The organism is Streptomyces sp. NBC_00690 (assembly GCF_036226685.1).
GTDB lineage: Bacteria > Actinomycetota > Actinomycetes > Streptomycetales > Streptomycetaceae > Streptomyces.
In genome coordinates this window covers 3,280,763-3,394,342 of sequence record NZ_CP109009.1, presented here as the reverse complement: position 1 = coordinate 3,394,342, position 113,580 = coordinate 3,280,763, and the positions used below count along the sequence as shown (strand labels likewise).

Genomic DNA, 113,580 nt, shown 5'->3' with positions numbered 1-113,580 from the left:
GCTCGGCGCCCTCGCCCGGGCGCTTGCGGTCCCGGTGACCCACCTGACCGGGCAGCCCTATCTGGAGGAACTGCGACGGGATCAACTCGACGGCCTCATCCAACCAATCCGTGAGGCCCTCAACCTCTATGACCTCGGCGCCGATCCCGATCTCACCCCGCGACCGCCGGAACGGCTCGAAGCGCAGTCCGAGCGACTGTGCGCGCTCGTGCGGGAGAGCAACATCAAGCAGGTGGCGATCGAGTTGCCCGCGCTGATCGCCGAAGCGACCACCGTGGCCCACCGCCGACCGGAGGACCGCAATTGGCGGCTGCTCGCAGGCGCGTACCGCACGGCCTATGACGTGACCACGAAGCTCGGATTCCAGGATCTGTGCATGGTCGCCCTCGATCGCATGGATTGGGCAGCTCAACGGGCGTCGGACCCGGTCATAGGAGGAATGCGCCAGTATTTGCGGGCGCTTGCGTATCTACGAGCCAGTGACTACCGAACGGGGGCGCGGCTGGTTCAGATCGGACTCCAGCAACTCGGGCTGGCCGTTGCCGGACAGGAACGCGATGTCGTCACCGGTCAAATTCATCTGGGCGCGGCGGTATTGGCTGCACGAAGCAAGAGCGAGGCTCTGGCCATGGACCACCTTGCCGAGGCGCAGCGACTGGCCGAGTTGACCGGACCTGCCGAAAAGGTGCACTGGCTTTCCTTTGGCCCCGCGAACGTGGGAGCCCACCGAATGAGCGTCCTCGCAGAATTGGACAGGTATCCGGAGGCGGTCCAGACCGCTGCCGGTCTGAGATTCCCGAGTGACTGGCCGCCGTCCCGACTGGCCCACCACCACGCCGAACTAGCACAGGCACAACTGTGGACCGGGAACACCGGAGAAGCCTTCGCGAACCTCCGCCGTGCTCGCAAGCTCGCACCGCAACAGACCCGCTACAGCCCCACCGTACGGGAGACCTACATTGCTCTTGAATCTGCGAAGCGACGGATGCCCGAGACACTCAACAGTTTTGGTGCCTGGCTCGGAATGTGACTCCCAGTGAATTCCTGGCCCGCGCTATTAATGACCTCTGATACTTCCGGCCCTTGTCCATCGGCACGATGCAGCTCAGACGTACCGCCGCGATCGCTTGGTCGATCGCGGACTTTCTCCTGCGCAGCTGAAGAGGTGCCGATATGGCAGACGTTCTCGTTCATTTCTTCGAACCATCGAGAGAAGGGGATTTAACTCCGCCGCGAACGACGGGTGCGGTTCGATGACGCAATCGTGCAGCAATGGGCCCGTGGTGTACCGGTGGCCGCAGAGCCCTCGGAGTGTGGGGCTGGCCCGTGCCGAACTGCGCAAAGCCCTCGACGGCTGGGGCCTCGCCCCGGTGGAGGCGTCCGCGTTGATCGTGCTGTCCGAACTGTTCACCAACGCCGTACGGCACGCCAAGGTGCCCGGACGGGAGATCGAGACCCGGTACGCGCCGCTGTGGCGCGGTGTACGGATCGAAGTGCACGACGCCTCCCACCTCCTGCCCCGGGTCGTACCCGCCGGCCTCGACTCCACTGGCGGACGCGGACTGCCGCTGGTCGAAGAACTGTCCGACGCCTGGGGTGTCACCCCTCGCCACGGCCCCGGCAAAGTCGTCTGGGCCGAACTGACCCTCCCCAGATCGACCTAGGTCCGATCTTCGAAGTCCCGTCCCGCTCCCGGCCGTCAACCCCCGAGGCCGGGGCGGACTACGCGCGAAGCCGTCTGGCCGGAGCCCAGGACTTTCGCGCGTGCCTCCAATCCGCCGTACTCCGTCCCTCGAACGCGCCCAATCTCGCGGTCTCCTTCTTCAGCGCCCCCCGTTCTTCGTTACTGTCCTCCTTGGACAGCCGGAGGACAGCCGGGGGCATCCGCTCCCATGCCGGGTGTCGTAGGTCGCACGGCCCGTGCACGTGTCCGGCATCGCGGGCGGCCCACAGAGGTAGTGAACGAACGGAGTTGGGGGCATTGGCTACTCCTCCAGGTGACGGCAGCCCAGCGCAGGGCTTCTACCCGGACCCCTCCATTCCCGGCTACGTCCGGTACTGGAACGGCGCCGCCTGGGTGCCCGGTACGAGTCGGCCCGCGCCCAAGGACGGCGAGGCCATGCCCGCAGGGCCGGGGCAGGGCGCGTCCGGTTCCGCAGCGGTCCCGCCGCAGCAACGCTCCGCACCGTCCCCCGAGACACGCGTGGAGGAGACCGGTCCGGTCTTCCTCGACGAGGACCCGCCCGCCGAGCCCGTGCGTCAGGAACCCGCGAGCGTCTGGCAGGCCGACACCTCCCGGCAGACCGGATTCGGCGGCGAACGCGACAATCTGGTCTCGTGGGGCGGCGAGCAGGGCCAGCGCCCACCCGCCCAGGACCAGTCCCCGGCCGCCGATCCCGCCCAGGGCGACCCCTCCGGTGGCGCCCTGCCCGGGGTGCGGTCCAGCAGTACGGCTCCGGATCCGGCACCGGTCACGGGTCTGCCGGTTCGGCAGCGCAGGAACACCGAGGGTCCGGAGCCCCAGCCCTCCGTCGAGAGCACCATGGCCATTCGTGCGCTGCGCGCCAGGGTCGCCCAGAAGAAGGCGGACGCGAGTCCGGGCCGACAGGCTTCCCCCTCACCCCAGGGTCAGCAGCCCCCGCAGTCCCAGGGGCGGCCCGGGCAGCAGGTGCCGCAGAGTCGACAGGGGGCACCCGCAAGTGCCCAGCAGTCGGCGGCGCAGACCGAGCAGCCCCTGACTTCCCGCTCGATGAACCCACCCGCCCAGTCGCGCGGCTCCGACTTCCCGCCGCAGACGACGGTCGCGTCCGGTGCCGGTGGCGGTTCCGCCTCCTGGCCGCAGCAGGTCCACCAACTCGCCCAGGGCAGCACCGTCGGTGACCCTCCGGTCGTCCCGTGGAAGCCCCCGGTCGACGACCCCTTCCTCCAGGCGGCCCAAGCACACGCCGCCGCCCGGCCCGCTCCGCTCGGCAAGCGACTGATCGCCCGGCTGATCGACACCGTGGTGCTCGGGGCGCTCGTGGGCGGGGTCGCCGTACCGGTGGGCACCCAGTCCCTCGCCCACATCGACGACAAGATCGAGGCGGCGAAGCAGTCCGGGCAGACCGTCACCGTCTGGCTGCTGGACGGCACCACGGGGGTCCACCTGGCCATCGTGCTCGGCGCGCTCCTCCTGCTGGGCGTGGTCTACGAGGCCGTTCCCACGGCCAAGTGGGGTCGCACGCTCGGCAAGAAGGTCTGCGGGCTGGCCGTGGTGGACATCGAGTCCCACGGTCCGCCGACCTTCGGCGGCGCCCTGCGCCGCTGGCTCCTCTACAGCGGACTCGGGCTGCTCGCCATCGGCGTGCTCAATGTGCTGTGGTGCCTGTTCGACCGTCCGTGGCGGCAGTGCTGGCACGACAAGGCGGCGCACACCTTCGTCACCCGGGCCTGACCGGCTGACCCGTCATCAGCAACGGGTCCCCCGAACGGCGTGTCAGCTTTTGCGGACTTCTCCGGGGCGCGATGCACTGCCCTCATGAGTAACGATCAGCCTCCGCCCCCCGGCCCGGGAAGCCCCGACGACGATCCCTTCCTGAAGAAGCCGCAGCAGCCTCCGCAGGGCGGCGCGGGCAGTGGTGATCAACCGCCCCCGCCGCCTCCGCCCCCGCCCGGGGGTTCTCCGTACGGCGGACAGGGCGGCGCAGGCCAGGGTTCTCCGTACGGCGGGCAGGGCCCGGGGCAGGGCGGCGGCCCCTACGGAGGCGGGGGCGGAACGCCGCCCCCGTACGACCCCAACGCCTACGGCGGGCCCTATGGCGGCGGACCCGATCCGCTTGCCGGAATGCCGCCGCTCGCCGAGTTCGGCAAGCGGTTCAGTGCCCGGGTCATCGATGCCCTGATCATCTTCATCCCGCTGTTCCTGCTGTCGCTGATCTTCGGCGGCTGGAACGTGAACGGAGACAGCGGCGACGGGTGGGACGACATCGCCAACGACGTGAACACCGGACGGCAGTGGATCTGGTCCGCGATCTCCCTCATCGCCTATGTCGGCTACGACACCTGGATGGTGAAGAAGTCCGGCCAGACCATCGGCAAGCGGCTGTTGAAGATCCGGGTGGCGATGCTGAACGACGGCAGCACCCCGGACACCCGCTCCTCGCTGCTTCGGGCCGCGGTGCTCTGGGTGCCGGCGCTGGTGTGTTGCTTCTGCGTCTGGTGGATCGTCATCATCGCCACGATCCTTGCCGACAAGCCCTACAAACAGGGGCTGCACGACAAGGCCGGCAAGACGGTGGTGGTCGCGGCGCCCCCGGTGACCGCGGGGTGAGCCCGGTCCGGGGCGCTGGAGGCGCCGGCCACAGCGATGGGTCGGCGTCAGCGGCGCAGCGAGTGCTCGCGCGAGGAGCGGACCTGGGTGGTCAGACCGTCGGCGGAGGGTGCCGACGTGGTGCGGCCGGCTGCGGCGCGGTAGCTCGCGGAGAGCGAGCGGGCCGTCCCGGCGGCCTTGGCCGCCCGTGCTGCCCGGCCGATGGGGACCGCCACCGCGACGGTCAGTCCCAGCACCATCGAACCGAGGCCGATGGCCGCGATCGCGAGGAGGCCGGTGGCTTCGGTGAGCAGCAGCAGGGCCAGTGCGCAGAGCACGACGGTGGCCGAACCGGAGGCGAGCTGTGCGGCAGTCGGACGAGGCATGACGGTATCCGTCCTGGGGCTATGCCGGGAGGCATGGTGGTCGGGAAACGGTCGAGGGTCTGACACAACGCAATCGCACTGACAGAAGACTCTACGGTGCTCGATGCCCGGACGGAACCTGGGGTAAGCGTCACCTGACCCGGCGCAGGTCAGGGGTCGGTGCATAGGGGGCGCACGGATTCATACAGGGCAAGACTTGGCCTGTTCCATGCGCCGGTTTTGCGCAGCCGTCATGTCCGAAAATCGGAACTGAGCGTCTGCATAGTGCAGTTGGAATGTCCGTGTCAAGGTCTGTCTTTTCTTCCTCCACTACGGTCGAATGCCGTCACTTGTGACGCGACGCCTCCCGCGGACAACAACCCCACATCGGTCCGCGGCGAAGGAACGCAGGGGAGGACACCACCAAGTGACCACCAGACGACGGACGATCAGAGCGTCCGCGGTGCTCGTCGCGCTTGCCGCGACCACCGCCACGGCCTCGGCGTTCAGCACCGCACAGGCGGGGGATCAGGGGTCCCACGCCAAGGCGGCGCCGACAGCCATCGAGCGCCACGACCCGGCTCCGCACAAGGGTCATGTCGAGCACGATCTCGACGGCCCGTTCAGCAAGCAACAGGAGATGGAGCGCCAGGCGGCGCTGGAGCAGGTCATAGCCGGGGACGCGACCGTGCAGCAGCGCGGTGGGTCCAAGGTCGTCAAGCTCGACGACAAGAAGTACGTCGAGCTGGGCCGGGAGAAGACCGACAAGATCTTCACCATCCTGGTCGAGTTCGGCGACAAGGTCGACGACACCACGGTGTACGACCCGGACGGCCCCGGCGGCCCTCAGCCCCCGGTCAAGAAGTACGGCGGCACCCCGGGTCCGCTGCACAACGCGATCGCCAAGCCCGATCGCGCGGTCGACAACTCCACGGCCTGGCAGGCCGACTACAACCGTCAGCACTTCCAGGACCTCTACTTCGGCTCCGGCAAGGACACCGCCGGCAAGCCCAAGGAGTCCCTGAAGACCTACTACGAGAAGACCTCATCGGGCCGCTACTCGGTCGCCGGCACGGTCTCCGACTGGGTCAAGGTCGAGCACAACGAGGCCCGCTACGGCTCCAACTACTGCGGCGACTCCAACTGCGACAACGTCTGGGACACCGTCCGCGACGGAGTCACCGCCTGGGTCGCCGACCAGCGCGCCAAGGGCCGCACGGACGCCCAGATCAAGGCCGACATCGCCCAGTACGACCTCTGGGACCGCTACGACTTCGACGGCGACGGCAACTTCAACGAGGCCGACGGCTACATCGATCACTTCCAGATCGTGCACGCCGGTGAGGACGAGTCCGCAGGCGGCGGCGCCCAGGGCACGGACGCCCTGTGGGCGCACCGCTGGTACGCGTACGGCACCGACGCCGGGCAGACCGGACCGGCCCACAACAGGGCCGGCGGCACCCAGATCGGTGACACCGGCATCTGGGTCGGCGACTACACGATGCAGCCCGAGAACGGCGGCCTCGGCGTCTTCGCCCACGAGTACGGCCACGACCTCGGTCTGCCCGACCACTACGACACCTCGGGCCGCGGCGAGAACTCGACCGGCTTCTGGACCCTGATGTCGTCCGGCTCCTGGCTCGGCAACGGCAAGGACTCCATCGGCGACCTCCCCGGCGACATGACCGCCTGGGACAAGCTCCAACTCGGCTGGCTCAACTACACCAAGGGCAAGGCGGCGACCAAGTCGACGCACACCCTCGGCGTGGCCGCCTACAACACCACCCGGCCGCAGGCGCTGATCGTCGAACTGCCGAAGAAGCCCGTCACGCGGACGATCGTCAAGCCCGCCCAGGGCACCGGCCAGTGGTGGAGCAACCAGGGCGACAACCTGAAGAACACGCTCTCCCGCCAGGTCGACCTGACCGGCAAGTCCAGCGCCTCCCTCGAACTCTCCGGCTGGTGGGAGATCGAGAAGGGGTACGACTACCTCTACACCGAGGTGTCGACGGACGGCGGAGCCAACTGGACCGCGCTCGACGGCACGGCCGACGGCGCGCCCCTGACCCGCGACGCCAGCAACGCACCCGCGCTGACCGACGTGTCGGGCGCCCACAAGAAGCTCGTCTACCCGCTCGACGCCTACGCGGGCAAGAAGGTCGACGTCCGCTTCCGCTACCAGACGGACGGCGGCGCCGGCGGCAAGGGCTTCGCGGCCGACGAGATCACGGTCAAGGCGGACGGCACCGCGCTGTTCACCGACAACGCCGAGGCGACCGACGCGGCCTGGACCGCGAAGGGCTTCTCCCGCATAGGCGAGTCCTTCACCCAGGAGTACGAGCAGTACTACCTGGCGGAGAACCGCCAGTACGTCTCGTACGACAAGACCCTCAAGGTCGGCCCGTACAACTTCGGGTTCAAGGCGCCGAAGGACTCCTGGGTCGAGCACTACCCGTACCAGAACGGTCTGCTGGTCTGGCTGTGGGACACCTCGCAGCGCGACAACAACACCAGCGCCCACCCGGGAGCGGGTCGCGTGCTGCCGATCGACGCCAACGCCACCCCGCTGAAGTGGGCGGACGGCACCCTGATGCGCAACCGCATCCAGGCGTTCGACTCCACCTTCAGCACCTTCCGTACCGATGCGCTCACGCTGCACCGCGCGGACGCCCCGACGACGATCAAGACGAAGTCGGGCAACCCGATCTTCGATGACCGCAAGGGCGTCTACTGGTACCCGGAGAACCCGACCGCCGGTGTGAAGGTAACTGACACCAACACCAAGATCTCGATCGTCAAGGAGTCGCGGACCGGCTCGACGATCACGGTGAAGGTCGGCCCCTCCACCAAGTAGAAGATAATAAGTCCAGGTCAGAGCATGATCGGCCGTTGCCCCCTGGCGGGCAGCGGCCGATCGTGTTTAGGTGCGTGGTGCCAGACCGTTATTGACACGCCATCTCACGGGGGAGTGGTTCGCCATGCCAGGCGGAGGTTTCAGCAAGCTGCCGAGCGGCAGCGTGGTCGTCGCGCTCAGCCTGCCCAGTCCGCTGGGCGACGGGAGCCCGGCCCGCTTCCTGGTGCACGCGCCGAACCGAGCGCGGGCGCTGACCCGGCTACGGAACCTGGGGCTGCGGGCGGTGTATCTGCGGGGGAACGCGGAACCCCCCACCCCGGACGAGATCACCGCGGTGCTCCACCACCCGGACGGTCTGCTGTGGCGCACCCAGCCCGGGAGCGGAGCGGAGCTCTGGCACCCGATACGCACCCGCCTGAGGGAGCGGGCCCACTGGGCACCGCTGCCGGGCGGAGAGGCCGTCCCGGCCCCCACGTCCGCCTAGAAGCGGCTAGGACGCACCTGGCCGGGCCCGCTGCGGGCCCCCACCGGGTGCGCCCGGAGCGGACTCAGGCCAAGTCCACCGGCTTGCCCGACATCTCGACTCCGGCAGCGCGCAGGTCCTTCAGCGCCTGTGCCGTCGTCGCGGGGGAGACCGCCGCCGTCAGATCCAGCAGCACCTGGGTGGTGAAGCCCTCACGGGCGGCGTCCAGCGCGGTCGCCTTCACACAGTGGTCGGTCGCGATGCCCACGACATCCACCTCGGTGACGTCGTGGTCGCGCAGCCACTGCGCCAGCGTCATGCCGTTCTCGTCGGCGCCCTCGAAGCCGCTGTAGGCCGCCTCATACGCGCCCTTGTCGAAGACCGCGTCGATCGCTCCGGACGCCACAGCGGGCGCGAAGTTCGGGTGGAAGCCGACGCCCTCGGTGCCGGCGACGCAGTGCCGCGGCCAACTCGTCACGAAGTTGGGCGTCTCGGAGAAGTGGTCGCCCGGATCGATGTGGTGGTCGCGGGTGGCGACGACATGGCGGTAGCCCGCGGGCACGGTCTGGCCGATGAGGTCGGTGATGGCCGCGGCGACGTCGGCACCTCCCTTCACCGCGAGGCTGCCGCCTTCGCAGAAGTCGTTCTGAACGTCGACGACGATCAAGGCGCGGTGCATGGCGGCTGTCCTTAGGGAGTGCTGGGCGTACTGCTCGGCGGACGGGTGATGGCAGGGCTGCTGCGGCGCAGCCGAGCCCCGTCACCCGGTCCGCCGCATGGGAAGAGGCTCCCCACCGACAAGCAGTTCATACGTACGTCATACATACTCCGTCGGGAGGACGGGCTCACCCCGGGAGAGCTGGATGGCCGACATCGGCAGCCCGGTCCGGGCCGTGATGTGCCGCTGTCGAGCTGCTTCCAGCGGCTCCCGGCCGATGACCTCGCCGCCCTTGACCAGCTCGACGAGCAGTTGGCGCTCGACGAGGTCGGCGGGCACCGGACCGAGGCCCACCACCTCCGCCTCCGCGACGCCCTCGTCGTCCACCCGGCGCGCCGCCCACTTGCGACCGCCGATCGAGGACTTCGCACCGAGGGACTTCTTCGCCACCGGCTCCAGCGGGGCGTCCGGCTCGGCGGACCGGGCGCGGGCGACCAGCTTGTAGACCATGGAGCAGGTCGGATGGCCACTGCCGGTGACCAGCTGCGTACCGACTCCGTAGGCGTCCACCGGTGCGGCTGCCAGGGAGGCGATGGCGTATTCGTCCAGGTCGGAAGTGACCACGATCTTGGTGTTCTGCGCCCCGAGCTCGTCGAGCTGCTGACGCACCCGGTGGGCGACGAGCAGCAGATCACCGGAGTCGATCCGGACCGCGCCGAGCTCCGGCCCGGCGATCTCGACCGCCGTACGGACTGCTTCGGTCACGTCGTAGGTGTCGACCAGCAAGGTGGTGCCGCGGCCCAGCGAGTCGACCTGGGCCCGGAAGGCGTCCCGCTCGCTGTCGTGGAGCAGGGTGAAGGCGTGGGCGCTGGTTCCGACGGTCGGAATCGCGTACCGGAAGCCCGCCGCGAGGTCGGAGGTGGAGTCGAATCCCCCGACGTAGGCCGCGCGCGCCGAGGCCACCGCGGACAGCTCGTGGGTGCGCCTGGCGCCCATCTCGATCAGTCGCCGCCCGCCCGCGGCTGCGGACATCCGTGAGGCGGCTGCGGCGATCGCCGAGTCGTGGTTGAGGATGGAGAGAATCACGGTCTCCAGCAGCACGCACTCGGCGAAGGACCCCTCCACCCGCATCAGCGGAGAGCCGGGGAAGTACACCTCGCCCTCTGGGTAGCCCCAGATGTCGCCGCTGAAGCGGTAGGAGGCCAGCCACTCCAAGGTGGGTTCATCGACGATCCGCTGCTCGCGCAGGAAGCCGAGCACTCCCGCGTCGAAGCGGAAGTTCTCCACGGCGTCCAGCACCCGGCCCGTACCGGCCACCACTCCGTAGCGCCGCCCGCCGGGCAGTCTGCGGGTGAAGACCTCGAAGACCGAGCGGCGGTCGGCGGTGCCGGCCTTGAGGGCCGCCTGGACCATCGTGTACTCGTACTGATCGGTAAAGAGGGCCGTCGAGGGGACATCCACCGGGAGCCCCAGGTCCGCAGTGTTCACGGCACTCAACCTCGCTCTGTCATCGTCGGAGCCCGGAAGACCCCGGGCGATCCAGCCATGGCCAGGATGCTACCCCACATTTCGTCAATCTGACGAGATGGCCTTTCGGTCAGCTTCCGTGACCTGCTGGATTTCCGTCGTGACCCCCTGTCCCCGTGCCGGCCGGGAGGCGCTCCCGAGGGCGAGAGACTGGCTGGGACGCGGGGGCCGTTTGTGCGTCGAGGCCCTGTGAGTGGCAGCATGGACCAGGTGAGTGTTGCTCCCACTGAGATCGAACGCACCGAGTCCGCGGAGAAGCCTTTCGCTGTCCCCGAGCCGGACGTGCCGTGGGTGACGCTCGTCCACAACGACCCGGTCAATCTGATGAGCTATGTCACCTATGTCTTCCAGGCATACTTCGGCTATTCCAAGGACAAGGCGCGCAAACTGATGCTCGACGTCCATCACAAGGGCCGTGCCGTGGTCTCCAGCGGCAGTCGCGAGGAGATGGAGCGCGACGTCCAGGCCATGCACGGCTACGGTCTGTGGGCGACCCTCTCCCAGGACCGCAACTGATGGCGGGACAGTTCGAAGCCATCGGTGGCGGCGGGGCCGCGGTCGCCCTCGACGAGGTCGAGATCTCCATCCTGCGCTCCCTGGCCGTACAGCTCCTGGAGCTGATCGGGCCCGGCGAAGAGCCGGTGGAGGGCGAGGACCCGCTTGCGGCGCTGTTCACCAACGGACCGTCCGAGCCGCCCAGTGACCCGGCGCTCGCCCGGCTCTTCCCCGAGGCGTACACCGGCCCCGACGTCACCGACCAGACCGACGAGCTGCAAGCCGCCTCGGCCGAGTTCAGACGGTTCACCGAGAACGACCTGCGCTCCCGCAAGCGCACCGACGTCCTCTGCGTCGTCCGCACCCTCGACGAGCTCACGGTCGGCGGTGAAGGCGGGGCGGTCCTCAAACTGACCGCCGACGAGTGCCACAACTGGCTCGGCGCCCTCAACGACCTGCGCATCACCATCGGAACCCGGCTCGATGTCTCCGACGATGACGAGAGCGACGACCTCTACCACCTCCCCGACGACGATCCGCGCAAGCCGATGGTGATGGCCTACCTCTGGCTCGGCGCGCTACAGGAGACGCTCGTCGAGACCCTGATGCCCGACGCCTGATGCCCGACGCCTGACCTGACCTGCCCCGGCAGCCCCGCTGCGACCCGGCAGACCCACCGATGCACGACCGGCCCCGTGCTCCTCCCACCGGAGGGGTGCGGGGCCGATCGCCGTTCGAGGGCCGTCGGACCCGGGTGCCGCCGTCCGGCCCGGCAATCGCCATCGGACCCGGGAGTCATCGACGCCCCCGCAACCGCCGGACCAGTGTGCGAGGCCCCGACCCACGTCCCCCGTACGCTCAGCGCACCCTCAAATCCGAATAACGATCACGTCACCTGAACGGTCCCGTTTGCCGCGCCAAGGGACCTTTCTCCCCTTCTGCTTGTGGTGTGCCCCACACTCGCCGTCGACGATCGTCAAAACGGCCGTGATAGATCTTCACGACCGCCAGGGACCCCACCCACGGCCCCTTGCGGCGCTTGAGCCGGCCGACCGCCGGTGGCACTCCATCCACATCCGGGGGGATCAGGACCTGATCCGCGCCCGCGCGCCAGCCGCAGCGGGGCGGATCAGATGGAGAAAGGGCGCAAACCACATGACTTCAGTGCAGGTAGGCGACGAGAACGGGCCGGGCGGCCCCAACGCAGTCGTCACCCCACCGGACACCGGAACACCCCACCGGGACGAGTCGGACCAGGGATATCACCGCGGACTCGGGGCCCGACAGATCCAGATGATCGCCATCGGCGGCGCCATCGGGACCGGACTCTTCCTCGGCGCGGGCAAGGCCATCTCCAAAGCCGGCCCCAGCCTCATCCTCGCGTACGCCATCGCGGGCCTGGTCATCTTCTTCATCATGCGGGCCCTCGGCGAACTGCTGATGTACCGCCCCGTGGCCGGTTCCTTCTCGGAGTACGCCCGCGAGTTCATCGGCCCCTTCGCCGGCTTCGCCACCGGCTGGACGTACTGGCTGTTCTGGGTCGTCACCGGGATGACCGAGGTGACCGCCGCTGCCCAGTACATGACCTACTGGTTCGACATACCCCAGTGGATCTCCGCACTGGTCTTCACCCTCGTGCTGTACGGGGCCAACCTGATCTCCGTGAAGCTCTTCGGCGAGCTGGAGTTCTGGTTCTCGATGATCAAGGTCACCGCCATCGTCGGCATGATCCTCATCTGCATCGGCATCCTCACCCTCGGCTTCTCCGACGCCGGTGACTCCGCGTCCGTCTCCCTGTTGTGGAGCGACGGCGGATTCTTCCCCAAGGGCATCGGCGGCACCTTGATGACCCTTCAGATCGTGATGTTCGCCTTCCTCGCCGTCGAGTTGGTCGGCGTCACCGCGGGCGAGTCCAAGGACCCCGAGAAGACCCTGCCCAAGGCCATCAACACCGTGCCCTGGCGGATCGCCGTCTTCTACATCGGCGCACTCATCATGATCCTCTCCGTGGTGTCCTGGACGAACTTCCAGCCCGGCGTCTCCCCCTTCGTCGCCGCCTTCGACAAGATGGGCCTCGCCGTCGGCGCGGGCATCGTGAACTTCGTCGTCCTCACCGCAGCCCTGTCGTCCTGCAACTCGGGCATGTACTCCACCGGCCGGATGCTGCGCGACCTCGCCCTCAACAACCAGGGCCCCGCCCTCTTCACCCGGCTCACCAAGAACGGCACCCCGCTCATCGGCACCACCTTCTCGGCCGGACTGATGATGATCGGCGTCTGGATCAACTACCAGTGGCCGGGAGAGGCATTCAACAAGGTCGTCTCCTTCGCCACCATCTCCGGCATGTGGGCCTGGATCATGATCCTCATCAGCCAGCTCCGGTACCGGGCCAAGGCCGACCGCGGCGAAGTGCCGCAGTCCTCCTTCAAGGCCCCCGGTGCACCCTGGACCAGTTGGTTCGCGCTCGCCTTCATCGCCATGGTCATCGTGATGATGGGCATCGACGAGGAAGCGCGGATCTCCCTCTACTGCGCTCCCCTGTGGGCGCTCGGACTGCTCGTCAGCTATCGCTCACTCAAGAAGCGCAATCCGCAGGGCAGCGCCTTCGCCAAACGCTGACGGCGTTCCACGACACCGTCGCACGATCGGACTGGCCAGGAGCTGACCGGACACGATCGGACTGGCCCGGTACTGACCGGCCGGGAGCGGACGACTGCTCCCGGCCGCTTCGTACCACCGGTTGGCCAGAGCGTGCCCGGGTCCTGACCCCGTGCCAGTGCTGTGGCCCCGTACCGTGCCCGTGCCGTGCCCGTGCCGTGCCCGGGCCCACCGGGAGCCGCTGCCCCGAGCCGGTTGGGACGGGCTGCTTATCCTGATCGGCATGCTGACTATCACCCAGGCCCTCTATGACCAGATCGTCGCCCACTCCCGCGCCGACCACCCCGACGAGGCGTGCGGCGTCGTCGCCGGACCCGTCGGCGAGGGCCGCCCCGAGCGGTTTATCCCCATGCTCAACGCCGCCCGATCGCCCACCTTCTACGAGTTCGACTCCGCGGACCTCCTCAAGCTGTACCGGGAGATGGACGACAACGACGAAGAGCCGGTCATCATCTACCACTCGCACACCGCGACCGAGGCGTACCCCTCCCGCACCGACGTCTCCTACGCCAACGAGCCCGGCGCCCACTACGTCCTGGTCTCCACCGCCGACAAGGACGAGGAGGGCCCCTTCCAGTTCCGCTCGTACCGCATCGTGGACGGCGTGATCACCGAGGAAGAGATCAAGGTCGTGGAGAGCTACTGAGCCGGTCCTCCAGCACCCCGCAACAGGCCCGAAACACTGTCCCGCGCCGGACAGTGCCCGCACTGTGAGCAGAATGCATCCATCATCTGAGATCACACTCCAGAATCCGGACCGGGAATCGATACGATGACCGCATGGTTCCCCATGACGTGAGCGACAAGACGCCGAGCACAGTCCTGCTCGTGGCGCGGCTGCACGTCGACCTGTGCCGCCTCGCAAGCGCGATGTGTACGGCCCGGACCGCGCCCTGACCGAGGCCCGAACCGCACCGCCAGGCCGAGCGCGACCGTACGAGCACCACCCCCTCGCGCGGGGGTCAGACGCGCGCCCTGAGCCACCGTCCCGACAGGAGCCCACACCATGGCCATCGAGGTCCGCATCCCGACCATCCTCCGCACCTACACCGACGGGGAGAAGGCCGTCGAAGGCAGTGGAGGCACCATCGCCGAACTCCTCGCCGACCTCGACTCCCGCCACAACGGCATCCAGGAGCGCATCGTCGAAGGCGGTGAACTCCGCCGCTTCGTCAACGTCTACCTCAACGACGAGGACGTCCGATTCCTCGCCGGCATCGCCACCGAACTCTCCGACGGCGACAGCGTCACGATCCTCCCGGCCGTCGCCGGCGGATCGACCGCGACGCACCCCCGTTCCGCCCGGTGGCGTGCGGGAATGCGCTGATGCGCTACGACTCCCCCCTCGCCGCGGTCGGCAACACCCCCCTGGTGCGCCTACCGCGGCTCTCGCCGTCCGACGACGTCCGCATCTGGGCCAAGCTGGAGGACCGCAACCCGACCGGCTCCATCAAGGACCGCCCCGCGCTCTTCATGATCGAGCAGGCCGAGAAGGACGGCAGGCTCACACCCGGCTGCACCATCCTGGAACCCACCTCGGGCAACACCGGCATCTCCCTCGCCATGGCCGCCAGGCTCAAGGGCTACCGCATCGTCTGCGTCATGCCGGAGAACACCAGCGAGGAGCGCCGCCAACTGCTCGCCATGTGGGGAGCCGAGATCATCTCCTCACCGGCCGCCGGAGGCTCCAACACCGCCGTCCGCGTCGCCAAGGAACTCTCCGCCGAGAACCCCTCCTGGGTGATGCTCTACCAGTACGGAAACCCCGCCAACGCCGGAGCGCACTACGCCGGCACCGGGCCGGAGATCCTCGCGGACCTGCCGTCCATCACCCACTTCGTCGCCGGCCTCGGCACCACCGGCACCCTGATGGGCGTGGGCCGCTACCTGCGCGAACACGTACCCGACGTCAAGATCGTCGCCGCTGAGCCGCGCTACGACGACCTGGTCTACGGGCTGCGCAACCTCGACGAGGGATTCGTCCCCGAGCTCTACGACGCCACCGTCCTCACCACCCGCTTCTCCGTCGGCTCGGCGGACGCCGTGACCCGCACCCGGGAACTGCTCCAGCAAGAGGGCATCTTCGCCGGAGTCTCCACCGGCGCCGCACTCCACGCGGCCATCGGCGTGGGCAGGAAGGCGGTCAATGCCGGCGAGTCGGCCGACATCGTCTTCGTCGTCGCCGACGGTGGCTGGAAGTACCTCTCCACCGGTGTGTACACGGCCAAGACCACGGAAGAGGCCATCGACCTCCTCCAAGGACAGCTCTGGGCCTGAACCCCCAGCCGACCCGAGCCCCAGCCGACCGAGCCCCGGCCTCCACCCGTCGCCGTCCACCTGTCGCCGTCCGTCCGAACCACGCGGCCGAGCCGCCCGATCACAGCAGCCCAGCTGCCAGACGGACGGCGACAACCGCCCGGACCACCGCGGCACCGCACCCTCACCGACGACGCGGGCCGGGGCACCGAAGCAGCCGGACCCCACACCACCGCTCGAACGCTCCCGGGCCACCCCCGAGCCAGCGGAACGAGCAGATCGACCGTCCATGAGCCCCGGTCCCTTTACCAAGGGATCGGGGCTTTTCGCCACCCTCACGCCCCGTGCGCTCCCACCCTTGCGCCCCGCGCGCCCTCCGAATCGGTGACAGCGCAGGTGAGTTCCCCCACACCCCCCCTCCCCGAAGGAGCGGTGCCCCCTTTTGCGCTTTACGCTCGATCCACCGCACGCCCCCCACCCCAGCCCTCCCCGTCAACGGAGGTTCAGGCTCCATGAAGCTCACCGTCGTCGGCTGCTCGGGGTCGTTCCCGTCCGCGGAATCGGCCTGTTCGAGCTACCTCGTAGAGGCCGACGGCTTCCGGCTGCTCCTCGACATGGGCAATGGCGCCCTCGGCGAGTTGCAGCGCCACGTCGGTCTCTATGACCTCGACGCCATCTTCCTCAGCCATCTCCACGCCGATCACTGCATCGACATGTGCGCGTACTTCGTCGCGCGCTACTACCGGCACGACGGCGGTCGCTGCCCAGCGCTGCCCGTGTACGGCCCCGAAGGCACCGAGCAGCGATTGACCACGGCGTACGCGGACACCCCCTCGCCGTCCTCGATGAGCGAGGTCTTCGACTTCCACACCCTGAAGTCCGGCAGCTTCGACATCGGGCCCTTCGCCGTGCGAACGGAACGGGTGGCCCATCCCGTCGAGGCGTTCGGCATCAGGCTGGAGCACGGCGGCAGGACACTGACGTACTCGGGCGACACGGGCGTCTGCGATGCGCTGGACGAGTTGGCCGAAGGGGCGGACCTCTTCCTGTGCGAGGCGTCCTTCACCTATGGCAAGGAAGACGTGCCCGATCTCCATCTCAACGGCAGGGAAGCGGGCGCCCACGCACAGCGGGCGGGGGCCGGTCGGCTGGTACTGACGCACGTACCGCCGTGGACGGACGGGCAGCGCAATCTCGCCGATGCCCGCGCCGAGTACCGGGGACCTGCGGAGATCGCCGTACCGGGCGCCGTGTACGAGGTCTGAGCCGGCCGCCCGTCGCTCGCCGCCCGCGGACAGCCGCCGGCCGAAGGCGAGGCCGCCGGGCGCGGCCGATCTGCCGGCCCGCGGAGGCCGCACCCCGTTGCCGGACATGCGTCCGGGGCCGGCCGCGGCTGTTCATGACAGGCGGTCATACAGGCCGAAGCCCCCGGTTCCATCGCGGCAACCAGGGGCACGGGCGGAGGTGGTGAGCGGCCTATTTGGCCTCCGCCTTCATGAGGTCAGCCAGTTCCTCGTCCGACTCCCGCCCCGGAGTCGGCAGATTGAACCGGGTGATGGCCCAGCGGAACACCACGTAGTAGACGACGGCGAAACACAGCCCCACGAGTGCCAGGCCCCAGGGATTGGACGCGATCCCCAGATTCAGCAGGAAGTCGACCGCACCGGCCGAGAAGCCGAAACCGTCCTTCATCCCCAGACCCCAGGTGAGCGCCAGGGAGACCCCGGTGAGTACCGCGTGCACGGCGTAGAGCACCGGCGCGATGAACATGAAGGTGAACTCGATCGGCTCCGTCACACCGGTCACGAACGACGTCAGCGCCAGCGAGAACATCATTCCGCCCACCACCTTGCGCCGCTCCGGGCGGGCACAGTGGACGATTGCCAGACAGGCCGCGGGCAGGGCGAACATCATGATCGGGAAGAAGCCGGTCATAAACTGCCCGGCCGTCGGGTCACCGGCCAGGAAGCGGGCGATGTCGCCGCTCTTACCGTCGTAGGAACCCGCCTGGAACCAGGGGAACGAGTTCAGGAGATGGTGCATGCCGACCGGGATGAGCGCGCGGTTGGCGACACCAAAGATGCCCGCACCCACCGCGCCGGAGCCGACCAGCCACTCACCGGTGTTGTGCAGGGCCGTGCCGAGCACCGGCCAGAGGAATCCGAAGGCGATGCCGATCAGCAGTCCGGCGAAGGCGGACAGTATCGGAACCAGCCGTCGACCGCCGAAGAAGCCGGCCCAGTCGGGCAGTTTGGTGCGGTAGAAACGCTGGTAGAGCAGGGCGACCACCAGGCCCATCACCACACCGCCGAGGACTTTGGCGTCCACGGGTGCTTCCCGCATCACGATGGCGCCGTCCACGACTTCGGCGACCTTCGGCAGGTTCTTATCGGTGAACGTACCGAGCACGCTCTTGAAGACCAGATAGCCGGTGACGGCCGCGAGCGCGGTCGAGCCGTCGGATTTCTTGGCGAAGCCGATGGCGATGCCGACAGCGAACAACAACGCCATATTGTCGAGGATCGCGTTGCCGCCGGCGTGCATATAGCCGGCTATCTCGGTGAGGAAGGACGGGAACGACTCACGGCCGAGCATGTCGTCATTGCCGAGTCGAACGAGGAGCGCGGCGGCGGGAAGTACGGCGACGGGGAGCATCAGGCTGCGGCCAATGCGCTGCATGACGGCCATCGCGCCCGCGCCCCACTTTTTCCGATCCGCCGGGGCGGTGCTGGCGGTGGACATCAACTTCCTCCAGGGGAGCAAGGCGCCGCGAGGACGAGAAGCGGGGAGGCGGCGTCTACAAGGGGGTGCGGCGATCCGCATGGTCTACACCACTAAGTGGTGTAGACCTTTTTAACATGAGGGGAGTCGATGAGGAACAGGGGAAAAGCATCGAATGTGGCGTGCGATATGTGAATTCCAACACCGCCGAGCGGGCGTCGTGGGTGAATGGATTCGATCATGAATACGGGGGGTCGGAACGCACTGGGAACCCATCGGGAACGCATCGGGAACGCATCGGGAACGCATCGGAAAGGCGCAGGACCGGCACCGCGGCGATCGGAACCCGCACCCACGTCGAGCGTCCGGCGGAGCTGCTCGAAGCCACTCATGACACTGGGGAAAGCGCAGCACAACGACCCGGGCGTCGGAAATCGCCGGTGGGAACGGCAGCCACTGCGAGACACGACGAAACCCGGCACCGACCGCGCGGCCCGGACAAGAGAACAAGCCCGACAACAGAACAAGCCCGACAACAGAACAAGCCCGACAACAGAACAAGCGCGGGAAGCCATCGAGGCTTCCCGCCCTCAAACCCGCCCTTCTACCACCCAGCACCGACCGGACACACGCGGACCGGCCCATCCTGTCAGCCGTCCGAGGCGGCGAATTCGCCCTCCCGGCCAACCTGAATGGGCCCGGGAAACCCGCCCCATTCCCTGTGCCCGCACCGGAAGAATGCCGTCGCGGATGTGCTGCTACTTCACATTCTCGCGTTCCATCTCATCGCCGACTTCCTCCGGTTCACGCCCCGGCGTCTGGATGTTGAATTTGATGATCGCGAACCGGAACACCACGTAGTACACCAAGGCGAAACCGAGCCCGATCGGAATGATCAGCCAAGGTTTGGTCGCCAAGGACCAGTTGATGACGTAGTCGATCAGACCGGCGGAGAAACTGAAGCCGTCCTTCACCCCCAACGCCCATGTCACCGCCATCGAGACACCCGTCAGCACCGCATGCACCGCATACAGCGCCGGCGCCACGAAGAGGAACGAATACTCCAGCGGCTCCGTGATCCCCGTGACGAACGACGTCAGGGCGACCGACAGCATCAACCCGCCGATCTCCTTGCGCCGATGAGGTCGCGCGCAATGGGTGATGGCCAAAGCCGCCGCGGGCAAGGCGAACATCATGATGGGGAAGAACCCCGTCGTGAACTGACCCGCATCGGGGTCACCCGCCAAGAACATCGAAATGTCACCGTGCACCACCGTGCCGTCCGGCTTGGTGTAACTGCCCAACTGGAACCAGATCGGCACGTTCAAGAACTGATGCAGGCCGATCACCAACAAGGCCCGGTTGGTGACCCCGAAGATGCCCGAACCCCACGGACCCAACTCCACCAACCAGTCGCTGAAGCTCTCCAGACCCCGGCCCACCGGCGGCCAGACCCACAGGGAGATCACCGCAATGCCGATGCCGACGAACGCCATGATGATCGGCACCAGTCGGCGGCCATTGAAGAAGCCCAACCAGTCCACCAGCTTCGTCCGGTGGAAACGCTGCCAGAAGTACGCAGCCAGCAGGCCCATCACGATGCCGCCGAAGACCCCGGGGTTCTGATAGGTGAAGGCCGCCACCGAATTGTCCGGCGCCTGACACCCCGTCGCCACGGCCTGCGCCTGATCGGGGCAGTCCTCCGGGAACTGCCGCAGCACGTTGTAGTAGACGAGGAAGCCCGCCACCGCAGCCAGCGCCGTCGAACCGTCCGACTTCTTCGCCATGCCGATGGCGACACCCACGCAGAACAGCAGCGGCAGACCGATGTTGGAGTCCAACAGGGCGCCACCCGCGCCCGCCATCACCTTCGCCACGTCGTTCCAGCCCAGCCCCTCCGAACCGAAGACATCGGGCTGGCCGAGGCGATTGAGAATGCCGGCCGCGGGCAGCACAGCAATGGGGAGCTGAAGGCTGCGCCCCATCTTCTGTAGCCCCTGGAACAATTTGCTGCCCCAGGACGGCTGCGATCTGGCGGCGGCGGCGCTCTCGGAGCTCATCGACGTCCCTCCTGGAACTGGCCCGGTTGGCAGGTGTTGCAGACTGGTGTAGACCAGTTGCGGCAAGGCTCCGGGTCACCCATGACTGATGTCGCGCCCTCGGTCGGGGCCCGTGTCCTCGGTCATCTACGGAACGCCGGTGATCGTTATCTTGAGCGATGAACCGGTCACTCGCCCGTGAAGTTGGGCCAACCGTGCGTTAACGTGACAAAGCGGGCCATTGGTGGGCCGACGCAGCACCGGGCGACCACCCAAGGCGCCCTAGGAACGCAGGGAGAGAACATGGCCAGCAAGGCTGAGAAGATCGTCGCCGGCCTCGGCGGCATCGAGAACATCGAGGAGATCGAAGGCTGCATCACCCGCCTCCGCACCGAAGTCATCGACCCGGCCAAGGTCGACGAAGCCGCCCTCAAGGCCGCCGGCGCCCACGGAGTCGTCAAGATGGGCAACGCGATCCAGGTCGTCATCGGCACCGACGCCGACCCGATCGCCGCCGACATCGAAGACATGATGTGAGCTGACCGCCCCTCAGCCCAACCCTGGCACAGACATGCGAAAGGGCCTCCTCCCCACGGCGAAAACCAGGGGACGGGGCCCTTCCGCACAGCCGATAGGCTCACCCTCATGTCTCGCATCGACGGCCGCACCCCCGAACAGCTCCGCCCGGTCACCCTTGAGCGCGGATGGAGCAAGCACGCAGAGGGCTCCGTCCTCATCTCCTTCGGCGACACCAAAGTCTTCTGCACCGCCTCGGTCACCGAAGGCGTACCGCGCTGGCGCAAGGGCACCGGCGAAGGCTGGGTCACCGGCGAATACTCGATGCTGCCCCGCTCCACCAACACCCGCGGCGACCGCGAATCCGTCCGCGGCAAGATCGGCGGACGCACCCACGAGATCAGCCGGCTCATCGGCCGGTCCCTCCGAGCCGTCATCGACTACAAAGCACTCGGCGAGAACACGATCGTCCTCGACTGCGACGTGCTCCAGGCCGACGGCGGCACCCGCACCGCCGCCATCACCGGCGCCTACGTCGCACTCGCCGACGCCGTCAGCTGGGCGCAACAGAAGAAGCTCATCCGCGCCGGACGCAAGCCCCTCACCGGCACCGTGTCCGCCGTATCGGTCGGCATCGTCGACGGCGCACCTCTCCTTGACCTCTGCTACGAGGAAGACGTCCGGGCCGACACCGACATGAACGTCGTCTGCACCGGAGACGGGCGCTTCGTCGAGGTCCAGGGCACCGCCGAAGCCGAGCCCTTCGACCGCAAGGAGCTCAACGCCCTCCTCGACCTGGCGACCGCAGGCTGCACCGACCTCGCCGCCCTCCAGCTCGAAGCACTCGGCCGCACGGACACCACGGCCTGACCCGCACCTGCCGCCCGGCCCCGCGGCGGCGAACGCATCGGTCATGACCCTCGCCCAGCGACGGGCACCGGCCTAAACCGCCCCGCCGCACCCCGGCACCCGGGCGGCTCGCTTCCTCACCCCTCTTCAGTACGGGGAAAGCCTCCACCGGACCGGCACTCCAGTACCCGGCCCGCCGACTGGGTAAAGAAGCAACCAAGAACGCCCCAGCGGGCGTCGTTAAGGACACGGGCGCACGGGCCAAACCGTGCGCCCGGCCGTATCCGGGAGGGACCGTTCCATGTCTGCGCGCCGCCGTATCGCACTCACGCTCGCTACCACCGCCCTGATCATCCCGATCACCGTGGGCTGTAGCGCCATCGACAAGGCCCTCGACTGCGTGGAGACCGCCGAGGCCATCGCGACCAGCGTCGACAAGCTCACCGAAGCCGCCTCCAACGCGACCGAGAACCCCGCCCAGGCCCGCCAGGCACTCGACGACATCGACAAAGAGCTCGACAGCCTCAGCGACAAGACCGACAACGCCGACCTCACCAAGGCCGTCGACGATCTGAACGCCGGCGTCGCCAACGTCCGCAAGGCCATCGAAGGCGGCGACGCCACCCCCGACCTCAAGCCCGTCACCGACGCCGCCTCCGAGATCGGCAAGGTCTGCAGCCCCTGACCCGACCACCCGGGTCCACCCCCACACGGCACTCGCCGATAATCGGTGTATGACCCGACTCATCCTTGCCACCCGCAACGCCGGGAAGATCACCGAACTGAGGGCCATCCTCGCCGACGCGGAACTGCCGCACGAACTCGTCGGCGCGGATGCCTACCCCCAGATCCCCGACGTCAAGGAAACCGGGGTCACCTTCGCCCAGAACGCCCTGCTCAAAGCACACGCGCTCGCACAAGCGACCGGCCTGCCAGCCGTCGCCGACGACTCCGGCCTCTGCGTCGACGTCCTCGGCGGCGCACCCGGAATCTTCTCCGCCCGCTGGGCCGGAACACACGGCGACGACACCGCCAACCTCAATCTGCTCCTCGCCCAACTGTCCGACATCGCGCCGGAGCACCGCGGAGCCCACTTCTTCTGCGCTGCGGCGCTCGCACTCCCCGACGGCACGGAACGGGTCGTCGAGGGGCGGATGCTCGGAACCCTGCGCGCCCGCCCGGCCGGTACGAACGGCTTCGGCTACGACCCGATCCTCCAGCCGGAGGGCGAGACCCGTACGGCGGCGGAGCTGAGCCCGGCGGAGAAGAACGCGATCAGCCACCGCGGCAAGGCATTCCGGGCCCTGGTCCCGGCCATCGGGGAACTGCTGGCCTGAGAGCGCCCGGATGGAAAGAACGAAGGCACGCCCTCGACTACCGAGAAGCGTGCCTTCGTTTCCAAGGTGTGCGGCCGGAGGGACTCGAACCCTCAAGGGATTTCTCCCACGACATCCTAAATGTCGCGCGTAGGCCAATTCCGCCACGGCCGCCAGCCCACCGTTATGGTAGCGGCTGCTCCGACGTTTCGGCGCCCTCGTTTGCCCGTGCGTCTCGGGGCCTGCCGCCCCGGCACCATGTACTGGTGACCGCATGGCAGTTGGGGCACAGCAGTCGAAGGTTCTCCGCACGATCGTCCAGTGGATCGCCATTGATGTGGTCGATCTCCAGCGTCATCGTCCGACCCTGCCACGCAGGTCCAGTGCCACAGCCGGCGCACTGCTCCGGCAACCCGAGATCACGCAGAGCCTGACGCAACCGGGCCGTCTTCGTTCGGTGGCCGCCTCTGCGCCTGGTGAGTACATGCACCGCGTTCGCCCTCGGCGTGGTGGATGGCTTTCCCCGTCCCTGTGCCTGGCCCAGGAAATGGGATGTCGGGAGGGCTTCTTCCGCTATCCAGTTGCGCAAAGCCGCCCGTTGAACACCGTTGTCCCGCCGATCGAGTCGCCTCAGCGCTTCAGCCAAGGAGCTTGAGGCCGCCACCGCCGTGCGCAGTTCGGCGCTTGAGGGCCGCGGTCCGCTGCGTCGGCGTCGCGGAAAATGTGAGACGTCGATGCCGTTCTGTTCGAAACAGCGGAGCAGATGGCGCTTCAGTCCTTCGTAGGGGGACGTGCCGAAGAATGCGATGACCTCGTCCAGGCTCGTGCACTGCTGCGCTGCTGTCCTCAGTTCTGCGGGCGTATAGCGCCTGGCGGCCGAACTCATTCGGTCGTCCTGGCCTCAGCGCACTGGGCGACGGCTGTTCGCCCGCCCTTTCCACGACCTCGGTAGTTGTCCGTGGCCGAATGACAGTTGGGGCAGAGGATACGTAGATTCTCGATCCGGTTGTTGCGCCAGTCACCATCGATGTGATCGACCTCCAGCGGAAGGGGGCGCCCGCGCCACAACGGGCCGGTCCCGCACAGAACACATCGGTTGGGCACGCCGGTGGCCGCGAGGGCGCGTTTGAGACGCTCGCCCCGGATGCGCCGAGCGCCCTGAGGGGGCTGTTCCACCAGCAGCGATCCCGGCGCGCGCCGTCGAGCCCTTCCGCTGGGCGGCGGGGGCCGGAAGTGGGAGGTGTCGATTCCATAAGCTTTGATACGGCGGCTGATGTTCGTGTGGTGACCTCCCACAGCCTCGATGCCCAGCCACCGCAGTACCTCGTACACGCTGGTCGAAGCCGCCACAGCCGGTTCAAGGATGTCTCGCGTCCACCGTGCCCCTTCACGTTCGAAATGGTCGGTGGATATTCCGAGCCGCTTCATCCGCTCGCTGATGTACTTGCGCGTTGGACTCTTCGGGTCGATTTCGAGGTGGACCAGTGCCTGGGTCAGCGTTCGCGAAGATTGTGCCGCTGCGGCGAGGCGATCCTCTGTATAGGGGCTCTTGCCCATGGTTCCTCCGTCCGGATCGCGGTTCTGCGACCCGAACGGACTAACGAACCGATATTCGAAGCGGTTACGTGCGAAATGTGGAGTTGCCGCTCCCGCTTTGGTCGAAAGATTGGGGCCCTTCGGACGCCGTCAGATGGTCGAACCAGAGCCGGTCATCGAAGGAGGCCCCTGGCCCGGGGCGGGGTTCAGATGCCCAGATCCTTGATGATCTTTGCGACATGCCCGGTCGCCTTCACGTTGTAGAGCGCATGCTCCACCTTGCCCTCCTCGTCCACCACCACCGTGGACCGGATGACCCCCGTGACGACCTTTCCGTACAACTTCTTCTCGCCGTACGCCCCGTACGCGGTCAGGACTTCCTTGTCCGGGTCCGCGACCAGGGTGACCTTGAGGTCCTCCTTGTCCCGGAACTTGGCCAGCTTCTCCGGCTTGTCCGGCGACACGCCGATCACGTCGTAACCCGCGCCGGCCAGCAGCTCAAGGTTGTCCGTGAAGTCGCACGCCTGCTTGGTGCAGCCGGGGGTGAGGGCCGCCGGGTAGAAGTACACGATCACCTTGCGGCCCTTGTGGGACGCGAGCGACACCTCGTTGCCGTCCGCGTCGGGGAGGGTGAAGTCGGGGGCCGGATCGCCGGGCTTAAGTCGCTCGCTCATGGTTCTCCTCGTCAAGCCGTGCGGGTGTACGCCGTCGAGCGTAATAGGGGTGCCGGCGGGTAGGTGCGCGGCAGAGCTGACAGACTGTCGACGAAGAACACACTGGACACGACCACGGAGGCAGCGCGGTGTCGGACGCGAGGACCCCTGCGCAGATCGAGGCGGACATCGTCCGCAGGCGCGACCAGCTTGCCGAGACGCTCGACGAGATCGGGGTGCGGGTGCACCCCAAGACGATCATCGGCGATGCGAAGGCCAAGGCGGCTTCCACGGTCGATCGGACCGCGGGACGGGCCTTCGCCACGGTCAACGGCAAGGTGTCGGACGTACGGGCAGTGTTCGTCTCGGCCGACGGCGCACCGCGACTGGAACGGCTGGTGCCACTGGCGGTGGCCGTGGTCGGATTGGTGGGGCTGATGGCCGTTTCCACCGGACGCAAGCGCCGTCGGTGACCCGTGGGCGGGTGAACCGCCCGGGGGCAGGTAGGTTCATCGGGTGAGCCCCAACAGTCATGAGCACGGCACCCAGCACGACAAGCTGCCCATTCGCATGCTGCACGACCGCGTGTTGGTGCGCACCGACGGTCCGGAGGGCGAGCGTCGTTCCACGGGCGGCATTGTGATCCCGGCGACCGCGGCGGTCGGCCGGCGCCTCGCCTGGGCCGAGGTGGTTGCGGTCGGACAGAACGTGCGGACGGTGGAGGTCGGTGACCGGGTGTTGTACGACCCTGAGGACCGGGCCGAGGTCGAGGTCCGGGGCGTGGCGTACGTGCTGATGCGGGAGCGCGATCTGCATGCGGTGGCCGCTGATCGTTTCCAGGGTTCCGAGGATTCCACCGGGCTCTACCTCTGACCCGGATTGGCACCTGCTGTCCCCTGCCGATCCGGGTCGACCTGCGCTGTGCCCCTCGCTGGCCTGCACTTTTCTGCTCTGCTCCGGCTGCGGTTCCGGTGGCCCATGGGGGCTGGTGACTGATCTCACCAGCCCTTCCGCCGTTGATTTGCTACGGTGGAACCAACCCCGACGAGACGCGCCGTACCGGGCTGGCAAAGACGACGCACCCCGTTGAAATCGTGTCTCTCGGAGGTGCCGTCATGGCCTGGGTTCTTTTGATCATCGCCGGTGTGCTTGAGGTCGGCTGGTCGATCGGTATGAAGTTCACCGATGGTTTCACCAAGCTCTGGCCCAGTGTTTTCACGGGCGCGGGCATTGTCGCGAGCATGTTCTTGCTGGCGCAGGCGGCGAAGACGCTGCCGATCGGCACGGCGTACGGCGTGTGGGTCGGTATCGGTGCTGCCGGTGCGGCGATCGTGGGCATGGTGGCCCTGAACGAGCCGGTGACGGCAGCCCGTATCTTCTTTGTCTCGCTGCTGCTGGTCGCCGTGGTCGGACTGAAGGCGACGTCCGGTCACTGAGGTCGTATTGGTGAGTGGGGGTGGCGGCGCCGAGGGCGTTCGTCACCCCTTCTCGTTGGCCCGGCCCTGAGGCATCGGCGCGTTGTGGTGGTTCGGTGGCGGTGCGCCCGGCTGCTCTTCTCCCGTGCGGCCGTCGGGCCTTCGCGCTCCCGGGCCGGTGTCCTGGAATCTGCTGTGGTCGCCGGGGCCGTCGCGATGGCCGCCGGGGCGCGGATCGTGGCCGGGGCCTGCCGGTCCGGTTCCCTGAGGTGCGCTGCTGTCGCCCCCGCCTGTGTCGCCGTCCCCGGTGTCCGCGGTGCCCGTGTCGTCTGCTGAGGGGTTTTCGCTCGGTGCGCGGCTCTCGTCGGGGCTTTCTTCGCTGGGTTCGGGCGATGGGCTGTCGTCGTCGGGCTCGGACGGGGGTGGGGACGAGTCCTCGTCGGGTGATTCGGGCATAGGTTCCGGTTCGTTTGCGCCGGGTTCTAGTTCCAGGTCGAACTCGGTGATCTCCGTGCCTTCCAGTGCCATTCCGGTGAACTGTCCCCAGATGCGTGCGGGTGCCCCGCCGCCGTTGATCCGCGGGAGGCCGAGCGCCCCGTACAGGGGTTTTTGCGCACCGGTTTCCGGGTCCTGGCCCATGACGGCGACGACGGTGGCGAGCTGGGGGGTGTAGCCGGCGAACCAGGCTGCCTTGTCCTCTTCGGCGGTGCCGGTCTTGCCTGCTGCCGGGCGTCCCGCTGATTGGGCGGCGGTGCCGGTGCCGTCGTCGACGACGCTCTGGAGGATGGAGGTGGTGGTGTCGGCGGCTTCTCGGCTGACGGCCTGTCGGGTGTCGGTCGGGGGGAGTCGTACGGCCGTGCCATCTTTGGTGATTTTGCTGACGAGGGCGTAGGTGCCGTGGCGGCCGTGGTTGGCGAGGGTGGCGTACGCCTCGGCCAGGTCGAGCACGCTGGCCGTCGCGGGTCCCAGTGCGATGGAGGGGCTGGCGGTCAGGTCCGGGGTGGTGGCCGGGATGCCGAGGTCGATCGCGGTCTGGCGGACCTGGGTGGGGCCCACGTCGACTGCCATCTGGGCGTACACGGAGTTCACGGAACGGTCGGTGGCTTCGCGGACGGTGATGGGTCCGTAGGAGATGCCGTCCTCGTTTTCGGGGGCGTAGCGGCCTCCGCTCCAGCCGCGGACGGGTCGTCGGTCGGTGCCGTCGTAGATGGTTTCGGGGGTGATGCGGCGGCCGTTCTGGGTTCGTGAGTCGTTCTCCACCGCTGAGGTGAAGACGAAGGGTTTGAATGTGGAGCCGACCTGGTAGTCGCGGCGGGTCGCGTTGTTGACGTACTGGCGGGTGTAGTCGATGCCGCCGTACAGGGCGACGACCCTGCCGGTTTCGGGGTCGATGGCCGCGCCGCCGACGCGTACGTTGCGGTCGGCCTTGCGGTCCTGGTCGAGTCGGGATGTCACCTGGTCGTCGACGGCTTCGACGAACGCGTCCTGCTTGGCGCGCTGGAGAGTGGTGGTGAGGCGGTAGCCGCCGGCGGCCAGGGTGTTCTCGTCGATGATGTCGTGGCTGGTCACGTACTCCTCGACGGCTTGGACGACATAGCCGCGCTGTCCGGAGAGCCCGATGGCGGGCTTGGCCTCCTGCGGTGCGGGGAAGGTCATCGCCGCCCGTTCGGCCTCGCTGAGCCAGCCTTCCTTGACCATGCCGTCGAGGGTGTAGTTCCAGCGGCCGAGGGCTGAGCTCCGGTTCTCGGGGTGGGTGGTGACGTCGTAGGCGCTGGGCGCGTTCAGGAGGGATGCGAGGTAGGCGCCTTCGGCGGTGTCGACGTCCTCGATGTCCTTGCCGTAGTACGCCTGGGCCGCGGCCTGGATTCCATAGGCGTTGCGTCCGAAGTAGCTGGTGTTGAGGTATCCCTGGAGGATTTCGGTCTTGCTCTGCTCACGGCTGAGCTTGATCGAGATGAAGAATTCCTTCCATTTCCGGGAGAGGGTCTGCTCCTGGCCGAGGTAGTAGTTCTTGACGTACTGCTGGGTGATGGTGGAGCCGGATTGTTTGCCCTTTCCGGTGAGGGTGTTCCAGGCGGCGCGGACCATGGCTTTGGGGTCGACGGCCCGTTCGGAGTAGAAGTTGCGGTCTTCTGCGGCCAGGACGGCGCGTTGCACCGTCAGGGGGACCTGGGCGAGTTGGACGTTCTCCCGGTTGACTTCGCCGTCCCGGGCGATCTGGGTGCCGTCCGCGTAGAGGTACACGTTGGACTGGGCGGTTGCGGTGGCGTTGGCGGGCGGGATGTCGACGAGCAGGTATCCGGCCGCGAATCCGCCGATCAGGAGGAGTGCGATCAGCAGGATCGCGCCGATGACGGCCCGCCAGGTGGGTACGAGGCGCCGCCAGCCGGTGCGTCGGGGCCGGTTCCCGCGCGGTTGCGGCTGCCCGGGTGCCGAGACGGTCTCGTCCCGGGGGGTCCAACCCTGCTGGGGCTCCTGACTCATATGCCCATAGTGCACTTTCAGTCGGATATCTCCCGGACCGTCGTCGTTATTGCGTCGCGGCGGTCGGCCCGATTGGGCTACGGTCTTGCGCTTTGGTGTCGTGCGCTGAGGCCGTACGGAAGAGGGGTGAGGGCGTGCGACTCTACGGGGTCGTTCTGGTCGGTTGGTTTCGGCGATATGCGACCTATCGCATGGCGACGGCCGCGGGGGTGTTCACCAATACCGTCTTCGGATTCATCATGGCGTACGCCTACATCGCGCTGTGGGACGAGCGTCCCCAGTTGGGCGGGTACGACGTGTCGCAGGCGGTGACCTATGTCTGGTTGGGGCAGGCGCTCCTGGCGGCGGGTGCCCTGATGGGCGGCGGGTTCGAGGTTGAGCTGATCGAGCGCATCCGTACGGGTGACATCGCCATCGATCTGTACCGGCCCGCCGACCTCCAGCTGTGGTGGTTGGCGTGCGACCTCGGTCGGGGGCTGTTCCAGCTCGTGGGCCGGGGGGTCATTCCGATGGCGATCGGCGCTCTCGCGTTCGATCTGGCGCTTCCCGGTTCGGTGTTGACCTGGGTGGCGTTCTCGGGGTGCGTGGCCCTGGCTCTGGTGGTCAGCTTCGCCCTTCGGTTCCTGGTGGCGCTGTCGGCGTTCTGGCTGCTTGACGGTGCGGGGGTGGCCCAGCTCAGTTGGCTCGCGGGCATGTTCTTCTCCGGGATGCTGCTGCCGCTGACCCTCTTTCCCGGGGTGTTGGGCGAGGTGGCGCGGGCGCTGCCCTGGTCGGCGCTGTTGCAGGTGCCGGCCGATGTGTTCCTCGGCCAGCGCACCGGTTGGGGCGTGGTGGAGGCGTACGCGTTCCAGGCGGGTTGGGCGTTGGCCCTGCTGGCGCTCGGGCGGTTGGTGCAGACGGCGGCGACGCGCAGGGTGGTGGTGCAGGGTGGGTGAGTCGTCGCGGACGTCGCTCGTCCTCGGCCCGGAGGACGAGGACGAAGACGTACGGGCGTCCCTGGGGCCCTTGGATCCGTGGGAGCGGCAGGGGCGGTGGGCTGGGGCGGTCGATGGGCTGCGCGCCTACTGGTTGATCGTGGCGATGTGGGTGCGTTCGACGATGGCGTACCGGGCGTCCTTCGTGCTGACGGTGATCACCAGCTTCGCGATCACCGGTTTTGATTTCCTCGCCATCTTGCTGATGTTCGTGCACATCGATTCCCTCGGCGGCTACGGGTTGGCGGAGATCGCCTTCCTCTACGGTGCCGCGGCGACGTCCTTCGGTCTGTCGGACCTGTTCATGGGATCGACGGAGCGCCTCGGGCGGCGGGTGCGGGACGGCACGTTGGACACGTTGTTGGTGCGGCCCGCGCCCGTGCTCGCGCAGGTGGCGGCCGACCGGTTCGCGCTGCGCAGGGTCGGTCGGATCACCCAGGGGTTGGTGGTCCTCGGCTATGGCCTGGCGTCGGTGGACGTGGACTGGTCCCCGTTGAAGGTGCTGATGGTTCCGATGATGGTGCTCAGCGGGGCGGTGATCTTCTCCGCGGTGTTCGTCGCCGGTGCGGCCTTCCAGTTCTGGGCGCAGGACGCGTCCGAGGTGCAGAACGCCGTCACCTACGGCGGCAACACCATCCTTCAGTACCCGCCGACGGTCTTCGGCGGGGATCTGGTGCGGGGGGTGACCTTCGTGGTGCCGCTCGCCTTCGTCAACTGGTTGCCCGCTCTGGCGGTGCTGGAGCGGCCTTATCCGCTCGACGTGCCGCACTGGGTGGCCTATCTGCCGCCGCTGGTCGCGGCCGTCTGCTGCTGGCTCGCCCTGCTGGCGTGGCGGGCCGGCCTTCGTTCGTACCGCAGTACAGGGAGCTGATGCCGAGCATGGACGCTTTGATCGAGTTGGACGGGGTGGAGAAGGTCTTCGACACCTTCCGCCGTGCCGGTCTGCTGCGCCGGGAGAAGAAGCAGGTGCGCGCGGTGGACGGGATCACTTTCACCGTGGCCCGGGGGGAGATGGTGGGCTACATCGGGCCCAATGGCGCGGGGAAGTCGACGACGATCAAGATGCTGACCGGGATCCTCACCCCGAGCGGTGGGCGGCTGCGGGTGGCGGGCATCGACCCGGCGCGGGAGCGCACCCGCTTGGCCCGACGGATCGGGGTGGTGTTCGGGCAGCGGACGACGCTGTGGTGGGACCTTCCGCTGAAGGACTCCTACCGGTTGATGCACCGGATGTATCGGATCGAGGACCAGCGGTTCAAGGAGAATATGGACCGCTGTGTGGAGCTGCTGGACCTGGGGGAGCTGCTGGACGTTCCGGTGCGGCAGTTGTCGCTCGGCCAGCGGATGCGCGGTGACATCGCGGCGGCGCTGCTGCACGATCCGGAGGTGCTGTACCTCGACGAGCCGACGATCGGGCTCGATGTGGTCTCCAAGGCGAAGGTTCGGGACTTCCTGCGGGACCTGAATGCCGAGCGCGGGACGACGGTGCTGCTGACCACCCATGACCTCACCGACATCGAGCAGCTGTGCCGACGGGTGATGGTGATCGACCACGGGCGGCTGATGTACGACGGGGCTCTCGCGGGTCTGCACGAGGTGGGCGAGAGCGAACGGACACTGGTGGTCGATCTGGAGCGGGAGTTGCCGCCGGTGGTGATCGAGGCGGCCCGGACGGTACGGGTGGAGGGGCCCCGGCAGTGGTTGGCGTTTCCGGCGGCCCAGTCGGCGGCGCCGTTGGTGGCCGCGCTCGCCGCCCGGTATCCGGTGGTGGACCTGTCGATCCGCGAGCCGGACATCGAGGCCGTGATCGCCAAGATGTACTCGGAACGTACGGTGCGTTGACCGGGAGCGGAACCTCATCGCACGGGTGCGGTTCGCTCGGAGGCCGTACGGGGCCGGGCTCTAAACTGGTGCATATGAGTGAACTCCCTGAGATGCGGGCCTCGGACAGTGAGCGCGAGCGGGTCGCCGAGCGGTTGCGTGAGGCGGTCGCGGAAGGGCGTCTCACGATGGAGGAGTTCGAGGAGCGTTTGGACGCGGCCTATCGGGCGCGTACCCACGGCGAGTTGGAGCCGTTGGTCAGCGATCTGCCGTCCGCGTCAGGCGCGGTGGTGGCCCCGGTGGCGTCGTCGGGTGCCCTGTCCTGGTCCGAGCGGATCGGCGGTACGGTCGACCCGTCCAGGTTCGCGTTCGCGCTCTGGGGCGGGTTCGGGCGGCGCGGGGCGTGGACGGTGCCGCGGCTGTTCACCACCTTCACCTTGATGGGGGGCGGTGAGCTCGATCTGCGCGAAGCGCATTTCGAGGACCGCGATGTGGTGATCCGCTGCTTCGCGATCATGGGTGGGGTGAGTGTCGTCGTGCCGCCGGACCTCAATGTCGAGGTCAACGGCTTCGGCTTCATGGGTGGTTTTGGTGAGCACGGCGGTGATCAGGCTCCCGATCCCTCGGCGCCACGGGTGCGGATCACCGGGTTCGCGCTGATGGGCGGGGTCGGTGTGGAGCGGAAGCGGACGAAGGCCGAGAAGCAGCGGCTGAAGGCGGAGCGCGCCGCCGAGCGCGAGCGGCTGGAGCAGGGCGGCGGCGAGGACCGCCCCCGCAAGGAGCTGGGCTGAGGTTCCGTCGTCACCGGTGGTGGGGCGGTGCCGTTGTTCGCCCGGTGGGTCTCGGGAACTCAGGATGCGCTCCGGGAGTACCTCAGGTAGGGACAATGCGTACCGGGTACGCGCGGACGGGTGGAGCGGATGAACAGCACAGATCGGGAAGAACCGGATCCGGATCCGGCGTCGGAGGGGGCGGCTGAGTCGCCCGGGGCGGGTGAGAACTCCGGCCGGCGAGAGCGCGACGGGGGTGACCCGACGCAATCCGGTCCGGACCCATCTGCGGACTCCGGTTCTGGTTCTGGTTCTGGTTCTGGTCAAGAATCCATGGCGGTTCCGGGTCGGCCGGGTGAACCCCGGGCAGTCGAGGGTTCCGCTCCGGACGCCCGTCGGGGTACGGGTGGTGAACCGCCGCCTGGTTCTTCGGGGGCGCCTGGTCCTTCGGCGCCGTCTGGACCGTCTGAGCCGTCTGAGCCGTCTGGGTCTTCAGGGGCGACAGCAGCAGCGGCGCCACCCGCCGCGAACAAGGCCACCGGGGGTGCGCCGCGTCGCAGCGGTCTGCCCTCCTTCGCGTACACCGAGGCCGACGAGGAGAAGCAGCGCGGAGTGCGGCGGATGAAGGTGACCGCCACCGGTCTGCTGGTCCTCGTCGCCGTCGTCTTCGCGCTCGCCACCTGGGCGAAGAACTCGGGCGCCGGCCCCTGGGCGGGCTATGTCGCAGCCGCCGCGGAGGCCGGCATGGTCGGCGCGCTCGCCGACTGGTTCGCGGTCACGGCGCTGTTCCGCCACCCCCTGGGCATCCCCATTCCCCACACGGCGATCATCCCGAACAAGAAGGACCAGCTCGGCGCCTCGCTCGGCTCCTTCGTCGGGGAGAACTTCCTCTCGGAGGACGTGGTGCGCGCCCGGCTGCGTGCCGTCGGCATCGGCGCTCGGCTCGGTGCCTGGCTCGCCGAGCCCGCCCACGCGGACCGGGTGACGGCCGAGGTCTCCACCGCCCTGCGCGGCGCACTGACGGTCCTTCGCGACTCCGATGTGCAGGCGGTGGTCGGCGAGGCCATCACCCGGCGAGCCAACAGCGTCGAGGTCGCCCCCGGCGTCGGCAAGACCCTGGAGAAGGTCGTCGCGGACGGTGCCCATCACCGCGCGGTGGACCTGATCTGCGCCCGTGCCCATGACTGGCTGGTCACCCACTCGGACTCGGTGATGGACGCGGTGGAGGGCGGGGCCCCTGGTTGGACCCCGCGCTTCGTCGATCGCAAGGTGGGCGAGCGGGTCTACCGGGAATTGCTGCGCTTCGTGACCGAGATGCGTGACATGCCGGGCCATCCGGCCCGTGGTGCGATCGACCGTTTCCTGACGGACTTCGCTTCGGACCTCCAGTCGGACACGGACACCCGCGCCCGCGTGGAGCGGATGAAGTCGGACCTGCTCGCCCGCTCCGAGGTGCAGGACGTGATCGCCTCCGCGTGGTCCTCCGTACGCGCCATGATCATCTCGGCTGCGGAGGACGACCGCAGCGAGTTGCGGCTGAGGGCGCGGGCCTCGCTGCTCTCCCTGGGCGCCCGGTTGGCGACGGACGAGCGGCTCCAGCGCAAGGTGGACGGATGGGTCGAGGACGCCGCGGTGTACGTGGTGACGACCTACCGCGGCGAGATCACCTCGTTGATCTCCGACACCGTCGCCGGTTGGGACGCCGAGCACACCTCCCGGAAGATCGAGGCCCACATCGGCCGGGACCTCCAGTTCATCCGGATCAACGGCACGGTGGTGGGTGCCCTGGCCGGGCTGGTGATCTATTCGGTCGCGCACGCACTGGGCGGCTGAGGGCTGCCGCGTGCGTGACCGACGTTCGTCGGCCGTCCCGACATCGACCACGCACCCGGCTACCAAGGAAGGTGCCCCGGAGTACGCCAAGGGCGCACGGCCGTGCTCAGCGCCGGTGGCGGGCCGCCCGACCAGCCGCCGCGTTGAGCGTTGATGGCGGGTTGAGCGCTGGTGGCGGGCGGCCCGAACGAGCCGTTACTCATCGCCCGGCCGCGGTGTGAGCACCCGCCCCGCCACCGTTCGATCGCGGTCGCCTCGGCGCGCAGGACTACTGCGCGCCGTGACACTCCCGGTACGCCACGGTCGAGCCGCACCAGCAGGAGGCACCCTTCGCGGGCGGCCAGGCCACCGCGCGCCCCCGGGCGGCCAGCGTCGTCGCGTACTGCGGCAGCAGGTCCGCATGGGCCGGCGACGACTGTTCGGATGCGGCGAACGCCTCGTACGAGGGGACCGTGCCCGTCACGATGCCGAGATTGCCCGTGCCCGTCGACGCCAAGTCACGCAGCGACGCCTCGATGCCCGTCAGATGGTCCGCGTGCGTCGGATACTCCACCGTCAGGACCGGGTAGCCCGTCAGCAACTCCCGCAACTCCGCCTCCGGCCAGTGCAGTACGGCCACCGGGAAGGGCCGCGAGAGCGCCGACCGGTAGGAGCCGAGCTCGGAGCGGAGTCGGGCGATCTCGGCGCGTAGTTCGGCGGGGTTCTCCGAGCCCAGGGACCACAGGCGTTTGGGGTCGTGCAGCTCGTCGAGGGAGATGGGCGCCTGGGCCGTGTGCACCCGGTCCGCGAGCAGGTCCCATTCGTCATGGGGGCGACCCAGCAGCCGGCGGACCCGATGACGGCCGTTGAGCAGGGCCTGCATCTCGTACGGGACTTCCTCCTCGTCCGGGGTGAGGAGCAGGGTCAGAGCGGTGGTGAAGCAGTCGTGTGACGCTTCGAGTTCGTCGTGGGTCTCCAGTGTCTCCGCCACGATCTCCCACGGTGCCGGATCGCTGGGAGCGGCGGCGCGGATGCCCGCGATCAGGGCCCGGGCCTCGGCCTCGTGCCCGTACTCCCAGAGGTTCGCCGCCTGGAACGCCTTCACCAGCAGGGGGTGCTCGGGCCCGGACGCCAGGAGGCTGTCGTAGAGGGTGGAGGCACGTTCGCGGTCCCCGGCCAGTTCCAAATGGGCTGCGGCATGGAGGAGGAGCGGTTCGTTGTCCTGCGGGTACTGCGTCGCGGTACGCAGCAGGCGCTCGGCTTCGGCAGTGTGATCGGCGGGCGTGTCGGGGCGCATGCTGAACACCGTACTGCCGTACGGGGGTGGGGAGGAGTGGCGTAGGGCACTCCCCCGGGGAGGTGCACGGGTGTTGACTTCAGTGCTATCACCCCCGTCCCATACGTTGCAGGGGACACCATTCCCGGCGGGCCGGGCGGATGGGCCCACCTCCTTCCACACCGGGCGGGGGCCAGGGTGTGCACACCGGGCGCGGAAGCACCGCGGTCACACCGGCTCTCCGTGGTGAGCGGCCCCACCGATGACCGCGGCGAGGGCGATGGGAGTCGGGCAACCTGCCCGCCCTCATCAGGGTCCTGTATAACGGGCAGTACGACGAGCAGCGGAGGAGGCAGGTGTGAACGGTGTCATCCGTCGTTCCGCACGCCAACTCCAGCCCGCGGTACTGGCCCTCCTGTTCGTCCTGGAGTTCTTGATCGCGGACGGCAGCAGCCTCTCCGCCACCGTCGCCCTGGCCGCGACCGCCACCGCAGCGGCCGGCTCAGCCCTCGTCGTGTGCGCCGTCATCAGCGCACGCTGCGCCCCGGTCGTCCCCCGTACTCGGGTGCGGACGGCCCTGCGCGATCGAGAGCAGCGGACCGCCTTCCTGCCGCAGCGTGATCCCGACGCCAAGGGGCGCACCAGGCCCCGGGCCCCGGGGCGCGCCCTTCCGACGGCCGCGTAGCAGCTCCACGGTTCCTCGTCTTTCCCCCTACGCGGTTCGTCCTGCCGACAGCCATCACTTCCGGCACGACGAGACCCCTCGGAGGGCTCCCCCATGTCCGTTTTCGCCAGCTTGGTCGAGCGCTTGGCCGACCTGCTGCAACCGTTGTTCCACACCTCGGCCACGGCCGCCGCGATCATCCTCTTCACGGCTCTGGTGCGGCTCGCGGTCCATCCCCTGTCCCGCGCCGCCGCCCGCGGCCAGCAGGCCAAGGTCAAACTTGCCCCGCGCATCGCCGAACTGCGCACCCGGCATGCGAAGAACCCGGAGCGGCTGCAAGAGGCCCTGACCAAGCTGTACGCGCAGGAGGGGACCTCTCCGCTGGCCGGCTGCCTGCCCAGCCTGCTCCAACTGCCCGCGTTCTTCCTGATGTACTACCTGTTCTCCAGCTCCCACATCGGCGGCGAACCCAATGGACTGCTGAGTCACACACTGCTGGCCGCACCGCTCGCCGACCGCTGGAGCGACGCTCTGGGGCAGGGCGGTCCCTGGGGGGACGCCGGGCTGGTCTATCTCGTCCTCTTCGCGATCGTCACCGCGGTCTCCGTGTTCAACTACCGCCGCACCAAGCAGCAGTTGGCGGCGGCACCCGCGCAACAGGACGCGCTGCCCGGGATGGGCGCCATGAGCTCGGTGCTGCCCCTGCTGTCCTTCGCGACGCTGATCACGGTGGCGGTGGTGCCGTTGGCCGCCGCGCTGTACGTCGTCACCTCCACCCTGTGGTCCGCGGTGGAACGCGCCGTGCTCTACCGGGACGCCCCGGTGGCGGGCGCCGTGAACTCCGTCCTGTGAGGCGGGCACCGGCCGGGTCCCCGGTGACCAGTGGTGTGGGGCGGATGGATGCGCCGGGTTGCCCGCCCGTGATCGTTGAGGGCCGTCGACGGGGCGCGGTACGGTCTCGCCATGTCCCGATCAGCTGCGATTGGCCCTGTCCGGCACCCCGTCACCGCGGACGATCTCGACCGTGCGGTGCAGCTAGCGGTGGCAGTCCTTCGCGGGGCGCCCCCGCTGGCGTGGGGCGGCAAGGCCGGTTCACTGGAATGGGACTGCTGGGAGACCGTCGAGCACCTCAGCGACGACCTCTTCGCGTATGCCGCCCAGATGGGTCCCAGGACACCGCCCTTGGAGGGCGAGGTGCCCTTCGTATGGGAGAGCCGACGGCCCGGCGGCCCGGCGAATGTCGTTCACGCGGACCGTACGGCGGGGCCCGCCGGGCTGCTACAGGTGCTGGAGGCCAGTGGGGCGCTGCTGGTCGCGATGGTGCGCACCACGTCGCCGCAGGTGCGCGCCTACCACGTGCACGGCGTCTCGGATGCCGAGGGCTTCGCCGCGATGGGGATCGTGGAGACCCTGGTGCACACGCATGACCTGGCGCAAGGACTCGGGCTGGCCTGGAGCCCACCCGCCGATCTGTGCTCGCGGGTGCTCGACCGGCTGTTCCCGCATGCCCCGGGGTCCACGGATCGGTGGCCCACCCTGTTGTGGGCCACCGGACGCGCCGATCTGCCCGGGCGTCCTCGTCCGACCACTTGGCGCTGGGACAGCACACCCCGAGCGTAGGTCTCGGATCTCTGCCCCAGTGGGCGCACTGCGATGGGGTGTCCGATCAGGCCGCCGCTGATGGCGCCCGGCGATGGCGACGACTGCCCTTTTCGTGAACACCTCAGCTCGTCCGCCAAGCAGGCGAAACGACCCGGTCACGGCACTAGCTCCGCAGGGTGACGGTGACCCCTTCGCGGGCCGAGTGCCCTGCCGCCTCCAGTACGTCGAGCGTGGCAGCCGCTTGGGTCGCGGTCACCGGGGGAGCAGTGCCGTCCCGCAGGGCGCGGGCGATCGCCGTGTAGTAGGCGGGATAGTCGCCCGGGAGAGTCTCCACCGGGGTGCCGCCGCCGGTCAGTGGTGACTCGCCGGCGCCCGTGCGCCCCCAGTGGGCGGTGTCCTCCACTCCCCAGGGGGTGCCGGGGACGGGACGCCTGCCCGCGCGGAGTTCGCCCTCCTGCGGGTCGAGCCCGTACTTCACGAAGCCAGCGGTGCTGCCGAGCACGCGAAAGCGCGGGCCGAGTTGGGCGGCTGTGGCGCTCATGGACAGATGCGAACGGACCCCCGAGGCATGGGTGAGGGCGATGAAGGTGTCGTCATCGGCTTCGGCGCCCGGTCGGCGGACGTCTGTCTCCGCGTACACCCGCACCGCCGGGCCGAACAGGGTGAGCACCTGGTCGACGAGATGACTGCCGAGGTCGAAGAGGAGACCGCCGATCTCCTGCGGGTCCCCGGACTCCCGCCATCCGCCCTTGGGCTGGGGGCGCCAGCGTTCGAATCGGGACTCACAGCGCTGTACGTCTCCGAGTGCGCCGTCCTCGATCAGCTTGCGCAGCGTCAGGAAGTCGGCGTCCCACCTCCGGTTCTGGAAGACCGAGAGCAGCAGTCCGCGTTCGTCGGCGAGGGCGGCGAGTGCCCTGGCCTCGGCGGCCGTGCCGGCGAGCGGCTTGTCGACCACGACCGGGAGCCCTCGACCGAGGGCTTCGGTCGCGAGGGGCACATGGGTCTTGTTGGGGGAGGCGATCACCAGGAGGTCGAGGGTGTCGGGGCGGTCCCACAATTCGTCGGCGCCGGCGGCGAAGCGCACACCGGGGAATTCCGCGGCGGCTCGCTCGCGTCGTTCCGGGTCCGAGGTCACGATCGTGTCCAGGGTCAGGTCCGGTGTGGCCGCGATCAGGGGCGCGTGGAAGAAGGAGCCCGCGACTCCGTAGCCGATCAGTCCGACGCGCAGGGGGCTGGCCGTGGCTGTCATGCCTCCCACTTAAGCAGGGACGGGCCCGCGCTGCGTGGCGGCTGCGGCGTGCGGGCCGCCCTTCGCCGGCCTGGGCGCGGGGGTGGTCGTCGACCGCCGCTCCACCTCCGGACCGGCACGGGCCGCACTGTGCATTCGCGCCCGCAGGGAGCGGTGATGGTCGGCATCCGGGTCCCAGCGGGTGCGCTCCCCTCCCATTGATCAGAAAATACGCTAATAGGGGGGATTTCCGAGCTTCTTCGTACACCCCACGGACGTGGCACCCCCACCGTCGCGTCCACCCGTGCCAGCGTCTCGTCCACCCATCCGGCCCCGGACGCCTCACCCGGCCCCGGGCACTCCGCCCCGCCACCACCTGCCCGCAGCAGTACGAGCAGCAAAGGCCGCCCCATGCGCACGCGCACTGTCCTCACCAGCGGCGGCGTCGCCGCAGCCGCCATCTTGCTCCCCCTCGGAGCGGTCGAGAGCGCCACCGCCGACTCCGCGTCCGCTGCCCGGCAACCCCGCTGCGGCACACCGTCCGGCAAGGACTTCCCCATCGGAACCCGCATCCACGGCGGCCCGATGGTCCACCACCCGGGCGGCGGTTTCGAACAGTGGTCGGTCGATCTGACCAACAGCACGGCCCGGGCCTGTCGGAACATTCATCCGGTGATCGTCTTTGCCGCGCGGGACCGCGGACTGAACCCCTCCCGACTGATGTTGGAGTTCTACGACGACAGACGAGCCCGGTGGCAGCCCGCACCCCTGGAGTCGACCTCCGAGGACGAGTTGATCGGTGTGCTCGACAGCGACGGGGCCCGGGGTGACCAGGGCGGCTTCACCGTCCCCGCAAAGGCCACCCTGACCGTACGGGTGCGGCTCTCGGTGACCACCGACACCCCGCCCAACCAGGTCACGGTCAAAGCCGCCGTCGTCCAGCGCCGCGGCGGCGACGGCGATTGGGTAGGGGAGTCCGACGACTACCGCTTCGCGGTCCTCGACGACCCCGGCGACGGCGCCACGATCACCCGCGAAGAACTCGCCACCACCGGCTCCACCTCGCTCACCCGCCTCGCGGTGGCACTGGGGACCGTCCTGCTCGGCGGGGCGGTCCTGGCACTCGTGTCCCGACGGCTGCGCCCGCGCCGCCGCTGACCCGGCCATGCCCCGACTGCACCAGTTTCGGCCACTGATCGGCCTAGTGGATCGCTGCCCGAAAAGGCCGCCGCGGCCCGGCCGGACTCCTTCCCAGCGTCCCCCGCCGCAGCCCAGGGCCGCTGTGCCGCAGAGTCGGCGACCATGGCCCCGGGCCGCCCCGCCGACCGTGCTGGGTCAAGATCAGGACTTCCTGACTAGGCTATTGGTGTCGGGGTGACACAGAGCCGTGCCTCCGGCACCAGTACCCGCGTAATTTGCGTAATTCGCGTATTTTCGTACGCCGCAGCACGGCAGGAGCCCCGTTGATGGCAGAGCGCAAGCCGATTGAATCCTGGCTGACCGACATGGACGGTGTCCTGATCCACGAGGGTGTGCCGATCCCGGGCGCGGACGCCTTCATCAGGAAGCTGAGGGAGACCGAGCGGCCCTTCCTCGTCCTCACCAACAACTCCATCTACACCGCCCGTGACCTGCACGCCCGCCTCGCCCGCATGGGCCTCGACGTTCCCGTGCAGAACATCTGGACCTCCGCGCTCGCCACCGCCCGGTTCCTGGACGACCAGCGGCCCGGTGGCACCGCCTACGTCATCGGAGAGGCCGGCCTCACCACCGCACTCCACGACATCGGCTACGTCCTCACCGACCACGACCCCGACTACGTGGTGCTCGGCGAGACCCGGACCTACAGCTTCGAAGCCCTCACCAAGGCGATCCGCCTGATCAACGGCGGGGCCCGGTTCATCTGCACCAACCCGGACGAGACCGGACCGTCCACCGAGGGCCCGCTGCCCGCCGCGGGATCGGTCGCCGCCCTGATCACCAAGGCCACCGGCAAGGACCCGTACTTTGCCGGGAAGCCCAACCCGCTGATGATGCGCACCGGACTGAACGCGATCGGCGCCCACTCCGAGACCAGCGCCATGATCGGCGACCGGATGGACACCGATGTCCTCGCAGGTCTGGAGGCCGGGATGGAGACCTTCCTGGTGCTGACCGGTGTGACCACCCCGGCGGGCATCGACCGCTACCCGTTCCGCCCGTCCAGCGTCGTCGACTCCATCGCGGACCTCGTCGACCGGATCTGACGCCACCCGGTCGCCGAGTGGGCGTCACCCGATGACCCCACTGAGGATGCGTGATCGACCACCACGCGTGAACCTTGCGGTACCAGGAGGTTCACGATGCGTACCAGCTCGATCGCTTTCCGTGCGGCAGGGGCCGCGGGTGCCGCAGGGGTGGTCGCCACCCTGCTGATGGCTCCCGCGGCAGGCCCCGCCCACGCCCATGACTCCGTGACCGCCACCGTCTCCCCGGCCCGGGTCGAAGCGGGGGACCGGGTGGAGATCCGGGTGCACGGCTGTCGAAGCGGTACGGGCCTGGCGACCTCGCGGGCGTTCAGCGGCCCGGCGGAGTTGCGGCGATCGGATTCCCAAGACGCGGGGCGAGCCGAGGCACGGGACACCGGAGGTGTCTGGCGACCACCCGACGCGGTGTCCCCGGACCGGGGCGCAGGCCCTGAAGGCACCACGGGCGGCGCCCCGGACACCGGGTCCCACGGGCGGGCTGACGGTTCGGGCTCCCCCGGCAGCCGGGGCGACTCCGCGCTCCATGGCCACACCGTCATCAAGGCGCGGCTGAGCCCTGGGAGCCATGTCGTTACGGTCCGCTGCGACGGCCATGACCACCGGGCGGCCGGCACGGTCCACGTCGTCGGGGGAGCAGGGGAGCACGCGCGGCCTGCCCACCCCTCACCCGTGGCCCCCGTCCGGGCCGGTGGGGGCGGCACCGCCGTACTGGCCGCCGAAGAGCGCCGACAGCAGGACACGGACGGCCCCGGCACCCCGCACACCATCATCGGACTCGTCCTCGCCGGAGTGGCGGCCGTCGCGGTGGCCGTCCGTAGCTCCCGTCGTCGCCGTCCCGGCTCCGACTGAGATGCCCACCTCCGACCGACCGGCGAGTTCCGGCCGACTCCTGATGGGAGTGGCCTGGGCGGTGCTGCTGCTCGGGCTCTGGCTGTGGGGGCGTGAGGACACCGGCGGCCTCGGTGCCGCATCGGGCCCCACCACCGGTGATGTAGCGGCTGTCGGCCGGCCCCGGGCCGTTCCGCTGCCGCCCGCCCATCCCCCCTTGGAACCGGCCAGACCGCAGCGGGTGGAGATCCCCTCGATCGGTGTCGCCGCCCCGATCGTGCCCCGCGGTCTGGATGCGGCCGGGGCGATCGACCCGCCCCCGTACGCGAGCGCGCAGACCGTCGGCTGGTACGGAGCCGGTACCCGGCCGGGCGCTCCGGGGGCGTCCCTGCTGGTCGGTCATGTGGACACCCGGACCGCACCGGCCGTCTTCTACGGTCTCAGCGCGGCCCGACCCGGTCAGAAGGTGCGGGTCACCAGGGCCGATGGATCGGTGGCCGAGTTCACCATCGACGACGTACAGGTCTTCGGGCGGGACCGGTTCGACGACCGCAAGGCGTACGGTCAGCGACGGGACGGCCGGGCGGAGTTGCGGCTGATCACCTGTGGCGGTGCCTTCGACCGGGCGACGGACAGCTATGCGGCCAACGTCGTCGTCTCCGCCTATCTCACCGCTGTTCGTCGCGCGGGCTGACGCCTGTCCCCGACTCACCACCGTAAGAAGGCACCACCACAGGTTCGTACGGCCGTCGGTCGCGGTCCGGTTGGGGAGAGTGGGGCAAGTCTCGTGGCACGTTGATCGGTTGTGTCAGGATGGCCGGTACCGGTCTTGTCCAACGGCGGGGAGGCCCTGGACGACCGGTGAACTATGCGGCCGAGGGGGAGTGGAATGTTCGGGAGTCTGGGCCGTCGTGCCGGTATGCGGCTGGCGGTGGCGGGTGCGGTGCTGCTGGCCGCGGGATGTTCGTCCGACAGTGGCGACGATACGGCGGATGTGACCCAGCGCCCCAAGGAATCCGTACCGTACTGGGTCAACCCGGAGGGGAACGCGGCCCGTCAGGTCGGTACGTACCGCAAGGAGGGCACGGACAGCGGCAAGAAGTCCGCCGATCTGATCATGAAGATAGCCGGCCAGCCCGTCGCTGAATGGATCGGTCTCGACCGGCCCGAGGAACGGACCGAGGAGCTCACCAAGAAGGCCACCAAGGCCGATCGGGAAGCCCTCCTGGTGCTCTACAACATTCCGCACCGGGACTGCGGACAGTTCTCCAAGGGCGGCGCCGCTGACGGCGACGCCTACCGGGCCTGGGTCGACAAGGTGGCCAAGGGCATCGGGGACCGCAAGGCCACGGTGATCCTGGAACCGGACGCCGTACTCCACCTCGTCGACAGCTGCACCCCGCAGGAGTTCCACGACGAGCGTTACCACCTGCTCAAGGAAGCCGTCCAGCGGCTCAAGCAGCAGCCCAACACCAAGGTCTACCTCGATGCGGGGAACGCGGCCTGGTCACAGCCCGACGCCCTGCACGAGCCGTTGCGCCGGGCCGGAATCGACCACGCCGACGGCTTCTCCGTGAACGTCTCCAACTTCTATCCCACCGCCGCCAGCAAGGACTTCGGCAAGCGGCTCTCCGAGAAGGTCGGCGGCAAGCCGTTCGTCATCGACACCAGCAGGAACGGCAACGGCCCCTTCACCGGCGGCGATCCCAAGGAGAACTGGTGCAACCCGCCAGGGCGGGCGCTCGGTGACGCACCGACCGTCAAGACCGGCGATCCCCAGGTGGACGCCTATCTATGGATCAAGCGCCCGGGGGAGTCGGACGGCGACTGCAAGGGCGGGCCGAAGGCGGGCGACTGGTGGGCGGAGTACGCGCTCGGTCTCGCCAGCGGCCGATAGCCGACCGCCGAGGTCCCAGCCGCCGCTGGTCGGCTGCCGAGCCCCAGCCGCCGCTGGTCGGCCGTCGGTGGAGCCGCCTCCGTAGAGAGCAGAGGAAGGGCCCCGGCCGAATCGACCGGGGCCCTGTCGCATCCGCCGTTCCTACGGCACCTCGACCCACACCGCCTCCGACGGCGTCCCCTGGTCATCGGTGACGAAGAGCATGTACCAGCCGGCCGGGACCAGCGCCCGGTTCGTGGGCACCGTGACCTCGATGCCGCCTTCCGTCCGCGTGGTCTTCAGCGCGATCGTGCGCTGGTCGACATCCGTGACGTGGGTGACCGCGCTCGGCCGCATCAGCTTCGCCGTCTTCAGCGGCTTCTCGCTGGTGACCTCGAACGTTCCCGTGCCACCCCGGGCGATCCTCTTCGGCCCCCCGGTCACCTCGGGCCGGGAGTCGGCGAAGAGGTACGCGGGCTTGTAGATCTCGATCCGCTGCTCGAAGACGCCCGGCTTGGTGTTGGCCTTGTCCCCGTACAGCGAGTCCGAACCGAAGATCATCACCCGTCCGTCGGGCAGCAGCACCGAACCGGAGTGGTAGTTGCGGCCCACGTTCGGGTCCGCGACCCGCTTGTAGGTGCCGCTGCTCGGGTCGTAGGTGCGTGCCTGGAGGATGTTGGTGCCGCCGCGCCCGCGGTAGTCCTCGGAGCCGCCGGTGACGAGGACGGAGTCGTCGGGCAGCAGCGAAGCGCTCGGGTAGCGGGTGCCCTTCTCCAGCGTCGCACCGTCCTTGAAGCGCGGCTTGGGCTCCTTGAGGTCGATGAGCCGGGACTTCTCGCTCGACTCCTCGGACTCGCCGATCCCACCGCCACCGATGACCATGAACCGCTGGTCCTGGGCGGGCGGCAGCATCACGGACGCAGAGGTCTCCAACTGGTCGGGGTCGCTCATCCCGGGCACCTTCTGGAAGGCGTCGGTCTCCACGTCCCAGATGCCCGGCTCGCGCCCCTCGTCGGCGAGGCCGTACCCGGAGTTGGAGCCGGTGAAGAACAGCTTGCCGTTGTCCATCAGGAACAGTGAGGGGTACGTGGGGAACTTCCGCAGCTTCTTCGCGTACTCCCACTTCTTGGTCGCCGGGTCGAAGATCTCGTTCTTGCCGGGGACCAGTTCGCCGATGTCGTTCAGCCCGGAGACCGCGAGCACCTTGCCGTCCTCCAGGGTGGCGAGCGTCGGGTACCAGCGGGCCTCGTTCATGGGGTCGACCGGGATGTACTTCTCCGCGACCGGGTCGAACTCATAGGTGTCCTTGATCCCCTGGAAGTCCTTCTTGTCCAGGGCGAGCTTCTGGGCCATGCCGTACACATTGCGGGCGTCGGCTCCGGTGAGGCCCTGGACCCGGAAGTTCTCCTGGGCGCCCGTCTCGAACTTCTTCCCCGCCTTCTCCGCCTCGACGTAGACCCGACCGCGCCCGCTCTCGGTGCGCAGGACCTTGCCCGTCTTGGGGTCGAAGACCTTCTTGGCCTTCTCCACTAGCAGCGAGTCCATCGAGACGAAAGTCTTGCCGCTCTTCTTGGAGGTGAACTTGGTGCCCGCGGGGAGCGTCTTGGGTTCGTCCGGGTCCTCGTTGTGGACGATCATCAGCCCACCGGCCTTGGTGACGTCACCCTGGAGCTTCTCGTACCGCTTGGTGCCCCCCGCCACCAGCAACTTGCCGTCGGGCAGTTGGGTGTGACCGGAGCAGAACAGGTCCTTGGGCGTGGGTATGTGCTTGAAGTCCTCGGTCTTCGGGTCCCACAGGACGGTCTCGAACTTCTTGGCGTCGAAGTTCTTCTGGTTGTTGCCGGAGCCCGCGATGAGCAGGACCTTGCCGGTGTGCAGCACCGCGGCGTGCACACCGTTGACCTGGTACTCGGACGGGATGTCGAGGAAGGACCAGTGGCCCTTGTCCGCCTTGTACTCCGGCTGGTTGATCTCGTAGTCGTGGTACTTCTCCGCACCGAAGCGCCAGAGCGCAGGTCCGTTCATCCCGGCCACCGCGACGACCACCGCCGCACCGATCGCGATGCGACGGGCGCGTCTCTTGCGGTAGTTCGTCACAGCGGGCTGCCTACTCATTTCTTCTGTCCCCCAAGGGCGATCTGCATGGTCTCTTCAGGGTTGCCGGAGCCTTCGCCCGGACGGGGGCCGGGGATCTGCGGCGCAGGTCCGTCGGTCGACGGCTGCTTCTGCCCGCCCGCGTGGCGCCGCCTGCGCTTCCTCTTCGCCTCGTAGATGCCGTGCTGCCAGACGAGGATCGGTGCGGCGGTGATCAGCAGTGCCAGGAGGGCCCAGGTGATCATCGCCGGATGGTCGTGCCCGAGGAAGAAGGAGGAGATCAGGGAGGCGCCGAAGACGAAGATGAAGAAGAGGTGGATGCGGAAGGTGCCGAAGAGGGTGTCGGGGCTGGAGGAGTCGCCCTTGGGGGTCACCACGAAGCTGCTCTTGCGACGTAGTGCGGCGTCCATCAGGGAGCGTGCGTAGATGGGCGCGGACAGCGCGGACATCATCATTCCGGCGAGACCGCCGGAGCCTTCGGGTTCATGGGGGGAGACGTTGTGACGCCGGTTCCAGATGTAGAGGCCGATCTGGAGCGCTGAGGCGTTGCCGTAGAGCATCATCCAGATCAGCGGGTCGATCTGTACGCCCGATGCGCCCATGCCGAGGAACAGCGCACAGCTGAGCGCCGCGAGTATCCAGTTCAGGGCGGACATCGGATAGAAGATGATCATCATCGTGTAGTTGAAGAGCTTGCCGGCCGGCAGGCTGCCGAAGCCCTTCCAGTACTGCTTGAGGATCGTCTCGTACGTTCCGCGTGACCAGCGCAGCTGCTGGGTGAAGAAGTCGGTCCAGGCGGTGGGGCCCTCGCCGACCGCGAGCACGTCGGGGGTGTAGACCGAGCGCCAGAGCTGGCCGGAGACCGGGTTCTTGGCCCGGTGCATCTCAAAGCCGGTCGCCATGTCCTCGGTGATCGAGTCGTACAGGCCACCGATCTGCTTGATGGCCTTGATGCGCACGGCGTTGGACGTGCCCACGAACATGGGTGCGCCGTAGCGGTTGCCGGCCCGCTGGATCAGGGCGTGGAAGAGGAACTGCTGGGACTCGGCGGCCTTGGTGACGAAAGTGTCGTAGTTGCCGTAGACCTGGGGGCCGATGACGAAGCCCACGTCCGGGTCGCGGAAGTAGCCAAGCATCCGTTCCAGGTAGTTCGGAAGCGGGACGTGATCGGTGTCGACGGAGGCGAAGAAGTCGTAGTCGTCGCCGTGTTCCTGGAGCCAGGCGTTGTAGTTGCCGTGCTTGGTCTTGGCGCGGTGGGGGCCCTTCGCCTGGTTCCACTTGGCGACGCCCTTGCGGGAGAAGTGGTGGACACCGAGACGCTCGCAGACCTCCTTGACGTCGGGGTCGTCGCCCTCGTCGAGCAGCCAGACGTGCATCAGCCCGCGATGGCGGATGCGTACGGCCGCCTCCAGGGTCTTCGTCACCATCTCCAGCGGCTCTTTGCCGGGCACGAAGGAGGTGAGGAACGCGACTTTGGTGCCGCTCTCGGGAACGACGGGGACCGGGTCCCGGGCCACGAGTGTCGCGTGGGCGTTGGAGAGCACGTTCATCGTGCGGAACAGCTCGATCAGACCGATGGACACGAGCATGACGATGTCGAGAACGAGGAGGAGGTCGTTCTTGAGGTTGGGGTCGCGCTCGGTCCAGTGCGAGGGCTGCATCAGCCAGAGGAACAGCCCGAGGGATACGAGGGGTGCCGAGCCCAGCAGCAGGGCCGCGCGTATCCGATGGGGCTCCTGGGACAGCAGGGAGCGGTACTGCACGGTGTACGGCTTGGCGGGGTCCGGTTGGGTGAGGGGGCCGGCGAGCCTGCTGTAGTGCTCGTAGTCGTACCGGGGCAGGGCCTTCTTGGGGCGCGGCCGGTGACCGCCGGTGCGCAGGTTGGCGGGCAGGCGGAGCTGGGTCGTTCGAGAAGGGTCTTCGGGCTTCCCGGCGCCGTTGGGCGTCGACGTCATTGGTCATCCCCCCGCACGCAGCAGAGCTGCGTGTGTTCTGGTGTGTCATTGAATTCCGGCCATGGGGCCCCCGACCCATGTGCCTGGACCAATCGATGGTGGGCTGCTGTCAGCACAGACATGAGACAGCCACCCGCCGGTTGCATCATGCCCGTCACGTGCCGGAGCGGTGTAGGGGACCCCCATCCCGAACCCCACCCACATATCCGCACGAAACCTGCCCTTCAGGTGCCCCAACTGCGCTGATGCGGACGCCTGGTCCCGGGCGTTGACATCGATTCAGCATAGGGTCCATGACCCGAGTCATGATCGCAAGGATCAAATGTACGATCAACCAACCATATGTACGATTTCGGAAAACCTGAGGTCGGAGCGGTCTCGGTGGATCGACTGCATCAAGCCGTTTTGGGCATGACGAAGGCCCCCTCGCGCGATCGCGAGGGGGCCTTCGTGAAGCGTGCGCCGCCAGGGACTCGAACCCCGGACCCGCTGATTAAGAGTCAGCTGCTCTAACCAACTGAGCTAGCGGCGCGTGCTGACGGCCCAACTCTACCGGACCGCGGAGGGTGCGTCGGACGTTTTCGGACTGGCTGCTTCCGGTCCGCGGGCATTAGTGGTCGACTCCGGCCTGTCGGATGGTCGTTTTTTACCTTTTGCCCCTCAAGATAGGAGAAGTCCGGGCCGGCGGAGTGCGGTTCTCCCACACCGTTCGGCCCCTGAGAACGATCTCCACGGAGTGCGGAGGGGACGCGGATGACGGTGCCGGTGTTCGAGGAGTATGAGCCTGCTCCCGACTGCGACTGTCCGGGATGCGTAGGGCAACGACGAACGCTTGCGGCCGGTGGCCATCCCGCCGCCCACGGGTGCCGACGCGCCCTGGTGCTGTTCACCGCCGCGGGCGTGGTGCTCGGCGGCCCCGGGGTCGCGGGCGCCGCACAGAGCCCCGAGCCACCGGAGCCCACCGGGCGCGGTCGGACCGCCGTCGACTCCGATCACGAACAGGGCCGGCGGGGGCCGCTGTACGGCGGGCCGCTCGCGGGCCCGGCGGGCGTTCCCGCCGCGCAGCTGCCGCAGACCACCCGCGCGGACATCATCAACCGGGCCAAGAAGTGGGTCACGGCGAAGGTCCCGTACAGCATGGCGGCCTACTGGTCCGACGGGTACCGCCAGGACTGCTCGGGCTATGTCTCGATGGCGTGGAACCTGGCGCGCAACGAATGGACCGGCTCCCTCGCCCAGTACGGCATCAAGATCACCCGTGCGGAGCTCCAACCCGGGGACATCCTGCTCTTCCACAATCCCGCGAACCCCACCAACGGCTCCCACGTCACGATCTTCGGCGGCTGGACCGACGGCACCCACACCTCCTACGTGGCCTACGAGCAGGCCAAGCCCCACACCCGCAAGCAGTCCACGCCCATGGCGTACTGGAACAACTCCGACCAGTACGTTCCCTACCGCTACCGAGGCGTGGCCACCGCGACCTCCGGAGCGGTCCCGGCCGACGCCTACCCCGGCGCCGGTTCCTTCGGCCCCGGCGCGGAGAACGCCTACGTCACCCGGCTCGGCGAGATGCTCATCGCCCGGGGTGGCAAGCGGTTCTACCAGGAGGGGCCGGGGCCGCGCTGGGGGGAGGCCGACCGCAAGGCCACCGAGGCGTTCCAATTGGCCCAGGGGTGGACGAGCGGTGAGGCCGACGGGCTGCCCGGGCCCGACACCTGGGAACTCCTGGTCACCGGCAAGGGCAAGAACATCCCCGCGGCACAGTCCGCGGCGCCCGCACCGGCGGCGGGGCCCGGCGGTGTCAGCGCGGCGATCCCCCCGTACCCCGGAGCCAGGTACTTCCGGTCCGGCCAGTCGAGCGAGCACGTCACCCGGCTCGGTCGTCAACTGGTCGAACGCGGCTACGGCCGCCACTACACCTCCGGACCCGGGCCACGGTGGGGCGAGGCGGACCGGCGCAACGTGGAGGCTTTCCAGCGCGCCCAGGGCTGGCGGGGTGCGGCGGCGGACGGCCATCCGGGGCGCGAGACCTGGCGCCGGCTCTTCGCACCCACCCCGTGACGGTGCTCTAACGACTCCCGAACTCGGGCGGTCGTCAGCACTCCGAGGGGGCGGACAGCGGCTCCGTACCGGACCGGGGCTCTTTTGGCGGTGGGGGGTACGCGACGAAACAGCGGAGGCAGCGGCAGTCATGACCACCACGACATCGGAGCCGGAAGGCGACGGACCATTCCCCGGTACGGCCCGGCACACCCCGGTCATCGCCCAGGAGGCGACCACCGAGATCCCGGTGCATCTGCTTTTCCGCGACGACGTCACCGGTGATGACTCGGGGCCCGAGGACTTCACGCACGGCTGGTCCCCGCCGATCGCGCTGCGTCCGGCCGTGGTCGCGCGACGGCTCGGCACCGGGGAACAGCCGAGGATCGCCCGCCCACCGGTGTCACCCGCACCTTCGGGACGCCCCGGTCCACCCGAGGACCCGACCCTCTTCGAACGACCGGCCGCGGTGCTCTCCGGCTGGACGGGGGTGGTCGCGGGTCTGTGCGCACTCGCGGGGATCGGGGCGGTCCTCTGGGGAGCCGGGGCGATCCCCGCACGGCTGATCGCGCTGCTCGGGCTGCCCGTGTATCCCTACCGGGGGCTGAGCATCGATCTGTGGTGCCTGCTGACGCTCGGGGTGGTCATCGCCCTCTTCGCGCTCGGTGGCATCGGGCGGGGACAGGTGGGTCACGCCTGGGTGCTGACCCTCTTCGGCGAGTACCGGGGGAGCGTGCGGCGCACGGGGCTGCTGTGGATGAGCCCGCTGGTGCTGCGCCGTCGGATCGAGGTGCGACTGCGGCACTGGCGCAGTGAACCGATGCCGGCCGTAGATGCGGAGGGTGCACCTCTGTGTGTGGTGGTGCAGGTGGTGTGGCGGGTGCGCGACACCGCGCGGGCGGTGCTGGGGGTCGAGGACCACGAGGAGTATCTGAGCGAACAGGTGGAGTCGGCGATGGCCCGGGTCGTCTCGCAACTTCCCGCCGATGCCTTCGCGGACCCGGTCCGGGGGTCCGCTGCCGCTCCGATGGCCGTCGGTCGCACTTTGCGTGACGCCGAGTCGGTGGGCGGGACACTGACGCGGATGCTCCAAGCGGAATGCTCCGCAGTGGGCATCGAGGTGTTCTCCGCGCAACCGGTGGCCATCGAATATGCGCCAGAGATCGCTGCCGCGATGCGACGGCACCGGATCGCCTCGCTCGACGCCAGACACCGCGACACCGTGCTCACCTCCGTGGTGGACGCGGTGGAGGAAACCGTGCGGCGACTGACCTCACGTGGGCTTGTGGAGTTGGACGAGTACGAGCGCAAGGCGTTGGTGAAAGATCTGACGGTTGCGTTCTATGCCCATCGTGCGGCAGAAACTGAGAGATAGTTTTGGTCTGGACATGATGAAGTTCGGTCAATACATTGGGTGTTGGTCTAGACCTAAAAGAAGCGCGGAAGGGGCGCTTCCGAACTACATCGAACAGACGTAGTCAACAACACGCACGCGTGCAAGCAAGGCTCACGAACTCCCCCACGTTCTCTGGAGCGAAGCATGCGCAATAGGTTTACCGCCGCCGCCGTAGGTCTGTTGGTCCTGGGCGGCACCGTGGTCGCAACCGGCAGTGCAAGCAGCCACGGCTACACCGATTCCCCGGTGACCAGCCGTCAGAAGCACTGCGCCAACCGGACCGTGTCCAACTGCGGCAACATCCAGTGGGAGCCGCAGAGCGTCGAGGGCCTCAAGGGGTTCCCGTCCGCCGGTCCCGCCGACGGTCTGATCTGCGCCGGAGGCAACGGCCAGTTCTCCCAGCTCGATGACCCGCGTGGTGGCGCATGGCCGGCCACCAAGGTGAACTCGGGCTCCAACCAGACATTCACCTGGCGGTTCACCGCCCGGCACCGCACCACCGACTTCAAGTACTACATCACCAAGCAGGGTTGGAACTCCAGCCAGAAGCTGACCAGGGCGGCGCTTGAGTCGCAGCCGTTCCTGACCGTTCCCTACGGTGGCAAGCAGCCTCCGGAGAGCCTGTCGCACTCCGGCAACCTGCCGTCGCGCTCGGGCAAGCACGTGGTGCTGGCGGTGTGGACCGTGCACGACACCCCCAACGCCTTCTACGCCTGCTCGGACGTCCAGTTCTGACGTTCCACCGCTGACGCACGATCGGTCACCCGGCACCACCGGCCCCTCGGGTACACCTAGCCCATGGAGCATGTGGAGCGCCGACCTGATGCCGTTGCGGGAGTGGAGGACCTGAGCCGGGTCCTCCATCTCCTGCACGGCGGTCGGTGCAGCCGCCCGGGCACTGCTCCCCGTGGTCTCCTGCCACGGGGAGCACCGGCATGTCCTGGGTCAGTGGCCCGTGATCGTTTCAGCAAAACCTGTGATCGTTTCAGGGCAGACCCTGTGATCGTTTCAGGGAAAGCAACGAGGACGCTCCGGAAACCGGAACGCCCTCGATGATCAATGTGCGCCGCCAGGGACTCGAACCCCGGACCCGCTGATTAAGAGTCAGCTGCTCTAACCAACTGAGCTAGCGGCGCCTGACGACATAAATAATACCTGCTCCAGCGGGGTGCTCCGACACATTTCCCGTGGCCGCTGTCACGGTCGGCCCGCGCCCCCGAGGACAGGGGGAAACGCCTCCGGAGCTGGCGGGGGCCATGTACCGGACGCGGGACTAGAGCACGAGCGACAGTACGACCGGTGCTGCCCTGCGGTTCAGGGTGTCCGCTGCCGAGCGCAGCCGATGGGCGTGCTCGATCGGCAGTGAGAGCGCGAGGCAGCCCACCGTCGATCCGGCCGTCAGGGGTACTGCGGCGCAGACCGTGCCCACCGCGTACTCCTGGAGGTCCAGGATCGGGACGGTCGCCGGCTGGCTGTCCAGTTTGGAGAAGAGGAGGCTCTCGCTGGTGATCGTCCGGGAGGTGAACCGGGTGATCTTGTGGCGGGCCAGATGTTCGCGACGGCCGTCGCCGTCCAGCTGGGTCAGCAGGCACTTGCCGATGGCGCTGGCATGGGCCGCGAACCGGAAGTCCACGTACTCGTTGACCCGGGGCGTGTAGGGGCCGTCCGCGTACTGGGTGATCTTTACTTCGCCGTCGATGTATCTGCTGATGTAGACCGCGGCGCCCACCGAGTCCCGGATCTCCGTCAGGGTGTCCTGGAGCTTGGCCTCCAGCGCCTGCTGGCGGGCGGCGCCGGAGCCCAGCAGTACCAGGGAGTCGCCGATCACATAGGTCCCGCTGCTGTCGGCGGCCCGCTCCACATAGCCCTCGCGGCGCAGCATCTCCAGCAGGGGCGCCAGGTGCCCGGTGGGAAGTCCCGTCTCCCGGGCGATCTGGGTGTCGGTCACCCCGCCTGCGTGTCGGGAGACCGTCTCCAGCACTCGCAGGACGTACTGCACCGAGTGGAACGGCGCGGTCGGCTCAGGCTTCAGCGCCACGGTCTCCCCCTACCAGTTCGTCACCGCAAGGTCCTCTACCACACGATAGCGGTCAAGGGGCTGTTGAGGGACGGCTGTTGGCGAGAATACCCGGGCAGGGGACCCCTCCGAACAGGGGAGCATCTCTCAGGCATATGCCAGGGTCACGGGCCAGCTGGCGATTCCTGCCTCACAGCACGGCGCTGAGGAACTCCTTCGTACGCTTGTTCTCCGGGTCGCTGAACATCTTGTCGGGGTGGCCGAACTCGATGACCTTCCCCTGGTCGAACATCATCACGCAGTCCGAGACGTCCCGGGCGAAGCCCATCTCATGGGTCACACAGAGCATCGTCACATCGGTGGTGTGCGCGATGTCCCTCAGCAGATCCAGTACGCCCGCCACCAATTCGGGGTCGAGCGCGGACGTCACCTCGTCCAGCAGCAGCACCTTGGGGCGCATGGCCAGCGCCCGGGCGATCGCCACCCGCTGTTGCTGCCCGCCGGACAGCTGACTCGGATAGGCGTCGCAGCGGTCCTCGAGTCCGACCAGTTCGAGCAGCTCACGACCTCGCTCGTGCGCCTCGTCCCGGGAGAGCCCGAGTACGTGCATCGGCGCCTCGGTCACATTCCGCAACACCTTCATATTGGGGAAGAGATTGAATTGCTGGAACACCATCCCGATGTTCTTGCGGACCTCGCGGATGTGCTTCTCGCCCGCCGGCACGAGTCGGCCGTTCTTCTCCTCGTGGTTCAGATACTCGCCGCCGACCGTGATCGTCCCCTCGTCCGGCTTCAGCAGGGTCATCAACAGCCGCAGGATCGTGGTCTTGCCCGAGCCCGACGGGCCGATCAAGGTCACGTGTTTCTTCGGGAAGACCCGGAAGTCCAGATTGTCCAGTACGACGTTGTCACCGAACCGCTTCGTGACGTGGTCGAACCGGATCAACTCCTCCTGTGTCACCTCTGCGGCGGCCGGCTTCTGCGACGCCAGGGTCTTCGGGCCGGTGGGTCCGGTGGGGCTAGGCGTGTCGGTCGGATCGGTCGGGGAAAGAGTGCTGTCAGCGGACAAGGCGACGCTCCAGAGCTCGCATAAGGACGGATGCCGGATAGGCGATGAGGATGAAGGCGATGCCCACGACCGTGAACGCCTCCACCGTCAGGAAGGTCTCGGAAGCGAACTGGCGCGCCTGCCCGAGCATCTCCATCACTCCGATCACGAAGATCATCGGAGTGTCCTTCAGCATCGCGATGACGTAGTTGCCAAGGGCCGGAGCGACCCGGCGGATCGCCTGCGGCAGGATCACCGAACCCCAGGTGCGGCGCCGGGACAGATTGAGGGCGGTCGCCGCCTCCCACTGCCCCTTGGGGACACCGTCGATCCCGGCCCGGTAGACCTCGGCGGTGTAGGTCGAATAGTGCAGACCGAGACCGATGACACCCGTCACCATGGCCGAGAGGGTCAGACCCCACTCCGGCAGCACGTAGTAGAGGAAGAACAACTGCACCAGCAGCGGTGTGTTGCGGACGAACTCGGTGACCGCGGCCACCGGCCAGCGGACCACCGCCGGACCCGAGCGCTGCGCCACCGCCCACACCAGGCCGAGCGCGAAGGCCAGCAGCGCGCCCAGCACCAGGGCCTGGAGCGTGACCAGCAGCCCTTCGAAGAAACGCGGCAGGAAGTCGTCGACCGCGGACCAGTCCCACTCCATCAGCTCTCACCTCCGACCGCGACCCGCTCCCGGCGACGTAGCGGGAAGGCACGCGCGGGCTGTTTCTGCCCGATACCGGCCTTCGCCCGGCGTTCCAGCACCCGCATGCCGCGGGTGAGGACGAAGGCGAGCACGAAGTACATGAGCAGGATCACCGTGTAGACGGGGGCGCTCTGGCCCGTCGCGTTGCGCACCAGCGAGGCGCCGAACGCGATGTCGGCGACCCCCATGATCGAGACCAGCGCGGTTCCCTTCAGCAACTCGACCAGCAGATTGTTGAAGGGCGGAATCATCTCCGGCCACGCCTGCGGCAGCACCACCTTGCGCAGTTGCTGCGCCGGGGTGAAGCTCAGCGCGATTCCGGCCTCCCGCTGGCCCTGGGCGACGGCGGCCACCGCACCCCGCACCACCTCGGAGCCGTACGCCCCGTACGTCAGCCCCAGCGACAGCACCGCGGCCCACATGGGCACCAGCTGCCAGCCGAAGCCCAACGGCAGGACGAAGAAGATCCAGAACATCAGGATCAGGGCCGAGGTGCCCCGGAAGATCTCGAAGTAGGTGCCGGCGACGAAGCGCACGATCCACAACCGGTGGGCGCGGGCCAGACCGATCGTGAAGGCCACGGCCGCGGCGAGCGCGGCGCTGTAGACGGTCAGCTGGACGGTGATCCACACACCCTTGAGGAGGAGTTCCCACAAACCCGGGCTTATTTCGCTCATGGCTTGCACTTCTCCTTGGCGGTGATGGTGGTCATCTGGTCCTTCGTGAATCCGAAGGGCCGCATGATCTCCAGCAGTTCACCGGTTCGCTTGAGCTTGTGCAGTTCGCGGTTGAACGCGTCGCGCAGCGCCGTCTCCGGGGTGCGGAAGGCGAACCCGCCCACGTCGATCACGGGCTTGCCGTCCATGATCGGGGTGACCTCCTCGGTCGCCTCCACCTTGGCGCTCCGCGTCTCCTTGACAACGTTGCGTACGGTCACGGCGGTGCCGATGAAGACGTCCACCCGTCCCTGTTCCACGGCGAGCAGACCCGCCAACTGGTCCGGCAGGGTGGTGACCTTTTTAATTCCGGCCGCTTTGGCGTATTCGATCTGGGCATAGCCCACACCGGTCGCCATGGACGCCCCGGAATCGGCGATGTCCTGGTACGTCCGCAGGTTCTTCGGATTGCCCTTCCGCACGAGGAAGGCATCGAGCATCTGGTACTCGGGGTCGGCGAAGATGACCTGCTCACAGCGGGCCGGATTGATGTACATGCCGGCGGCGACCGTGTCGAACTGGAGCGAGTTCAAGCCGGTGATCAGCGAACCGAACTCGGTGGGGAAGGGCTGGACGTCCTCGACACCGAGTTCGCGGAAGATGCGTTTGGCGATGGCCGGCGCGGCGCCGGTCATCTTGCCGTCCTTGCCGATGTAGCTGAAGGGCTGCTCGCCCGCGAGTCCGATGCGTACGGAGCCCTTGGCGCGCAGTTGTTCCAGCAACCGACCGCCGTCCCCCGCGTCGGCGGTCGCCACCCGGCTGCATCCGCTGGTCACGCCGACGGCACCGGCAGCGCCGAGGGCCACGGCCCCCGCGAGCAGTGATCGCCTGGCGAGCCCTCGGGGCGGGGACGTGCTGTGTCTCGTTCTCTCCTGTCGTGGAGCCATGCTCGCGCGGCTACCCCGATGTCATGTGGGCATGCGGATGAATTCCGGTCGCTTTATGGAAGCTCCCACCAGGTGGTGGTGCGTCTGCTCCCTCCGGGCGGTGGGAACGGCCAGTCGCCGTCGATGCGGTTCTCGGACGCTTCGAACCCGCTCCGAAGTGGTACCCGACAACCTGGACGGCCCGCACGGGACCGAAAACGAAACCCGAAGGAAGGTTCTCCATGACCACGGTCGGACTACTGATTCCCGGACATTCCGCCGAGGAGGACTACCCCCGGCTTGAGGTGCTGCTCGACAGCGACATCAGGATGCCGGTCGTCCACACCGGGACGGCAGAGCCGTCGGAGGAGAACATCGCGGAGCTACGGCTCGGGGGTGCCGAGTCCGTGCTGTGGGCGAGTACCAGGGGCAGCTTCGGCCGCGGCTGGGAGGGGGCCCACCAGCAGATCCGCGATCTGGCCAGGGCAGGGGGACTGCCCGCGTCGAGCACCTCCCTCGGCTTCGTCAACGCGGTGCGGAAGCTGGGCGCCGCCCGGGTCGCCGTCGCCGCCACCTATCCGCAGGACGACACGGACCGCTTCACCGAGTTCCTCCGGGCGGCGGGCGTCGAGGTGGCCGCCGCCCATGCGGGTGGTGCGACCGCCGCGGAGGTGGCGGGCTGGGGAGAGGCCGAGGTACTGGCCCTGGCCCGGGCGGGTGACGACCCCCGGGCGGAGGTGGTGCTGTTGCCGGACACCGCCCTGCACACGGTGGCGCATCTGCCCGAACTGGAGGAGATGCTGGGCAAGCCGGTGCTGACGGCGACCCAGGTGACGGTCTGGGAAGGGCTGCGGCTCGCAGATCGCAGGACCTGGGCATTGAAGGTGGGACGACTCTTCGCCCAGGACGGCCGGGAGTCGGATGCCTGAGGGCGCCTGAGGTCGTCACTCGTCATCGGGCCGTGGGTCGATCGGTGTGCCCATCACACGGGAATGGGCGGGAATAAAGCGGAGCCATCCTCCTGTTTTGGCATGCTGTACGTTGCCTCATGCTCAGGAGGACAGACCCCGTGGGACGACCTGACGATCTGACGCCGGGACACCCGGCAGAGGCTCCCGGTGACCCCGTTCGCGCCCCTGCGCGCGGCACCGCGCCCGTACCGCTCTCCGTGCTCGACCTGGTCACCGTGGGAGCGGGCAGCACCGCCGCCGAGTCGCTGCGGACCAGCGTGCGACTGGCCCAGCTCGCCGAAGCGAGCGGCTACCACCGCCACTGGGTGGCCGAGCACCACTCCATGCCCGGCGTCGCCTCCTCGTCTCCCGCGGTCATCCTGGCGCACCTCGCCGCACACACCCGTCGCATCAGGCTGGGTTCGGGCGGGGTCATGCTCCCCAACCACGCGCCGTTGGCGATCGCCGAACAGTTCGGCACCTTGGAGGCCCTGGCGCCCGGCCGGGTGGACCTCGGGCTCGGCCGTGCCCCGGGCACGGACGGCGGCACGGCCGCGGCGCTGCGCCGCGGCCGGGCGGGGGAGCGCGGCAGCGAGGGCGCCGAGGACTTCCCGCAGCAACTGGCCGAGTTGACCCGCTTCCTGGACGACGACTTCCCCGACGATCATCCCTACGGCCGCATCCACGCGGTTCCGGGGCCGGTGCAGGGGCCCGCGGCCCGCCCGCCGATCTGGCTGCTCGGCTCCTCGGGTTTCAGTGCCAGGTTGGCCGGGGTGCTCGGATTGCCGTTCGCCTTCGCCCATCACTTCTCGGCGCAGAACACGGTTCCGGCGCTGGACCTCTACCGCGAGTCGTTCCGTCCGTCCGCGGTGCTGTCCTCGCCGTACGCGCTGATCGGGGTCTCCGTGCTGGCGGCCGACGAGGAGCGGGAGGCGCGTCGACAGGTGCTGACGGGTGCGCTGTCGATGCTGCGGCTGCGGACCGGCAATCCCGGGCTGATACCCACCCCCGACCAGGCGCAGGGGTATGCGTTCACGCCGCTGGAGCGTGAGTTCACGGACGGCTGGCTGTCCAATGTCGTCCATGGCACGCCGGACGCGGTCCGGGCGGGCCTCGATGCCCTCCAGAAGCGCACCGGCGCCGACGAGTTGATGCTGACGGCCAACGTCCACGGCGGCGAGCAGCGGCTCCGTTCGTACGAACTGATCGCCTCCGTCTACGAGTTGGCTGGTCAGACGTCTGCGGAAGTGGTTCAGGACTGAACCGTCTTTATGCTTGCTTCAAAGCACGCTTAACCGGTCCTTAAACCCCTTGTCAGTAACATGGCAAGGGGTTTTTCTTGATCTCGCACGGCTCTGACGAGCGGTTTTTCGTTGAGATTGGTCTAGTCCTCGTTTGGTCGAGACCATTGACGCGGGCATGGCTGAATCGCTATCTCTTTGCCAGCACCATCGATCGATCCCCCCACTACCGGAGGCTGTTCGTGCTCTCCCGTAAACCCTTGATCGCGGCCTTGACGACTGCGGCGGTTGCCGCAGGCGTCGCGGCGGGCTTTGCCGTTAACGGCACGGCCAACGCGACCGCTCCTGCCTCCGCCGCCCCCACCGGTGGAGTCAAGATCGCGTACTACGACCAGTGGAGCGTGTACGGCAACGCCTTCTTCCCCAAGCACCTGGACACCCGGGGTATTGCGAGCAAGTTGGACATCATCAACTACTCGTTCGGCAACATCCACCCCACCGACCACACGTGCTTCATGGCGAACAAGGCGGCGGGCGACGACAACAACCCCAACGCCGGTGACGGCGCGGGCGACTCCTTCGCGGACTACACCAAGACCTTCGGCGCGGCCGACAGCGTCGACGGTGTCGCCGACCGTTGGGACCAGCCCATCGCAGGTGCCTTCAACCAGTTCAAGGAACTGAAGGCGAAGTACCCGCACCTCAAGCTCAACATCTCACTCGGCGGCTGGACGTACTCCAAGTACTTCCACGACGCGGCCAAGACCGACGCCAGCCGCAAGAAGCTCGTGACGTCCTGCATCAACCAGTACATCAAGGGCGACCTGCCGGTCTCCGAAGGCTTCGGAGGCCCGGGCACCGCGGCCGGGATCTTCGACGGCATCGACATCGACTGGGAGTACCCCGGGACGAACACCGGCCACCTCGGCAACAACTACGGACCCGAGGACAAGGCCAACTTCACCCTGCTGCTCGCCGAGTTCCGCAAGCAGCTGGACGCACACGGCGCGGCGAACGGCGGCAAGAAGTACCTGCTGACCGCCGCCATGCCGGCCGGCCAGGACAAGATCAAGCACATCGAGACGGACAAGGTGGGCGCGTACCTCGACTACGCGAACATCATGACGTACGACATGCACGGCTCCTGGGCGGGCAACGGCCCGACGTACCACCAGTCGCCGCTGACCTCGCCGGCGTCCGACCCGACCGACCCGATCGCGCCGGGCACCCAGAAGTACTCGATCAAGAACACGGTCGACGCCTGGCTCGACGGCAACCCGGCGTACGGCATCGCGGGTGGCTTCCCGGCCAACAAGCTCACCCTCGGGTACGAGCTGTACTACCGCGGCTGGAAGGGTGTTCCCGCCGGTACCAAGAACGGCCTCGGCCAGACCGCGACCGGTGGTAGCGCTCCTCGTCCGCTGAGCCAGCAGGCGGGCATCGCGCAGTACAAGGAACTGGCCGGCATCGTCGACAACCCGGCGACGACCTTCTGGGACGCCGAGGCGCAGTCCGCGTACTTCTACAAGGACGGCGAGTTCTTCACCGGTCTCGACAAGCGGACCATCCAGGCCCGTGCCGACTACGGCCGCAGCCGCGGCCTCGGTGGCTCGATGCTCTACTCGCTCCTCGGTCTCGACACGAACACCACGCTCCTGAACGACATCGTCGCCGCGGTCGGGGCAACCCCCCACAGCCCCAACCCCGGCACCCCGTCCCCCTCGGCCCCGGTGACGAACAGCCCCTCGCCGGGCACCCCGTCCCCGTCGCTGCCGGGAGGTACCTGCTCGGTCGCCGCGTGGAGCGCGGGCAGCACGTACAACGCCGGCACGCTCGTCTCGCACAAGGGCCGGACCTGGAAGGCCGGTTGGTGGAACCAGGGCGAAGAGCCCGGCACCACCGGTGAGTGGGGCGTCTGGCGCGATCAGGGCGCCTGCTGAACCCACTGAATGCGTCCCACGGCTCGCACGGGACCGTTGAACCAACCGCTCAACAACTGAACAGGGCTGAAGAGCCGAGGAACATCGGATCTGTCCCCCCACACCTCAGATCCGACACCGGACCGCTCTGAGTCCCCCCACAACACCGCCCCCGCCCGGAGGTTCGCCTCCGGCCGGGGGCGGTTTCCATTGACCGCTCCTACTGCTGCACCGTTCCCCCTGCTCTGGCGGGCCGCGCCGGACGGGGTCAGGCGGAGAGCGGATCGGCGCCGAGCATCTGCCCGATGCGGTCCGCCGACACCGCCCGTGAGTACAACCAGCCCTGGCCGAGATCACAGCCGATCTTGCGGAGCCGGGACGCCTGGCCCGAGGTCTCCACACACTCCGCAGTGACCGTCAGCCCCAGCCGGTGCGCTAGTTGGGCGAGCGCCTCCACGATCATCTCGTCCGCCGGATTGGGATGGGCCTCGTCCTGGAAGCCCCGGACGAACGCCCCGTCCAGCTTGAGCGCCGACACCGGCAACCGGCTGAGGTAGGCGAGGTTCGAGTACCCGGTGCCGAAGTCGTCGATGGCGATCTGCACGCCCATGTCGCTCAACGCCTGGAGGGCCTGGAGTGGGCGACCGGCGGAACCCATCACCGCGGACTCCGTCAACTCCAACTGCAACAGCTCCGGCGCCAGCCCGGTCTCGGCCAGGATCTCCGCGACATCGGCCACCAGGTCCGAGTCCCAGACCTGGCGTACGGCGACGTTGACGCTCACGAACAGCGGATCGGCCTCCGGGTGGTCGCACTGCCACTGCCGTGCCTGACGACAGGCGGTACGCAGGACCCAGCGCCCCAACTGCACGATGGAGCCGTCCTCCTCCGCGATGCCGATGAACCGATTCGGCGCCAGCATCCCGAATTGAGGGTGGTTCCAACGAACCAGCGCCTCCACCCCTCGGGTGACACCGTCCGAGAGCCCCACCAGGGGTTGGTACTCCAAGGTGAATTCGCCCCGCTCCACCGCGGGTCGCAGCGTGGACGACAGGGCCTGCCTGGTCACCTGATGGGCGTTGCGTTCGGGGTCGAAGAGGGTCCAACGGGCCTTCCCGTCGGCCTTCGCCCAGTAGAGGGTGGTGTCCGCGGCCTGCATCAGACCGGTGGCCGTGGTCCCGGTGACGGACCGCTCCACCACCCCGATCGAAGCCGACACCGACAACCGCTGGCCATCGAGGTCGAAGGGCTGCTGAAGGGCGAGCAGCACCGACTGGGCGAGCTCGCCCAACTGCTCCGTACCGAGTGAGTCCTCGACCAGTACGGCGAACTCGTCGCCCCCGAGCCGGGCCACCAGATGGCCCCCGCCGTGGGTGTAGCCGTCGTTCTCCACGCATTCGGTGAGCCGGCCGGCAACCGCTGCGAGCAGTCGGTCCCCGACCCGGTGCCCCAGCGTGTCGTTGACCGCCTTGAAGCCGTCCAGGTCGAGATAGCACAGTCCGATGCGGCCCGTGCAGCCGTCGTCGTACGCCGATGAGTCGAGCGCGGCCGTCAACCGCTCGAAGAACAGCGTCCGGTTGGGCAGCCGGGTCACCGCGTCGTGCATCTGGAGGTGCCGCAGCCGGGCCCGTAGTTCGCGGCGGTCACTGATGTCCGCGACCGACAACAGCAGTCGACGGCTCCCCTCGACCGGCGCAAGGGTGATCTCCGCCCACAGCGTGCCCCCATCGGGGTGCTTGAGCCGTCGTGTGCAGCGGAAGCGGGAGCGCCGGCCGTGCAGGACCTCGCGGTAGGCGTGTCGGATGCGGCGGTCGGCCGAGAGCTTGACGAGGTCGTCCGCGGCCCGCCCGATCAGCACGCCGGCCGCGGTGCCGAAGAGTGCGGCGAGGGCGGGATTGGCGCAGAGGATCAGTCCGCCGCGGTCGACGAGGGCCATGGCGAGCGGTGCCGTCTCGAACACGGCCTGGTACTCGCGCAGTTCGGCGAGGGGCGGCGCGGAGGGGGAGAATACGTGACCCTCCGTGATCTTCTGCTCCGTTTGGTCGGGGGCCGCAGCTCCCTTTCGCCCTGTTCCTTCGGAGGTTCCGCTCACCGCTCACTCCCGCAGTGCAGTTGTGTTGTCCAGGGGCGTACAGATGTGGTCGGGAAGACCGACCAACAGGTCGATGAAGGTCGAAATGGCGCTCAGGCTTGGGAAAAGAGATCGAGAAAGTCTGCCGATCATAGGGGCTGCCCCCAGGGCCATTCCAGCTCCCCCACGGGGTCGAGCACCCTTCAGAGTGCGCGCCCGATCGTTTCTGCACGGCTCTGTACGGGGCCTGATCCATAGCTGATCAAATGTGACGTTCCGTGATCTCTCATTGCGGTGAACCCCGCTACGCGTAGCTTGACCGTCTCCAGCCCTCCTCCAGACCGTGGCGAACCACGGCCGACCCCGTACCGGGCTGGTCACCCGAGTGGGGCAGCGGAACAGGGCGTACGCCGGCAAACACCGCCAAGGTGGTTGAGGTGTCTCCCATTTCCGTGGTCGGAGGTCTACGTGGAGGGTCAGCAGTCACCCGCGGGAACACCCGGGGGAGTGGAAGGCGACCGTCCGCGTGGCGTGGCGAAGGGTGGGGCCCTCTACGGCGGACGCTTCCGACGGCTCGCCGACACCCGGTTCGGGACCCTGTCGGGGAGCAGATGCGGCCGGCCGGGCGGGGACGTCGAGCGCTTCGACCCCGGAGACCAGGCCGGAGCCTTCGACGGCGGCGCGGCCCAGGGGGTGCCCGGGGGCGGTTCTCTCGACCAGGGCGGACCCGGCGATACGGGAGGCGGCCCGGGAGGCGGCTCCGGTGGCACTGGCGCCGGCCGGCCCCGCGGCGGCGAGGGAGGAGAACGCGGCCGGCTGCGCAGCGCGGCAGCGGCCCTCACCTCCCTGATGGCGCTCGCCGCCACCTCCCTGGTCGCCGGCCCCGCCGTCGCCAAGACCTCGTCCGCCTCCTGCGCGCTGCCGCGCACGGGCGCCCACCACTCGCTGGGCCTCGACACCTGGAACTCCGCCTACCCCCGGCCGACCGGCGTCCTCGATGCGGTGATGGTCTTCCTCTCCTTCCCCGACGCCTCACCCCAGTACGCACCGTCCGAACTCGCCGCCGACCACTTCCCCACCACCGGCGACTTCTTCAAGCGCGCGTCCTACGGGCAGTTCTCGCTCCGCACCGAACCCCAGCGCACCTGGGTACGGATGCCCAAGCCGTCGACCGCCTACGGAGTGAGCCGGGACTGGGAGCCCGACAAACGAAACACCTATCTACGGGACGCCCTTGCGGCAGCGGACCCCACGGTCGACTTCTCCCGCTACGACGTCGTCTATCTGGTGGCCGACCCCGAGGCGCCGGGGGTCGACTCCGACGCCACCAAGGTCGTCAACCTCGACCGGCCGCTGCGTGCCGACGACAGCCGGATCAGACGCGTCGTCACCGTCTTCGAGCGGCACCCGCCCGACCGCAATGTGCTCGCCCATGAGACGGGACACGTCTTCGACCTGCCCGACCTCTACCACCGCCCCACCGACGGCAAGGGCGACTGGGACACCCACGTGGGGGACTGGGACGTCATGGGCAGCCAGTTCGGCATGGCCCCCGACCTCTTCGGCTGGCACAAGTGGAAGCTCGGGTGGCTACCGGGACGCGCCGTGCGCTGCATCACCCGCCCCGAACTGATCACCCTGGAGCCGATCGCAGCACCCGCCCCCGGCGGAAGCCTTGGCACCCGGCTGGCGGTGGTGCGAACCGGACCGGACACCGCCCTGGCCATCGAGGCCCGGGGTGCCGTGGGCAACGACCGGACCTTGTGCACCGAAGGGGTGCTGCTCTACCGAGTCCGGGCGGACACGGTCTCCGGGGGTGGACCCATCGAGGTCGTGGACACCCACCCGAACAGCGAGGCGTGCTGGGACCGGTCCGTCTACCCGGAACTGGCCGATGCGCCGCTGGGTGTGGGGGAGACCTTCACCGTGCCGGGAGAGCGCACACGGGTGGAGGTGGCGGACCGCTCGGAGTCCGGAGCCTGGACCGTCAAGATCACCACGGGGTAGCCGGGAGCGGTCACGGTCCTTTCCGCGGCGGAAACGGGCCCCGGCGGTGGACACGGCCCCCGCAGAGGACACAGACCCCGCAGAGGACGCAAGAGAAAAGCCCCTCGCGATCGCGAGAGGCTTTTCGTGTCTGTGCGCCGCCAGGGACTCGAACCCCGGACCCGCTGATTAAGAGTCAGCTGCTCTAACCAACTGAGCTAGCGGCGCCTGCTGACGTCGTAGACCTTAGCACCCTGATCGGGATGGGGAAAAATCGACATCCGCCCGCCGTTCGTGGCCGCCGTGCGAGCCGCCCGCACACAGGCCCACAGCACCACCTCGGGGCCGGGCAGCCAGGGATGCCGGCTGTTCGGGGCGATCAGCCAGCGCGATCCACAGGCCGCTCGGACGCTCGGCGCCGGCGGCGGAACCGTCACCGCGTCCCCCGGGCCGTGGCAGAACAGTGGCGGCACCCGATCACCCCATTCCTCCCAGCCCAGCAGCGCCGGCAGCCGGGCGGCCGTGCCGGGCGCGGCGAAGATCAACGCCCGCCCGCGATGCATGGCCACCGGCCCGGAACCCGGCCCCTCCTCGCACAGCCGGGCGAGCATCCGGCGCCCGAAGACGGCGGGAACGTTGACGACGTCGAACACCCCGCCGCACGGCAGCACGGCCGGCGCAGCCGGGCGCGTCTCCCACAGATCGAGCGTGTCACGTGGATCGGGCCCCGCAGAGGCGAGCCAGCCCGCACCGGGGTCGATGCTGCCGGCGGGGTCGTCCATCGGGACGGGTAAGGGGTCGGGTCGGTACTCGCCGATCGGACTGGTCGAAGCGGCGGAGGGGTTCTGGGTCTCGGGAAGCGATGCGCACATGACTCCATGTCTACCGGGGGTGACGATCCGCTTCCGAAGGGTTGCTGAAAATGGAGACAGAGTCACGCCGGAGGGCGTATCTTTCGCCCGGGCATATGCCGGACGGGCCCGCCAGGACTACGAGAACCCCCGCCAGGACCACACGAGAACTACTGCTGCGAACCATCCCGCAGTAGTCCCTGCCCGAATTCGATCATCTTGCGCGCATAGTCCGCGGTCCAGCCCGCACGATCGGCGATCTCCTCCGCGGTCAACCGATCGAACCGGCGCGGATCGGCCAGCTGAGCTGCGCCGAGGGCCTGGAACTCGACGGCGCGATCCGCTGCGGCACGAAAGGCGAGAGCCAACTCGGTGGAGCGGGAGAGCAGCTCCCGGGGGTCCTCGATCGATTCCAGATCGAAGAAGTGCTCGGGGTCGGCGGCAGCCTCCGACGGCTCGAACAACAACGGCGCGGGCCGCGGCTTGCGCGCACGCTGATGAGACTCCGCTTCCGGCATCTGCTGCTCCCTCCTCACCCGGGACCCTCCCGGCACACTGTGGACCGCCCCCCATTGTCCAGACGCCCGCAAGGGCGCGCGAGGTACGCGTTTCGGCCCGGAGCCCTTGTCTCGCACATCGTGGTCGGGCCTACACCGGGCAGTCGGCGGCCCCGCCAACCGTCACCCGGGCGGACAGGCGTCAGGACTCCAGGTGGGACACGTCGTTCCAGTGGTTCAGGGCCGGCTCCCCGTAAGCCCACCCCAGGACCGACAGCGACGCCGGGTCCAGCTTCACGTGCGCTGCGAACGAGGGCTCCAGCGAGAGCCACCGGGCCACCAGCACCCGAAGGATGTGCCCGTGTGCGAACACCAGTACGTCCCGGTCCGCCGACTTGGCCCAGTCGATGACCTCGTCAGCCCGGGCACCCACCTCGGCCAGCGTCTCGCCCGCAGGCACGCCGTTGCGCCAGATCAGCCAGTCCGGCCCGGCGACCTCCTTGATCTGGGCGGGGGTCATCCCCTCGTACTGCCCGTAGTCCCACTCCATCAGCGCGTCCCACTCGGTCGCACGCTCTCCAAAACCGGCCAGCTCACAGGTCTCCGCGGCACGCGACAGCGGACTTGTGCGGACCTCCACGTCCGGCAATCCCGACCAGGGAGAGCGCCCCAGCCGGTCGCCGAGCAGGGTCGCCCCTCGCTTGCCCTCTTCGATGAGGGGAATGTCGGTCCTGCCGGTATGCCTGCCGAGCAGGGACCATTCGGTCTGGCCGTGCCGGACGAGCAGGATGCGCGGTGCCATGTCGAGGCTCTCCTGAGGTTCACGGAGGATGGCCCCCCATCATCACTCAGCCCGGTCCGGTCATTGCGCAGGGCACCCTCCACAGCGACTTCAAGCCAGCTCCGGCCTTCCCCAAAGGCGCAACCCCAACGCGCGCCCGCGCGTCCTCCTAGGGTCGGGACCCAGGCGGGGCCCACTGACGGAACCCCACCCCTTACGCCGTACGGTTGACTGGTGGCCGTCGACCACTGCACACCATTGGGGGAAACGCTCGGATGCCGTACGCCGTGTCTCGACACCGGCCACGCTGGTGGACTGAATTGCTCCTGCTCGCCGTCGTCTACGTGGCCTACTCGGCCGGACGGCTCGTGGCCCGTGGGGACGTGAACACCGCCGTCGACCACGGTCTGGCGATACTCCGGGCCGAGAAGGCACTCTTCCTCGACGCCGAGACCCCGCTGAACCGGCTCTTCACCGACGTCCCGGCCATCGGCATACCGTCCGACTTCATCTACGCGTCACTGCACTACCTCGTCACCCCCGCCATCCTGATCTGGCTCTTCCGCCGCCGCCCCGCCCGCTACCGGGCGGCCCGCACCTGGCTGATGCTCTCCACCCTCCTCGGACTCGTCGGCTTCACCCTCGTCCCCACTTGCCCGCCGCGGCTCCTCGACGCCAGCCACGGATTCGTCGACACGATGGCCCAGTACAGCTCGTACGGCTGGTGGGGCGCCGAAGCGAGCGCACCGCGTGGACTCGGCGGACTCACCAACCAGTACGCCGCCATGCCGAGCCTCCACGTCGGCTGGGCCCTGTGGTGCGGAGTGCTCCTATGGCGCCACGGCAAGACCCCGCTGATGAAGACGCTCGCCGTCGCGTACCCCCTGATCACCACCATCGTGGTGATGGGCACCGCCAACCACTACTTCCTCGACGCCGTCGCCGGCGCCGCCGTGATGGGGATCGGCGCCCTGCTCACCCGCCCCGCGATCCGGCTCGCCGACCGGGTGCGCCAGCGCTTCACCCGACAGCCGGTCACCGCCGCAACCACCGTGAACTCCCCCGTTGTCGGTGCCGGATGCCAGACTGCGCCGGGTGAGCGAATCCCTGGACAGCGGAACCCCTCCGCCGACGCCGACGACAGCACTGCGGCAGCGGCTCGCTGAGTTGCGCGGCCCCGCCGTGCGCCCCCGCCCGCTGGACGCCCGGGCCCTCGCCGCCCTCGCAGCCAACCCCGGGTGCAAGCGGCGGGCACTGCTGGACGGCGCCGGAGTGGACAAGGGCGCGCTCGCAACCGCACTGCACTCGCCCATGGCATCCGGACAGTCACAGTTCGCGTTCATGCGGGGCAACGCCTTCGAAGCCAGGGTGAAATCGGACGGCGGCGCCGAACTGATGCGGCTGCTGGGAGTGGCCGAGCCAACCGGATTCCAGGTCCCCGACCTGGCGGCGGCCGGCCCCGAAGGCAGAGCCGCCCGCACCGCGCTCGCCCTGCGGGCGGCCACCGCCGACGCCACCTGGACACTCCTGGACCACCCCCTGCTCGTCCTGGAGGTCGCCGGATCACCCGTCTACCTGGAGCCGGACGCCGTCGTCGTCCACCCCGACGGCCGATGGAGCGTCGTCGAGATCAAGTCCTTCCCGATGATCGACGCCTCCGCCGACGCGGCGAAGGTCGGCGCCGCCGCCCGCCAGGCCGCCGTCTACGTCCTCGCCCTGGAGAAGGTCGCGGCCCGCACCGAGGGCGCACAGGTGGCGCAGAACGTTCTGCTCGTCTGCCCCAAGGACTTCTCCAACCTCCCGACCGCATCCGTCGTCGACGTGCGCAAGCAACTGTCGGTCACCCGCCGACAACTCTCCCGACTGACCCGCATTGAAGAGATCACCGCCCTCCTCCCCGCAGGGGCCACCTTCGACCTGGAGCGCCCCACCGAGGAGCTGACGGCGACCGTGGCCGCGGTGCCCGCCGCCTACGCCCCGGACTGCCTCGCCGCCTGCGAACTTGCCTTCCACTGTCGAGGCTCCGCCCGCGCGGAGGGAGCCGTCACCGCGCTTGGGCGCTCGCTGCGCGGTGAACTCGGCGGATTGGCCACCGGCAGCGCCGTACTGGCCGCCGCCCGCGGAGAGGCCGGCGACCCGGCCGACCCCGCCGTCGCCGCCCTGCGCCGTGCCGCCGCCCTCCGTGCGTCTGCACTGGAGGCCGCGGGATGTCGTTGATCACCACCCTGGCCCGACTGGAGGCCGCCGAATCGGGCCGGGCCAGCCCCCTGGCGACCGTCCGCCACCGGCATGTGTCCCCACACCCGCTGGTGCTGGTACCCCTGACCACCGCGGGAGAGGCAGGGGCGCCCCTCGGTGCACTCATCGGCACGGATCGCCACGAGCCCCGACTCCTGACCGTGGCACAGCCCCGCGACCGCGAGCTCCGGTTCGCCTTCCTTGCCGAACTCGCCGATGCGGTACTGCCCTACCTGGAGACGTACGGCGACGACGTCGAACTGATCGAGCGCAATGCCACCGACGCCGAGACCGGCAAACGCGTCAAGGAACAGGCCGAGCTGTGCGCGGACGCACCCCAGCTGATCGTCCCCGGACGGGCCGGCATCGACTTCGTCCGTCTCCTCGGACGGTCCATGCGCTTTCGCCGCACCATGGAACAGGACCCCGACGCCGCCTACCCCGCACCGCCGCACGTCCCCCTGCTCGGCCGCTGGCTCACCCACTACGGCGAACGCGCCAGGGTGCCCGGCTCCTCACTCCTCCTCGCGGCGACCGACCTCCTCAACCGGCACTGGGCCACCGGGCAGTCCTCGCTGGAGGACCAGCACCTCGGTGCGCTCCTCGCCTGGATCGACCCGCCCGACGGCGCCTCCGGGGCCGAAGCAGCACTACGCGCCGAATCGGGGCGGGACGAGCGCGGACAACTGCTGTGCCCACCGGCCGGACCGGCCACCGACCCCGCCTTCGACAACCGACTGCTCGCGCCCGCCGTCGAGGCGTACGACCGAGTGCGCCAACGCCTCCACGCCGCCCAGGACGGCGACGAACAGGACTCCTGGATGGCTCAACTGACCCTGGCCGAGCGCCAGATCCGTCAGCTACTCCTCAGCCAGATGGAACCGACCTGGCAGTCGGTGTGGCGCGCCGTCGACCTGGCGCGCGAACTGCCGCCCGGAGCCCGGGTGGAGGACCGCTGGACGCGTGACCGCTGGTCGTTCACCGCTCACCGCGATCGGGTCAGGGCGGGGGAACCACCCCAACCGCGCCGCGACGACGCGGTCACCGCCGCCCGCAAGCTCGCCGCCCGGGAAAGCGCCCAAGCCCAACTCGACGCCCAGGAAGCCCTGGACGATCCGCTGGTGCTGGCGGGGCGCAGACTGGCGGGCGAGGCGTTCGTCGGCGAGGTGTCCGAAGTGGTGATGGCCTGGTCCGAATCCAAGCGGCCCGCCCCCCGGCCCCTGCTCACCCTGCGCACGGACGACCGGCCCCATCTGGCCGAACGCGCCAAGGTCTACCGGTCGCTGGAGGGAAAACCCCAGTCGGCCGAGTTCGTACGGTACGAACCGGACGGCTCCCTCGTGCTCCGGCTCACCGACCGCATGGGCCGCGCAAAGGACCCGGCTCCGGGCACCGTCCCCGAGAAGGGCGAATGGATCGCCTGGACCCTGTTCGAGCACGACCAGCGGGGCGGGCCCAAACTGCCCGACCCCGAGGAAACGCCCTGGACCCACGGCGGCCCGCCCGGCACCGATGCCGAAGCCCCCGACCCCATCACTCCGGAGGACCTGCTGTGACCGTCTTCGACCCGGCGGCCGAAGCGACCAAGGCAACCGACGCCATCCTGCACGATACGCTCAACGGCACCCACCGCGGAGTGGTCGTGGACTCCCCGCCCGGGGCCGGGAAGTCGACACTCGTCGTCCGGGCGGCCCGGGAACTCGCAGCCGCGGGGAGGCCGTTGATGGTCATCGCCCAGACCAACGCCCAGGTCGACGACCTGGTCCTCCGGCTGGCCGAGAAGGACCCGGAGCTTCCCGTGGGCAGGCTCCACAGCAATGACCCCGACCCCTATGACAAGGCCCTCGACAGCCTGGAGAACGTCCGCAAGTCAGCGAAGGCCGCGGACCTCGCCGGACTGGAGGTGGTGATCTCCACGGCGGCGAAGTGGGCCCACGTCCAAGGTGTCGAACCGTGGCGGCACGCCATCGTGGACGAGGCGTACCAGATGCGCTCCGACGCCCTACTCGCCGTCGCCGGCCTCTTCGAACGCGCCCTCTTCGTCGGCGACCCGGGCCAGTTGGACCCCTTCTCCATCGTCGGTGCCGACCAGTGGGCCGGACTGTCGTACGACCCCTCAGCCAGCGCGGTGTCCACACTGCTCGCCCATAACCCGGAACTGCCCCAGCACCGACTGCCCGTGTCCTGGAGGCTCCCGGCGTCCGCCGCCCCGCTCGTGTCCCGCGCGTTCTACCCGTACACCCCCTTCCGCAGCGGTACGGGGCCGGCCGATCGGCGGCTCTCCTTCGGAGTTGCCGGCGACGGCTCGGCACACGACCGGGTGATCGACGAAGCAGCCGAATCCGGATGGGGCCTGCTGGAACTGCCGGCCCGGCACACCCCGCGCACCGACCCCGAAGCGGTACGCGCAGTGGCGCGGGTCGTTCGCAGACTGCTGGATCGAGGCGGCGCGGCCACCAGTACGGCTGGGGCGCCCGCTACCCCGGTGACCGCTGACCGCGTCGCGGTGGGCACGGCCCACCGCGACCAGGCCGCGGCAGTGCGATCCGCCCTCGCCGAACTGGGAGTGACGGACGTGACCGTGGACACCGCGAACCGGCTCCAGGGCCGCGAGTTCGATGTGACGGTGATCCTCCACCCGCTCTCCGGCCGCCCCGACGCAACCGCCTTCCACCTGGAAACCGGCCGCCTGTGCGTCCTGACCTCACGACACCGGCACGCGTGCATCGTGGTCTGCCGCGCAGGAGTGGCGGACCTCCTGGACGAGCACCCCTCCACCGAGCCGGTGCAGTTGGGAGTGACGGTGAAGTTCCCGGACGGCTGGGAGGCGAACCACGCGGTGCTGTCGCGATTGGCGGAGCACAGGGTGGGGGTGGGGGTGGGGGGGTAGGGGGGCTCTCTCCGGGTGGGACCCGTGCCTGGGTTTCCGCCTTGGGGGGCGGAGGGTTCCGTCCTCAAGGGCCGGACGGGCTGAGGTTGGCCTGGGCTGCGGGTCTTGACTGTTTCCGGGTGGGGCCTGTTCTGTGAGTTCAGCCCTGGGGGGTGGCGGGGTTCCGTCCTCAAGCGCCGGACGGGCTGGGTGGGGCGGGGGGAGCCCTTGTTGTGGGCTTGGCCTTGGGGGGCGGGGCTTTGGGTGGTCCGGCTGGGGTTTGGGTGGGGTGCGGGTGGTGGGGGTGCTTTCGGGCGTGACTCCTCAGCGCCGGCGGCCAGCGGCTGGCCCGTCCATGGCGGCTCTGAAGCCGCCGACGCTTCCGGGGACACCCCCTGCGCGCCCCCAGAACATCAACCAGGCATACCTGCGCCCAGCCCATCCATAGATCGAGCTCAGGGGCGCAGAGCGCTCAGTGGCGCAACCAGGTCTGCCTGCCCCCGGCCCCATTCACGGGTTGAGCTCAGGGTGCGCGCTACCCAACATCGCGAACAGGTCTGCCCGGCCCTAGCTCGTCCATGAGTCGGGGAGTCGGGAAGTCGGGGAGTCGGGAAGTCGGGCTCAGGACGGGTGCCCAGTGGCGCGGCGGACTCTGCTTGACCCTGGCCCTGTCCATGGGGTGGGCCTCGGTGGGGAGTGTTCCCCCGGGGCGTGGATCAAGCTCTGGCCCCGGGGGAGGAGAGTTCGGGGGCCAAGGGGGCGGGCCGATCCGCGAGTCGGGCCCGGTGCCGCAAACAGGTCTGCTTGCCCCTGGCCCTGTTCGCGGGTTGAGCTCAGGACGGTGCGTCAGTTGACCATGGGGCAGAGTCCCGTGGGGAATGGGAAAGGAAAGGGGGCCCATTGCGGATTGGGTGCGGGCGGCTATTTGATCCGGGCGGCTGATCATGGGCCCGAGCCCTCATCATCGATGGCTATCGCGGCACCGAGCACGACGTCTGGGGGAATCTGCCCCGTCTTCGTGATGTCGATAGGAGGGATTCCTCAGCGATGGCTCAGTAGTTCGGCGACCTCTACGAACCCGTCGGTATCTCGACCCTGTGCGATGGCACGTTGGACTAGGCGCTCTGCCGCGCGCATTGTGCCTGCGTCGATGCCGTGGGCTATGGACGAAGCTGCCGAGGTGAGATGGGTGCCCTTGCCGGGAGGCGTTCCTGTTGTCATGCCCGATGGACTCGCCCCTTCCTTCGCCATCCCCCACGGGACTCGGCCCCATAGGCGAGCCAAGACCCCATCCGAGGCGCAACTCATAGACGAGCCAGGGGCAAGCAGGGCTGGCCGAGGTATAGGGCGCGCATCTGGCCCCACCCCAGGACCCAAGTCTGACCACGGCCCGGCGAAGACTCCCCATCCGTGGCTGAACTCATGGACGAGCCAGGGGCAAGCAGACCTGATTGCGGTGTTGGCTAGCGCGCCCCCTGAGCCCGCCCCATGGATGGGCCAGGCGCAAGCACAAACCGCCGCGCCCCTGGGCACCAACCTGAGCTCAACCCGTGAACAGCACCAGGGCCAAGCAGAGCTGGTTGCGCCACTGGGCACCCGCCCTGAGCCCGACTTCCCGACTCCCCGACTTCCCGACTCCCCGACTCATGGACGAGCTAGGGCCGGGCAGACCTGTTCGCGGTGTTGGGTAGCGCCCGTCCTGAGCTCGACTTGTGGATGGGCCGGGGGCAGGCAGAGCCAGTTGCGGCACTGGGGGCGCGCAGGGGGTGTCCCCGGAAGCGTCGGCGGCTTCAGAGCCGCCACCAACGGATCAGCCGCTGGCCGCCGGCGCTGAGGAGTCACGCCCGAAAGCACCCCCACCACCCGCACCCCACCCAAACCCCAGCCGGACCACCCAAAGCCCCGCACCCCAAGGCCAAGCCCACAACACAAGCTCCACCCGCCCCACCCCAGCCCGTCCGGCGTTTGAGGACGGAACCCTCCGCCGTTCAGGGCTGGGCTCACAGAACGGGCTTCGCCCGGAGAGAGCCAAAACCCGCAGCCCCGCCCCACCTCAGCCCGTCCGGCGCTTGAGGACGGAACCCCGCCACCGCCCAGGGCTGGGCTCACAGAACGGGCTTCGCCCGGAGAGAGCCAAAACCCGCAGCCCCGCCCCACCCCAGCCCGTCCGGCGCTTGAGGACGGAACCCCGCCACCGCCCAGGGCTGGGCTCACAGAACGGGCTCCGCCCGGAGAGAGTCAAAACCCGCAGCCCCACCCCACCTCAGCCTGTCCGGCGTTTGAGGACGGAACCCCCCGCCACCCAAGGCGGAAACCCAGGCACAGGCCCCACCCGGAGAGAGTCAAGCCCCCAGCCCGCCGCCCCAAGGCGGAATCACCCTCCCCAAAAACACCCCCACCTCCCCGTTCGACCGATAGGGCCTGAGTGCCGTCGCCGTGTCAGTCAGCGTCGCGGCGATGCGCGTCGACTGGACCCCGTCCAGCAGCTCCAGTGCGTGTAGGCCCGCCTGTGCCGCCTCCTCCGGTGCGCCGGCTCGCGATAGGTGGGCCGCCAACTCCGCTCGGTACAAGGCCAGGTTCCGGGTGAAGCGCCGGTCCTGGAGGGAGGATGCGCGTCGGGCGTGGTTGGCGGCTCGTTGCCAGTCGCCCAGTGCTGCCCAGCACTGGCCCTCCAGCGCTTCCACTTCCGGCTCGCCGAAGAACGACATCCATTCCGGGTCTTTCTCCGTGGCCTCCTGTCCGAAGTGCTCCCGGGCCTGCCCGAGGGTCCTGCTGCACTCGGAACGCTCCCCCAGCCCCGCCCAGCCGCCCGCCTCGCGCAGTGTCAGCAGGGCGAGCAAGCGCGGTGATCCCAGTCCGCGGGCGGCTCCTTGCCCGGCTTGGGCCGAGCGGACCGCCTCCCGGTAGCGCCCGGCGTCGCGCGCCAGGAAGGAGGTGTTGGAGAAGGCGTGCGCTTCGAGCCCCCGGTCGCTGGAGACGCGAGCGGTCGCCAGCGCCTCTGCGTAGTGGGATCGGGCGTCGTCGAAGCGGCTCGAGTCATGGGCGAGCCACCCCACGGAGAGGGCGAGTTCCCCGGCGCCCGAGTGCAGTCGGTCGGCGGTGGCGCGCCGGGTGGTGATGCCCGCGTCGAGGAGGGCGTACGCGGCCTTCAGCGGCTGGGCGGCGCGCTGGTAGAGCCCTTCCGCCCCGTACCGGTCGTCGAGCAGCCGAATGCGACGTACGGCCTCTTCGAGGGCTTCGGCTTCGGGCTCCCCGATCCTGCGCGGCGGTGGTGCCGATCCGGATGGGCCGTCGTGCGCGGATCTGAGTAGTGCGCCGAGTCCGAGCCCTGCGCCCAGCCCGAAGGACGCGGCTGCCACGGTGGCCGAACCGCCTGTCATGAATGCGCGACGCAACACGTCGCTCTCCTCGTCGCCGTCGCTGTCGGTCTCACTGTCGATCTCCGTGCCGAACGGGTGGGCTTGACACCCCTGTTCGACCGCGGGCTCCTTGCTCCGCCTGCCGCCGCGCACTCGTTCCCGTTCGGTGAACCCCAGGTCCTTCAGCGTGAGTCCGGGGTACATGTGGAGGAACACCCGCTCGTACGCATAGTTGGGGCAGCGGATCTCGCCCGCTTCGACGCGCCCGATGTAGCGCGCGTCGCAGGACACCCGTTCGTTGATCTCCCGGGCGGCCTTGCGCACGGTCGCCGCGAACTCCCCTGGTGAGAACTGCCCCCGCAGCCGTCGGAAGACGGAGTTGGGAACTGCCCCCGAGGTCTGTGACGACGCCATGGCCGAGCCCTCTCTTGCGTGCGGCCGTGCTCTCGGCGAGCCAAGAACGTACCCGCTGTCTCCAGTGGTCCACGCTGAGTTTGGCTACAAAAGGGATAACTCATCCCTGATCTGCCATGAACTGCCATCGTTTGGGCGGTGTGGTGCCGTAGCCCTTGACGCGGAGGGGCGTTGGACTCCTTGGAGGCGCAGTCCGTGTCCTTCAGCTGAGCGAGGAGGGGAATCCCCATGTTGGAGGTCGGCATGGAGACCAACGCCGGTGACGGCGCCCGAATGCCCACGACGTCCACCACCCAGGCCGCGGTGGTGCCCTGCGTCACCGCCGTGGCGGCCACCGCCCCGCCGACACCTCGATCCACCGGAGCTCCCGTGGGCAGCTGCCCCTTGTCGTCGTCGGGGACGGCGGCCGTACCGTGCGATCTGGTGACGGTGCCTGCCCGGCAGGGCTTCGAAGCCGTGGACATCCTGCGCCGGGCCGCGGCGCGGGCGGTCGGCCCGGTCCTCCACGACGGCACCTGCGACACCTTGGGATTTCTGGTGCCCCCGGGTACGGCGGACGCCTGGAATCTGCCGGGCAGCGCCTGTACGCAGACCTTCGGCCAGGGGCTGCGTGTCCCGGCCGAGCCGCCGGTCCGGGGCACCCGCTGGTTGCTGCCACCGGGTGAGGTGGACGAGGTCACCGATCCGGAGCTGCTGCGGAGGGCGCTGGGGGAGGCGGCCCGATTGATCGAGGCCGCCGACAGCCGCTACTAGCCCTTGTGACGAGCAGGCCCGGGGAAGGACCAGCAGAGACCGGGCGGCGGCCCTCGGTGGGGAAGGGCCGCCCAGCCCCCCCTACCGCCCAGCCCCCTACCGCCCGCCCCTGCCCCCGACACACCGCCCAGCCCTGGGCCGAACCCAAGCCCCTACCTCTCGCCCCAGCCCTCTGTGTACCGCCCGACCCCACCCCATGGGCGAAGGCCCTGCTCACCCGCCCATAATGGGTGGGTGAGCAAGAGCAAGCGGCGGCGCGGCGGTGGCGGTGAACCGGTCGTCGCACGGGTGGACGGCGGGATCGTCGAGCTCGTACCCGACCCCGAGCGGCCCCGGGCCTGGTCGCTGCTGATCGACGGTGCTCCTCAGTCGCACATCGATCTCGACGATCCGGAGTACCTCTCGTTCGAGTACCAGCGCCGTCTCGGCCATGTCGTGGATCTCATCGCTCCGCCGGGACGCCCGCTCAAGGTCGTGCATCTCGGCGGCGGCGCCTTCACCTTGGCCCGCTATGTGGCGGTGACCCGCCCCCGGTCCACGCAGCAGGTCATCGAAGTCGATGCGCCGTTGGTGGAGTTCGTCCGCGAGCGGCTTCCCCTGGACCCTGGCGCCCGGATCCGAGTACGGGCGGGGGATGCCCGAGCAGGGCTCGCCCGGATTCAGGACGGCTGGGCGGATCTGGTGATCGCCGATGTGTTCAATGGCGCCCGTACGCCGGCGCATCTCACCAGTACGGAGTTCCTCGCCGAGGTCCGTCGAGTGCTTGACCCCGCCGGGCACTATGCCGCGAACCTCGCCGACGGGCCGCCCCTCGCGCATCTGAGGGCGCAGATCTCGACTGCCGCGACCGTTTTCCCGAAGCTGGCGCTCGCCACCGACCCCGCGGTACTGCGGGGTCGCCGTTTCGGCAATGTCGTCCTGCTGGCTTCGGCGGTTTCGCTGCCGATCCCCGAGTTCACCCGTCGGGTGGCCGGTGATCCGCATCCCGGGCGGGTGGAGCACGGTCGGGGGCTCATCGACTTCGCGGGCGGTGCGGCGGCGGTGACCGACGCCGACGCCAAACCTTCCCCTGCGCCGCCGCCCGACATCTTCCGCTGACGGCGGGAATCGGCTACCCGCACGACCGATGGACGTACGGCGCCTACTTGTCGTAGAACTCCACCCTCGGCGTGCCGGTCTCCCAGCGGCAGAAGACCGATGATTCCCGACCGTCCTTGGTGAAGACCACCCTGATCCAATGGGTGTCTTCGTGCACTTCCATCCTCCAGCCGGCCTTCGGCCTGGCCGATGCCAGCGTGGCGGAGGTGGGGCCGATATCGAAGATGACCTTGCCGCCGTCGCGCGGGTAGACCTCGGCACGCCGCGGGGGCTCCGAGGACGAGGGGCTGGCCGGCGGCTCGAACGACTCGGAAGGCGTCGTCTTCTCGGAGGAGGGCGTGACTTCCTCGGACGTCTCCCGCGCATGCTCGTAGGGCGGTTCGGGATCGTCCTGCGTCGGCTCGTCAGGCCGATCGTGGGAACTCGGCTCCGCCGTGTCCTCGGGCGGTTTGCCCGACGACGACACCTGGGGCTTCGAGCCCTGGGTGGTAGGGGTGTCCGCATTGATGGGCAGTGCCCGCGGGCGGTCGTACACGGTTCCGGACATGACCGTGTGGACGCCCCACCACGACAGCGTCACCGATGCCCCCGTGGCCAGTGACCACGCGATGGCATGTACAAGTCCTCTACGCATCGGGGCCATACTGCACCACACACCAGCCATCTGTCCCCGGTGGGAGCCAGCTGCCCCGCATCACTCGGTGAATTGCCTCATCAGCGGTGGTGCAAGCCCGCCTTGTGGAGTGCGCCACGGGCATCCCGGACCGAGCGCGTGCGGGTGTGGCTCATGTGCTGTGTGCGGTGGCGACCTGGGTACTTCGCATGGCGTACGGTGCCCGTCATGGCAAGTGTGCTCGTCGTCGAGGACGACCAGTTCGTGCGCTCCGCCCTCATCCGGCATCTCACTGAGGCTTCCCACACGGTGCGAAGCGTCGGTACGGCTCTTGAGGCGTTGCGCGAAGTGGCCCATTACCGGTTCGACGTGGTCATCCTGGACCTAGGGTTGCCGGATCTGGACGGTTCTGAGGCGTTGAAGATGCTACGGGGTATCACGGACGTGCCCGTCATCATTGCGACCGCTCGGGACGATGAGACGGAGATCGTCCGGTTGTTGAACGACGGCGCCGACGACTATCTCACCAAACCCTTCTCGGTTGAGCATCTGTCCGCCAGGATGGCGGCCGTACTGCGCCGTTCGCGTGCAGCGGTTGGGGAAGCCCCGCCCTCGCGCGTCATCCAGGTCGGCGGGCTGTCCATCGACCCCTTGCGTCGGCAGGCCGAACTGGACGGGCGAGCACTCGACTTGACACGACGCGAGTTCGATCTGCTTGCCTTTCTCGCCGGGCGCCCCGGAGTGGTCGTACCGCGCAAGGAACTACTGGCCGAGGTCTGGCAGCAGAGCTACGGCGACGACCAGACCATCGACGTCCATCTGAGCTGGCTGCGCCGCAAACTCGGCGAAACCGCCGCACAACCGCGCTACCTGCACACGCTTCGCGGAGTCGGAGTGAAGCTGGAACCGCCGATCGGCCCCCGCCAGTGATGCCGGGCCGCCGTACGGCACCCAACCCGGACATCAACGAGGACATCAAAAATGAGATGGGCGCTGGTCAAGGTCTCCCTGGCCGTCACGACGATGGTCGTGGTTGCCTTCGCCGTACCACTGGGGCTCGTCATCAAGGAGATGGCTCGTGATCGGGCCTTCTCCAACGCGGAACGCCAGGCGGCAGCGATCGCTCCGGCCCTGTCCATCACCACCGACCCCCACTCCTTGAAGGTCGCCCTGCTGTCCACCCAGGCCGGTGAGGCGGGCCGGATGGCGATCCACCTCCCCGCGGACGCGCCGGGTGAGCAGATCGGAGACATCATCGAGGTGGGCGTCGGGCGTGCCCGGCAGGCCGACCTGCAAACCGCAGCCGGTGGGCAGGGCTCGATCACCGAGGTTCCCGGAGGATCGTCGCTCCTGATGCCGACGACTTCCCGTACGAACCCCATCGCGATCGTGGAGGTGTTCGTCCCGGCCGCCGATGTGACCCGGGGCGTCACCACGGCCTGGTTGGTGCTCGCAGGCGTCGGGTTCGCGCTCGTCGTCGGTTCGGTCGCCGTGGCCGATCGGCTCGGTGTCCGCATGGTCCAGCCCGCCCAGAGGCTCGCCGGCGCCGCACATGACCTCGGTGAGGGCGAACTGGGGGCGCGGGTTCCCGAAGAGGGTCCGACCGAACTGCGCTCCGCCGCCATCGCCTTCAACGCGATGGCCGACCAGGTGGTGCAACTCCTCGCAAACGAAAGGGAGTTGGCCGCAGACCTCTCGCACCGACTCCGTACCCCGCTGACCGTGCTCCGGCTCAATGCCGCATCACTGGGTGAAGGGCCGGCCGCCGACCAGACCCGGTCGGCGGTGGAGCAGTTGGAGCGCGAGGTCGACATCATCATCCGCACCGCCCGCGAGGCCAAGCCGCAGACCACGGCGCCGATCGGTCCCGGTGCCGGCTGCGACGCCTCCGAAGTCGTGCGGGAGCGCATGGACTTCTGGTCGGCGCTCGCCGAGGACGAGGGCCGCAAGGTCCGGGTGGCGGGCGTCGACCGTCCCGTACGCATCCCGGTGGCCCGTCCGGAACTGGCCGCGGCACTGGACGCCCTGCTCGGCAACGTCTTCCGGCACACCGCAGAGGGCACCGCCTTCTCGGTGGACGTCCACAACGGTGAAGATGCGGTCATCGTGCTCGTCTCCGACGCGGGACCGGGCATCGCCGACCCGGCAGCGGCGATGGCGCGTGGCAACAGCGGCAACAGGGACGGCTCCACCGGTCTCGGACTGGACATCGTGCGCCGGGTCGCGGAATCCACGGGCGGAGACGTCCGCATCGGCAGGTCGGTCCTGGGCGGCACGGAGGTACGGGTCTGGCTCGGGCTCGATGCACGTGGCCCGGGCGTTGAGGAGCGCCGCCGTGGACACCGCGGCACCGAGAAGCGGCGCCAGCGGGTGCCCTCCCGCGCCAAGTCCCGGGTCGCCGGCAACTCCTGATCACCAAGCTCAACCGCGGGTTCGGGTAACCCGCTCGTACGCCCTCCTGCCCCATACAACGCCCCTGGCCGGCCGCCATGCCGACGGTTCCAGGGGCGTTGCGCTGTTCATCTCGTCCCCGTTAGCTCCCTGGCTACGGGGACATTGCGGTTTCGGGCCGGCCTCCAGACGCCCTGGTGGAACCGTCCCGATCCGTGCCGCAGCGACCCGTCGGTGACTGCACCATGAAAGAAATATGTCGCGAGCATGACGAAGCCATGACGCCCCCCTGATGGGCCCGAGGGTTAATCGGTTCCAATGCTGTCCTTAAGAGCGTCCTAAGAAGTACGGCTCAGGCGTCGAATTAGTGTTTTGTCCGTGCACGGGTCGCTAGCGTGCTCCCGCACCCAACTTTCGTACGGACCCCACTTCGTACACCCATCGTTCATCCCCCATACGTACATCCCAGAGGCAGGCGCAATGGCCAGCAGGTGCGATCGGCGCAGGACGAGCGGCAGGGCAACTGTCCTCCGTGCGCCCTTCGTCGCTCACCCTGCGGGCACGGGCCCCACCCCGCAGCCCATCGGCCAGCCTGCCGCACAGCGCACACCCGCGACTCCTGTCCCTGAGCCGAAGGCGACTCGCTCGTCCACGCACAGGGCCCCCACACAGGAGACCCCCACGCAGGAACCCCCCGCGGGGTGCGCGCCGTCCGGCCCGGTGGTCGGGATGGGCTCCAGGCCCTCCCGTAAGGCTCGCACCGTCACCGGGCCGGACGGCATTGCCGTGACCGAGCACGCAGGCAGGGCGCCGTCCCTGCCCGCATCTCACGCTCGGCGTTCCGGCGGCAGGAGGCCCGTTGCTCAGCCGGGCACTGCTGCCCTGCGGACCCCCGTCGCGATCGCCGAGGCGCACGCGCCAGGCCCGTAGATCCCCCAGGCAACTCCTGCCCCCCACACGCGCGCCCCGGTCGGCTCCCCCCAATCCGACCGGGGCGCGCTCTTTCGTTTGGCAAAGGTTGCTCGCATTCCATGGTCACGGAGGCGGGCGAAGGGGTAAAAGAGCAGTCGGCCGCCCCCTCGCCACGTCACACCGAGTACGAGGAGTTGTGATGAACAGCCTGCCGACTGCCCCCGTCGACGATGACGGCCGCCTTGCCCACGACATTGCAGGCGAGGGGCCGGCCGTCGTCCTGCTGCACGGTGATCTGCTCGATCTGACCATGTGGGACGAGGAGTTCGAGACGCTCGCGGCCGACTATCAGGTGATCCGCTACGACGCCCGGGGACACGGCAGATCCTCGTCGGTGACCGGCGACTGGTCACACGCCGAAGACCTCTACGACCTGCTGTCCCACCTCTGCGTCGAACGCGCCCGACTCGTCGGCCTCTCCCTCGGCGCCCGCACCGCACTCGACTTCGCGCTGCTCCATCCGGAACTGACCGAGTCCCTGGTGCTCGCCGCGCCGGGGATCAGCGGCCGACCCTTTCGGGACCCCTATGTCATCCAGCACACCGCGGCCCAGCTGAAGGCCGTGAACAGGGGGGACGGCGGGGAACTCTTCGTCGAGGAGTTCCTGCGCCTTTGGGTCGACGGTCCCTGTCGCAGCCCTGAGGACGTCGAGCCCGGTCTGCGGGGCAGGATGCAGGCCGCCGCCGCGGCGAACCTCCGGGCGCATCCCGGCGGGCTGTGTACGGGGCGACCGCGCGAGGTGGGGGCGGCCGAACGGCTCCATGAGATATCCGTGCCGGTACTGGCCCTGCTGGGTGATCTGGACAGCACCGACATCGAGGGCAATGTGACGGCGCTGGCCGACGCCGCCCCCCAGACGAGGGTGGCGCGGGTGCCCGGAGCCGGCCACATGGTGAACCTGGAGGCCCCGGAGGCGTTCCTCAAGGAGGTGTCGGCCTTCCTGGCCGCCTGAGGCTCCCTGGGGGCCTCAGAACCCTCCCCGCGGCCGGGCGGGTGCCTCCCCGCCGCGGGGAAGGCCGGCCGCCGGGGAGCCCGGACTGTTCCCACCGTGTTCCCCGGGACGTACACACGACGAAGGGCTGACCTGTCTGAACAGGTCAGCCCTTCGACTTTCAGGGTGAGTGACGGGACTCGAACCCGCGGCATCCTGGACCACAACCAGGTGCTCTACCAGCTGAGCTACACCCACCATGACCGGCTTTCCGACCGGCCGAGAAAAAGTGTACAGGGTCCGGGAGGGTGCTCGCGCCACGGTTTGTGAGCCGTTGTGACGGCGCGGTTCCTGGCCGGGGATCGACCTGACGGCAGGCCGTCTCCGGCCCACCCTCACGTCGGTCCGACCGTCGAGCGATCCCTACTCCGCAGGTACGACGTGCTTGGCGGCGATGGACTTCGCCGTCTCGGAGTCGGGGCCGGGCTGCGGGACGAAGACCGCCTCCCGGTAGTAGCGCAGCTCCGCGATGGATTCGCGGATGTCCGCCAGCGCCCGGTGGTTGCCACTCTTGTCCGGGCTGTTGAAGTACGCCCTCGGATACCAGCGGCGCGCCAACTCCTTCACGGAGGACACGTCGACGATCCGATAGTGGAGGTAGTTCTCCAGGGCGGGCATGTCACGTGAGAGGAAGCCGCGGTCCGTGCCCACGGAGTTACCGCAGAGCGGGGCCTTGCCCGGATCCTTCACGTGCTCCCTCACATACGCGAGGACCTGGGCCTCGGCGTCGGCGAGGGTGGTGCCCGCGGCCAGCTCGTCGAGGAGGCCCGAGGCGGTGTGCATGGTGCGCACCACCTCGGGCATCGTTTCCAGCGAGCTCTCCGGGGGGCGGATCACGATGTCCACCCCGTCGCCGAGCACGTTCAGTTCCGAGTCGGTGACCAAAGCGGCCACCTCGATCAGTGCATCGTCCGTCAACGAGAGCCCGGTCATCTCGCAGTCGATCCACACCATACGGTCGTTCATGCGCCTACCTTATGGCGCACTCCGCTGACCGGGCAGGCTCGGGCGACCGTGCCCCGCCGCGTACGGCTGTGGTGCGGGTCGGCCCAGTTCCGGTGGACCGATCGAGGCGCCCGGTACGCCGGCCGTGGCGGCCCGCCGTGCCTGGATGGGCACCACCGAATCCACCACCGAGGCCGGTGCCGCCTCGCTCTGGGGGCGTCGCACCCGGTAGGCGGCCCGGTACGCAGCCGGAGAGGAGCCCAGCTGTCTGCGGAAGTGACCCCGCAGCGCGACGGGGGAGCGGAAGCCACAACGGCCCGCCACCTCGTCGACCGAGTAGTCCGAGGTCTCCAGGAGGCGCTGGGCCTGGAGAACCCGCTGGGTGATCAGCCACTGGAGCGGTGCGCTCCCGGTGAGCGAACGGAATCGCCGGTCGAACGTGCGTCGACTCATGTATGCCCGTGCCGCCAGCGTCTCCACGTCGAATTGCTCGTGAAGGTGCTCAAGCGCCCAGGACACCACTTCGGCCAAGGGGTCCGACCCGATTTCCTCAGGTAAAGACCTGTCCAGATAGCGCTCCTGCCCGCCACTGCGGCGCGGTGGCACGACCAGCCTGCGGGCGAGTGCCCCGGCGGCCTCCGTACCGTGGTCGGTGCGCACGATATGCAGACAGAGATCGATTCCAGCCGCTGTGCCCGCAGAGGTGAGCACATCGCCGTCATCGACGAAGAGCTCGCGCGGATCCACATGGACGGATGGGTAGCGCTTGGCCAGTGTCGGCGCGTACATCCAGTGGGTGGTCGCTGGACGGCCGTCCAGCAGACCCGCCGCTGCGAGTACGAATGCGCCAGTGCACAGACCGACTATCCGGGCTCCCTCCTCGTGCGCCCGGCGCAGTGCGTCGAGTGCCTCGGGTGGTGGCGGCGAGGTGATCGACCGCCAGGCCGGTACGACGACGGTCCCCGCTCTACCGATGGCCTCCAGGCCGTACGGTGCGGTCAGTTCGAGCCCGCCGGTGGTCCGCAGCGGGCCTTCCTCGCCTGCGCAAACGAGCAGTCGATAGCGAGGAACTCCGGCGTCCTGACGGTCGATTCCGAACACCGAGAGCGGGATGGAACTCTCAAAGATGGGGCCGCCGCTGAACAGCAGTACCGCGACGACTTCCCGGCGCCGGCGCCCCGAGAGCTTTCGTGCTGCCTCCGGTGCGGCGGAGTCCTGATTCATGACGCTAAGCCCCCCTCGGTATTCGCGTCTCCCCGTTCGTTTCGGGCCTTTCGCTCCTGCACGTTTCCCCTCGGTTTTGCACGAGTCCCGAGCCTTCGATACTCATGATCGAATCTACTGCGTCCCGTGACGCCGCCGTGACAAGTTCGTCATGCCCCGCTATGTCTGCATGAGAACTTGGCGCGAAGCATTCGATCACGAAGGGTTCCACTCACGAGGCGCTCAGGGAAGTGCGTCTCACAGGCATGGCCCGTCCCCGTAGGGTGCAAGCGCCGCGAATAGTCCTTTCTTGCCAGGTGACAAGGGGGTACACAGGCCATTTCCCCAAGGGAGGGGTGGTAGCGCGAAGTTGGCTGAAACTATACGGGTGCGCACGTGCGAACAGGTAAGCCCCCGGCTTGGATCGGGCGGTCCGAACGGTCTCCGGCCGTTGCGGCGGCGGCCTTAGTGGCGAACCCTCCCGGACGGCCGCTCGGCGCGCGTCCGGTGCACCCGGCCGTCGACCCCACGCGCACCTCGATCGCGCCCGGTTGGGTGTGCCCCCGCCGCCGCGGCGATGCGTTCCGAGCGCCGCAGGAGCACCCGGCAGACGGCGGTCACGGCGACCAGCCCGAGTGAAGCTGCTGCTGCCCCGCCCACGGAGGTTCCATACACGACGAGGACCACCGGTACGAGGAGGCAGCTGAACCCCGCCCAGCGGACCACGTCGGTCGCCGGGTCGACGGTGCGGGGGGCGGCGGACCGTCGGGTCCTTCGGTTCGTCCGGGGCGCGGGGGCGGGCGGGCGTGCGGACACGGAAACTCCCTGGGGGCTGCGGGGTGACCGAGGTCCCAACGAGAGAACCGGTCCTGCGGTCACTGCTGGCCGGGCTCGGATCGGCCAACCCGAACCTGAACCCGAACCCGAACCCGAACCTGAACCCCAACGGTCCGGAGCATCGGTCAGGGGAGTCCGCCAGTGCGCCCGTCACTCCGTCCGGCCCGGGAGTCGGATCGTGGCGGCGCTCGAACGGTGACGTTCGGAGCGGACCCGGACGGCATCAGGGGTGCATGTGAATCCTGCCGGCGTACGGGCCCACCACTCGGGTACGGGTGCGGTGCACGGGAGTGGGCGGGAGTGGGCGGTCGGTCCGTCTCCGGCAGGAGCGAGGCGATGCGAGGCGTATCGTCTCGAATGGTCGACGGGTGATCCAGCGGTCAGTGGGTGGGCGCGCTCATCGAGCCGGAGGGCCCCGCTTGTCCCGGTGCGGGTCCCGGTCCGGGGCAGGTGTCAGACGGTCACGGCCGGCGCACGCCCACTCCCGGACTGCTGTAGATGCCATCCGGCATTGCCATATGGGGACGGCTCAGGCATCCTCCCTTGAGCGCCCGAGTGAGGTATCGGGCGCTGGGCAGAAGAGGAGTGTCGCCGTACCCTTACGGGTATGGGCCACGGAAGATGATTCCCGGACACAGCATCCGTCGCCAAGTCATTCCCTCTCATTGAGGACTTCCTTCGCCGAGACACTCATGGCCGGTCACGAGATCCCCGAACCCGCGGACCGCAAGCAGGTAGCCGACCCGCTGTCGGACCCGCAAGCGGCGGAAGACGCACGCCCTTCGTGCGACCCTGCGTTCCGGCACGGTGTGGTTGTCGGCTTCGACGGTTCGACTTCCAGCGAGCGTGCGCTGGCGTACGCCATCGGAATGGCACGCCGCTCCGGCTCCGGCTTGATCATCGTTCATGTCGCCAACAGGCTGCCGACCACCGTCTGGGCGGGCTGTGAGCCCCCCGTGTTCGTGGACGTCCCGGACCATCGCACCGAGGTGCTCGGTCTGGAGTTGGCCTGTGCGGACTACCTCGCCGAGGTGCCGTGGATCCTGGTGGAGCGCGGCGGCGACATCTGTCATGAGTTGGAAGAGGTCGGTCGGGAGTACTCGGCCGATGCGATCGTCGTCGGCTCTACCCAGGGGATCGTCGGCAGGATCTTCGGTTCGGTGGCCGGCCGCCTCGCGCGACGGGCGCAGCGCCCGGTCGTTGTGATCCCGTAGCCCGTAGCCCGTAGCCCGTAGCCCGTAGCCCGTAGCCCGTAGCCCGTAGCCCGTAGCCCGTAGCCCGTAGTCGGGTTGGTGTGTGCTGAGGTCGGGGTCTGCATCAACTCCCTTGAAATGCAAGGAAATCTACCGGCGCGTAGAGGTGAATTGTTACCTTGTGAAGGGTACATAAAGGCCGTTGGGGTCGTTCCACAACTGCCTTTCACACAACTGCACAGGAGACGAAGGGAGCCCCGCCGTGGACAAGGAAGTCTCTGCGGGAAGCGCTACTACTTCCACTCTCGGCCATCTCGCCCTCGGGCTGACTCTGCTGGCGTTCGGCATCGCCAACACCGATGTGATCGACGGCGTGACCGTCCTGGATGCCACCGGACTCGCCACCTGGGTCGGTGGCGTCGCCCTCTTCATCGCCGGACTACTCGAATTCCGCGCCGGCAACGGCGGATCGGGTACCGCTTTCGCCGGTCTCGGCGCGTTCTGGTTCACCTGGGGAACCGGCGCGGGGCCCGGAGTCTCATCGGAGGCGGCCGGACTGTTCCTGCTGCTGTGGGCCCTGCTGGCGCTGACCTTGACGGTCGCTTCCGCAGGTAGCGGGATCTTCACCCAAGGGGTGTACGGCCTGCTCACCGTCTCACTGCTGCTGTTGGGCATAGCCGCGCTCGCCGAGAGCAGCGGACTGACGAAGGCGGGCGGCTGGGTCGCCGTGGTGACCGGCCTGGCCGCTTGGTACGGGGCGACGGCCGCGCTGGCGAAGTGGCCGACCTTCTCCGGACGCGCTGCCGGCCGGGGAGTGACGGCCACCGGCTGAGGCCGCGCCGGTCGGTGTGCTCTGGGCCGCGCGCCGACCAATTGAAGTCCCCTCGCGCAAGGTGGCATCGCGCGAGGGGACTGCGCTGTTCACCGGGCTGTTGTGGACAGGCCCGGGGCGGTACGGGTCCGCTGGGCCCGTACCGCCCCGTGGGCCGTGAACTACTCGACGGTTACGGACTTCGCCAGGTTGCGCGGCTTGTCGATGTCCCGTCCCATGGCCAGCGCCGTGTGGTACGCGAAGAGTTGGAGCGGGATGCCCATCAGGATCGGGTCCAACTCGTTCTCGTTCTTCGGCACGACGATGGTGTGGTCGGCTTTCTCCTGCTCCCGGTGGGCGACGGCGAGGATCCGACCGCTGCGGGCCTTGATCTCCTCCAGCGCCGCGCGGTTCTTCTCCAGCAGATCGTCGTTCGGCACGATCGCCACCGTCGGCAGCGCGGGCTCGATCAGGGCGAGCGGCCCGTGCTTCAACTCGGACGCGGGATACGCTTCCGCGTGGATGTAGGAGATCTCCTTGAGCTTGAGGGACGCCTCCAGCGCCACCGGATAGCCGCGCACCCGGCCGATGAACATCATCGACTGCGCCCCGGCATACTCCTCGGCGAGCTTCTTGATGTCCGCCTCGGACTCCAGGATCTCCGTGATCTGGGCGGGCAGCCGGCGCAGTCCGTCGATGATCCGCTTGCCTTCGGAGACCGAGAGGTCGCGGATGCGGCCCAGGTGCAGGGCGAGCAGGGCGAACGCGACCACGGTGTTGGTGAAGCACTTGGTGGAGACGACACAGACCTCGGGTCCGGCGTGGACGTAGGTGCCGCCGTCGGCTTCCCGGGCGATGGCGGAACCGACCACGTTGACCACGCCGAGGACGCGGGCGCCCTTGCGCTTCAGCTCCTGGACGGCGGCCAGCACGTCGTAGGTCTCACCGGACTGGGAGACCGCGATGTAGAGGGTGTCGGGGTCGACGACCGGGTTGCGGTAGCGGAACTCGGAGGCCGGCTCGGCGTCGGCGGGGATGCGGGCCAGCGACTCGATGAGCCCGGCGCCGATGAGCCCGGCGTGGTAGGAGGTGCCGCAGCCGAGGATCTTGACCCGTCGGATGCCCCGCGCCTCGCGGGCGTCCAGGTTGAGCCCGCCGAGGTGCACGGTGGAGAACCGGTCGTCGATCCGGCCGCGCAGCACCCGGTCCACGGCGTCGGGCTGCTCGCTGATCTCCTTGTGCATGTACGTGTCGTGGCCGCCCATGTCGTACGACTCGGCCTCCCACTCCACGGTGGTCGGCGTCGCGGTCGTCGTCGAGCCCTCGGTGGTGTAGGTGCGGAAGTCGTCGGCCTTGAGGGTGGCCATCTCTCCGTCGTCGAGGGTGACGATCTGGCGGGTGTGGGCGACGAGCGCGGCGACGTCGGAGGCGACGAACATCTCCTTCTCGCCGATGCCGAGGACGACGGGGGAGCCGTTGCGGGCGACGACGATGCGATCGCTGAATCCGGCGTGCATGACGGCGATGCCGTAGGTGCCCTCGACCGCCTTCAACGCCTGGCGGACCTTCTCCTCCAGGGTGTCGGCCTGGGAGCGGGCGATGAGGTGGGTGAGGACCTCGGTGTCGGTCTCGGAGGCGAAGACCACGCCTTCGGCCTCCAGCCGCACGCGCAGCTCGGACGCGTTGTCGATGATGCCGTTGTGGACGACCGCGACGAGTCCGTCCGAGCTCAGATGCGGGTGGGCGTTCTCGTCGCTGGGTGCGCCGTGCGTGGCCCAGCGGGTGTGGGCGATGCCCGTGGTGCCGGTGAACCGCTTGGGAACGCGTGCCTCCAGGTCGCGCACACGACCCTTGGCCTTGACCATCTTCAGTCCGGACGCCTTGGGGCTCGTGATCACGATGCCCGCGGAGTCGTACCCCCGGTACTCCAGCCGCTGGAGCCCTTCCAGCAGCAGCGGTGCCACGTCACGACGGCCGATGTATCCAACAATTCCGCACATAGGGTTGTTGCCCCTCCATTGATCGGGTGTGTGCCCGAGCCACGGCCGGCCCTGATCGGCCGTGGACGGCGGTGGGTCGCACGACCCTCAGCCGTAGACGATGCGGCGCAATTGCCGGAGCGAGAGCTCCGGAGGCGCCACTGCGCGGTGCGGCAGTTCGTCCGCGATCCGCTCGAAGATTTCCGTGTTCGCCAGGCCGCCCGACTGGAGCTCGCGATGGCGGCGGCGGACGTAGTCCTCGGTTCTCTCGTCGAAGTACGCCAGCACATCGAGCACCACCCGGGCCGCTTCGCCGCGCTGGAGGGCGCTGCTGCGGACCAGGTGGTCGATGAGGTCGTCGTATGAGGGTGGACGACCGGGCCGGCGTTGTTCGAGCACCAGTAGATATTGGGGGGCCGAACAGAGCTAATGCAAGAATTCTGCCCGAATCCGGGCAGGATCGGGACTTAGAGGCGGCCGAGGATGGCCTTCTTGGCGGTGGTGAACTCCTCGTCGGTGAGGATTCCGGCCTGATGGAGCTCGCCGAGTTCGCGCAGTCTGCGCAGCAGGGCGTCATGGTCGCCGTCGTGATCGCGGGGGGCTTTCGCGATGCTCGGGGCGGGTGGCGCCTCGACGGCGGCGGGCTCGACCGATGCGTACGGATGGGGCATCCGGGCCACGACGGCCGCGGCCACCAGTGCCATCAGCGGATCCTTGCGGAAGCCCCACAGCTCCACGGCGTGCGGGTCGTACTTCGGTGGGGCGGTGGGTGCCGATCGGCCGACGTGGAAACGCAGATGGCCGTTGCCCAGTCCGGACGAGGGAAGCCATTCGACCTCCTGCACCTCGCTCAGGGCGATGGTGCGCGGTCCGCCGGACGCCTTGGCCTCCTCTGCCGTCCAGCTCCAGGTCAGTTTGATCTGCTCCCCGTCGAACGCCGCGGTACCGTCGCCCGCGCTGACGGTGATCGGAAGGCTCGGGCCGGGCAGCAGATAGCGGTCGACGGGATCGGTGCCGATCTGCTCGATCAGCAGGGCGTTGCGCACTTCGTCGACGAAGTACTCGGCCACTCCCGTCCGGTCGGCGGAGACCGTCAACTGGTAGGGGTCCGAGCCCTCTTCCAACTTGCCGCCCGTGGACTGGAGCAGCGGATCGGCGCCGTCGCGCAGTCGGAGCCGCAGCCTTCCGCTCTTGCGCCCGGTGGCGAACGAGACGCCGGCGACGGCCCGGAGCGGTATGGCGAGTTCCCCCAGGGTCTTGCGCAGCAGGCTCACCCCCTTGTCGGAGCCCGGCACGATCCGCACGGTGTCTCCGTCAAAGGTCCAGGTGCCGTCCTTCTGGATGATTTCTGCCATGGGGGCGATTGTTCCACTGTCGCTCGCGGTCCCCGGTGGGGTTGGTTCGCCGAGGGCCTCAAGGGATGGTCCGGTCGGGCGACGGCCTCTGTGGGAGTGCGGGGGGCGTTCCGGCGCATACGGCGATGACCTGCGGTTTTGCCGGGCGACGAGGGGCGGATGAGAGGAGGGGGCGCTGTGGGTGCGCGGTGGGTGTGACCGTAAGCTCGGTTATTGGTCTATACCTTGACCCCCGGCTGAGGGCACGATACGCATGGTGGGCGTCCTCGTCGCGACGTCCTCGAAGGGAATCAGCCTGTGATAATGCCCGGAACGCTTCCCCGTCTGTTCGGTGCGCTGCTTCTCCTGGGAGGGGCGGGTGTCGGCTGCTCAAGCGGTGACGACGATGCCAGCCCTTCGCAGAACGAGGGCAAACCCGTGCACGCGCTCGGTCGGGTCATTCCCGCCCCCGCCTCGGTGGAGCCCGGCGGCAGCCCCTACACCCTGACCAACACCACCGCCATCCACATCGACGACACCCGCGAGGTGCGGGCGATCGGCGAGTACCTCGCCGGAGTGCTCCGCCCCTCCACCGGCTATCCGCTGCCCGTCACCGCCGAGTCGGGTACGGGCGGCATCGCGCTGCGACTGAGCGCGAGCGACGAGTCCCTCGGCGATGAGGGCTATCGGCTGGAGTCGACGGGCGACGGTCTGACACTGACCGCCCGGAAGCCCGCCGGCCTCTTCTACGGCGTCCAGACGCTGCGCCAACTGCTCCCGGCCGCCGTGGAGAAGAGCACCGAGCAGAGCGCCGTCTGGGAGGTTCCCGGCGGCACGATCACGGACTCGCCGCGGTACTCGTACCGGGGCGGGATGATCGATGTGGCCCGGCACTTCTTCACGGTCGACCAGGTCAAGCGCTATATCGACCAGCTTGCCCTGTACAAGATCAACAAGTTGCACCTCCACCTCACCGACGACCAGGGATGGCGTCTGGCCATCGACTCCTGGCCCAAGCTCACCACGGTCGGCGGTTCCACCGAGACCGGTGGCGGCGAGGGTGGCTTCTACACCAAGGGGCAGTACACGGAGATCGTCGAGTATGCGGGCTCGCGCTTCCTTGAGGTGATCCCGGAGATCGACATGCCGGGGCACACCAATGCGATCCTCGCCTCGTACGCCGAGTTGAACTGCAAGGACACCGCCCCGCCGCTGTACACGGGCATCGACGTGGGCTTCAGCTCCCTGTGCGTGGACAAGCCCGCGACCTATGACTTCGTGGACGACGTGATCCGCGAGGTGGCCGCGCTCACACCGGGCAAGTACATCCACATCGGCGGTGACGAGGCGGACAACACCAGTCACGACGACTACGTGAAGTTCATGGACCGGGCGCAGGCCGTGGTCCTCAAGTACGGCAAGACGGTGATGGGTTGGCATCAGTTGGCGGGCGCGGAGCCCGTCGCCGGCGCGGTCGCCCAGTACTGGGGCTACGACCGGACCGAGGCCGCCGAACGCGATCTGGTGGCCGGCGCCGCGAAGAAGGGCACGCTCCTGGTGCTCTCCCCCGCCGACCGCACGTATCTCGACCACAAGTACACCTCGGAGACCGGGCTCGGACTCCAGTGGGCCGGTCTGGTCGAGGTTGACCGGGCCTACGACTGGGATCCGGCGACCTATCTCAAGGACGTGGGCGTCGAGGAGGGCTCGGTGCTCGGTGTCGAGGCCCCGCTGTGGACCGAGACCCTGGCGACCACCTCGGACCTGGAGGTCATGGCCTTCCCCCGGCTGCCCGGAGTGGCGGAGCGCGCCTGGTCGACGGGCGGCGAGTGGGACGAGTACAAACTGCGGCTCGCCGGGCACGCGGCCCGCTGGGAAGCCATGGGGATCAAGTTCTACAAGTCCCCGGTGGTTCCGTGGCCCAAGCCGTGACCCACGACACGGGCCGATCGGGTCCGTACGGCTGAGAACAGCGGGCCCCGGCGCACTCGCGCCGGGGCCCGCTACTGCGCTGGGACGAGGACGGGCGCAGCGATCGCTGCGCCTCGGGGTGCCGACCCCGCGCCTCGGCTTCGGAGCGCTTCCGTCAGTTCGGCAGCCCCAATTCGCGGGCGATCAGCATGCGTTGCACCTCGCTCGTGCCCTCGCCAATCTCCAGGATCTTGGAGTCGCGCCACATGCGGGCCACCGGGTACTCGTTCATGAAGCCGTATCCGCCGTGGATCTGGGTGGCCTCGCGGGCGTTGTCGACGGCGACCGTCGACGAGTAGAGCTTGGCGATGGCCGCCTCCTTCTTGAACGGCTCGCCCTGCACCAGCCGGGATGCCGCGTCGCGCCAGCCGACCCTTGCCATGTGGGCCCGCATCTCCATGTCGGCGATCTTGAACTGGATGGCCTGGTTGGCGCCGATCGGCCGACCGAAGGCGTGCCGCTCGCCGGCGTACTTCACGGACTCGTCCACACACCCCTGGGCCAGTCCCGTCGCGAGGGCAGAGATGGCGATGCGGCCCTCGTCGAGGATGCGGAGGAACTGGGCGTACCCGCGGCCCTCTTCGCCGAGCAGGTTTGCCAGCGGTACGCGGACGTCGTTGAAGGAGAGCTCACGGGTGTCCGATGCGTTCCAGCCGACCTTGGAGTAGGCGGGGGCGACCGTGAAGCCCGGGGTGCCGGACGGGACGATGATCGAGGAGATCAGCGGCTTGCCCTCCGGGGTGCGGCCCGTGACGGCGGTCACCGTGACCAAGCCCGTGATGTCCGTGCCCGCGTTGGTGATGAAGCACTTCGAACCGTTGATCACCCACTCGCCGGCCGCCTCGTCGCGCACGGCGGTGGTCTTGGTGCCGCCCGCGTCCGATCCGCCCTCCGGTTCGGTTAGTCCGAACGCACCCAGCACCTCGCCCGAGCAGAGCCGGGGCAGCCACTCCTGCTTCTGCTCCTCGGTGCCGAAGCGGTAGACGGGCATCGCGCCCAGCGAGACCCCCGCCTCCAGGGTGATCGCGACCGAGGAGTCGACCCGCGCCAGTTCCTCCAGGGCGATGCCCAGGGCGAGGTAGTCGCCGCCCATCCCGCCGTACTCCTCCGGGAACGGCAGTCCGAACAGCCCCATCCGGCCCATGTCGCGGACGATCTCGTACGGGAACTCATGGCGCTCGTAGAGGTCGCCGATCTTGGGGGCGATCACCTCGTGGGCGAATTCCTCGACGGTACGGCGGAGTTCCTCGTGCTCGGATGTGAGCCGGTGGTCCAGGGACATGGTCACTCCTTGTGGGAGAGTGCGCGAACGGTACGGGAGGGGCTGGGGCGGCCCAGCCGGTCGGCCATCCACACGCTGGTGGCGGTGAGACGGTCGAGGTCGACGCCGGTTTCGATACCGAGGCCGTGGAGCATCCACACGAGGTCTTCGGTGGCAAGGTTTCCGGTGGCGCTCTTGGCGTAGGGGCAGCCGCCGAGCCCGCCCGCCGAGGCGTCGACGGTGCTCACGCCGTGCTGGAGCGCGGCAAGGGTGTTGGAGAGCGCCTGGCCGTAGGTGTCGTGGAAGTGCACACCGATCGCGGAGAGCGGTACGCCCTCCGCCGTGAGGGCGGTGAGCAGCGCCCCCACATGGCCGGGGGTGGCCACGCCGATCGTGTCGCCCAGGGAGAGTTCGTCACAGCCCAACTCGACCAACTGCCGGGCCACGGTCACCACCTGCGCGACCGGGACCGGGCCCTCCCACGGGTCGCCGAAGCACATCGAGAGATAGCCGCGGACCGTTACGTGCTGCTCACGGGCCCGGGCGATGACCGGGGCGAACATGGCGAGCGACTCGGCGACGCCGCGGTTCAGGTTCTTGCGCGAGAAGGTTTCGGTCGCCGAGCCGAAGACGGCGATGCGGCGCGCTCCGAGGGCCAGGGCCCGGTCGAGCCCGCGCTCGTTGGGGACGAGGACGGGGAGCGCGACATGGTCCAGGTCGTCGAGCAGGGGCAGCAGGGCTTCGGCGTCCGCGAGTTGTGGCACCCAGCGGGGGTGGACGAAGCTCGTGGCCTCGATGGTGGTGAGCCCCGCGGCTGCGAGCCGGTGGATGAACTCGGCCTTCACCTCGGTCGGAACGACGGCCTTCTCGTTCTGGAGGCCGTCGCGCGGTCCGACCTCATGGATGCGCACCCGGGCCGGCAGGGCGCTTGCAGGGATCTGCATGGGCAGTCCATCAGCCATGGTCGGCCTCCTTCGCCGCGGGCTGCTCCTCGTCGGGCGGGTCGGGTGCCACCACGGCCAGGACCTGGTCCATGGCGACCGTCGACCCGGGGGTGACGTCCAGTTCGGTGACGGTGCCGGCGTGGGGTGCGGACAGCACGTGTTCCATCTTCATCGCCTCGACGACCAGCAGGCTCTGTCCGGCCTCGACCCGGTCGCCGACGGCGACCTTGACCACGGTGACGGTGCCGGGCATCGGCGCGGCCAGGGTGTCGGCGCCGCCGTGCGCGGTGCTGCTGAGGGAAGCGGCCACCGGGTCGAAGTCCGTGACCCGCCAGGAGTCGCCGTCACGGCCCAGCCAGTCGCCCGCGTGGCGGAAGGTATGGACGAGCCCGTCGGCGGTGACCGTGACGGTGCCGTCGTTCACGGTGCAGCCCGCGGGGGCCTCCCGTTCGATGGGGTCGAGCCCGGCCACGCGCAACGGGAAGACCAGGGGCGCCGGGGTGCCGCCGAGCCGCCAACCGCTGGGCACCGAGAAGGGGTCGCTCCAGCCCTCGCCGACGGCGGGGGTGAGCCGGTCCCTGCGCAGGGCAGCGGCAGCCGCGTACACCTCGTCGGGTACGCCGGCCGGGATCAGGTCGGCCGCATCGCGCTCCACCAGCCCGGTGTCCATCTCGCCCGAGACGACATCGGGGTGGGCCAGGAGCCGGCGCAGGAACCCGGCGTTGGTGGGCACGCCCAGCGTGACGGTGTCGGCGAGCGCCGCGCGCAGTCTGCGCAGGGCGGTCGGCCGGTCCGGCCCGTACGCGATGACCTTGGACAGCATGGGGTCGTAGAGGCTGGACACCTCGGAGCCCTCGCTCAGTCCGGAGTCGGTGCGGATGCCGTGCCCCTGGGGTTCGTGCAGGGCGAGGATCGTGCCACCGGAGGGGAGGAAGCCCCGGGAGGGGTCCTCGGCACAGATGCGGGCCTCTATGGCGTGGCCGGTGAGGGTGATGTCGTCCTGTGCATACGGCAGGGGCTCGCCGGCAGCGACCCGCAGTTGCCACTCCACCAGGTCGATACCCGTGATCAGTTCGGTGACCGGGTGTTCCACCTGGAGACGGGTGTTCATCTCCATGAAGTAGTAGGCGCCGCGGTCTTTGCCGGGGACGATGAACTCGACCGTGCCCGCGCCCACATAGCCGCAGGAGCGGGCCGCCTCCACGGCCGCGGCGCCCATCGCCGCCCGGGTCTCGTCGTCGAGCAGCACCGAGGGTGCTTCTTCGATGACCTTCTGGTGGCGGCGCTGGAGGGAGCACTCCCGCTCGCCGAGGTGCACCACGTTGCCGTGTGCGTCGGCGAGCACCTGGATCTCGATGTGCCGGGGCCGGTCGATCCACCGCTCCACGAGCAGTGTGTCGTCGCCGAAGGAGGAGCGGGCCTCGCGTCGGGCCGCGGCGATCTCTTCCAGCAGTTCCGATTCCGCTCGGGTGAGCCGCATGCCCTTGCCGCCGCCGCCCGCCGACGGCTTGAAGAGGACGGGCATGCCGATCTCGCGTGCAGCGGCGGCAAGTTGGTCATCGGTGAGTCCTGAACCGGAGGAGCCGGGCACGACGGGGACACCGGCGGCCCGGACGGTCTCCTTGGCGCGGATCTTGTCGCCCATCAGTGCGATGGCCTCGGGCGGCGGGCCGATGAAGACCAGTCCTGCATCGGCGCAGGCACGGGCGAAGGCGGCGTTCTCGGCCAGGAAGCCGTAGCCGGGGTGGACGGCCTGGGCGCCGGTTCGGGCGGCGGCCTCCAGCAGTCGGGGGACGGACAGATAGCTCTCGGCTGCGGACGGCGGCCCGATGCGGACGGCGGTGTCGGCCTCGCGGACATGGCGGGCGTCCGCGTCCGCGTCGGAGAAGACGGCGACCGAGCGGACTCCAAGGGACCTGAGGGTCCGGATCACGCGGACCGCGATCTCACCCCGGTTGGCCACCAGGACCGTGTCGAACATGGCCGGTGCCGTGCCGGTGGGTCCGGCCGGGTTTCGTGGGTGCTGCATCGTCACGGTGTGTCCTCACATCCGGAAGACGCCGAAGCCGGGCTCACCCAGCGGCGCGTTGGCACAGGAGGTGAGGGCGAGGCCCAGCACCTGACGGGTCTCCATGGGGTCGATCACGCCGTCGTCCCAGAGCCGGGCCGTGGCGTAGTAGGCGCTGCCCTGCTGCTCGTACTGGGCGCGGATCGGAGCCTTGAAGGCTTCCTCGTCCTCGGTGGCCCAGTCCTCGCCGCGCGCCTCCAACTGGTCGCGCTTGACGGTGGCGAGGACGGACGCGGCCTGTTCCCCGCCCATGACCGAGATCTTGGCGTTGGGCCACATCCACAGGAACCGGGGGGAGTAGGCCCGGCCGCACATCGAGTAGTTGCCCGCGCCGTAGGAGCCGCCGACGACGACGGTCAGTTTGGGTACGCGGGCGCAGGCGACGGCGGTAACCATCTTGGCGCCGTGCTTGGCGATGCCGCCCGCCTCGTAGTCCCGGCCGACCATGAATCCGGAGATGTTCTGGAGGAAGAGCAGGGGGATGCCGCGCTGGTCGCACAGTTCGATGAAGTGGGCGCCCTTCTGTGCCGACTCGGCGAACAGGATGCCGTTGTTGGCGACGATGCCGACGGGGTGGCCGTGGATGCGGGCGAACCCGGTGACCAGCGTCTGCCCGAACTCGGACTTGAACTCGGCGAACCGGGAGCCGTCGACGACGCGTGCGATCACCTCGCGCACGTCGTAGGGCGTACGGGAGTCGACCGGCACCGCGCCGTACAGCCCGGCGGGGTCGACCTTGGGTTCGTCGGCGGCAGTGACCGTCCAGGGCAGGGGGCCGCGGGCGGGCAGGGTGGCGACGATGTTGCGGACGATCCGCAGGGCGTGGGCGTCGTCCTCGGCGAGGTGGTCGGTGACTCCGGAGACACGGGAGTGGACCTCGCCGCCGCCGAGTTCCTCCGCGGTCACGACCTCGCCGGTGGCGGCCTTCACCAGGGGCGGGCCGCCGAGGAAGATCGTGCCCTGGTTGCGGACGATGACGGCCTCGTCGCTCATCGCGGGCACATAGGCGCCGCCCGCCGTGCAGGAGCCGAGGACGGCGGCGATCTGGGGGATGCGCGCACCGGACAGCCTGGCCTGGTTGTAGAAGATCCGGCCGAAGTGGTCGCGGTCGGGGAAGACCTCGTCCTGGAGGGGGAGGAAGGCCCCGCCGGAGTCCACGAGATAGACGCACGGCAACCGGTTCTCCAGGGCGATCTCCTGGGCGCGGAGGTGCTTCTTCACCGTCATGGGGTAGTAGGTGCCGCCCTTGACGGTCGCGTCGTTGGCGACGATCAGGGTCTCGCGCCCGCTGACCCGCCCGATTCCGGCGATGACTCCGGCTGCCGGGGCCTGGTCGCCGTACATCCCGTGGGCGGCGAGGGGGGCCAGCTCCAGGAAGGGGGAACCGGGGTCGAGCAGGGTGTCGACGCGCTCGCGCGGGAGCAGTTTGCCGCGGGCGGTGTGTCGGGCCCGGGCCTTCTCCCCGCCGCCGAGCCGCGCGGCGGCCAGCTTGTCACGCAGTGTGTCCACCAGCTGCCGGTGCGCCTCCTCGTTGGCCTGCCAGGCCGCGGAGGAGGGGTCTGCCGTGCTGGTCAGCACGGGTGCCTGCTGCATCGTGTCGAGCCCCCTTGCCCGGACGACGGTCTCGTACGCCTGGTACGCCGTCGTTCGACCTCAATCGAGTGGATCATGCCGAATTGATTGGGTTGTGCCGCGGAAATTCAGTTAATGAGCGTTAACGTACTCCGTTAGGTTAACGAGCGCTAACAGCGTTGTCTAGAATCTGATGCATGAGCACCAGGACGGATGCCACGACCCGCCGAGAGCAGATCCTCAAGGAAGCCGCCCGCCTCTTCGCGGAGCGCGGCTTCCACGGCGTCGGCGTCGACGAGATAGGGGCGGCCGTCGGCATCAGCGGCCCCGGCCTCTACCGCCACTTCGCGGGCAAGGACGCCATGCTCGCCGAACTCCTCGTGGGCATCAGCGAGCGACTCCTGAGCGGTGGGCGGCTGCGGGTCGAGGAGTCGACCACCGACGCGGCGGCGCTCCTCGCATCGCTCATCGACGGCCATATCGACTTCGCCCTCGACGACCGCCCCCTGATCACCCTCCACGACCGGGAGCTTGATCGACTCCGGGAGCGCGACCGCAAGCTGGTGCGCCAGCTCCAGCGGCAGTACGTGGAGCTCTGGGTGGCCGCCGTACGGGAACTGCACCCGCAGATCGAGGAGGCCGAGGCCAGGGCCGCCGTCCACGCCGTGTTCGGCCTGCTGAACTCCACCCCGCACCTCGGGTCGTACGGTGATGGGCTCCTGGGGCGTGCCGCGACGGAATCGCTGCTGCGCCGCCTGGCGCACGGAGCCTTCGCCGCCCTCACGCCCTGAGGGGCGCCCTCGGCTGTTACGCCCGACGGGCCGCGGGCGCACCGGCACAGTGATCAATGCCGCAGCCGCAGCCATGGGGGCGTGTCAGCCGGGGTCTGACGGCACAATGGGTCCATGTCGATACCGAGCCGTGCCGCCCTCGTCGAACACCTCGTCCGCACCCGTATCGCAGGGAACGTCGCGACCCCCCGCGACAACAACCTCTCCCACTACCGTCTCCTTGCCAACGGCGATCGCCACTACTGGCTCGGACTGGAACTCGGTGACCGCTGGACGGACGAGCAGGACGTCCTCGCGGTGATGGCCGAGCGGTGCGGGGTCAACGACGACCCCCAGCACCGCAGCGGCCAGGACACCATCGACCCACAGCTCACCGTCGACGCCCTTGACCGCTTCGCCGCTCGACTCCGCAAGGCCGCGGCCGGCCGGGAGCGGGTGTTGTTCGCCACCGGCCACCCCGGTGGTCTGCTCGACGTCCACCGACAGACCGCGGACGCCCTGCGGGCCGCCGGCTGCGAGATCGTGCGCATCCCCGGGGGAGTGCGGGCGGACGAGGGCATGGTGTTCCAGTTCGCCGACGTGGCCATGTTCGAGAGCGGGGCGACGCTCTGGCACACCCACTCGCCCGCGCCAATGGCCGCCATCTTGGACGCGTTGGAGTACGAGGGCAGACCTCAGCCCGATCTGGTCGTGGCGGACCACGGCTGGGCCGGCTGCGCGGGTCAACGCGGGCTCGACGCGGTGGGGTACGCCGACTGCAATGACCCCGCCCTCTTCATCGGTGAGGCTGAGGGCACCCTTCAGGTGACGATCCCGCTCGACGACCATGTGATGGATCCGCGGTTCTACGATCCGATGGCCGACTACCTGCTGAACGCCGCCGGACTGCTGTAGGCGCATGGGGGCTGCTGTGACGGGGCTGTTGTGACGGGGCTGCCGTGAAGGGGGGTGTGGCATCGGGCGGTCTCGGTGCCCACGGCCCGGCCGCCCTCCCGTACGGTTGCGGTACGGAACGCGGTACGGAACCTGTGTGAAGGAGACCCGGTGCACCGAGGCCAGAGCGAGCCCGACGACCGCATCCGACGTGCCAGGGCCCTGCGCAGGGTGCAACTCGCGCTGTTCGCGCTGGTCGTCGTGTTGGTGACGTTCCGCATCATGACCGATGACCTTGCCAGCGCCGACGAGTCCGCTCTGTTCGGTCTGACGGCCGTGGCCGGTCTGCTTATCGGTGTGCTGGAGCGCTACCGGGTGGGCTTGGCGAAACGGCCCCGGTGAGGTCCCCGGTGAGGCCCCGATGAGCCCGCGCACCCGGTGGCTCACCCCTCCTTGACCGTCCAACGCCCGGAGTCGATCGGCAGCCGGAGGTAGTTCGTTGCCAATCGGCCGACCACGGTCGCGAGGATGGCCTGCTCGCCCTGTTCGTCCTCGTACTCGTGGTCGTCGTTCTCATTCAACGCCAGTGCGCCGGTCTCCGGCGGCCCCCAGTCGATGGTCACGTACCCGTTCGGCTGCCAACTCTCCACCGACCACGACACGCTCCCGAACACATCGAACGCGGAGAGCACCCCTTGGGGCTCATCGGCGTACGGGTAGGGGAGGTTGATCGAGTTGCCCCGCAGTTGCAGCCACCGGGAGTCGTCCTCGCTGTCGCTCGCCGTGACCGTGAAGTCGAAGTTTTCCGCGGCGATCTGCTCGAACAGCCGGGCCACGAGGAGTGTGGGGTCCAGCGCCATGCATCCGTCCTCTCGTACCACCCGGGACTCGTGTACCACCCGGGACTCTCAGGTCTCCTGGGGCCCGTGTACCGCCCGGGATCTCGTGTGGTGCCGGGCAGAGTGATCGCGGCCCTGGCGATCAGATGTCCTGCTCCGCCCGTCGATGCTGACCGACCTGGTGCCGCCACGCCGCCCAGGGGATGAACGTACCGACGAAGATCAGGGCCGCGCAGAGCAGGAGAAACCCCTGTGACGTGCCCTGGGCGAGGGCGGCCACGATGCCGACCGGTGCCCCGACCGTCAGCCCCAACATGCCCTTCCAGTCCCGGGCGTATCCCTTGCGGTAGAAGCTGGTGCACAGAACCAGGAAGGAGATCATGACGGCCCCGAAGTACCCGCGGCCCTCGTCCGGCACAGTGCACTCGTCGGGCAGGGAGGTTCCACAGCCCAACTCCACCGCGCCGGCCGCCGCCCAACCGAGGACGGCCACGGTCACGGCGTTGATCGCCGCCCCCACCCATATCCGATGCATCCGCCGATCCTAGGCCGTGCCCACTGACAGAGGACTGTCCCACTGCCACCGAATCCCCGACCCGGACACGGCCTATCGAATGGTGGATTCGGGGTGCTGCGCGTCCCACTCCCGACGTGAGAGCGCGATGGAGTCCCGGTGCTGCGCAGACCAGTCCGCGAGGGCCTTCACCAGATGGGTGAGGCTGTGACCGGTCGCGGTGAGCTCGTACTCCACCTGCGCGGGAACCGTCGGATACACCGTGCGGGCCACCAATCCGTCCCGTTCCAACCGCCGCAGGGTGAGGGTCAGCATCCGTTGGGAGATGCCGGGTACGGCACGTTGGAGCTGTCGGAATCGGCGTACGCCCTGGGCCAGTTCCACCACGGCGAGGACCGACCACTTGTCCCCGATGCGGTCGAGGACATCGCGGATTCCGCAGTCCTCGTGCTCGTCGCCGCAGCTGACCACCGGTTCGCCGGTTACCTCCGTGTGCCCCACTGACATCGAAGTGCCTCCTTATGTTCCCTCGAACATCCCCGCAGGATGTTCCAGGTTACTGAAGAGAACCTCCAACCATCGGAGAAGCAATGATCTTGGTCACTGGTGCCAACGGAGCTCTGGGCGCCCTCGTGGCGGGGCAGTTGGCGGGCCGGTGTGACACGGTACTCGGCACCCGCGATCCCGCCCGGACCGCGACCGCCCTCCCGGTCCGCCGTATCGACTTCGACGACGAAGACTCCCTGGCCTGGGGCTTCGCCGGGGTGGACGTCCTGCTGATGATCTCGGCCGGCTTCGGCGAGGACGACACCGTCCTGGCCCGCCACGGCGCCGCGATCGACGCCGCCGAGAAGGCAGGCGTGGGACAGGTGGTCTATACGAGTCTGACGGCCGCGGGCGACCACCTTCCGTATGCGCTGCCCCACCGCTGGACCGAACGCCGGCTGCGGGAGAGCGGCATGGACTGGACCGTCCTGCGCAACGGTCTGTACGCCGAACTGCTGGGCGCCCTCGCGACACCGTCCCCGGACGGACGGATCACCGCTCCGCTCGGTACGGGAGCACTGGCCGCCGTCGCCCGGGCCGACCTCGCCGAAGCGGCGGCCAAGGTGGTGGTGAACGCAACGGCACACGTGGGAAAGACGTATGAACTCGTCGGTGAACGTGCTGTGAGCGGTGCCCAACTGGCCGCTGCCCACGGCCCGCACATCAGCTACGCGCCGACGACACTCGCTGAGGCCCGGGCGGTCATCGCCGCATCCGCCGTCGAACCGTTCCAGGTGCCGATGCTCGTGGGCACCTACTCGGCCATCGCCGCCGGAATGCTCGCGGACACCGGCGGCGATCTACGGGAGCTGCTGGGGCGGGCGCCGATCTGCCCGCTGTCCGCCGCGGTCGCCGCGTAGCGCCCGATCAGTCCAGCAGATTGCTGAGGGAGACATAGAGGAGCACCCGGCCCCGGGGATCCTGTGAGTCGTCCACTCCGATGCAGAGGTCGCGCCGGTCCAGCAGCCAGCCGTTGGGACGGCAGGTTTCCCGCGGCCGATCCAGGGTGCGGACGATCTCGTCCCGGGAGAGCCCGTTCGTACTGCCGATCTCCAACAGCCGGTAGCAGTTCCCCGAGCCACAGCTGCTCGACTCGGACAGCACGGTGAGGCCCGCAGGGAGTGGGGGCACGGCACGGGCCGATGGCATGGACGCCTCGGTCATCAGCAGGGCGTACAGCAAGGAGCCCGCGCCCGTGACGGCGAGCAGGGTTCCGAGCAGGCCGATCGCCCCGTTGCGGCGATGGGTCCAAGCCCTCGACCCTGGCCCCTCCTGATGGCGCTCCCAGGCGCATCCGCAGACGATGAGCGCGGTGCTGGCGACGGCGTAGACGAGATGGGCATCGGCGCGGTGGCCGATGACCCAGCCGTGTTGGACGGCGATCAGCACCGCGGCACCCATGAGCAGGGGTACGGAGACGGCCCATCCGATCAGTCGGGTACGCGCCAGTCGCCACCAGGCGATCGGTGGTACGGCGGCGAAGACCAGGCCCAGAACGGCCAACCACATCCGGGCCCCTCCCACGGTGGACGACGGCGATACGCCTGGGGACGTGGTTGTTCAGGTGTTCGGTTCCTCGTCGGGTGCCCGCTCGGGCGGTGAGCCCGGGAACGGCCCCGCGAGTTCGACATAGGCGGAGAGTTCCGCCGCGGAGGTGAGCAGCGCCAGCCGACGCCGGGTGAGCCGCTTGTGCCAGTCGTGGAGGGCGACCTCCAGGGCTTCCACACCACCGGCGTTGCGCACCTGCTCCAGCAGGGGTGCGATGTGCTCCAGCGGATAGCCTCCGCGACGCAGTTGCCGTACGAGGTGGGCATCGCGCACATCGGACGCCGTGTAGGTGCGGTAGCCGGTGGCCCGGTCCCGGCTCGGGCGGACCAGCCCGACCCGCTCCCAGGCGCGCAGGGTCGCCGGCCGGACGCTCAACTGCCGGGCGAGCGGACCGATGAAGCTGTCCGTGCCCTCGGGGCCGTGCGTGGGACCGGAAGGGAGATCGGAAGGGGGATCGGTCGAGGTCAGATCGACCAGGGCGGCTTCGACCGCGGCGAGCGTCGTACGGTCCTGGCGGAGTTGGCCGTGGGTGTCGTCGATCAGGGTGAGGGCCGCATCGAGGTCGCCGTCGTTGAGTTCCCGCAGGATCTGGGCGGCCTGCTGATGGCCGTGGCCGGGGATGAGAGCGATGAAGGTGCGCAGCGCCTGGGCATGCAGTCGGGTGTAGATCCGATAGCCGTGCGCGGTGCGTTCGGCTGGCGGCAGGATGCCTTCGTCCTCGTAGTTCCGGACCGCCTGGGTGGACAGTCCGTGTTCGCGCGCCAGATCCACCGGCCGCAGTCCCCGCTTGCCCATCCGTATCCCTCTTGAAGGTTCTCGTTCATTCATGCAGCTGGATATCGGAAAAGCTTCACCGAATCAGCAAGGTCAGTGTTGATGGTGATGGCGTTGATGGTATCGACAACATGGGCGGGTGCTCGGGGAGCTATGGGCGGGTGCGCCCGGGCCGACGGGGTGCCCGCCCGCTCCCCGCGGAGCGAACACCCCCACCCCCCTGGATGGGCAGCCCGTAGCTAGGCCACGTCGATGCCGTGGTCCTGTACGAGTGCCTCCAGGCCGCCCGGATAGCCCTTGCCGCCCACCACGAACTCCCAGTCGCCGCCCGCACGCCGACGGAACGAACCGAGGACCAACGCGGTCTCTCCCGGTCGTCCGTCCGACACCGTCAGCCGGTCCAACTCCTGGCCCGCCACATCCCGCAGCACGATCCCCGCCCGGGTGAATCCCGCAAGGTCGGCCCTCGGATTCACCTCGGGGTCCACGGCCGCCGCGATCACCAGCCGGTCGGCCTGCGCCGGCAGATCGTCGAACGCCACCCGGAGGGCCGCCTTGTCGCCGGTCGCGGTCGCCGCCACCGACCGAACGGAACCGTCCGGAGTCCGCTCGTTGTTGAAGAAGACGAAGTGGTCGTCGCTCAACACCCGGCTACCGCGACACACCAGCGCACACACGTCCAGCGCCACCGAGCCTGCCCAGGTCATCCCCAGCAGATTGGCTTCCTCCTCCTGCGCCGCAGGCGGAGCCGTCCGCTGCGGCGGCACCGTTCCCGTACCGAGCCGTCCGCGCAGGCCGTGCCGACCCAGGAGGTCCACCAACTCCTCCCCGGTCACCAGGGTCAACGGCTTGCCGTTGGCGAAGGTGTACGAGCCCGGCCCGAACCCGGACGTGGTCACCAGCACGCCCTTGTTGGCGCCCGAACCCTGCACCGTCCCGTAGAGGTCCCGCACGGCACTGGGCGGCACGGTGTTGCGGTACCGCTTGACCTGCACGATGATCCGACCGCCGCTGATCGGGTCCGGATCGTACGCCTCCACGTCGACACCGCCGTCGTTGGACCGCTGGGTGGTGACGGCCTGCATGCCGCGGGCCCGGAACAACTCGGCGACCAGCCCTTCGAAGCCCACCGGGTCCATCTCCAAGAGGTCCGGGTCCTCGTCGCCGCCATGGGACACGACCCCGCCGCCGACGTCTTCGGGCACCCGCCCCGGCCGTACCGCCACCCGCTGGTCGGGCTTGGCGGACAGTTGCCCCCGCATCCCCTCCAGACACTCGACCGCACCCACCTGCCCCAGGTTCAGCCGACCGAAGTCACCACGTGACACCGACACCGTGCTCAGCACGATGTCCTTGCGCTGCCCGGTCGCCGGGTCCACGTCATCGACGAACCCGTTGAGCGCCACCGAGTCCAACACCCCGAACTCGTCCGCCGCGAAGAGGTCCCGAAGGGCCAGCAGCACACACTGCGCGACCACGTCCCGGTAGAGCGCCCTGCGCTGTCCCACCGGCCGGGGGCTCTCCTTCTCCTGGTCCGAGGAGACCACATAGCGAACCGACTTGGCCTCGGGCACCACATCGAAGCCGGGCAGCTCCCAGTTGAGGACCAACTGCCGGGCCGCCCGGTCGAAGGCCGCCATCACCTGCCGCGGCAACCCCTCGGGCCAGGTCGTCGACGCGTACAGCGCGGCCGAGAAGTACTCCACCACCGTCTCCGGGTCCCCGGCGCGGAGCGCGTTCACCATTCCGGCGATACCGTCGTTGTGGTGCTGGATCTCCGTGCGGCGGGCCCGCGCCCAGGCGTCGTACTGGCTCCGGTACTCCGCCAACTGCCGTACCCGCTCGGACTCCGCGGCCTGGGCCAACCCCAGATCGTGCCGGTAGCGCGTCTGCGCCTCCTGCTCGGCCGCGGCCCGTCGGGACGCCGTCCAGCCGCCCTGCGCACGGTAGTTGTTGGGATCCGGCATCGGCACGGGATGCACCAACTGCCCCGGTGAGAAGGGCTCGATCTCCTCCTGGCGCGTCAGCATCGCGGTACGGAACGCCTCCCCACGGCATCCGGTGGCCAGCAGACCGGTCAGCTCCGCGACCCGCGCCTCCAACTCGGCCGTCCGCGCCCTCGCATCCGCCTCCCGCCGCTGCTTGTAGGCGGCCTGCTGCTCCCGGTGCATCCGGGCCATATCCCGTTGGTAGACCCGCTGTTGGCGCTCCTGCTCGCGCTGTGCCCGAATCGTGGCGCGGTAGTGGGCCTCCGCTTCCCGCTGCTGCCGCCTCTGCGCCTCTGCCCAGGCTCCGATCAACCCGCTAGAGCGACGACTCATCTCGCCCCTCGCCTCCCCACAGGGCCACTCAGCCCCCCAAGACACATGAAAACGTCAGTCTCTCGAACCTGAAGGGCAATAGCGCTGTTTTCGCTGACCTCGCCGGGGGAGAAGTGTGCGCGTCGGACCTGGATTCCCGAGATCGCGGTGTGCGCCGCGTGCCGCGGACCAGAGGTGCGTGGGCGGCGTGGGGCGGGACGGACCGGTGGGCCCACCGCCCCACCACTCAGCGCTGCGAAGAGGGTGTTCCCCGGCCCCTCGACGAGGCCCGTCCCCGGGCCGTCGTCGGACTGGGACTAGGACTGGGAACGAGGAATGGGCCGCTGCTCGCGGGTCGCGGCGTCGACCGTTACCCGTGTGTCCCGGACACGGAAACCGCCTGCTCCCACAGGTCCAGCCCCGCCCGCAGAAGTTCATTCACCGCGGCGGTCTCCTCTTCCGTCCAGGCTTCCTCGCTGCCGTCCGATGCCAGTGGATCGCCCTCGTAGAACTTCTCGTACGCACTGTCGTGCACCGGTCCCTGTGCGGGCAGTGACGAACGGTCCTCCAGCGTGTGGGAGAGGTCTTCGAGGAAGTTCCACGCATCCAGCAACAGCCCGGGGGACGCCGAGCGAAGCCGCGGTTGCCAGACCCACTCCCGGACGAGGGACAGATCGAGAGAGTCGTCCTCCTCGCTGATCAGCGTCCATCGGCTGCGTTCGCCCTGCTCCTCCAAGGACTGGAGGTCTTCGAACACCAGCAGCCGCCCGTGCTCGTCGACGGCGAGTTCATTGGGGTCGTCGCCCGCTCCGGGCTGCCAGACGACGAAGAGGTCCCCACTCTTGGTGATGATCCGGTACGGATAGTGCTCAGCCATGCGGGGCCCCCAACAATTGCGTGGCGACACCCGCCACGGCACCATCCTGCCTGCGGCGATCACCGTACGGTGACGCAGGTCCGGGCCGCCCGGGCCGCAGCGTTCCGAAGACGCCGGCCGGAGTGTGCGCCGGTCGCCACGACGCCCCTCGGACCGAACGATCGCCGCTCGCTCAGGAAGAGACACCTCACCGCATGCTTCCGCGGTAACTTCCGTACAGGAGTGGGTAGTTGTGTCGGAGAACGCCCTTCGGAACAACGGGGCATCACCGTACAATTACCGCGTGTCGGTTACCTCACATCTTTATCATGGCGAGTTGGGCGATTGGTGCGAGACGCGACTGACCGGGTCGGAGGAGGTGGCACGGTACCTGGTCCAACAGGTCCGTGACGGTGAGGTCGTCCGTCCTGAGGGGCCTGTTCCCAAGCACCATTGGAGCCAGGCCGGCCGCGCTTTCACCCATCGCATGGCTCATTTGATCCAGTTCGCACCCCCCTACTCGGCTCTGCTCGGTCTGGTCAGGGCGGGGCTCGTTCCCCGCTCGTGGGCCGATGCCGAGGCGGTTCAATACCCGACGCACGAACTTCTGACGGGCGATCGACGTGAACGGGCCGTGGACCTGCGTCCGACACCGAGTGGCTGGATCGACCTTCGCACGGCGCGCGACGCGGGTGCGTCGGTGGGTCTGGTGGTGACCACCCAAGAACACAGACACCGTGATCTCTCGCGTCCGGGCCAGCCGGACGAGCAGATACTGAGCGAACTGTTCGACCGGGTGCGCGCCTACTTCCACGAGCACTCCACCCTGGGGCAACTGGGCGAACCGGGCCCCGAGCGCGGCTTGGCCAGACTGTGCTGGATCCTCGGCTCCTTCCAGTACGCCAATCGCAACAACAGCATCGAAAGCCCGCTGTTCAGGGTGTTCCGCGATGACGTGCCGAGCGTTGAGGACATACACCGGGGCGCCGGCGACGACGAGATCGCAGACCCACTGGCCCTGACACAACGCCTCCAGACCTCGGGTGCACTGGAGCAGTTGCGCCGCCTCGCGGGCGATCCACCCCCGGGCACACCCTGGGGCATCACGGCCCCCGTCATCTTCGATCACTGGGACGACAACACCTTCTTGCTCGACGGAACCGAAGGATCGACCCTGTTGGAGGTCGTGTCACTGGCCCATGTCGCCGCCAACGGTCGGGCGCGACGCCGCATCTGGAACCTACTCGCGTACGCCTGGCTCGACACGGCCGACACCTACCGCATCCGCAACATCGCCTTGTACTTCGCCCGGCACGGAGTGCTTGTCACCATTCCGGTGACACGCCTGGCGGAGGCTTTACTCGAAGGCCGCGACGCACAGGACGTCAGGAATGAGTTCGTCGGTCTGGCGACCCGCTTGCGTGACATGGACCGCGCCCGCCGGCAAGCGTGGCGCCTGCCCTCCGACCAGTAGCGATGGCCGTTGCGCGCGGCTTCAGCGGGCACAGACGATATCCCGGGCGGGCAGTGTCCCGCGCAGTAGATAGGTGTTCACCGTCTCTTCGACGCAGTCGTTGGGGTAGTGGCCGTAGAGCGTGTGCGCCCGGACGGGCACGGTCACCAGCCGGGAGGCGCGCATCGCCCGGTGCATCCGCAGACCCGACTCATAGGTGGTTCGGGAGTCCCCGGTCGCCTGGACCTGGAGCGCGGGGACCTCATTGTCGATCCTGGTCAGCGACTCGCGCGGCTGCTCCTGCCAGAACGCGCAGGGGAGCGGCGCATGGGTCATGGGTCCGAACACCGGTTGTGATGCACGGGAGCGCTGCACGGCTCGCCAGTAGTGCTCCGGGTCGCTGGGCATGGCCGCGTCGGCACAGACGATTCCCAACTGGCCCGCGTAGTCCGCCGCCCGGTCGGAACCCACGGACGCGAACAGCAGGTCCAGGGTGCTCTGGAGCCACGGCGGTACGGTGATCGGCTTACCACCCGCCGTGGCCGCGACCGCTTCCGCCTTCAACAGGGTCCGCAGCAGCTGGGCGAACTGCGGGTCCGCCGTGTCATCGGTCACCAAGACGTAGAACAGCAGCGGCAACTCATGGTCGCTCATCCGATGTCCACCGAGGTGGATCGGTGCCTTCCGCGCCCGTACGACCATGGCCTCGACTCCGGCGCGCACCTCAGCTGGTGTACGTCCGAGCCCGTACTCACCGTGCCGCGGCGCGACCCAACGGGCGAAGTCGTCGAGCGCCCGCTCATTGGCGAGGCCCGTACGGCGCACCATCCGCAGCGGGTACTCGGCGGGGTCCGGTGCACTGTCCAGGACCAGCCGATCGACCCGGTGCGGGAACATCTGGGCGTAGGTGGAGCCCAGGACCGTCCCGTACGAATGCCCGAACCACGAGGTCTTCGCCTCGCCCAGAACACTGCGGACCATGTCCACGTCCCGGGCGGTATTGCGGGTCGACAGATACGGCAGCAGATCGGCTTGCTCGTCCCAGCACCTGCGGGCGTCCTCCCGGGTGAGCCGCACGCTCTCGTCGAACCCCGCCCGATCGGCCCCCGGCGCGTACAGGAGCCAGCTGCTGCGATCCAGCCCGCAGTCCGCGGGAGTGCTCTCGCCGAGCCCGCGGGTGTCCATACCGATCACGTCGTACGCCGCCGCCACCCCGGGGCTCATCACCCTCCGCAGATCCCGCGGCATGCCCAAGCCCCGGACCCCGGGCCCGCCCGGGTTGGTCTGGAGGATGCCGCGCCGCTTAGCCGGATCGGACGAGGTGATCCGAGAGATGGCGATCTCGATCGTGCGGCCTCCCGGCCTGCCGTAGTCGAGCGGGACGGTGATCCGCGCGCAGCGCGTGCGGCTCGCGCCAAGCGAGACGTCCCTACAGGCGGTCCAGTCGACGGGCTGCTTCCTAAACCGCTCCAGTGCGCGCTCGCCCTCAGCAGGGGATGCGCTGACGGGCGCTCCGATGGTCATGGTGAGGGCCGCGATCGACAGGGCGAACGCGCCGAGAACTGCGGTTCTCTTCATGATCCCGCACGCTACTGGCGCCGCGGTGGGCCGTGTCCGAGCCGCAGTGACGTGTCGTCCTGCCCGGCCCGCTTCGCGTACCCCGCCCTGCCCATAGGTATGACATCTCGCACGGACTCGTCGTGGTCAAGAAGGTGGAACACTGCCGGCCACCGGCATTGTCGCTCTGTTGTACGGCTGACAACATCACCGGTGGGGCCCGGCGGAGGCGCCTGGAGGAGGGCGTATGGCCACGGTCTTTCTGGTGATCAGGTTCGCGCTGGCGTTGACGTTCGCCGCGGCAGGTGTGCTGGCCCTGGTGACGGGGCGCATCGCCTTCTCCTGGTTGCGCCGAAGCGTGCACCGGCCGGGGATATGGGGTGCCGGTGCCCTTCTGCTGGGTACGGCACTCGGGCTGCAACCGGTGCTCCCCTTCGAGGTCCAGATTCCGCTGATGATCCTCGGCCTGCTGTTGATCGGGTTGTCCCAGCTCTGGTGGCGCCGCAGGGTCTCCGGGACCGACTGAACCGACGGCTCCTGTTGCTGGCACGCCGGTGCGCAAGGGTGTGCCGGTGTCACCGGTTGTTGCGGGCTGTTGTGGGCTGTTGTGGTCCACGGACAGTGCTCACCGCCCGGGCACGGCCGGGGATCGTACGTCGGTACGGGCGTCAGCCGTGGGCACGGTCCAGGGCGTGGAGTTCGGCGGCGGCTTCACTCTGGAGCGGGTGGTGGTGCTCGGTGAGCGTGTGCAAGGCGGCGGCCAGTGCCGTACGCGCTTCCCCGAGGCGGTCGAGCTGGCGCAGGACGCGTCCGAGTTCCAGCTGAGCGGGCCCGGACCACCCCGGCATGGCCATCTCCTCGAAGGTGTCCCATGCCCTTCGCAGGGGAGTTTCGGCCTCCTGCCATCTGTCGAGAGCTGCATAGTCATTGCCGAGGTGTTGCAGGGTGACGGCGTGGAATAGGGCCAGGAGATGGGGTGCCTGGCCCGAGATTCCCTGGTCGCAGATCTCCAGGCCGTACAGATGGTGTTCGAGTGCCTGATCGGCGCGGCCGTGTTCGCGCAGGGTCTCTCCGAGCGCGTTGAGGGTGGTCAGTTCGGCGAGTCTGCCCGAGGTCGACGGGTTGTCGCGGTGGCAGGCAGCCGCCGCGTGGAGCCGGGCGATGGCTTCGTCCGTCCGGCCGAGGCGGCGCAGCGCACCGGCGCCATATCCCAGCGCCCAGCCTGTCTGGAGCGGGTCCCCGCAGGCACGCGCCACGGCGAGCGCGGCGTCGGCGGCTTCGAGTGCCGCATAGGGGTTGTGGGCGCACCTGTTCTGGGCCCAGGCGAGGTAGTTGAGTTGCGTCGCTTCTTCGTGCTGGCTGCCGAGGGCCCGGGCGGCGTCGGTGCCGTGTTGGAACACGGCGGTCCATTGCTGCCAGTGTTGGGTCAGGTCGGAGAACCAGTGCATCGCCTCGGCAGCGTCGAGGACCTGTCGGTACCGACCGACGGTGAGGGCGTGGTGCAGGGCTGCGAGCCACTGGTCCCGCTCGGCTTCCAGCCAGGCGCGGGCCTGGTCGCGACCGGCGGGGGAGGTGGCGGGATCGGGGTCGCCTGCCGGTGTGCTGTGCCGCTCTGCGTCGAAGTGGAGCGCGGCCGTGGTCGCCCGGGCCAGCATCCAGCGGGCGGTGCGGTCCAGCGCTTCGTCCCGGGTCGCCGGGTCGTCCTCGGCGGTCGACTGTTCGGCCGCGAACAGCTTGAGAAGGTCATGGAGCCGGTAGCGCTCGGCCGTTGCATCGGCCTGGAGCAGTCCGCGGTCGCAGAGTTCTTCCAGGCGCAGTCCGGCGTCGCGGACCGGGATTCCGGCGAGGAGTGCGGCGGTCTCGGGGCTGAGGTCTGGGCCAGCGGCGAGCGCACAGCGCCGCAGGAGGAGCCTCGATGGGGTGTCGAGTTGTCGGTACGAGAGCGCGAAGGCGGCCCGAACCCTCAGATCGCCCGCCTGGAGGGTGTCCAGCCTGCGTTCCTCGCGGTCGAGTTGGGCGGCGAGCTTGCCGAGGCTCTCGTGCGGCCGGGCGGCGAGGCGCTGGCCGGCGATGCGCAGGGCCAGCGGCAGGCGCCCGCACAGGTCGGCCAGATCGCGGGTGGCCTGCGCCTCGTGTGAGACGCGCTCGACGCCGACGATGCGGGTGAGCAGTTCGACCGCTTCCTCACGGCGCAACAGCGAGAGTTCCACCCGGTGCACCGCCTCCAGAGCGGTGAGGCTGCTGCGGCTGGTGACGAGGGTGAGACAGGTGCCGGTCCCCGGGAGCAGAGGGCGTAACTGGTTCTCGTCGACCGCGTTGTCGAGCAACAGCAACAGACGTCGGGTCGCGGCGAGGGAGCGGAACAGTCCGGCCCGGTCCTCCAGATCAC

103 protein-coding genes, 5 tRNA genes and 1 riboswitch (2 of these 109 only partly in view) are annotated in these 113,580 nt (G+C 68.9%); of the genes, 59 read left to right on the top strand and 49 right to left on the bottom strand.

Annotated features, from left to right (window positions below; translation table 11 throughout):
- The 4 genes from OID54_RS14925 to OID54_RS14910 form a co-directional block, all read left to right on the top strand.
- Window positions 1-1,030: the 3' portion of a helix-turn-helix domain-containing protein gene (locus OID54_RS14925; protein WP_329019567.1), read on the top strand. Its footprint begins 155 nt before the window's first position; the window shows 1,030 of its 1,185 coding nt (coding positions 156-1,185); its start codon lies beyond the left edge, outside the window; the stop codon is at window positions 1,028-1,030.
- A 223-nt stretch (window positions 1,031-1,253) separates the two neighbouring features.
- Entirely contained in the window at window positions 1,254-1,664 is a 411-nt protein-coding gene (locus OID54_RS14920) for an ATP-binding protein (RefSeq protein ID WP_329019565.1), read from the top strand.
- 317 nt (window positions 1,665-1,981) lie between these two features.
- Window positions 1,982-3,433: an RDD family protein gene (locus tag OID54_RS14915; RefSeq protein WP_329019562.1), complete on the top strand. Its 1,452-nt coding sequence runs from the start codon at window positions 1,982-1,984 to the stop codon at window positions 3,431-3,433.
- Window positions 3,434-3,517: 84 nt separating this feature from the next.
- A complete protein-coding gene (locus OID54_RS14910) occupies window positions 3,518-4,309 on the top strand; it encodes an RDD family protein (RefSeq protein ID WP_329019560.1) in 792 nt (263 codons plus the stop codon).
- A 47-nt stretch (window positions 4,310-4,356) separates the two neighbouring features.
- On the opposite strand, the gene OID54_RS14905 is transcribed toward OID54_RS14910, so the two are convergent.
- The gene (locus OID54_RS14905; protein ID WP_329019557.1) at window positions 4,357-4,674 is read right to left on the bottom strand and encodes a hypothetical protein; all 318 of its coding nucleotides are present in this window, start codon (window positions 4,672-4,674) and stop codon (window positions 4,357-4,359) included.
- A gap of 406 nt (window positions 4,675-5,080) precedes the next feature.
- Between OID54_RS14905 and OID54_RS14900 the strand changes: the two genes are divergently transcribed.
- Both OID54_RS14900 and OID54_RS14895 read left to right on the top strand, forming a co-directional pair.
- On the top strand, window positions 5,081-7,507 hold the full coding sequence (locus tag OID54_RS14900; RefSeq protein WP_329019553.1) for an immune inhibitor A domain-containing protein: 2,427 nt from the start codon (window positions 5,081-5,083) through the stop codon (window positions 7,505-7,507).
- A gap of 124 nt (window positions 7,508-7,631) precedes the next feature.
- Window positions 7,632-7,991, top strand: coding sequence for a hypothetical protein (locus tag OID54_RS14895; protein WP_329019550.1), 360 nt, complete (start codon window positions 7,632-7,634; stop codon window positions 7,989-7,991).
- A 64-nt stretch (window positions 7,992-8,055) separates the two neighbouring features.
- Here OID54_RS14895 and OID54_RS14890 read toward each other — a convergent pair whose 3' ends face one another.
- Window positions 8,056-8,649 carry an isochorismatase family protein gene (locus tag OID54_RS14890; protein WP_329019547.1) on the bottom strand — a complete coding sequence of 198 codons (594 nt, stop codon included), beginning with the start codon at window positions 8,647-8,649 and terminating at the stop codon, window positions 8,056-8,058.
- Between the two features lie 138 nt (window positions 8,650-8,787).
- On the bottom strand, window positions 8,788-10,116 hold the full coding sequence (locus OID54_RS14885) for a nicotinate phosphoribosyltransferase (RefSeq protein WP_329019544.1): 1,329 nt from the start codon (window positions 10,114-10,116) through the stop codon (window positions 8,788-8,790).
- Between the two features lie 240 nt (window positions 10,117-10,356).
- Here OID54_RS14885 and clpS point away from each other — a divergent pair, with 240 nt between their 5' ends.
- The 8 genes from clpS to OID54_RS14845 all read left to right on the top strand — a co-directional run bounded on the left by clpS (window position 10,357) and on the right by OID54_RS14845 (window position 16,829).
- A complete protein-coding gene (gene clpS, locus OID54_RS14880) occupies window positions 10,357-10,671 on the top strand; it encodes an ATP-dependent Clp protease adapter ClpS (RefSeq protein ID WP_250922541.1) in 315 nt (104 codons plus the stop codon).
- Window positions 10,671-11,270, top strand: coding sequence for a DUF2017 domain-containing protein (locus OID54_RS14875; protein ID WP_329019541.1), 600 nt, complete (start codon window positions 10,671-10,673; stop codon window positions 11,268-11,270). The genes clpS and OID54_RS14875 overlap by 1 nt, the downstream gene beginning before the upstream one ends.
- 535 nt (window positions 11,271-11,805) lie before the next feature.
- Entirely contained in the window at window positions 11,806-13,269 is a 1,464-nt protein-coding gene (locus tag OID54_RS14870; RefSeq protein ID WP_329019538.1) for an amino acid permease, read from the top strand.
- Between the two features lie 262 nt (window positions 13,270-13,531).
- Window positions 13,532-13,954 carry a M67 family metallopeptidase gene (locus OID54_RS14865; protein WP_329019532.1) on the top strand — a complete coding sequence of 141 codons (423 nt, stop codon included), beginning with the start codon at window positions 13,532-13,534 and terminating at the stop codon, window positions 13,952-13,954.
- 134 nt (window positions 13,955-14,088) lie between these two features.
- A complete protein-coding gene (locus tag OID54_RS14860; protein ID WP_329019529.1) occupies window positions 14,089-14,205 on the top strand; it encodes a putative leader peptide in 117 nt (38 codons plus the stop codon).
- 109 nt (window positions 14,206-14,314) lie between these two features.
- Window positions 14,315-14,635: a MoaD/ThiS family protein gene (locus OID54_RS14855; RefSeq protein WP_329019527.1), complete on the top strand. Its 321-nt coding sequence runs from the start codon at window positions 14,315-14,317 to the stop codon at window positions 14,633-14,635.
- The gene (locus tag OID54_RS14850) at window positions 14,635-15,585 is read left to right on the top strand and encodes a PLP-dependent cysteine synthase family protein (protein WP_329019524.1); all 951 of its coding nucleotides are present in this window, start codon (window positions 14,635-14,637) and stop codon (window positions 15,583-15,585) included. The genes OID54_RS14855 and OID54_RS14850 overlap by 1 nt, the downstream gene beginning before the upstream one ends.
- 491 nt (window positions 15,586-16,076) lie before the next feature.
- Complete coding sequence (locus OID54_RS14845; RefSeq protein ID WP_329019520.1) at window positions 16,077-16,829, top strand: MBL fold metallo-hydrolase; 753 nt, start codon at window positions 16,077-16,079, stop codon at window positions 16,827-16,829.
- Window positions 16,830-17,040: 211 nt separating this feature from the next.
- On the opposite strand, the gene OID54_RS14840 is transcribed toward OID54_RS14845, so the two are convergent.
- Together OID54_RS14840 and OID54_RS14835 are read right to left on the bottom strand one after the other, a co-directional pair.
- Window positions 17,041-18,306: a PTS transporter subunit EIIC gene (locus OID54_RS14840; RefSeq protein WP_329019517.1), complete on the bottom strand. Its 1,266-nt coding sequence runs from the start codon at window positions 18,304-18,306 to the stop codon at window positions 17,041-17,043.
- Between the two features lie 737 nt (window positions 18,307-19,043).
- On the bottom strand, window positions 19,044-20,345 hold the full coding sequence (locus tag OID54_RS14835) for a PTS transporter subunit EIIC (protein WP_329019514.1): 1,302 nt from the start codon (window positions 20,343-20,345) through the stop codon (window positions 19,044-19,046).
- A gap of 177 nt (window positions 20,346-20,522) precedes the next feature.
- Between OID54_RS14835 and OID54_RS14830 the strand changes: the two genes are divergently transcribed.
- The 4 genes from OID54_RS14830 to rdgB all read left to right on the top strand — a co-directional run bounded on the left by OID54_RS14830 (window position 20,523) and on the right by rdgB (window position 23,026).
- Complete coding sequence (locus OID54_RS14830) at window positions 20,523-20,861, top strand: PTS glucose/sucrose transporter subunit IIB (protein ID WP_329019511.1); 339 nt, start codon at window positions 20,523-20,525, stop codon at window positions 20,859-20,861.
- A gap of 108 nt (window positions 20,862-20,969) precedes the next feature.
- Window positions 20,970-21,710, top strand: coding sequence for a ribonuclease PH (rph, locus tag OID54_RS14825; RefSeq protein ID WP_329019509.1), 741 nt, complete (start codon window positions 20,970-20,972; stop codon window positions 21,708-21,710).
- 280 nt (window positions 21,711-21,990) lie between these two features.
- On the top strand, window positions 21,991-22,374 hold the full coding sequence (locus tag OID54_RS14820; protein ID WP_329019506.1) for a hypothetical protein: 384 nt from the start codon (window positions 21,991-21,993) through the stop codon (window positions 22,372-22,374).
- 49 nt (window positions 22,375-22,423) lie between these two features.
- A complete protein-coding gene (gene rdgB, locus OID54_RS14815; RefSeq protein ID WP_329019504.1) occupies window positions 22,424-23,026 on the top strand; it encodes an RdgB/HAM1 family non-canonical purine NTP pyrophosphatase in 603 nt (200 codons plus the stop codon).
- 69 nt (window positions 23,027-23,095) lie between these two features.
- On the opposite strand, the gene OID54_RS14810 is transcribed toward rdgB, so the two are convergent.
- From OID54_RS14810 to bcp, 4 genes are all read right to left on the bottom strand, one after another.
- Window positions 23,096-23,179 (bottom strand) — tRNA-Leu (locus OID54_RS14810).
- Between the two features lie 10 nt (window positions 23,180-23,189).
- Window positions 23,190-23,363, bottom strand: coding sequence for an HNH endonuclease signature motif containing protein (locus OID54_RS39200; protein ID WP_443055588.1), 174 nt, complete (start codon window positions 23,361-23,363; stop codon window positions 23,190-23,192).
- Window positions 23,364-23,887: 524 nt separating this feature from the next.
- Window positions 23,888-24,562 (bottom strand): HNH endonuclease signature motif containing protein, encoded by a 675-nt coding sequence (locus tag OID54_RS14805; protein WP_329019501.1) that lies wholly within the window; start codon window positions 24,560-24,562, stop codon window positions 23,888-23,890.
- 185 nt (window positions 24,563-24,747) lie between these two features.
- A complete protein-coding gene (gene bcp / locus OID54_RS14800; protein WP_329019498.1) occupies window positions 24,748-25,215 on the bottom strand; it encodes a thioredoxin-dependent thiol peroxidase in 468 nt (155 codons plus the stop codon).
- A gap of 128 nt (window positions 25,216-25,343) precedes the next feature.
- Between bcp and OID54_RS14795 the strand changes: the two genes are divergently transcribed.
- The 3 genes from OID54_RS14795 (at window position 25,344) to OID54_RS14785 (ending at window position 26,630) form a co-directional block, all read left to right on the top strand.
- Window positions 25,344-25,667 carry a DUF3618 domain-containing protein gene (locus OID54_RS14795; protein WP_329019495.1) on the top strand — a complete coding sequence of 108 codons (324 nt, stop codon included), beginning with the start codon at window positions 25,344-25,346 and terminating at the stop codon, window positions 25,665-25,667.
- Window positions 25,668-25,710: 43 nt separating this feature from the next.
- Window positions 25,711-26,067, top strand: a complete 357-nt coding sequence (locus tag OID54_RS14790) for a GroES family chaperonin (RefSeq protein ID WP_329019492.1) — start codon at window positions 25,711-25,713, stop codon at window positions 26,065-26,067.
- Between the two features lie 150 nt (window positions 26,068-26,217).
- Window positions 26,218-26,277, top strand: a riboswitch (guanidine-III (ykkC-III) riboswitch).
- Between the two features lie 32 nt (window positions 26,278-26,309).
- Window positions 26,310-26,630 carry a DMT family transporter gene (locus OID54_RS14785; protein ID WP_329019489.1) on the top strand — a complete coding sequence of 107 codons (321 nt, stop codon included), beginning with the start codon at window positions 26,310-26,312 and terminating at the stop codon, window positions 26,628-26,630.
- Between the two features lie 42 nt (window positions 26,631-26,672).
- On the opposite strand, the gene OID54_RS14780 is transcribed toward OID54_RS14785, so the two are convergent.
- Window positions 26,673-29,093 (bottom strand): transglycosylase domain-containing protein, encoded by a 2,421-nt coding sequence (locus tag OID54_RS14780; RefSeq protein WP_329019486.1) that lies wholly within the window; start codon window positions 29,091-29,093, stop codon window positions 26,673-26,675.
- A gap of 134 nt (window positions 29,094-29,227) precedes the next feature.
- Between OID54_RS14780 and OID54_RS14775 the strand changes: the two genes are divergently transcribed.
- From OID54_RS14775 to OID54_RS14755, 5 genes are all read left to right on the top strand, one after another.
- Window positions 29,228-30,028: an ABC transporter permease gene (locus OID54_RS14775; RefSeq protein ID WP_329019483.1), complete on the top strand. Its 801-nt coding sequence runs from the start codon at window positions 29,228-29,230 to the stop codon at window positions 30,026-30,028.
- A 61-nt stretch (window positions 30,029-30,089) separates the two neighbouring features.
- Entirely contained in the window at window positions 30,090-30,938 is an 849-nt protein-coding gene (locus tag OID54_RS14770; protein WP_329027514.1) for an ABC transporter permease, read from the top strand.
- Window positions 30,938-31,909, top strand: coding sequence for an ABC transporter ATP-binding protein (locus tag OID54_RS14765; protein WP_329019480.1), 972 nt, complete (start codon window positions 30,938-30,940; stop codon window positions 31,907-31,909). Before OID54_RS14770 ends, OID54_RS14765 begins: the two co-directional genes overlap by 1 nt.
- A gap of 92 nt (window positions 31,910-32,001) precedes the next feature.
- Window positions 32,002-32,679, top strand: a complete 678-nt coding sequence (locus OID54_RS14760) for a DUF1707 SHOCT-like domain-containing protein (protein WP_443055777.1) — start codon at window positions 32,002-32,004, stop codon at window positions 32,677-32,679.
- Between the two features lie 312 nt (window positions 32,680-32,991).
- A complete protein-coding gene (locus OID54_RS14755) occupies window positions 32,992-34,491 on the top strand; it encodes a DUF445 domain-containing protein (RefSeq protein WP_329019474.1) in 1,500 nt (499 codons plus the stop codon).
- Window positions 34,492-34,759: 268 nt separating this feature from the next.
- Here the strand turns inward: OID54_RS14755 and OID54_RS14750 are convergent, their stop codons facing one another.
- Window positions 34,760-35,767 (bottom strand): hypothetical protein, encoded by a 1,008-nt coding sequence (locus OID54_RS14750; RefSeq protein ID WP_329019472.1) that lies wholly within the window; start codon window positions 35,765-35,767, stop codon window positions 34,760-34,762.
- 337 nt (window positions 35,768-36,104) lie between these two features.
- Here OID54_RS14750 and OID54_RS14745 point away from each other — a divergent pair, with 337 nt between their 5' ends.
- The 3 genes from OID54_RS14745 to OID54_RS14735 all read left to right on the top strand — a co-directional run bounded on the left by OID54_RS14745 (window position 36,105) and on the right by OID54_RS14735 (window position 38,030).
- Entirely contained in the window at window positions 36,105-36,431 is a 327-nt protein-coding gene (locus tag OID54_RS14745; RefSeq protein ID WP_329019470.1) for a DUF6412 domain-containing protein, read from the top strand.
- A gap of 93 nt (window positions 36,432-36,524) precedes the next feature.
- Entirely contained in the window at window positions 36,525-37,262 is a 738-nt protein-coding gene (locus tag OID54_RS14740; RefSeq protein WP_329019467.1) for a YidC/Oxa1 family membrane protein insertase, read from the top strand.
- 111 nt (window positions 37,263-37,373) lie between these two features.
- Window positions 37,374-38,030 (top strand): hypothetical protein, encoded by a 657-nt coding sequence (locus OID54_RS14735; RefSeq protein WP_329019465.1) that lies wholly within the window; start codon window positions 37,374-37,376, stop codon window positions 38,028-38,030.
- A gap of 145 nt (window positions 38,031-38,175) precedes the next feature.
- Here the strand turns inward: OID54_RS14735 and OID54_RS14730 are convergent, their stop codons facing one another.
- A complete protein-coding gene (locus OID54_RS14730; RefSeq protein ID WP_329019462.1) occupies window positions 38,176-39,261 on the bottom strand; it encodes a Gfo/Idh/MocA family oxidoreductase in 1,086 nt (361 codons plus the stop codon).
- A gap of 390 nt (window positions 39,262-39,651) precedes the next feature.
- Here OID54_RS14730 and OID54_RS14725 point away from each other — a divergent pair, with 390 nt between their 5' ends.
- The 5 genes from OID54_RS14725 (at window position 39,652) to OID54_RS14705 (ending at window position 44,211) form a co-directional block, all read left to right on the top strand.
- A complete protein-coding gene (locus tag OID54_RS14725) occupies window positions 39,652-40,398 on the top strand; it encodes a hypothetical protein (RefSeq protein ID WP_329019460.1) in 747 nt (248 codons plus the stop codon).
- A gap of 308 nt (window positions 40,399-40,706) precedes the next feature.
- Complete coding sequence (locus OID54_RS14720) at window positions 40,707-41,486, top strand: HAD-IIA family hydrolase (RefSeq protein WP_329019457.1); 780 nt, start codon at window positions 40,707-40,709, stop codon at window positions 41,484-41,486.
- Window positions 41,487-41,582: 96 nt separating this feature from the next.
- Window positions 41,583-42,335 (top strand): hypothetical protein, encoded by a 753-nt coding sequence (locus OID54_RS14715; protein WP_329019454.1) that lies wholly within the window; start codon window positions 41,583-41,585, stop codon window positions 42,333-42,335.
- 1 nt (window position 42,336) lies between these two features.
- Complete coding sequence (locus OID54_RS14710; RefSeq protein WP_329019451.1) at window positions 42,337-43,008, top strand: class F sortase; 672 nt, start codon at window positions 42,337-42,339, stop codon at window positions 43,006-43,008.
- 195 nt (window positions 43,009-43,203) lie between these two features.
- A complete protein-coding gene (locus tag OID54_RS14705; protein WP_329019448.1) occupies window positions 43,204-44,211 on the top strand; it encodes a glycoside hydrolase family 6 protein in 1,008 nt (335 codons plus the stop codon).
- A gap of 141 nt (window positions 44,212-44,352) precedes the next feature.
- Here OID54_RS14705 and OID54_RS14700 read toward each other — a convergent pair whose 3' ends face one another.
- From OID54_RS14700 to OID54_RS14690, 3 genes are all read right to left on the bottom strand, one after another.
- Complete coding sequence (locus tag OID54_RS14700) at window positions 44,353-46,305, bottom strand: galactose oxidase-like domain-containing protein (RefSeq protein ID WP_329019445.1); 1,953 nt, start codon at window positions 46,303-46,305, stop codon at window positions 44,353-44,355.
- Window positions 46,302-48,239 carry a glycosyltransferase family 2 protein gene (locus tag OID54_RS14695; RefSeq protein ID WP_329019442.1) on the bottom strand — a complete coding sequence of 646 codons (1,938 nt, stop codon included), beginning with the start codon at window positions 48,237-48,239 and terminating at the stop codon, window positions 46,302-46,304. The genes OID54_RS14700 and OID54_RS14695 overlap by 4 nt, the downstream gene beginning before the upstream one ends.
- 458 nt (window positions 48,240-48,697) lie before the next feature.
- Window positions 48,698-48,771, bottom strand: a tRNA-Lys gene (locus OID54_RS14690).
- Window positions 48,772-48,992: 221 nt separating this feature from the next.
- On the opposite strand from OID54_RS14690, the gene OID54_RS14685 reads away from it, so the two are divergent.
- From OID54_RS14685 to OID54_RS14675, 3 genes are all read left to right on the top strand, one after another.
- On the top strand, window positions 48,993-50,303 hold the full coding sequence (locus OID54_RS14685; protein ID WP_329019439.1) for a peptidoglycan-binding protein: 1,311 nt from the start codon (window positions 48,993-48,995) through the stop codon (window positions 50,301-50,303).
- A gap of 130 nt (window positions 50,304-50,433) precedes the next feature.
- On the top strand, window positions 50,434-51,657 hold the full coding sequence (locus tag OID54_RS14680; protein ID WP_329019436.1) for an SPFH domain-containing protein: 1,224 nt from the start codon (window positions 50,434-50,436) through the stop codon (window positions 51,655-51,657).
- Window positions 51,658-51,822: 165 nt separating this feature from the next.
- The gene (locus OID54_RS14675; RefSeq protein ID WP_329019433.1) at window positions 51,823-52,413 is read left to right on the top strand and encodes a lytic polysaccharide monooxygenase auxiliary activity family 9 protein; all 591 of its coding nucleotides are present in this window, start codon (window positions 51,823-51,825) and stop codon (window positions 52,411-52,413) included.
- A 327-nt stretch (window positions 52,414-52,740) separates the two neighbouring features.
- Here the strand turns inward: OID54_RS14675 and OID54_RS14670 are convergent.
- The 6 genes from OID54_RS14670 to ehuB all read right to left on the bottom strand — a co-directional run bounded on the left by OID54_RS14670 (window position 52,741) and on the right by ehuB (window position 57,049).
- A tRNA-Lys gene (locus OID54_RS14670) sits at window positions 52,741-52,814 on the bottom strand.
- A gap of 137 nt (window positions 52,815-52,951) precedes the next feature.
- Window positions 52,952-53,716 (bottom strand): IclR family transcriptional regulator, encoded by a 765-nt coding sequence (locus OID54_RS14665; RefSeq protein WP_329019430.1) that lies wholly within the window; start codon window positions 53,714-53,716, stop codon window positions 52,952-52,954.
- 169 nt (window positions 53,717-53,885) lie between these two features.
- Window positions 53,886-54,656 carry an ectoine/hydroxyectoine ABC transporter ATP-binding protein EhuA gene (gene ehuA / locus OID54_RS14660; RefSeq protein ID WP_329027513.1) on the bottom strand — a complete coding sequence of 257 codons (771 nt, stop codon included), beginning with the start codon at window positions 54,654-54,656 and terminating at the stop codon, window positions 53,886-53,888.
- A 97-nt stretch (window positions 54,657-54,753) separates the two neighbouring features.
- On the bottom strand, window positions 54,754-55,404 hold the full coding sequence (gene ehuD / locus OID54_RS14655) for an ectoine/hydroxyectoine ABC transporter permease subunit EhuD (protein WP_329019427.1): 651 nt from the start codon (window positions 55,402-55,404) through the stop codon (window positions 54,754-54,756).
- Entirely contained in the window at window positions 55,404-56,123 is a 720-nt protein-coding gene (gene ehuC, locus OID54_RS14650) for an ectoine/hydroxyectoine ABC transporter permease subunit EhuC (protein ID WP_329019424.1), read from the bottom strand. The genes ehuD and ehuC overlap by 1 nt, the downstream gene beginning before the upstream one ends.
- Window positions 56,120-57,049, bottom strand: coding sequence for an ectoine/hydroxyectoine ABC transporter substrate-binding protein EhuB (gene ehuB / locus OID54_RS14645; RefSeq protein WP_329019421.1), 930 nt, complete (start codon window positions 57,047-57,049; stop codon window positions 56,120-56,122). The genes ehuC and ehuB overlap by 4 nt, the downstream gene beginning before the upstream one ends.
- A 221-nt stretch (window positions 57,050-57,270) precedes the next feature.
- On the opposite strand from ehuB, the gene OID54_RS14640 reads away from it, so the two are divergent.
- The 3 genes from OID54_RS14640 (at window position 57,271) to OID54_RS14630 (ending at window position 61,159) form a co-directional block, all read left to right on the top strand.
- Window positions 57,271-57,957: a maleate cis-trans isomerase family protein gene (locus OID54_RS14640; protein ID WP_329019417.1), complete on the top strand. Its 687-nt coding sequence runs from the start codon at window positions 57,271-57,273 to the stop codon at window positions 57,955-57,957.
- 119 nt (window positions 57,958-58,076) lie between these two features.
- Window positions 58,077-59,240, top strand: coding sequence for an LLM class flavin-dependent oxidoreductase (locus OID54_RS14635; protein WP_329019415.1), 1,164 nt, complete (start codon window positions 58,077-58,079; stop codon window positions 59,238-59,240).
- 221 nt (window positions 59,241-59,461) lie between these two features.
- Window positions 59,462-61,159, top strand: coding sequence for a glycosyl hydrolase family 18 protein (locus tag OID54_RS14630; RefSeq protein ID WP_329019413.1), 1,698 nt, complete (start codon window positions 59,462-59,464; stop codon window positions 61,157-61,159).
- A gap of 247 nt (window positions 61,160-61,406) precedes the next feature.
- Here the strand turns inward: OID54_RS14630 and OID54_RS14625 are convergent, their stop codons facing one another.
- Window positions 61,407-63,230, bottom strand: a complete 1,824-nt coding sequence (locus OID54_RS14625) for a putative bifunctional diguanylate cyclase/phosphodiesterase (protein ID WP_443055587.1) — start codon at window positions 63,228-63,230, stop codon at window positions 61,407-61,409.
- Window positions 63,231-64,025: 795 nt separating this feature from the next.
- On the opposite strand from OID54_RS14625, the gene OID54_RS14620 reads away from it, so the two are divergent.
- Complete coding sequence (locus OID54_RS14620) at window positions 64,026-65,216, top strand: M6 family metalloprotease domain-containing protein (RefSeq protein WP_329027510.1); 1,191 nt, start codon at window positions 64,026-64,028, stop codon at window positions 65,214-65,216.
- Window positions 65,217-65,349: 133 nt separating this feature from the next.
- Here the strand turns inward: OID54_RS14620 and OID54_RS14615 are convergent.
- The 4 genes from OID54_RS14615 to OID54_RS14600 form a co-directional block, all read right to left on the bottom strand.
- Window positions 65,350-65,423 (bottom strand) — tRNA-Lys (locus OID54_RS14615).
- Window positions 65,414-65,977: a bifunctional DNA primase/polymerase gene (locus tag OID54_RS14610; RefSeq protein ID WP_443055776.1), complete on the bottom strand. Its 564-nt coding sequence runs from the start codon at window positions 65,975-65,977 to the stop codon at window positions 65,414-65,416. Before OID54_RS14610 ends, OID54_RS14615 begins: the two co-directional genes overlap by 10 nt.
- A 239-nt stretch (window positions 65,978-66,216) precedes the next feature.
- Window positions 66,217-66,564: a hypothetical protein gene (locus OID54_RS14605; RefSeq protein ID WP_329019406.1), complete on the bottom strand. Its 348-nt coding sequence runs from the start codon at window positions 66,562-66,564 to the stop codon at window positions 66,217-66,219.
- Between the two features lie 181 nt (window positions 66,565-66,745).
- Window positions 66,746-67,345 carry a histidine phosphatase family protein gene (locus OID54_RS14600; protein ID WP_329019403.1) on the bottom strand — a complete coding sequence of 200 codons (600 nt, stop codon included), beginning with the start codon at window positions 67,343-67,345 and terminating at the stop codon, window positions 66,746-66,748.
- Window positions 67,346-67,599: 254 nt separating this feature from the next.
- Here OID54_RS14600 and OID54_RS14595 point away from each other — a divergent pair, with 254 nt between their 5' ends.
- From OID54_RS14595 to OID54_RS14580, 4 genes are read left to right on the top strand one after another with little or no spacing between them, the layout of a single operon-like run.
- Window positions 67,600-68,490 carry a phosphatase PAP2 family protein gene (locus OID54_RS14595; RefSeq protein WP_329019400.1) on the top strand — a complete coding sequence of 297 codons (891 nt, stop codon included), beginning with the start codon at window positions 67,600-67,602 and terminating at the stop codon, window positions 68,488-68,490.
- A complete protein-coding gene (locus OID54_RS14590) occupies window positions 68,420-69,541 on the top strand; it encodes a hypothetical protein (protein ID WP_329019398.1) in 1,122 nt (373 codons plus the stop codon). Before OID54_RS14595 ends, OID54_RS14590 begins: the two co-directional genes overlap by 71 nt.
- On the top strand, window positions 69,532-71,118 hold the full coding sequence (locus tag OID54_RS14585) for a hypothetical protein (protein ID WP_329019394.1): 1,587 nt from the start codon (window positions 69,532-69,534) through the stop codon (window positions 71,116-71,118). Before OID54_RS14590 ends, OID54_RS14585 begins: the two co-directional genes overlap by 10 nt.
- Window positions 71,115-72,452 (top strand): AAA domain-containing protein, encoded by a 1,338-nt coding sequence (locus tag OID54_RS14580; RefSeq protein ID WP_329019391.1) that lies wholly within the window; start codon window positions 71,115-71,117, stop codon window positions 72,450-72,452. Before OID54_RS14585 ends, OID54_RS14580 begins: the two co-directional genes overlap by 4 nt.
- 1,020 nt (window positions 72,453-73,472) lie before the next feature.
- Here the strand turns inward: OID54_RS14580 and OID54_RS14575 are convergent.
- Window positions 73,473-73,652 carry an imine reductase family protein gene (locus OID54_RS14575; protein WP_329019389.1) on the bottom strand — a complete coding sequence of 60 codons (180 nt, stop codon included), beginning with the start codon at window positions 73,650-73,652 and terminating at the stop codon, window positions 73,473-73,475.
- 1,121 nt (window positions 73,653-74,773) lie between these two features.
- Window positions 74,774-76,204 (bottom strand): tetratricopeptide repeat protein, encoded by a 1,431-nt coding sequence (locus tag OID54_RS14570; protein WP_329019387.1) that lies wholly within the window; start codon window positions 76,202-76,204, stop codon window positions 74,774-74,776.
- A 228-nt stretch (window positions 76,205-76,432) separates the two neighbouring features.
- Between OID54_RS14570 and OID54_RS14565 the strand changes: the two genes are divergently transcribed.
- On the top strand, window positions 76,433-76,957 hold the full coding sequence (locus OID54_RS14565; protein WP_329019384.1) for a hypothetical protein: 525 nt from the start codon (window positions 76,433-76,435) through the stop codon (window positions 76,955-76,957).
- 234 nt (window positions 76,958-77,191) lie between these two features.
- Window positions 77,192-78,055 carry a spermidine synthase gene (locus tag OID54_RS14560; RefSeq protein ID WP_329019381.1) on the top strand — a complete coding sequence of 288 codons (864 nt, stop codon included), beginning with the start codon at window positions 77,192-77,194 and terminating at the stop codon, window positions 78,053-78,055.
- 43 nt (window positions 78,056-78,098) lie between these two features.
- Here OID54_RS14560 and OID54_RS14555 read toward each other — a convergent pair whose 3' ends face one another.
- The gene (locus OID54_RS14555; RefSeq protein ID WP_329019378.1) at window positions 78,099-78,689 is read right to left on the bottom strand and encodes a hypothetical protein; all 591 of its coding nucleotides are present in this window, start codon (window positions 78,687-78,689) and stop codon (window positions 78,099-78,101) included.
- 207 nt (window positions 78,690-78,896) lie between these two features.
- Here OID54_RS14555 and OID54_RS14550 point away from each other — a divergent pair, with 207 nt between their 5' ends.
- The 3 genes from OID54_RS14550 (at window position 78,897) to OID54_RS14540 (ending at window position 82,983) form a co-directional block, all read left to right on the top strand.
- Complete coding sequence (locus tag OID54_RS14550) at window positions 78,897-79,598, top strand: response regulator transcription factor (protein WP_329019375.1); 702 nt, start codon at window positions 78,897-78,899, stop codon at window positions 79,596-79,598.
- Window positions 79,599-79,649: 51 nt separating this feature from the next.
- Entirely contained in the window at window positions 79,650-81,080 is a 1,431-nt protein-coding gene (locus OID54_RS14545) for a sensor histidine kinase (RefSeq protein WP_329019371.1), read from the top strand.
- Window positions 81,081-82,170: 1,090 nt separating this feature from the next.
- Window positions 82,171-82,983 (top strand): alpha/beta fold hydrolase, encoded by an 813-nt coding sequence (locus OID54_RS14540; RefSeq protein WP_329019368.1) that lies wholly within the window; start codon window positions 82,171-82,173, stop codon window positions 82,981-82,983.
- Window positions 82,984-83,147: 164 nt separating this feature from the next.
- Here OID54_RS14540 and OID54_RS14535 read toward each other — a convergent pair.
- The 4 genes from OID54_RS14535 to OID54_RS14520 all read right to left on the bottom strand — a co-directional run bounded on the left by OID54_RS14535 (window position 83,148) and on the right by OID54_RS14520 (window position 85,986).
- A tRNA-His gene (locus OID54_RS14535) sits at window positions 83,148-83,220 on the bottom strand.
- Window positions 83,221-83,385: 165 nt separating this feature from the next.
- Complete coding sequence (gene orn / locus OID54_RS14530) at window positions 83,386-83,988, bottom strand: oligoribonuclease (RefSeq protein WP_329019366.1); 603 nt, start codon at window positions 83,986-83,988, stop codon at window positions 83,386-83,388.
- A gap of 9 nt (window positions 83,989-83,997) precedes the next feature.
- The gene (locus OID54_RS14525) at window positions 83,998-85,191 is read right to left on the bottom strand and encodes a helix-turn-helix domain-containing protein (protein ID WP_329019363.1); all 1,194 of its coding nucleotides are present in this window, start codon (window positions 85,189-85,191) and stop codon (window positions 83,998-84,000) included.
- Between the two features lie 444 nt (window positions 85,192-85,635).
- A complete protein-coding gene (locus OID54_RS14520) occupies window positions 85,636-85,986 on the bottom strand; it encodes a hypothetical protein (protein WP_443055586.1) in 351 nt (116 codons plus the stop codon).
- A 713-nt stretch (window positions 85,987-86,699) separates the two neighbouring features.
- On the opposite strand from OID54_RS14520, the gene OID54_RS14515 reads away from it, so the two are divergent.
- Together OID54_RS14515 and OID54_RS14510 are read left to right on the top strand one after the other, a co-directional pair.
- Complete coding sequence (locus tag OID54_RS14515; protein WP_329019360.1) at window positions 86,700-87,221, top strand: universal stress protein; 522 nt, start codon at window positions 86,700-86,702, stop codon at window positions 87,219-87,221.
- A 241-nt stretch (window positions 87,222-87,462) separates the two neighbouring features.
- Window positions 87,463-88,032, top strand: coding sequence for an acetate uptake transporter (locus tag OID54_RS14510; protein ID WP_329019357.1), 570 nt, complete (start codon window positions 87,463-87,465; stop codon window positions 88,030-88,032).
- A gap of 161 nt (window positions 88,033-88,193) precedes the next feature.
- Here OID54_RS14510 and glmS read toward each other — a convergent pair whose 3' ends face one another.
- The 3 genes from glmS to OID54_RS14495 form a co-directional block, all read right to left on the bottom strand.
- The gene (gene glmS, locus OID54_RS14505; protein WP_329019352.1) at window positions 88,194-90,011 is read right to left on the bottom strand and encodes a glutamine--fructose-6-phosphate transaminase (isomerizing); all 1,818 of its coding nucleotides are present in this window, start codon (window positions 90,009-90,011) and stop codon (window positions 88,194-88,196) included.
- A gap of 87 nt (window positions 90,012-90,098) precedes the next feature.
- On the bottom strand, window positions 90,099-90,389 hold the full coding sequence (locus OID54_RS14500) for a hypothetical protein (protein ID WP_329019349.1): 291 nt from the start codon (window positions 90,387-90,389) through the stop codon (window positions 90,099-90,101).
- 68 nt (window positions 90,390-90,457) lie between these two features.
- Window positions 90,458-91,345 (bottom strand): DUF4429 domain-containing protein, encoded by an 888-nt coding sequence (locus OID54_RS14495; RefSeq protein ID WP_329019346.1) that lies wholly within the window; start codon window positions 91,343-91,345, stop codon window positions 90,458-90,460.
- Between the two features lie 303 nt (window positions 91,346-91,648).
- On the opposite strand from OID54_RS14495, the gene OID54_RS14490 reads away from it, so the two are divergent.
- Window positions 91,649-93,256, top strand: coding sequence for a beta-N-acetylhexosaminidase (locus tag OID54_RS14490; RefSeq protein ID WP_329019343.1), 1,608 nt, complete (start codon window positions 91,649-91,651; stop codon window positions 93,254-93,256).
- A gap of 154 nt (window positions 93,257-93,410) precedes the next feature.
- On the opposite strand, the gene OID54_RS14485 is transcribed toward OID54_RS14490, so the two are convergent.
- From OID54_RS14485 to OID54_RS14470, 4 genes are all read right to left on the bottom strand, one after another.
- Window positions 93,411-94,577, bottom strand: a complete 1,167-nt coding sequence (locus OID54_RS14485; protein ID WP_329019341.1) for an acyl-CoA dehydrogenase family protein — start codon at window positions 94,575-94,577, stop codon at window positions 93,411-93,413.
- Window positions 94,578-94,579: 2 nt separating this feature from the next.
- On the bottom strand, window positions 94,580-95,518 hold the full coding sequence (locus OID54_RS14480) for a hydroxymethylglutaryl-CoA lyase (RefSeq protein ID WP_329019338.1): 939 nt from the start codon (window positions 95,516-95,518) through the stop codon (window positions 94,580-94,582).
- A complete protein-coding gene (locus tag OID54_RS14475; protein WP_329027507.1) occupies window positions 95,511-97,481 on the bottom strand; it encodes an acetyl/propionyl/methylcrotonyl-CoA carboxylase subunit alpha in 1,971 nt (656 codons plus the stop codon). The genes OID54_RS14480 and OID54_RS14475 overlap by 8 nt, the downstream gene beginning before the upstream one ends.
- A 63-nt stretch (window positions 97,482-97,544) precedes the next feature.
- Window positions 97,545-99,161: a carboxyl transferase domain-containing protein gene (locus OID54_RS14470; RefSeq protein ID WP_329019335.1), complete on the bottom strand. Its 1,617-nt coding sequence runs from the start codon at window positions 99,159-99,161 to the stop codon at window positions 97,545-97,547.
- Window positions 99,162-99,337: 176 nt separating this feature from the next.
- Between OID54_RS14470 and OID54_RS14465 the strand changes: the two genes are divergently transcribed.
- The 3 genes from OID54_RS14465 (at window position 99,338) to OID54_RS14455 (ending at window position 101,206) form a co-directional block, all read left to right on the top strand.
- Window positions 99,338-99,931, top strand: a complete 594-nt coding sequence (locus tag OID54_RS14465) for an SACE_7040 family transcriptional regulator (protein ID WP_329019332.1) — start codon at window positions 99,338-99,340, stop codon at window positions 99,929-99,931.
- Window positions 99,932-100,045: 114 nt separating this feature from the next.
- A complete protein-coding gene (locus OID54_RS14460) occupies window positions 100,046-100,825 on the top strand; it encodes a phosphatase (protein ID WP_329019329.1) in 780 nt (259 codons plus the stop codon).
- A gap of 150 nt (window positions 100,826-100,975) precedes the next feature.
- Window positions 100,976-101,206 (top strand): hypothetical protein, encoded by a 231-nt coding sequence (locus OID54_RS14455; protein ID WP_329019326.1) that lies wholly within the window; start codon window positions 100,976-100,978, stop codon window positions 101,204-101,206.
- Between the two features lie 41 nt (window positions 101,207-101,247).
- Here the strand turns inward: OID54_RS14455 and OID54_RS14450 are convergent, their stop codons facing one another.
- The 3 genes from OID54_RS14450 to OID54_RS14440 all read right to left on the bottom strand — a co-directional run bounded on the left by OID54_RS14450 (window position 101,248) and on the right by OID54_RS14440 (window position 102,664).
- Complete coding sequence (locus OID54_RS14450) at window positions 101,248-101,664, bottom strand: hypothetical protein (protein WP_329019324.1); 417 nt, start codon at window positions 101,662-101,664, stop codon at window positions 101,248-101,250.
- Window positions 101,665-101,785: 121 nt separating this feature from the next.
- Window positions 101,786-102,178 carry a hypothetical protein gene (locus OID54_RS14445; RefSeq protein WP_329019321.1) on the bottom strand — a complete coding sequence of 131 codons (393 nt, stop codon included), beginning with the start codon at window positions 102,176-102,178 and terminating at the stop codon, window positions 101,786-101,788.
- Window positions 102,179-102,250: 72 nt separating this feature from the next.
- The gene (locus tag OID54_RS14440; RefSeq protein ID WP_329019318.1) at window positions 102,251-102,664 is read right to left on the bottom strand and encodes a winged helix-turn-helix transcriptional regulator; all 414 of its coding nucleotides are present in this window, start codon (window positions 102,662-102,664) and stop codon (window positions 102,251-102,253) included.
- Between the two features lie 83 nt (window positions 102,665-102,747).
- On the opposite strand from OID54_RS14440, the gene OID54_RS14435 reads away from it, so the two are divergent.
- Window positions 102,748-103,563, top strand: coding sequence for an NAD(P)H-binding protein (locus tag OID54_RS14435; RefSeq protein ID WP_329019315.1), 816 nt, complete (start codon window positions 102,748-102,750; stop codon window positions 103,561-103,563).
- Between the two features lie 7 nt (window positions 103,564-103,570).
- Here the strand turns inward: OID54_RS14435 and OID54_RS14430 are convergent, their stop codons facing one another.
- The 4 genes from OID54_RS14430 to OID54_RS14415 form a co-directional block, all read right to left on the bottom strand.
- Window positions 103,571-104,212, bottom strand: coding sequence for a hypothetical protein (locus OID54_RS14430; protein WP_329019312.1), 642 nt, complete (start codon window positions 104,210-104,212; stop codon window positions 103,571-103,573).
- Window positions 104,213-104,263: 51 nt separating this feature from the next.
- Window positions 104,264-105,046, bottom strand: coding sequence for a MerR family transcriptional regulator (locus tag OID54_RS14425; protein ID WP_329019309.1), 783 nt, complete (start codon window positions 105,044-105,046; stop codon window positions 104,264-104,266).
- A gap of 218 nt (window positions 105,047-105,264) precedes the next feature.
- Complete coding sequence (locus tag OID54_RS14420) at window positions 105,265-107,346, bottom strand: restriction endonuclease (RefSeq protein WP_329019306.1); 2,082 nt, start codon at window positions 107,344-107,346, stop codon at window positions 105,265-105,267.
- Window positions 107,347-107,695: 349 nt separating this feature from the next.
- A complete protein-coding gene (locus tag OID54_RS14415) occupies window positions 107,696-108,202 on the bottom strand; it encodes a hypothetical protein (protein ID WP_329019304.1) in 507 nt (168 codons plus the stop codon).
- A gap of 466 nt (window positions 108,203-108,668) precedes the next feature.
- On the opposite strand from OID54_RS14415, the gene OID54_RS14410 reads away from it, so the two are divergent.
- Window positions 108,669-109,655 carry a hypothetical protein gene (locus OID54_RS14410; protein ID WP_329019301.1) on the top strand — a complete coding sequence of 329 codons (987 nt, stop codon included), beginning with the start codon at window positions 108,669-108,671 and terminating at the stop codon, window positions 109,653-109,655.
- Between the two features lie 21 nt (window positions 109,656-109,676).
- Here OID54_RS14410 and OID54_RS14405 read toward each other — a convergent pair whose 3' ends face one another.
- Window positions 109,677-111,212: an alpha/beta hydrolase gene (locus OID54_RS14405; protein WP_329019297.1), complete on the bottom strand. Its 1,536-nt coding sequence runs from the start codon at window positions 111,210-111,212 to the stop codon at window positions 109,677-109,679.
- Window positions 111,213-111,438: 226 nt separating this feature from the next.
- Between OID54_RS14405 and OID54_RS14400 the strand changes: the two genes are divergently transcribed.
- Window positions 111,439-111,717, top strand: a complete 279-nt coding sequence (locus tag OID54_RS14400; protein WP_329019295.1) for a hypothetical protein — start codon at window positions 111,439-111,441, stop codon at window positions 111,715-111,717.
- Between the two features lie 142 nt (window positions 111,718-111,859).
- On the opposite strand, the gene OID54_RS14395 is transcribed toward OID54_RS14400, so the two are convergent.
- Window positions 111,860-113,580: the 3' portion of a helix-turn-helix transcriptional regulator gene (locus tag OID54_RS14395; protein ID WP_329019292.1), read on the bottom strand. The gene runs 598 nt beyond the window's last position; the window shows 1,721 of its 2,319 coding nt (coding positions 599-2,319); its start codon lies off the right edge, out of view; it ends in the stop codon at window positions 111,860-111,862.

Coding starts and splice junctions, on each gene's coding strand:
- OID54_RS14765 (WP_329019480.1), top strand. CDS start 30,938: ATGCCGAGCATGGACGCTTTGATCGAGTTGGACGGGGTGGAGAAGGTC.
- rdgB (WP_329019504.1), top strand. CDS start 22,424: ATGACCCGACTCATCCTTGCCACCCGCAACGCCGGGAAGATCACCGAA.
- OID54_RS14425 (WP_329019309.1), bottom strand. CDS start 105,046: ATGGGCAAGCGGGGACTGCGGCCGGTGGATCTGGCGCGCGAACACGGA.
- OID54_RS14415 (WP_329019304.1), bottom strand. CDS start 108,202: ATGGCTGAGCACTATCCGTACCGGATCATCACCAAGAGTGGGGACCTC.
- ehuC (WP_329019424.1), bottom strand. CDS start 56,123: ATGAGCGAAATAAGCCCGGGTTTGTGGGAACTCCTCCTCAAGGGTGTG.
- OID54_RS14820 (WP_329019506.1), top strand. CDS start 21,991: ATGTCTGCGCGCCGCCGTATCGCACTCACGCTCGCTACCACCGCCCTG.
- OID54_RS14730 (WP_329019462.1), bottom strand. CDS start 39,261: ATGACAGCCACGGCCAGCCCCCTGCGCGTCGGACTGATCGGCTACGGA.
- OID54_RS14840 (WP_329019517.1), bottom strand. CDS start 18,306: ATGTCCACCGCCAGCACCGCCCCGGCGGATCGGAAAAAGTGGGGCGCG.
- OID54_RS14515 (WP_329019360.1), top strand. CDS start 86,700: ATGGCCGGTCACGAGATCCCCGAACCCGCGGACCGCAAGCAGGTAGCC.
- OID54_RS14450 (WP_329019324.1), bottom strand. CDS start 101,664: ATGGCGCTGGACCCCACACTCCTCGTGGCCCGGCTGTTCGAGCAGATC.
- OID54_RS14550 (WP_329019375.1), top strand. CDS start 78,897: ATGGCAAGTGTGCTCGTCGTCGAGGACGACCAGTTCGTGCGCTCCGCC.
- OID54_RS14610 (WP_443055776.1), bottom strand. CDS start 65,977: ATGGACGACCCCGCCGGCAGCATCGACCCCGGTGCGGGCTGGCTCGCC.
- OID54_RS14465 (WP_329019332.1), top strand. CDS start 99,338: ATGAGCACCAGGACGGATGCCACGACCCGCCGAGAGCAGATCCTCAAG.
- OID54_RS14635 (WP_329019415.1), top strand. CDS start 58,077: ATGCTCAGGAGGACAGACCCCGTGGGACGACCTGACGATCTGACGCCG.
- OID54_RS14890 (WP_329019547.1), bottom strand. CDS start 8,649: ATGCACCGCGCCTTGATCGTCGTCGACGTTCAGAACGACTTCTGCGAA.
- ehuD (WP_329019427.1), bottom strand. CDS start 55,404: ATGGAGTGGGACTGGTCCGCGGTCGACGACTTCCTGCCGCGTTTCTTC.
- OID54_RS14845 (WP_329019520.1), top strand. CDS start 16,077: ATGAAGCTCACCGTCGTCGGCTGCTCGGGGTCGTTCCCGTCCGCGGAA.
- OID54_RS14715 (WP_329019454.1), top strand. CDS start 41,583: ATGCGTACCAGCTCGATCGCTTTCCGTGCGGCAGGGGCCGCGGGTGCC.
- OID54_RS14920 (WP_329019565.1), top strand. CDS start 1,254: ATGACGCAATCGTGCAGCAATGGGCCCGTGGTGTACCGGTGGCCGCAG.
- OID54_RS14675 (WP_329019433.1), top strand. CDS start 51,823: ATGCGCAATAGGTTTACCGCCGCCGCCGTAGGTCTGTTGGTCCTGGGC.
- OID54_RS14400 (WP_329019295.1), top strand. CDS start 111,439: ATGGCCACGGTCTTTCTGGTGATCAGGTTCGCGCTGGCGTTGACGTTC.
- OID54_RS14855 (WP_329019527.1), top strand. CDS start 14,315: ATGGCCATCGAGGTCCGCATCCCGACCATCCTCCGCACCTACACCGAC.
- OID54_RS14805 (WP_329019501.1), bottom strand. CDS start 24,562: ATGGGCAAGAGCCCCTATACAGAGGATCGCCTCGCCGCAGCGGCACAA.
- OID54_RS14440 (WP_329019318.1), bottom strand. CDS start 102,664: ATGTCAGTGGGGCACACGGAGGTAACCGGCGAACCGGTGGTCAGCTGC.
- OID54_RS14905 (WP_329019557.1), bottom strand. CDS start 4,674: ATGCCTCGTCCGACTGCCGCACAGCTCGCCTCCGGTTCGGCCACCGTC.
- clpS (WP_250922541.1), top strand. CDS start 10,357: ATGGACCAGGTGAGTGTTGCTCCCACTGAGATCGAACGCACCGAGTCC.
- OID54_RS14495 (WP_329019346.1), bottom strand. CDS start 91,345: ATGGCAGAAATCATCCAGAAGGACGGCACCTGGACCTTTGACGGAGAC.
- OID54_RS14605 (WP_329019406.1), bottom strand. CDS start 66,564: ATGCCGGAAGCGGAGTCTCATCAGCGTGCGCGCAAGCCGCGGCCCGCG.
- OID54_RS14480 (WP_329019338.1), bottom strand. CDS start 95,518: ATGGCTGATGGACTGCCCATGCAGATCCCTGCAAGCGCCCTGCCGGCC.
- OID54_RS14735 (WP_329019465.1), top strand. CDS start 37,374: ATGTCCCGATCAGCTGCGATTGGCCCTGTCCGGCACCCCGTCACCGCG.
- OID54_RS14720 (WP_329019457.1), top strand. CDS start 40,707: ATGGCAGAGCGCAAGCCGATTGAATCCTGGCTGACCGACATGGACGGT.
- OID54_RS14410 (WP_329019301.1), top strand. CDS start 108,669: ATGGCTCATTTGATCCAGTTCGCACCCCCCTACTCGGCTCTGCTCGGT.
- OID54_RS14545 (WP_329019371.1), top strand. CDS start 79,650: ATGAGATGGGCGCTGGTCAAGGTCTCCCTGGCCGTCACGACGATGGTC.
- OID54_RS14680 (WP_329019436.1), top strand. CDS start 50,434: ATGACCACCACGACATCGGAGCCGGAAGGCGACGGACCATTCCCCGGT.
- OID54_RS14575 (WP_329019389.1), bottom strand. CDS start 73,652: ATGACAACAGGAACGCCTCCCGGCAAGGGCACCCATCTCACCTCGGCA.
- OID54_RS14485 (WP_329019341.1), bottom strand. CDS start 94,577: ATGTCCCTGGACCACCGGCTCACATCCGAGCACGAGGAACTCCGCCGT.
- OID54_RS14695 (WP_329019442.1), bottom strand. CDS start 48,239: ATGACGTCGACGCCCAACGGCGCCGGGAAGCCCGAAGACCCTTCTCGA.
- OID54_RS14780 (WP_329019486.1), bottom strand. CDS start 29,093: ATGAGTCAGGAGCCCCAGCAGGGTTGGACCCCCCGGGACGAGACCGTC.
- OID54_RS14565 (WP_329019384.1), top strand. CDS start 76,433: ATGTTGGAGGTCGGCATGGAGACCAACGCCGGTGACGGCGCCCGAATG.
- OID54_RS14785 (WP_329019489.1), top strand. CDS start 26,310: ATGGCCTGGGTTCTTTTGATCATCGCCGGTGTGCTTGAGGTCGGCTGG.
- OID54_RS14725 (WP_329019460.1), top strand. CDS start 39,652: ATGCGCACGCGCACTGTCCTCACCAGCGGCGGCGTCGCCGCAGCCGCC.
- OID54_RS14405 (WP_329019297.1), bottom strand. CDS start 111,212: ATGAAGAGAACCGCAGTTCTCGGCGCGTTCGCCCTGTCGATCGCGGCC.
- OID54_RS14700 (WP_329019445.1), bottom strand. CDS start 46,305: ATGAGTAGGCAGCCCGCTGTGACGAACTACCGCAAGAGACGCGCCCGT.
- OID54_RS14600 (WP_329019403.1), bottom strand. CDS start 67,345: ATGGCACCGCGCATCCTGCTCGTCCGGCACGGCCAGACCGAATGGTCC.
- OID54_RS14595 (WP_329019400.1), top strand. CDS start 67,600: ATGCCGTACGCCGTGTCTCGACACCGGCCACGCTGGTGGACTGAATTG.
- OID54_RS14910 (WP_329019560.1), top strand. CDS start 3,518: ATGAGTAACGATCAGCCTCCGCCCCCCGGCCCGGGAAGCCCCGACGAC.
- orn (WP_329019366.1), bottom strand. CDS start 83,988: ATGAACGACCGTATGGTGTGGATCGACTGCGAGATGACCGGGCTCTCG.
- OID54_RS14490 (WP_329019343.1), top strand. CDS start 91,649: ATGCCCGGAACGCTTCCCCGTCTGTTCGGTGCGCTGCTTCTCCTGGGA.
- OID54_RS14740 (WP_329019467.1), top strand. CDS start 36,525: ATGTCCGTTTTCGCCAGCTTGGTCGAGCGCTTGGCCGACCTGCTGCAA.
- OID54_RS14865 (WP_329019532.1), top strand. CDS start 13,532: ATGCTGACTATCACCCAGGCCCTCTATGACCAGATCGTCGCCCACTCC.
- glmS (WP_329019352.1), bottom strand. CDS start 90,011: ATGTGCGGAATTGTTGGATACATCGGCCGTCGTGACGTGGCACCGCTG.
- OID54_RS14445 (WP_329019321.1), bottom strand. CDS start 102,178: ATGCATCGGATATGGGTGGGGGCGGCGATCAACGCCGTGACCGTGGCC.
- OID54_RS14640 (WP_329019417.1), top strand. CDS start 57,271: ATGACCACGGTCGGACTACTGATTCCCGGACATTCCGCCGAGGAGGAC.
- OID54_RS14860 (WP_329019529.1), top strand. CDS start 14,089: ATGGTTCCCCATGACGTGAGCGACAAGACGCCGAGCACAGTCCTGCTC.
- OID54_RS14875 (WP_329019541.1), top strand. CDS start 10,671: ATGGCGGGACAGTTCGAAGCCATCGGTGGCGGCGGGGCCGCGGTCGCC.
- OID54_RS14420 (WP_329019306.1), bottom strand. CDS start 107,346: ATGAGTCGTCGCTCTAGCGGGTTGATCGGAGCCTGGGCAGAGGCGCAG.
- OID54_RS14435 (WP_329019315.1), top strand. CDS start 102,748: ATGATCTTGGTCACTGGTGCCAACGGAGCTCTGGGCGCCCTCGTGGCG.
- OID54_RS14895 (WP_329019550.1), top strand. CDS start 7,632: ATGCCAGGCGGAGGTTTCAGCAAGCTGCCGAGCGGCAGCGTGGTCGTC.
- OID54_RS14540 (WP_329019368.1), top strand. CDS start 82,171: ATGAACAGCCTGCCGACTGCCCCCGTCGACGATGACGGCCGCCTTGCC.
- OID54_RS14870 (WP_329019538.1), top strand. CDS start 11,806: ATGACTTCAGTGCAGGTAGGCGACGAGAACGGGCCGGGCGGCCCCAAC.
- OID54_RS14585 (WP_329019394.1), top strand. CDS start 69,532: ATGTCGTTGATCACCACCCTGGCCCGACTGGAGGCCGCCGAATCGGGC.
- OID54_RS14750 (WP_329019472.1), bottom strand. CDS start 35,767: ATGCGCCCCGACACGCCCGCCGATCACACTGCCGAAGCCGAGCGCCTG.
- OID54_RS14705 (WP_329019448.1), top strand. CDS start 43,204: ATGTTCGGGAGTCTGGGCCGTCGTGCCGGTATGCGGCTGGCGGTGGCG.
- rph (WP_329019509.1), top strand. CDS start 20,970: ATGTCTCGCATCGACGGCCGCACCCCCGAACAGCTCCGCCCGGTCACC.
- OID54_RS14470 (WP_329019335.1), bottom strand. CDS start 99,161: ATGCAGCAGGCACCCGTGCTGACCAGCACGGCAGACCCCTCCTCCGCG.
- ehuB (WP_329019421.1), bottom strand. CDS start 57,049: ATGGCTCCACGACAGGAGAGAACGAGACACAGCACGTCCCCGCCCCGA.
- OID54_RS14685 (WP_329019439.1), top strand. CDS start 48,993: ATGACGGTGCCGGTGTTCGAGGAGTATGAGCCTGCTCCCGACTGCGAC.
- OID54_RS14710 (WP_329019451.1), top strand. CDS start 42,337: ATGCCCACCTCCGACCGACCGGCGAGTTCCGGCCGACTCCTGATGGGA.
- OID54_RS14475 (WP_329027507.1), bottom strand. CDS start 97,481: ATGTTCGACACGGTCCTGGTGGCCAACCGGGGTGAGATCGCGGTCCGC.
- OID54_RS39200 (WP_443055588.1), bottom strand. CDS start 23,363: ATGACGCTGGAGATCGACCACATCAATGGCGATCCACTGGACGATCGT.
- OID54_RS14460 (WP_329019329.1), top strand. CDS start 100,046: ATGTCGATACCGAGCCGTGCCGCCCTCGTCGAACACCTCGTCCGCACC.
- OID54_RS14760 (WP_443055777.1), top strand. CDS start 32,002: ATGCGGGCCTCGGACAGTGAGCGCGAGCGGGTCGCCGAGCGGTTGCGT.
- OID54_RS14430 (WP_329019312.1), bottom strand. CDS start 104,212: ATGTGGTTGGCCGTTCTGGGCCTGGTCTTCGCCGCCGTACCACCGATC.
- bcp (WP_329019498.1), bottom strand. CDS start 25,215: ATGAGCGAGCGACTTAAGCCCGGCGATCCGGCCCCCGACTTCACCCTC.
- OID54_RS14835 (WP_329019514.1), bottom strand. CDS start 20,345: ATGAGCTCCGAGAGCGCCGCCGCCGCCAGATCGCAGCCGTCCTGGGGC.
- OID54_RS14525 (WP_329019363.1), bottom strand. CDS start 85,191: ATGAATCAGGACTCCGCCGCACCGGAGGCAGCACGAAAGCTCTCGGGG.
- OID54_RS14570 (WP_329019387.1), bottom strand. CDS start 76,204: ATGGCGTCGTCACAGACCTCGGGGGCAGTTCCCAACTCCGTCTTCCGA.
- OID54_RS14555 (WP_329019378.1), bottom strand. CDS start 78,689: ATGCGTAGAGGACTTGTACATGCCATCGCGTGGTCACTGGCCACGGGG.
- OID54_RS14755 (WP_329019474.1), top strand. CDS start 32,992: ATGGCGGTTCCGGGTCGGCCGGGTGAACCCCGGGCAGTCGAGGGTTCC.
- OID54_RS14850 (WP_329019524.1), top strand. CDS start 14,635: ATGCGCTACGACTCCCCCCTCGCCGCGGTCGGCAACACCCCCCTGGTG.